This is a genomic window from Mycobacteroides chelonae, assembly GCF_016767715.1.
Classification (GTDB): domain Bacteria; phylum Actinomycetota; class Actinomycetes; order Mycobacteriales; family Mycobacteriaceae; genus Mycobacterium; species Mycobacterium gwanakae.
The window spans coordinates 3093232-3202594 of record NZ_CP050145.1 but is presented as its reverse complement, the minus strand read 5'-3'; the positions used below and the strand labels follow the sequence as shown (position 1 = coordinate 3202594).

Annotated in this window: 132 protein-coding genes and 1 pseudogene (1 of these 133 cut by a window edge); 70 read left to right on the top strand and 63 right to left on the bottom strand. The window is 64.1% G+C overall.

Annotated features, from left to right (window positions below):
* The first annotated feature begins 18 nt into the window (after positions 1-18).
* Complete coding sequence (locus tag HBA99_RS15770; protein WP_070952672.1) at positions 19-624, top strand: GNAT family N-acetyltransferase; 606 nt, start codon at positions 19-21, stop codon at positions 622-624.
* On the opposite strand, the gene HBA99_RS15765 is transcribed toward HBA99_RS15770, so the two are convergent.
* From HBA99_RS15765 to HBA99_RS15755, 3 genes are read right to left on the bottom strand one after another with little or no spacing between them, the layout of a single operon-like run.
* Positions 621-1379, bottom strand: a complete 759-nt coding sequence (locus tag HBA99_RS15765; protein WP_070952673.1) for an enoyl-CoA hydratase — start codon at positions 1377-1379, stop codon at positions 621-623. The genes HBA99_RS15770 and HBA99_RS15765 overlap by 4 nt on opposite strands.
* A complete protein-coding gene (locus tag HBA99_RS15760; protein WP_070952674.1) occupies positions 1376-2530 on the bottom strand; it encodes an acyl-CoA dehydrogenase family protein in 1155 nt (384 codons plus the stop codon). Before HBA99_RS15760 ends, HBA99_RS15765 begins: the two co-directional genes overlap by 4 nt.
* Entirely contained in the window at positions 2481-3689 is a 1209-nt protein-coding gene (locus tag HBA99_RS15755; protein ID WP_044103981.1) for an acyl-CoA dehydrogenase family protein, read from the bottom strand. The genes HBA99_RS15760 and HBA99_RS15755 overlap by 50 nt, the downstream gene beginning before the upstream one ends.
* An 81-nt stretch (positions 3690-3770) precedes the next feature.
* On the opposite strand from HBA99_RS15755, the gene HBA99_RS15750 reads away from it, so the two are divergent.
* On the top strand, positions 3771-4040 hold the full coding sequence (locus HBA99_RS15750; protein WP_057966148.1) for a DUF2277 domain-containing protein: 270 nt from the start codon (positions 3771-3773) through the stop codon (positions 4038-4040).
* An 11-nt stretch (positions 4041-4051) separates the two neighbouring features.
* On the opposite strand, the gene HBA99_RS15745 is transcribed toward HBA99_RS15750, so the two are convergent.
* Complete coding sequence (locus HBA99_RS15745) at positions 4052-4675, bottom strand: DUF3558 family protein (protein ID WP_070952675.1); 624 nt, start codon at positions 4673-4675, stop codon at positions 4052-4054.
* A 119-nt stretch (positions 4676-4794) separates the two neighbouring features.
* On the opposite strand from HBA99_RS15745, the gene HBA99_RS15740 reads away from it, so the two are divergent.
* The 4 genes from HBA99_RS15740 to truB are packed head-to-tail and all read left to right on the top strand — an operon-like array spanning position 4795 to position 7777.
* On the top strand, positions 4795-5271 hold the full coding sequence (locus tag HBA99_RS15740) for a carboxymuconolactone decarboxylase family protein (protein ID WP_070952676.1): 477 nt from the start codon (positions 4795-4797) through the stop codon (positions 5269-5271).
* A 13-nt stretch (positions 5272-5284) separates the two neighbouring features.
* On the top strand, positions 5285-6238 hold the full coding sequence (locus HBA99_RS15735) for a metallophosphoesterase family protein (protein ID WP_070952677.1): 954 nt from the start codon (positions 5285-5287) through the stop codon (positions 6236-6238).
* A gap of 4 nt (positions 6239-6242) precedes the next feature.
* The gene (pptT, locus tag HBA99_RS15730) at positions 6243-6884 is read left to right on the top strand and encodes a 4'-phosphopantetheinyl transferase PptT (RefSeq protein ID WP_176138330.1); all 642 of its coding nucleotides are present in this window, start codon (positions 6243-6245) and stop codon (positions 6882-6884) included.
* On the top strand, positions 6881-7777 hold the full coding sequence (truB, locus tag HBA99_RS15725) for a tRNA pseudouridine(55) synthase TruB (protein WP_081347767.1): 897 nt from the start codon (positions 6881-6883) through the stop codon (positions 7775-7777). Before pptT ends, truB begins: the two co-directional genes overlap by 4 nt.
* 3 nt (positions 7778-7780) lie before the next feature.
* Here the strand turns inward: truB and HBA99_RS15720 are convergent, their stop codons facing one another.
* The 6 genes from HBA99_RS15720 to mntR form a co-directional block, all read right to left on the bottom strand.
* Positions 7781-8512, bottom strand: a complete 732-nt coding sequence (locus HBA99_RS15720) for a hypothetical protein (protein ID WP_070952679.1) — start codon at positions 8510-8512, stop codon at positions 7781-7783.
* Complete coding sequence (locus HBA99_RS15715) at positions 8509-9801, bottom strand: polymorphic toxin type 37 domain-containing protein (RefSeq protein WP_070952680.1); 1293 nt, start codon at positions 9799-9801, stop codon at positions 8509-8511. The genes HBA99_RS15720 and HBA99_RS15715 overlap by 4 nt, the downstream gene beginning before the upstream one ends.
* A gap of 1 nt (position 9802) precedes the next feature.
* Positions 9803-10114, bottom strand: coding sequence for a WXG100 family type VII secretion target (locus HBA99_RS15710; protein WP_070952681.1), 312 nt, complete (start codon positions 10112-10114; stop codon positions 9803-9805).
* A 4-nt stretch (positions 10115-10118) separates the two neighbouring features.
* Positions 10119-10436 carry a WXG100 family type VII secretion target gene (locus tag HBA99_RS15705; protein WP_070952682.1) on the bottom strand — a complete coding sequence of 106 codons (318 nt, stop codon included), beginning with the start codon at positions 10434-10436 and terminating at the stop codon, positions 10119-10121.
* A gap of 104 nt (positions 10437-10540) precedes the next feature.
* The gene (locus HBA99_RS15700; RefSeq protein ID WP_070952683.1) at positions 10541-11113 is read right to left on the bottom strand and encodes a DUF4262 domain-containing protein; all 573 of its coding nucleotides are present in this window, start codon (positions 11111-11113) and stop codon (positions 10541-10543) included.
* Between the two features lies 1 nt (position 11114).
* Positions 11115-11837 carry a manganese-binding transcriptional regulator MntR gene (mntR, locus tag HBA99_RS15695; RefSeq protein ID WP_070952684.1) on the bottom strand — a complete coding sequence of 241 codons (723 nt, stop codon included), beginning with the start codon at positions 11835-11837 and terminating at the stop codon, positions 11115-11117.
* A 77-nt stretch (positions 11838-11914) separates the two neighbouring features.
* On the opposite strand from mntR, the gene HBA99_RS15690 reads away from it, so the two are divergent.
* The 3 genes from HBA99_RS15690 to lppU all read left to right on the top strand — a co-directional run bounded on the left by HBA99_RS15690 (position 11915) and on the right by lppU (position 13767).
* Positions 11915-12877 carry a bifunctional riboflavin kinase/FAD synthetase gene (locus HBA99_RS15690; protein WP_070952685.1) on the top strand — a complete coding sequence of 321 codons (963 nt, stop codon included), beginning with the start codon at positions 11915-11917 and terminating at the stop codon, positions 12875-12877.
* A 93-nt stretch (positions 12878-12970) separates the two neighbouring features.
* A complete protein-coding gene (rpsO, locus tag HBA99_RS15685) occupies positions 12971-13240 on the top strand; it encodes a 30S ribosomal protein S15 (RefSeq protein ID WP_030093922.1) in 270 nt (89 codons plus the stop codon).
* Between the two features lie 17 nt (positions 13241-13257).
* Complete coding sequence (gene lppU, locus HBA99_RS15680; protein ID WP_070952732.1) at positions 13258-13767, top strand: LppU family putative lipoprotein; 510 nt, start codon at positions 13258-13260, stop codon at positions 13765-13767.
* 48 nt (positions 13768-13815) lie between these two features.
* On the opposite strand, the gene HBA99_RS25010 is transcribed toward lppU, so the two are convergent.
* On the bottom strand, positions 13816-13995 hold the full coding sequence (locus HBA99_RS25010) for a hypothetical protein (protein ID WP_078311024.1): 180 nt from the start codon (positions 13993-13995) through the stop codon (positions 13816-13818).
* A 58-nt stretch (positions 13996-14053) separates the two neighbouring features.
* On the opposite strand from HBA99_RS25010, the gene HBA99_RS15675 reads away from it, so the two are divergent.
* The 7 genes from HBA99_RS15675 (at position 14054) to HBA99_RS15645 (ending at position 22333) form a co-directional block, all read left to right on the top strand.
* Complete coding sequence (locus HBA99_RS15675; protein WP_070952686.1) at positions 14054-16321, top strand: polyribonucleotide nucleotidyltransferase; 2268 nt, start codon at positions 14054-14056, stop codon at positions 16319-16321.
* On the top strand, positions 16305-17618 hold the full coding sequence (locus HBA99_RS15670; RefSeq protein WP_165615263.1) for a M16 family metallopeptidase: 1314 nt from the start codon (positions 16305-16307) through the stop codon (positions 17616-17618). Before HBA99_RS15675 ends, HBA99_RS15670 begins: the two co-directional genes overlap by 17 nt.
* Before the next feature lie 29 nt (positions 17619-17647).
* The gene (locus HBA99_RS15665) at positions 17648-18421 is read left to right on the top strand and encodes a copper chaperone (RefSeq protein WP_081346086.1); all 774 of its coding nucleotides are present in this window, start codon (positions 17648-17650) and stop codon (positions 18419-18421) included.
* A gap of 9 nt (positions 18422-18430) precedes the next feature.
* The gene (locus HBA99_RS15660; RefSeq protein WP_057966677.1) at positions 18431-19246 is read left to right on the top strand and encodes an SDR family oxidoreductase; all 816 of its coding nucleotides are present in this window, start codon (positions 18431-18433) and stop codon (positions 19244-19246) included.
* A gap of 132 nt (positions 19247-19378) precedes the next feature.
* Complete coding sequence (locus HBA99_RS15655; RefSeq protein ID WP_057966695.1) at positions 19379-20899, top strand: flavin-containing monooxygenase; 1521 nt, start codon at positions 19379-19381, stop codon at positions 20897-20899.
* Positions 20896-21921, top strand: coding sequence for a hypothetical protein (locus HBA99_RS15650; RefSeq protein ID WP_030093915.1), 1026 nt, complete (start codon positions 20896-20898; stop codon positions 21919-21921). Before HBA99_RS15655 ends, HBA99_RS15650 begins: the two co-directional genes overlap by 4 nt.
* 40 nt (positions 21922-21961) lie before the next feature.
* Positions 21962-22333, top strand: a complete 372-nt coding sequence (locus HBA99_RS15645) for a VOC family protein (protein ID WP_070931269.1) — start codon at positions 21962-21964, stop codon at positions 22331-22333.
* A gap of 14 nt (positions 22334-22347) precedes the next feature.
* Here HBA99_RS15645 and ald read toward each other — a convergent pair whose 3' ends face one another.
* Positions 22348-23463, bottom strand: a complete 1116-nt coding sequence (gene ald / locus HBA99_RS15640; RefSeq protein ID WP_030093913.1) for an alanine dehydrogenase — start codon at positions 23461-23463, stop codon at positions 22348-22350.
* Positions 23464-23561: 98 nt separating this feature from the next.
* Here ald and aldR point away from each other — a divergent pair, with 98 nt between their 5' ends.
* Positions 23562-24077, top strand: a complete 516-nt coding sequence (gene aldR / locus HBA99_RS15635; protein ID WP_046254118.1) for an HTH-type transcriptional regulator AldR — start codon at positions 23562-23564, stop codon at positions 24075-24077.
* Positions 24078-24087: 10 nt separating this feature from the next.
* On the opposite strand, the gene HBA99_RS15630 is transcribed toward aldR, so the two are convergent.
* Complete coding sequence (locus HBA99_RS15630; protein WP_057966680.1) at positions 24088-26337, bottom strand: SulP family inorganic anion transporter; 2250 nt, start codon at positions 26335-26337, stop codon at positions 24088-24090.
* Between the two features lie 122 nt (positions 26338-26459).
* Positions 26460-26735 (bottom strand): hypothetical protein, encoded by a 276-nt coding sequence (locus HBA99_RS15625; protein ID WP_057966696.1) that lies wholly within the window; start codon positions 26733-26735, stop codon positions 26460-26462.
* A 476-nt stretch (positions 26736-27211) separates the two neighbouring features.
* On the opposite strand from HBA99_RS15625, the gene dapB reads away from it, so the two are divergent.
* The 9 genes from dapB (at position 27212) to HBA99_RS15580 (ending at position 34040) form a co-directional block, all read left to right on the top strand.
* The gene (gene dapB / locus HBA99_RS15620; RefSeq protein ID WP_165614011.1) at positions 27212-27940 is read left to right on the top strand and encodes a 4-hydroxy-tetrahydrodipicolinate reductase; all 729 of its coding nucleotides are present in this window, start codon (positions 27212-27214) and stop codon (positions 27938-27940) included.
* On the top strand, positions 27940-28401 hold the full coding sequence (locus tag HBA99_RS15615; RefSeq protein ID WP_070923671.1) for a hypothetical protein: 462 nt from the start codon (positions 27940-27942) through the stop codon (positions 28399-28401). The genes dapB and HBA99_RS15615 overlap by 1 nt, the downstream gene beginning before the upstream one ends.
* Positions 28398-28850 carry a flavodoxin family protein gene (locus HBA99_RS15610; RefSeq protein ID WP_070931267.1) on the top strand — a complete coding sequence of 151 codons (453 nt, stop codon included), beginning with the start codon at positions 28398-28400 and terminating at the stop codon, positions 28848-28850. The genes HBA99_RS15615 and HBA99_RS15610 overlap by 4 nt, the downstream gene beginning before the upstream one ends.
* Before the next feature lie 10 nt (positions 28851-28860).
* Positions 28861-29331 carry a hypothetical protein gene (locus HBA99_RS15605; RefSeq protein ID WP_070923673.1) on the top strand — a complete coding sequence of 157 codons (471 nt, stop codon included), beginning with the start codon at positions 28861-28863 and terminating at the stop codon, positions 29329-29331.
* A gap of 177 nt (positions 29332-29508) precedes the next feature.
* Entirely contained in the window at positions 29509-30783 is a 1275-nt protein-coding gene (locus HBA99_RS15600; protein ID WP_070923735.1) for a phthiocerol/phthiodiolone dimycocerosyl transferase family protein, read from the top strand.
* Positions 30784-30857: 74 nt separating this feature from the next.
* Positions 30858-31658, top strand: coding sequence for a thymidylate synthase (locus HBA99_RS15595; protein ID WP_070931266.1), 801 nt, complete (start codon positions 30858-30860; stop codon positions 31656-31658).
* Complete coding sequence (locus HBA99_RS15590) at positions 31655-32146, top strand: dihydrofolate reductase (RefSeq protein ID WP_070923674.1); 492 nt, start codon at positions 31655-31657, stop codon at positions 32144-32146. The genes HBA99_RS15595 and HBA99_RS15590 overlap by 4 nt, the downstream gene beginning before the upstream one ends.
* A gap of 29 nt (positions 32147-32175) precedes the next feature.
* Positions 32176-32820: a DsbA family protein gene (locus tag HBA99_RS15585; protein ID WP_070923738.1), complete on the top strand. Its 645-nt coding sequence runs from the start codon at positions 32176-32178 to the stop codon at positions 32818-32820.
* Between the two features lie 11 nt (positions 32821-32831).
* A complete protein-coding gene (locus HBA99_RS15580; RefSeq protein ID WP_070931417.1) occupies positions 32832-34040 on the top strand; it encodes a winged helix-turn-helix domain-containing protein in 1209 nt (402 codons plus the stop codon).
* Here the strand turns inward: HBA99_RS15580 and HBA99_RS15575 are convergent.
* Positions 34003-34545, bottom strand: a complete 543-nt coding sequence (locus HBA99_RS15575) for a YceI family protein (protein ID WP_070923736.1) — start codon at positions 34543-34545, stop codon at positions 34003-34005. The genes HBA99_RS15580 and HBA99_RS15575 overlap by 38 nt on opposite strands.
* Positions 34546-34568: 23 nt before the next feature.
* Positions 34569-35261 (bottom strand): DUF6891 domain-containing protein, encoded by a 693-nt coding sequence (locus HBA99_RS15570; protein WP_057966687.1) that lies wholly within the window; start codon positions 35259-35261, stop codon positions 34569-34571.
* A 99-nt stretch (positions 35262-35360) separates the two neighbouring features.
* Between HBA99_RS15570 and thyX the strand changes: the two genes are divergently transcribed.
* The 3 genes from thyX to HBA99_RS15555 all read left to right on the top strand — a co-directional run bounded on the left by thyX (position 35361) and on the right by HBA99_RS15555 (position 38763).
* The gene (thyX, locus tag HBA99_RS15565) at positions 35361-36113 is read left to right on the top strand and encodes an FAD-dependent thymidylate synthase (protein WP_030093879.1); all 753 of its coding nucleotides are present in this window, start codon (positions 35361-35363) and stop codon (positions 36111-36113) included.
* Between the two features lie 82 nt (positions 36114-36195).
* Positions 36196-37071, top strand: a complete 876-nt coding sequence (gene dapA / locus HBA99_RS15560; RefSeq protein ID WP_075874262.1) for a 4-hydroxy-tetrahydrodipicolinate synthase — start codon at positions 36196-36198, stop codon at positions 37069-37071.
* The gene (locus tag HBA99_RS15555) at positions 37072-38763 is read left to right on the top strand and encodes a ribonuclease J (RefSeq protein WP_057966688.1); all 1692 of its coding nucleotides are present in this window, start codon (positions 37072-37074) and stop codon (positions 38761-38763) included.
* Here the strand turns inward: HBA99_RS15555 and HBA99_RS15550 are convergent.
* The 3 genes from HBA99_RS15550 to HBA99_RS15540 are packed head-to-tail and all read right to left on the bottom strand — an operon-like array spanning position 38760 to position 40769.
* Entirely contained in the window at positions 38760-39635 is an 876-nt protein-coding gene (locus HBA99_RS15550) for an SAM-dependent methyltransferase (protein WP_057966689.1), read from the bottom strand. The two genes, HBA99_RS15555 and HBA99_RS15550, sit on opposite strands and share 4 nt — an antisense overlap.
* A 2-nt stretch (positions 39636-39637) precedes the next feature.
* Positions 39638-40456: a mycofactocin-coupled SDR family oxidoreductase gene (locus HBA99_RS15545; RefSeq protein ID WP_030093875.1), complete on the bottom strand. Its 819-nt coding sequence runs from the start codon at positions 40454-40456 to the stop codon at positions 39638-39640.
* Between the two features lies 1 nt (position 40457).
* A complete protein-coding gene (locus HBA99_RS15540; protein ID WP_030093874.1) occupies positions 40458-40769 on the bottom strand; it encodes a putative quinol monooxygenase in 312 nt (103 codons plus the stop codon).
* A 101-nt stretch (positions 40770-40870) separates the two neighbouring features.
* On the opposite strand from HBA99_RS15540, the gene HBA99_RS15535 reads away from it, so the two are divergent.
* Positions 40871-41437, top strand: a complete 567-nt coding sequence (locus HBA99_RS15535; RefSeq protein WP_070952687.1) for a hypothetical protein — start codon at positions 40871-40873, stop codon at positions 41435-41437.
* Here the strand turns inward: HBA99_RS15535 and HBA99_RS15530 are convergent.
* Complete coding sequence (locus tag HBA99_RS15530) at positions 41412-41978, bottom strand: TetR/AcrR family transcriptional regulator (RefSeq protein WP_057966691.1); 567 nt, start codon at positions 41976-41978, stop codon at positions 41412-41414. The genes HBA99_RS15535 and HBA99_RS15530 overlap by 26 nt on opposite strands.
* 165 nt (positions 41979-42143) lie before the next feature.
* Here HBA99_RS15530 and HBA99_RS15525 point away from each other — a divergent pair, with 165 nt between their 5' ends.
* Positions 42144-42653 carry a hypothetical protein gene (locus tag HBA99_RS15525; RefSeq protein WP_057969609.1) on the top strand — a complete coding sequence of 170 codons (510 nt, stop codon included), beginning with the start codon at positions 42144-42146 and terminating at the stop codon, positions 42651-42653.
* Positions 42654-42656: 3 nt separating this feature from the next.
* Here HBA99_RS15525 and HBA99_RS15520 read toward each other — a convergent pair whose 3' ends face one another.
* Entirely contained in the window at positions 42657-44015 is a 1359-nt protein-coding gene (locus tag HBA99_RS15520) for an oxygenase MpaB family protein (protein ID WP_070952688.1), read from the bottom strand.
* Between the two features lie 147 nt (positions 44016-44162).
* Here HBA99_RS15520 and HBA99_RS15515 point away from each other — a divergent pair, with 147 nt between their 5' ends.
* Entirely contained in the window at positions 44163-44705 is a 543-nt protein-coding gene (locus HBA99_RS15515; RefSeq protein WP_070952689.1) for a hypothetical protein, read from the top strand.
* A 127-nt stretch (positions 44706-44832) separates the two neighbouring features.
* Positions 44833-47322: an FtsK/SpoIIIE family DNA translocase gene (locus tag HBA99_RS15510; protein ID WP_057969315.1), complete on the top strand. Its 2490-nt coding sequence runs from the start codon at positions 44833-44835 to the stop codon at positions 47320-47322.
* Here HBA99_RS15510 and HBA99_RS15505 read toward each other — a convergent pair.
* Together HBA99_RS15505 and HBA99_RS15500 are read right to left on the bottom strand one after the other, a co-directional pair.
* Positions 47319-47975, bottom strand: coding sequence for a carboxymuconolactone decarboxylase family protein (locus HBA99_RS15505; RefSeq protein WP_070923678.1), 657 nt, complete (start codon positions 47973-47975; stop codon positions 47319-47321). The genes HBA99_RS15510 and HBA99_RS15505 overlap by 4 nt on opposite strands.
* Positions 47976-48024: 49 nt before the next feature.
* Positions 48025-48561 carry an amino-acid N-acetyltransferase gene (locus HBA99_RS15500; RefSeq protein ID WP_070923679.1) on the bottom strand — a complete coding sequence of 179 codons (537 nt, stop codon included), beginning with the start codon at positions 48559-48561 and terminating at the stop codon, positions 48025-48027.
* 42 nt (positions 48562-48603) lie between these two features.
* On the opposite strand from HBA99_RS15500, the gene pgsA reads away from it, so the two are divergent.
* The 5 genes from pgsA (at position 48604) to HBA99_RS15475 (ending at position 51892) form a co-directional block, all read left to right on the top strand.
* Positions 48604-49203, top strand: coding sequence for a CDP-diacylglycerol--glycerol-3-phosphate 3-phosphatidyltransferase (gene pgsA / locus HBA99_RS15495; RefSeq protein WP_070923680.1), 600 nt, complete (start codon positions 48604-48606; stop codon positions 49201-49203).
* Positions 49204-49387: 184 nt separating this feature from the next.
* Positions 49388-49738 (top strand): transcriptional regulator ClgR, encoded by a 351-nt coding sequence (gene clgR / locus HBA99_RS15490; RefSeq protein WP_057968249.1) that lies wholly within the window; start codon positions 49388-49390, stop codon positions 49736-49738.
* A gap of 131 nt (positions 49739-49869) precedes the next feature.
* Complete coding sequence (gene pspA, locus HBA99_RS15485; protein WP_057968250.1) at positions 49870-50679, top strand: phage shock protein PspA; 810 nt, start codon at positions 49870-49872, stop codon at positions 50677-50679.
* 119 nt (positions 50680-50798) lie between these two features.
* On the top strand, positions 50799-51626 hold the full coding sequence (gene pspM / locus HBA99_RS15480; RefSeq protein WP_057968251.1) for a phage shock envelope stress response protein PspM: 828 nt from the start codon (positions 50799-50801) through the stop codon (positions 51624-51626).
* Positions 51627-51724: 98 nt separating this feature from the next.
* Positions 51725-51892 carry a hypothetical protein gene (locus tag HBA99_RS15475; protein WP_165589972.1) on the top strand — a complete coding sequence of 56 codons (168 nt, stop codon included), beginning with the start codon at positions 51725-51727 and terminating at the stop codon, positions 51890-51892.
* Here the strand turns inward: HBA99_RS15475 and HBA99_RS15470 are convergent.
* The 4 genes from HBA99_RS15470 to HBA99_RS15455 form a co-directional block, all read right to left on the bottom strand.
* Positions 51889-52323 (bottom strand): limonene-1,2-epoxide hydrolase family protein, encoded by a 435-nt coding sequence (locus HBA99_RS15470; RefSeq protein WP_070952690.1) that lies wholly within the window; start codon positions 52321-52323, stop codon positions 51889-51891. The genes HBA99_RS15475 and HBA99_RS15470 overlap by 4 nt on opposite strands.
* A 97-nt stretch (positions 52324-52420) precedes the next feature.
* Complete coding sequence (locus HBA99_RS15465) at positions 52421-52861, bottom strand: limonene-1,2-epoxide hydrolase family protein (protein WP_070952691.1); 441 nt, start codon at positions 52859-52861, stop codon at positions 52421-52423.
* Positions 52862-52885: 24 nt separating this feature from the next.
* Positions 52886-53326: a limonene-1,2-epoxide hydrolase family protein gene (locus tag HBA99_RS15460; protein WP_046254092.1), complete on the bottom strand. Its 441-nt coding sequence runs from the start codon at positions 53324-53326 to the stop codon at positions 52886-52888.
* Positions 53327-53378: 52 nt separating this feature from the next.
* A complete protein-coding gene (locus HBA99_RS15455; protein WP_070952692.1) occupies positions 53379-53822 on the bottom strand; it encodes a limonene-1,2-epoxide hydrolase family protein in 444 nt (147 codons plus the stop codon).
* 41 nt (positions 53823-53863) lie between these two features.
* Between HBA99_RS15455 and HBA99_RS15450 the strand changes: the two genes are divergently transcribed.
* The 4 genes from HBA99_RS15450 to recX all read left to right on the top strand — a co-directional run bounded on the left by HBA99_RS15450 (position 53864) and on the right by recX (position 57018).
* Complete coding sequence (locus HBA99_RS15450; protein ID WP_070923682.1) at positions 53864-55021, top strand: glycosyltransferase; 1158 nt, start codon at positions 53864-53866, stop codon at positions 55019-55021.
* 4 nt (positions 55022-55025) lie between these two features.
* Positions 55026-55220, top strand: a complete 195-nt coding sequence (locus HBA99_RS15445) for a DUF3046 domain-containing protein (protein WP_030093842.1) — start codon at positions 55026-55028, stop codon at positions 55218-55220.
* Positions 55221-55409: 189 nt separating this feature from the next.
* Complete coding sequence (recA, locus tag HBA99_RS15440) at positions 55410-56450, top strand: recombinase RecA (protein ID WP_046255862.1); 1041 nt, start codon at positions 55410-55412, stop codon at positions 56448-56450.
* Entirely contained in the window at positions 56416-57018 is a 603-nt protein-coding gene (gene recX / locus HBA99_RS15435; protein WP_078322150.1) for a recombination regulator RecX, read from the top strand. Before recA ends, recX begins: the two co-directional genes overlap by 35 nt.
* Before the next feature lie 17 nt (positions 57019-57035).
* Here the strand turns inward: recX and HBA99_RS15430 are convergent, their stop codons facing one another.
* Positions 57036-57419: a hypothetical protein gene (locus tag HBA99_RS15430; protein ID WP_046254088.1), complete on the bottom strand. Its 384-nt coding sequence runs from the start codon at positions 57417-57419 to the stop codon at positions 57036-57038.
* Between the two features lie 94 nt (positions 57420-57513).
* The gene (locus tag HBA99_RS15425; RefSeq protein ID WP_070923683.1) at positions 57514-58032 is read right to left on the bottom strand and encodes a CGNR zinc finger domain-containing protein; all 519 of its coding nucleotides are present in this window, start codon (positions 58030-58032) and stop codon (positions 57514-57516) included.
* Positions 58033-58176: 144 nt separating this feature from the next.
* Here HBA99_RS15425 and HBA99_RS15420 point away from each other — a divergent pair, with 144 nt between their 5' ends.
* The 3 genes from HBA99_RS15420 to HBA99_RS15410 are packed head-to-tail and all read left to right on the top strand — an operon-like array spanning position 58177 to position 59993.
* Positions 58177-58638, top strand: coding sequence for a VOC family protein (locus HBA99_RS15420; protein ID WP_070923684.1), 462 nt, complete (start codon positions 58177-58179; stop codon positions 58636-58638).
* Position 58639: 1 nt separating this feature from the next.
* Positions 58640-59527: a pyridoxamine 5'-phosphate oxidase family protein gene (locus tag HBA99_RS15415; protein ID WP_070923685.1), complete on the top strand. Its 888-nt coding sequence runs from the start codon at positions 58640-58642 to the stop codon at positions 59525-59527.
* A 13-nt stretch (positions 59528-59540) separates the two neighbouring features.
* Complete coding sequence (locus HBA99_RS15410; protein ID WP_070952693.1) at positions 59541-59993, top strand: nuclear transport factor 2 family protein; 453 nt, start codon at positions 59541-59543, stop codon at positions 59991-59993.
* On the opposite strand, the gene HBA99_RS15405 is transcribed toward HBA99_RS15410, so the two are convergent.
* The 4 genes from HBA99_RS15405 to gluA are packed head-to-tail and all read right to left on the bottom strand — an operon-like array spanning position 59994 to position 63359.
* Complete coding sequence (locus HBA99_RS15405; protein ID WP_078313547.1) at positions 59994-60935, bottom strand: amino acid ABC transporter permease; 942 nt, start codon at positions 60933-60935, stop codon at positions 59994-59996.
* Positions 60932-61615, bottom strand: a complete 684-nt coding sequence (locus HBA99_RS15400; RefSeq protein WP_030093830.1) for an amino acid ABC transporter permease — start codon at positions 61613-61615, stop codon at positions 60932-60934. Before HBA99_RS15400 ends, HBA99_RS15405 begins: the two co-directional genes overlap by 4 nt.
* Positions 61612-62631, bottom strand: a complete 1020-nt coding sequence (locus HBA99_RS15395) for a glutamate ABC transporter substrate-binding protein (RefSeq protein WP_078322211.1) — start codon at positions 62629-62631, stop codon at positions 61612-61614. The genes HBA99_RS15400 and HBA99_RS15395 overlap by 4 nt, the downstream gene beginning before the upstream one ends.
* Positions 62631-63359, bottom strand: coding sequence for a glutamate ABC transporter ATP-binding protein GluA (gluA, locus tag HBA99_RS15390; protein ID WP_030093828.1), 729 nt, complete (start codon positions 63357-63359; stop codon positions 62631-62633). The genes HBA99_RS15395 and gluA overlap by 1 nt, the downstream gene beginning before the upstream one ends.
* A 182-nt stretch (positions 63360-63541) precedes the next feature.
* On the opposite strand from gluA, the gene HBA99_RS15385 reads away from it, so the two are divergent.
* The 3 genes from HBA99_RS15385 to HBA99_RS15375 all read left to right on the top strand — a co-directional run bounded on the left by HBA99_RS15385 (position 63542) and on the right by HBA99_RS15375 (position 66196).
* Positions 63542-64012 carry a hypothetical protein gene (locus HBA99_RS15385; RefSeq protein WP_057968347.1) on the top strand — a complete coding sequence of 157 codons (471 nt, stop codon included), beginning with the start codon at positions 63542-63544 and terminating at the stop codon, positions 64010-64012.
* A gap of 70 nt (positions 64013-64082) precedes the next feature.
* Positions 64083-65609 carry a tRNA (N6-isopentenyl adenosine(37)-C2)-methylthiotransferase MiaB gene (miaB, locus tag HBA99_RS15380; RefSeq protein WP_070923740.1) on the top strand — a complete coding sequence of 509 codons (1527 nt, stop codon included), beginning with the start codon at positions 64083-64085 and terminating at the stop codon, positions 65607-65609.
* The gene (locus HBA99_RS15375) at positions 65606-66196 is read left to right on the top strand and encodes an Rv2732c family membrane protein (RefSeq protein WP_057968346.1); all 591 of its coding nucleotides are present in this window, start codon (positions 65606-65608) and stop codon (positions 66194-66196) included. Before miaB ends, HBA99_RS15375 begins: the two co-directional genes overlap by 4 nt.
* Here HBA99_RS15375 and HBA99_RS15370 read toward each other — a convergent pair whose 3' ends face one another.
* The gene (locus HBA99_RS15370; protein WP_078322147.1) at positions 66197-67543 is read right to left on the bottom strand and encodes a DUF349 domain-containing protein; all 1347 of its coding nucleotides are present in this window, start codon (positions 67541-67543) and stop codon (positions 66197-66199) included.
* 124 nt (positions 67544-67667) lie between these two features.
* Between HBA99_RS15370 and HBA99_RS15365 the strand changes: the two genes are divergently transcribed.
* From HBA99_RS15365 to hflX, 5 genes are all read left to right on the top strand, one after another.
* Positions 67668-68576 (top strand): DMT family transporter, encoded by a 909-nt coding sequence (locus HBA99_RS15365; protein ID WP_057968344.1) that lies wholly within the window; start codon positions 67668-67670, stop codon positions 68574-68576.
* A gap of 4 nt (positions 68577-68580) precedes the next feature.
* Entirely contained in the window at positions 68581-69246 is a 666-nt protein-coding gene (locus HBA99_RS15360) for a class III extradiol ring-cleavage dioxygenase family protein (protein ID WP_057968343.1), read from the top strand.
* Positions 69246-70175, top strand: coding sequence for a tRNA (adenosine(37)-N6)-dimethylallyltransferase MiaA (gene miaA / locus HBA99_RS15355; protein WP_070923687.1), 930 nt, complete (start codon positions 69246-69248; stop codon positions 70173-70175). The genes HBA99_RS15360 and miaA overlap by 1 nt, the downstream gene beginning before the upstream one ends.
* Entirely contained in the window at positions 70172-71068 is an 897-nt protein-coding gene (gene dapF, locus HBA99_RS15350) for a diaminopimelate epimerase (protein ID WP_070923688.1), read from the top strand. Before miaA ends, dapF begins: the two co-directional genes overlap by 4 nt.
* 79 nt (positions 71069-71147) lie before the next feature.
* Complete coding sequence (hflX, locus tag HBA99_RS15345; RefSeq protein WP_057968340.1) at positions 71148-72548, top strand: GTPase HflX; 1401 nt, start codon at positions 71148-71150, stop codon at positions 72546-72548.
* 5 nt (positions 72549-72553) lie between these two features.
* Here the strand turns inward: hflX and HBA99_RS15340 are convergent, their stop codons facing one another.
* A complete protein-coding gene (locus tag HBA99_RS15340; RefSeq protein WP_070952694.1) occupies positions 72554-74845 on the bottom strand; it encodes a molybdopterin-dependent oxidoreductase in 2292 nt (763 codons plus the stop codon).
* A gap of 110 nt (positions 74846-74955) precedes the next feature.
* On the opposite strand from HBA99_RS15340, the gene HBA99_RS15335 reads away from it, so the two are divergent.
* Positions 74956-76110 (top strand): acyl-CoA dehydrogenase family protein, encoded by a 1155-nt coding sequence (locus HBA99_RS15335; protein ID WP_030093818.1) that lies wholly within the window; start codon positions 74956-74958, stop codon positions 76108-76110.
* Between the two features lie 6 nt (positions 76111-76116).
* Entirely contained in the window at positions 76117-76650 is a 534-nt protein-coding gene (locus tag HBA99_RS15330; RefSeq protein WP_057968338.1) for a GNAT family N-acetyltransferase, read from the top strand.
* On the opposite strand, the gene lexA is transcribed toward HBA99_RS15330, so the two are convergent.
* The gene (lexA, locus tag HBA99_RS15325; RefSeq protein ID WP_057968337.1) at positions 76647-77321 is read right to left on the bottom strand and encodes a transcriptional repressor LexA; all 675 of its coding nucleotides are present in this window, start codon (positions 77319-77321) and stop codon (positions 76647-76649) included. The two genes, HBA99_RS15330 and lexA, sit on opposite strands and share 4 nt — an antisense overlap.
* Positions 77322-77550: 229 nt before the next feature.
* Between lexA and HBA99_RS15320 the strand changes: the two genes are divergently transcribed.
* Complete coding sequence (locus tag HBA99_RS15320) at positions 77551-78060, top strand: LysM peptidoglycan-binding domain-containing protein (RefSeq protein ID WP_046254071.1); 510 nt, start codon at positions 77551-77553, stop codon at positions 78058-78060.
* A 130-nt stretch (positions 78061-78190) separates the two neighbouring features.
* Positions 78191-78655, top strand: coding sequence for a transcriptional regulator NrdR (gene nrdR / locus HBA99_RS15315; RefSeq protein WP_030093814.1), 465 nt, complete (start codon positions 78191-78193; stop codon positions 78653-78655).
* 25 nt (positions 78656-78680) lie between these two features.
* On the opposite strand, the gene HBA99_RS15310 is transcribed toward nrdR, so the two are convergent.
* The 4 genes from HBA99_RS15310 to sthA form a co-directional block, all read right to left on the bottom strand.
* On the bottom strand, positions 78681-79364 hold the full coding sequence (locus HBA99_RS15310; protein ID WP_057968336.1) for a PhzF family phenazine biosynthesis protein: 684 nt from the start codon (positions 79362-79364) through the stop codon (positions 78681-78683).
* An 85-nt stretch (positions 79365-79449) separates the two neighbouring features.
* Complete coding sequence (locus tag HBA99_RS15305; protein WP_078285429.1) at positions 79450-80532, bottom strand: alpha/beta fold hydrolase; 1083 nt, start codon at positions 80530-80532, stop codon at positions 79450-79452.
* Positions 80533-80586: 54 nt separating this feature from the next.
* A complete protein-coding gene (locus HBA99_RS15300; RefSeq protein ID WP_070952695.1) occupies positions 80587-81570 on the bottom strand; it encodes a proteasome assembly chaperone family protein in 984 nt (327 codons plus the stop codon).
* A 136-nt stretch (positions 81571-81706) separates the two neighbouring features.
* Positions 81707-83158: a Si-specific NAD(P)(+) transhydrogenase gene (sthA, locus tag HBA99_RS15295; protein ID WP_046254068.1), complete on the bottom strand. Its 1452-nt coding sequence runs from the start codon at positions 83156-83158 to the stop codon at positions 81707-81709.
* A 124-nt stretch (positions 83159-83282) separates the two neighbouring features.
* On the opposite strand from sthA, the gene HBA99_RS15290 reads away from it, so the two are divergent.
* Positions 83283-84017 (top strand): hypothetical protein, encoded by a 735-nt coding sequence (locus tag HBA99_RS15290; protein ID WP_057968335.1) that lies wholly within the window; start codon positions 83283-83285, stop codon positions 84015-84017.
* Positions 84018-84024: 7 nt separating this feature from the next.
* Here the strand turns inward: HBA99_RS15290 and HBA99_RS15285 are convergent, their stop codons facing one another.
* Positions 84025-85122, bottom strand: a complete 1098-nt coding sequence (locus tag HBA99_RS15285) for an alanine/ornithine racemase family PLP-dependent enzyme (RefSeq protein ID WP_070952696.1) — start codon at positions 85120-85122, stop codon at positions 84025-84027.
* A complete protein-coding gene (locus tag HBA99_RS15280) occupies positions 85119-86294 on the bottom strand; it encodes an N-acetyltransferase DgcN family protein (protein ID WP_199252973.1) in 1176 nt (391 codons plus the stop codon). Before HBA99_RS15280 ends, HBA99_RS15285 begins: the two co-directional genes overlap by 4 nt.
* 262 nt (positions 86295-86556) lie before the next feature.
* Here HBA99_RS15280 and HBA99_RS15275 point away from each other — a divergent pair, with 262 nt between their 5' ends.
* Positions 86557-87606, top strand: coding sequence for a DUF4192 domain-containing protein (locus tag HBA99_RS15275; RefSeq protein WP_070923694.1), 1050 nt, complete (start codon positions 86557-86559; stop codon positions 87604-87606).
* Here the strand turns inward: HBA99_RS15275 and HBA99_RS15270 are convergent.
* The 3 genes from HBA99_RS15270 to HBA99_RS15260 form a co-directional block, all read right to left on the bottom strand.
* A complete protein-coding gene (locus HBA99_RS15270; protein WP_199252972.1) occupies positions 87603-88289 on the bottom strand; it encodes an iron-dependent transcriptional repressor DtxR in 687 nt (228 codons plus the stop codon). The genes HBA99_RS15275 and HBA99_RS15270 overlap by 4 nt on opposite strands.
* Positions 88290-88390: 101 nt before the next feature.
* Positions 88391-89362 carry a sigma-70 family RNA polymerase sigma factor gene (locus tag HBA99_RS15265; RefSeq protein WP_046254064.1) on the bottom strand — a complete coding sequence of 324 codons (972 nt, stop codon included), beginning with the start codon at positions 89360-89362 and terminating at the stop codon, positions 88391-88393.
* 147 nt (positions 89363-89509) lie between these two features.
* A complete protein-coding gene (locus HBA99_RS15260) occupies positions 89510-89902 on the bottom strand; it encodes a DUF3099 domain-containing protein (protein ID WP_070923695.1) in 393 nt (130 codons plus the stop codon).
* A gap of 25 nt (positions 89903-89927) precedes the next feature.
* Between HBA99_RS15260 and HBA99_RS15255 the strand changes: the two genes are divergently transcribed.
* Positions 89928-90161: a DUF3039 domain-containing protein gene (locus HBA99_RS15255; RefSeq protein ID WP_030093802.1), complete on the top strand. Its 234-nt coding sequence runs from the start codon at positions 89928-89930 to the stop codon at positions 90159-90161.
* Here the strand turns inward: HBA99_RS15255 and HBA99_RS15250 are convergent.
* Together HBA99_RS15250 and HBA99_RS15245 are read right to left on the bottom strand one after the other, a co-directional pair.
* Positions 90158-91132 carry a YihY/virulence factor BrkB family protein gene (locus HBA99_RS15250; protein WP_070923696.1) on the bottom strand — a complete coding sequence of 325 codons (975 nt, stop codon included), beginning with the start codon at positions 91130-91132 and terminating at the stop codon, positions 90158-90160. The two genes, HBA99_RS15255 and HBA99_RS15250, sit on opposite strands and share 4 nt — an antisense overlap.
* Before the next feature lie 62 nt (positions 91133-91194).
* On the bottom strand, positions 91195-91389 hold the full coding sequence (locus HBA99_RS15245) for a DUF7455 domain-containing protein (RefSeq protein WP_030093800.1): 195 nt from the start codon (positions 91387-91389) through the stop codon (positions 91195-91197).
* A 161-nt stretch (positions 91390-91550) separates the two neighbouring features.
* On the opposite strand from HBA99_RS15245, the gene HBA99_RS15240 reads away from it, so the two are divergent.
* The 4 genes from HBA99_RS15240 to HBA99_RS15225 are packed head-to-tail and all read left to right on the top strand — an operon-like array spanning position 91551 to position 93476.
* Positions 91551-91949, top strand: coding sequence for a DUF952 domain-containing protein (locus HBA99_RS15240; protein ID WP_070918628.1), 399 nt, complete (start codon positions 91551-91553; stop codon positions 91947-91949).
* 42 nt (positions 91950-91991) lie between these two features.
* The gene (locus tag HBA99_RS15235; protein ID WP_070952697.1) at positions 91992-92888 is read left to right on the top strand and encodes a multinuclear nonheme iron-dependent oxidase; all 897 of its coding nucleotides are present in this window, start codon (positions 91992-91994) and stop codon (positions 92886-92888) included.
* A complete protein-coding gene (locus tag HBA99_RS15230) occupies positions 92881-93309 on the top strand; it encodes an SCO6045 C-terminal-like domain-containing protein (RefSeq protein WP_030093797.1) in 429 nt (142 codons plus the stop codon). Before HBA99_RS15235 ends, HBA99_RS15230 begins: the two co-directional genes overlap by 8 nt.
* Complete coding sequence (locus HBA99_RS15225; protein ID WP_157896160.1) at positions 93306-93476, top strand: hypothetical protein; 171 nt, start codon at positions 93306-93308, stop codon at positions 93474-93476. The genes HBA99_RS15230 and HBA99_RS15225 overlap by 4 nt, the downstream gene beginning before the upstream one ends.
* On the opposite strand, the gene HBA99_RS15220 is transcribed toward HBA99_RS15225, so the two are convergent.
* The 3 genes from HBA99_RS15220 to HBA99_RS15210 are packed head-to-tail and all read right to left on the bottom strand — an operon-like array spanning position 93473 to position 95307.
* Positions 93473-94135: a sterol desaturase family protein gene (locus HBA99_RS15220; RefSeq protein WP_070952698.1), complete on the bottom strand. Its 663-nt coding sequence runs from the start codon at positions 94133-94135 to the stop codon at positions 93473-93475. The two genes, HBA99_RS15225 and HBA99_RS15220, sit on opposite strands and share 4 nt — an antisense overlap.
* Entirely contained in the window at positions 94132-94872 is a 741-nt protein-coding gene (locus tag HBA99_RS15215) for a FadR/GntR family transcriptional regulator (protein WP_070921576.1), read from the bottom strand. The genes HBA99_RS15220 and HBA99_RS15215 overlap by 4 nt, the downstream gene beginning before the upstream one ends.
* 33 nt (positions 94873-94905) lie before the next feature.
* Positions 94906-95307, bottom strand: a complete 402-nt coding sequence (locus tag HBA99_RS15210) for a RidA family protein (protein ID WP_070952699.1) — start codon at positions 95305-95307, stop codon at positions 94906-94908.
* A 56-nt stretch (positions 95308-95363) separates the two neighbouring features.
* On the opposite strand from HBA99_RS15210, the gene HBA99_RS15205 reads away from it, so the two are divergent.
* On the top strand, positions 95364-96191 hold the full coding sequence (locus tag HBA99_RS15205) for an LLM class F420-dependent oxidoreductase (protein WP_070952700.1): 828 nt from the start codon (positions 95364-95366) through the stop codon (positions 96189-96191).
* Here HBA99_RS15205 and HBA99_RS15200 read toward each other — a convergent pair.
* The 9 genes and pseudogenes from HBA99_RS15200 to ppgK all read right to left on the bottom strand — a co-directional run bounded on the left by HBA99_RS15200 (position 96180) and on the right by ppgK (position 103792).
* A complete protein-coding gene (locus HBA99_RS15200) occupies positions 96180-96851 on the bottom strand; it encodes a VOC family protein (RefSeq protein WP_070923700.1) in 672 nt (223 codons plus the stop codon). The two genes, HBA99_RS15205 and HBA99_RS15200, sit on opposite strands and share 12 nt — an antisense overlap.
* Before the next feature lie 33 nt (positions 96852-96884).
* Positions 96885-98261 (bottom strand): FAD-containing oxidoreductase, encoded by a 1377-nt coding sequence (locus HBA99_RS15195; RefSeq protein ID WP_070952701.1) that lies wholly within the window; start codon positions 98259-98261, stop codon positions 96885-96887.
* The gene (locus HBA99_RS15190; RefSeq protein ID WP_057966090.1) at positions 98258-98740 is read right to left on the bottom strand and encodes a hypothetical protein; all 483 of its coding nucleotides are present in this window, start codon (positions 98738-98740) and stop codon (positions 98258-98260) included. The genes HBA99_RS15195 and HBA99_RS15190 overlap by 4 nt, the downstream gene beginning before the upstream one ends.
* A 67-nt stretch (positions 98741-98807) precedes the next feature.
* On the bottom strand, positions 98808-99365 hold the full coding sequence (locus HBA99_RS15185; RefSeq protein ID WP_070923702.1) for a methylated-DNA--[protein]-cysteine S-methyltransferase: 558 nt from the start codon (positions 99363-99365) through the stop codon (positions 98808-98810).
* Positions 99366-99414: 49 nt separating this feature from the next.
* The gene (locus HBA99_RS15180) at positions 99415-99624 is read right to left on the bottom strand and encodes a hypothetical protein (protein WP_030093788.1); all 210 of its coding nucleotides are present in this window, start codon (positions 99622-99624) and stop codon (positions 99415-99417) included.
* Positions 99625-99644: 20 nt separating this feature from the next.
* Positions 99645-100583 carry a hypothetical protein gene (locus tag HBA99_RS15175; RefSeq protein ID WP_070952702.1) on the bottom strand — a complete coding sequence of 313 codons (939 nt, stop codon included), beginning with the start codon at positions 100581-100583 and terminating at the stop codon, positions 99645-99647.
* Between the two features lie 134 nt (positions 100584-100717).
* Positions 100718-101346, bottom strand: a pseudogene (locus HBA99_RS15170) (TSUP family transporter); the annotation flags it as partial.
* Between the two features lie 108 nt (positions 101347-101454).
* Positions 101455-102897: an RNA polymerase sigma factor gene (locus HBA99_RS15165; protein WP_418039948.1), complete on the bottom strand. Its 1443-nt coding sequence runs from the start codon at positions 102895-102897 to the stop codon at positions 101455-101457.
* Positions 102898-102988: 91 nt separating this feature from the next.
* Positions 102989-103792: a polyphosphate--glucose phosphotransferase gene (ppgK, locus tag HBA99_RS15160; RefSeq protein ID WP_046254048.1), complete on the bottom strand. Its 804-nt coding sequence runs from the start codon at positions 103790-103792 to the stop codon at positions 102989-102991.
* Between the two features lie 158 nt (positions 103793-103950).
* On the opposite strand from ppgK, the gene HBA99_RS15155 reads away from it, so the two are divergent.
* Complete coding sequence (locus tag HBA99_RS15155) at positions 103951-104781, top strand: inositol monophosphatase family protein (RefSeq protein ID WP_070952735.1); 831 nt, start codon at positions 103951-103953, stop codon at positions 104779-104781.
* On the opposite strand, the gene cei is transcribed toward HBA99_RS15155, so the two are convergent.
* Positions 104778-105425: an envelope integrity protein Cei gene (gene cei / locus HBA99_RS15150; RefSeq protein ID WP_030093782.1), complete on the bottom strand. Its 648-nt coding sequence runs from the start codon at positions 105423-105425 to the stop codon at positions 104778-104780. The genes HBA99_RS15155 and cei overlap by 4 nt on opposite strands.
* A gap of 201 nt (positions 105426-105626) precedes the next feature.
* Here cei and HBA99_RS15145 point away from each other — a divergent pair, with 201 nt between their 5' ends.
* Entirely contained in the window at positions 105627-105929 is a 303-nt protein-coding gene (locus tag HBA99_RS15145; RefSeq protein WP_005057245.1) for a DUF4193 domain-containing protein, read from the top strand.
* 31 nt (positions 105930-105960) lie between these two features.
* On the opposite strand, the gene HBA99_RS15140 is transcribed toward HBA99_RS15145, so the two are convergent.
* The gene (locus HBA99_RS15140) at positions 105961-106473 is read right to left on the bottom strand and encodes a DUF3093 domain-containing protein (protein WP_030093781.1); all 513 of its coding nucleotides are present in this window, start codon (positions 106471-106473) and stop codon (positions 105961-105963) included.
* Here HBA99_RS15140 and dut point away from each other — a divergent pair.
* Positions 106466-106936: a dUTP diphosphatase gene (dut, locus tag HBA99_RS15135; protein ID WP_164514086.1), complete on the top strand. Its 471-nt coding sequence runs from the start codon at positions 106466-106468 to the stop codon at positions 106934-106936. The two genes, HBA99_RS15140 and dut, sit on opposite strands and share 8 nt — an antisense overlap.
* Positions 106936-107682: a DUF3710 domain-containing protein gene (locus tag HBA99_RS15130; protein ID WP_030093779.1), complete on the top strand. Its 747-nt coding sequence runs from the start codon at positions 106936-106938 to the stop codon at positions 107680-107682. Before dut ends, HBA99_RS15130 begins: the two co-directional genes overlap by 1 nt.
* Here HBA99_RS15130 and HBA99_RS15125 read toward each other — a convergent pair.
* Positions 107679-108083, bottom strand: coding sequence for a PNPOx family protein (locus tag HBA99_RS15125; RefSeq protein ID WP_081342904.1), 405 nt, complete (start codon positions 108081-108083; stop codon positions 107679-107681). The genes HBA99_RS15130 and HBA99_RS15125 overlap by 4 nt on opposite strands.
* A 38-nt stretch (positions 108084-108121) precedes the next feature.
* On the bottom strand, positions 108122-108982 hold the full coding sequence (locus HBA99_RS15120; protein WP_057966729.1) for an NAD(P)H-binding protein: 861 nt from the start codon (positions 108980-108982) through the stop codon (positions 108122-108124).
* Between the two features lie 139 nt (positions 108983-109121).
* Here HBA99_RS15120 and sigI point away from each other — a divergent pair, with 139 nt between their 5' ends.
* Positions 109122-109363, top strand: the start of a protein-coding gene (sigI, locus tag HBA99_RS15115; protein WP_070952704.1) for an RNA polymerase sigma factor SigI. The gene runs 637 nt beyond the window's last position; 242 of the gene's 879 nt are visible here — the first part of the coding sequence; its start codon is at positions 109122-109124; its stop codon lies beyond the right edge, outside the window.

Genomic DNA, 109363 nt, shown 5'->3' with positions numbered 1-109363 from the left:
ACGGAGCCACTCGGGCCGATGAACAGTCCCACCGGTTATCGAATCGGGCGAGAGATCACCGATGTGGCTGCTGAGGTCGTCGATGCGGGCCCTCCGCCGTTGCCCTCGTTTGAGGGCACCCGTTACGGGTTGCGCCCCGTTGACCCGGAAGGCACGGATCCGGACATGCTCAGCGAGTGGTTTGCTCGACCTCACCTGGTCGAAACCTGGGAACAATCCTGGTCGGCTGAGCAATGGCGGGAGGATGCCTCATACCGGCTGGCTGGACACTACTCCCTGCCCTGCATCTTGTCGGTGGACGGAATCGAGATCGGGTACGTCGAGCTGTACCGCGCTGCTCGCGATGAGATCGCGCGGATCTACGGCGCGCACGCGCATGATGTCGGCCTCCACGTAGCGACCGCAGACACCCGGTATCTGGGTCGAGGTGTTGTGTCGGAGTGGATGCGGCTGCTGCCCTCGGCGGTGCACCACGCTGATGTCGACTGCCGCCGGATGATGATCGAGCCGTCGGTGTCGAATGTGCCGATGCGGAAGGCGCTGTACAGACTCGGTTGGACGCTCCTGGGTGAGTTCGATATTCGGCCGGACCGTCGGATTGCCCTGTACCGCTTGGACCGCTAGGAGTTCTGGCTACGCCCGCGCGCCATGATCGCGGCGCGACGTTCCTCGACACCCTCGGCGATGGAATTCTGCTCGATCCACCGATGCGCGTCGTCCAGGGCCACCTGCAGGCCGTTGCCGACAAGCTCGGACTCGATGCGCCGGTAGGAGGCCAGGAGCTCACGTACCGCGGGCTGGTTGTTCCCGGAGATGGTCGCCGCGAGCCGCTTGGCCGCCGGCAGCAGGTCCTCGTGGGCAACCACCTCGGTGACCAGGCCGGCTCGTAACGCGTCCTCGGCCGAGAGGTAGTCGCCGGTGAGGCTCATGCGCCGCGCCAGGCCACGTCCGACCGACAGCGGCAGCAGCGTGGTCAGCCCCCAGGTGGGCAGGATGCCAACGCGCGCATGGGTATCGGCGAAACGAGCCTTTTCGGAGGCGATCAGGATGTCGCAGGCCAACGCCAGCTCCAGGCCGCCGGTGACGGCGGCGCCGTTGATGGCACCGATGACCGGCTTGGACAGCTCCGGCCACCACGGGTCCAGGGTGTCGGCCCGATCGCCGCTGCCCAACTCCTTGAGGTCGACACCTGCGCAGAACACCGGGTCGGCGGCGGTCAGGATCATCACGTCGACGTTGTCGTCGGCGTCGGCAGCGGTGACGGCCTTGACGATCTCGTCGCCGAGCGCCTTGCTCAGCGCATTGCGGGCCTGCGGACGGTTGAGCGTGATGGTGCAGATCCGGTCTTCGGTCTGCGTCAAGAGAATTTGTTCGGTCATGCGTCGATAACCTCCTTGGCGATACGTTCGGCGTGGACGGCGCGGCCTCCGAAGAGTGCCGAATTGCTGACGGCCCGTTTGTAATACAGGTGGGCCGGGTGTTCCCAGGTAAATCCGATGCCGCCATGGCTCTGAATGGCCTTGGCGGTTACCTCTACCGCTCCCGCGGACGCTACCTGCTGGGCGATGCTCGTGGCCAGCGCAGGGTCGTCAAGGCTTGGGTCGTCATGTGACCATGCCGCATGATAGGCGGCGCCACGCACATTCCCGGCGGCCGCGGCCATGTCGGCAAGGCGGTGCTTGACGGCCTGGAACGACCCGATGATCCGTCCGAACTGAATTCGGGACTTGGCGTATTCGGTTGTCACGTCCAGCATGTGGGCGGCGATACCGGCCTGTTCGGCCGCCAGCGCGGTGGCGGCAACGTCCAGCGCGTGCGATACGGCCGAGGCGCCGTTCCCGGCTTCGCCGATCACCCGTGCGGGAGTCGAGTCGAAGTGGATGTTGGCCTGGCGCCGGGTCAGATCCAGGGTGGCCAGGGCATGCCGATCAACGCTCGGCGCGTTCCCGTCGACCGCGAAAAGGGTTGGGCCCGAGTCGGTATCGGCCAGCACCAGAATCACGTCCGCGGTGGCGCCGTCTGGAACGTGCTCGGCGTCACCGGTGAGCTTCCATCCGTCGTCGTCGGATTCAGCGGACACTGTGATGGCGTCGGCGAGCCGGGTTCGCCCTCCGGCCAGCGTGATCGTCTTGGCGCCGGAGGCCAATGCGGGTACCCATTCGGTAAGGGCGTCGCCGTCGCCGCTGGCCACCAGCGCGGCGGCGCCGAGTGCTGCGCTCGATATCCACGGTAGACACGCCAGCGCTCGTCCCAATTCCTCTGCGACGATGGCTAATTCGATTACGCCCAGGCCTCCGCCGCCATATTCTTCGGGCAGGCTCAGTCCCACGACACCCAGCTCGGACCCGAGGGCGTGCCAGGCCTCCAGGTCGGTGGTTCCGGCATCGGCGATCTGGCGTACATGCTCGGGTGTCCAGACCCGTTCGCACCAACTACGCACCAGCGAACGCAGGTCGCCGTGCTCTTCGGTGAACTCGAATTCAGCCACGGGGCACCTCTTTCCATGCTTTGTCGGTGTCGACCCGGATATCGCCCGGTAACCCGAGAACGCGCTCCCCGATGATGTTGCGCATCACGTCGGAGGTGCCGCCCTCGATGGTGTTGGCTTTGGACCGCAGGAAGGCCCACATGGTGTCGGCGCGGCGGTCATCCTCGACGACGCGCCGCATGTCGTAAGAGGCGTACAGAGTCGCCTCGATGCCTAGCAGTTCGACACAGAAGTCGTAGATCTGCTGGTTGAGCTCCGCGCCCATCAGCTTGCCGATCGACCCCTCCGGACCCATGGGCGCATCGCCCTGGGCGGCGATCCTCATCTGGGTGCCATAGCGGTTTCCCTCTGAGCGCACGAACAGGTTGGTCAGCTTGGCCCGCAGCTCGGGGGTGTGTAGGTCGGGGCGTTGCTTCCACAGATTCAGTGCGTTGCCGATGGATCCGCCGGCGCGACCGTGGTCGAACGCCCCGCCCAGCGCGCTGCGCTCGTTCATCAGCGTTGTCATCGAGACTCGCCAGCCGTCGCCCTCGTTGCCCAGCCGATGTGCATCCGGGATGCGAACATCGGTGAGGTACACCTCGTTGAACTCGGCATCTCCGGTCATTTGGCGCAGCGGACGGACCTCGACGCCCGGATCGGTCATATCGACTACGAAATAGGTCAGGCCGCGGTGCTTGGGCACGTCGGGATTGCTGCGAGCCACCAACAGTGCCCAGCGTGCCTGATGGGCGCCAGAGGTCCACACCTTCTGGCCGTTGATGACCCATTCGTCGCCGTCTCGTATCGCGCGGGTGGCCAGGCCCGCGAGGTCGGAACCGGCCCCGGGCTCACTGAACAGCTGACACCAGAGCTCCTCACCGGTGAACAGCGGGCGCAGAATCCGCTGGGTCAGCTCGGGTTGCCCGTGCGCGAGCACCGTGGGTGCCGCCATGCCGTAGCCGATCACGTTGATAAACAACGGGTCTGGCATGCCCGCCGCGCGCAGGATGGTGTCGGAAACGGACTGGAGCGCAGGAGGCGCGTCGAGGCCGCCGAGGCCGACCGGGAACTGAACCCAGGCCAGGCCCGCGTCATAGACGGCGCCCAGCAGCTCGGTAACAGGGGTGGAAGCGGGGGGATGGCTGGCGAGAACCTCGTGCGCGGCGGCCGCGATGCGTTCGCGTAGCGCGCTAGACGGCTCCGATGACGTCACTGGCATGACTTACGTATACACGCGCATGTGAACTAACCGGTGGGTGGGGCATGGCGTCATCGGAATTGTCTTTCTACTGTCGTAGGTATGTGCAGGAACATCACCGAACTACGCGGGTTGGAACCTGCTGCGACCGACCAGGAGATCGAGGCGGCGGCGCGGCAGTACATCCGCAAGATCAGCGGGATTCAGAAGACCTCCGATGCCAACCGGGAAGCGTTCGAGCATGCGGTGGCGGAGGTGACGGCCACGACGATGCGGCTGCTCGCCGTGCTGCCTGCGCGGCGTCAGCCACCCAAGACGGTGCCCCCGTTGCGGCGACCCGAGGTACAGGCACGCATCGCGGCGCGCGGCTGACCGATCTGATCTCAGAACTTGTAGGCGGGCGCGAGAATGTTTGCGACCCGGCGATTTTCCACGAGGCAACCGGGGCCGTCGGGGGAGTACTTCTGCGATGCGTAGTACAGCGACTGCTGGACCACGCCATAGCTGGTCTTGAAGGTGATCATGCAGGACACCCACCACTGGTTGTTCCAGTCTGTGGGTTTCATGATGTTGTACTCGGCGGCGCGGTGACCCTGAATGGTTGTCTCCACGCCGTCGGCCGGCAGTGAGTCCTCATACGTGCGCCACACGACCGCCTCGACGGCCAATTGATAGTTGTTGCGCGAGTCGTACCGGCAGCGCAGCCCCTCTTCGGGCGCGGGTGGCGTCTGGTCAAGGCCCGCGGCAGCGATGACCGAGCTGGGGATCTCGTAACAGGGATCAAAGGGGCGCGGATCGGTGACCGGGACAACCGGCCATTTGATCGTGGTGGTAGCGGCCCCCGTGCTCGCGGGTCCGGTCATCGGTGCCGTAGAGAACCGCAGCTGGAAGGGTGCGCTGGTGGTGTGCTCTGACGGTGCGGTACGCCAGACCACGAAGCCGCCCAGCGTCAGCGCCATCAGGGCAACGCAGAATCCAGCTCGGACTACGCCTGCCCTTCGGGCCATGCGAATCCACCTCAATCTGATCAGCCGCGGTGCGCCGAAGTCTAGCCGCGTGCCTCGCTGTCTCATACGGAACACCGAAAACACTAGAACACGTTCTAGTCCCGGAGTATCGTGACGCCATGGCACGAATTGGGAACTACGCGGACGACGATGTGGCCGGCTGGCTGATGGGTGCACCCGAGATGGCGCCCGGGTTTGCCGGATTTTCGGACGCGGTATACAACCGCAGCAGGCTTCCGATCGGGGTGCGCGAGCTCGCACGTATGACCGTGGCCTTCGCGAATGAATGCTCCGTCTGTCAGAACACCCGCTTCGTTCAGAGCGGGGAGCTGGACGGCGACTTCTATGCGGACGCCGAGCAGTGGCGTACCTCGCCGCGGTACAGCGAGGCCGAACGGACCGCCGCCGAGTTCGCGCACCGTTTCGCGACGGATCACGTCGGGCTGCGTGAGGACGACGAATTCTGGGAGCGGGCGCGCCAGCATTTCGACGATGGGCTGTTGACCGACCTGGCACTGTCCTGCGCGTTCTGGGTGGGAAGCGGGCGTGCGCTCCGGGTTCTCGACGTGGGACAGAGTTGCAAGATAAACCTGTAGGTACATTGGCCGGATGACGCAGGAACGGGAGCCCAGGCTCTGGGCGATCAGCGACCTGCATGTTGGGCAGTCGGCCAACAAGTCCGTTCTCGAAGAACTTCATCCGGCCTCGCCCGAGGATTGGTTGATCGTCGCCGGTGACATCGCCGAGCGCACTGATGACATCCGGGCGGCGCTGGATCTGTTGCGGCGCAGGTTCGCCAAGGTGATCTGGGTGCCGGGGAATCATGAGTTATGGACGACGGCGCGCGATCCCATGCAGATTTTCGGGCAGTCCCGCTACGACTATCTGGTCAACATGTGCGACGAGATGGGCATCGTCACGCCCGAGCATCCGTATCCGGTGTGGATAGAACAAGGTGGTCCCGCGACCATCGTGCCGATATTCGTGTTGTACGACTACACATTTCTGCCGGAGGGGGCAAACACCAAGGCGGAGGGTCTGAAGATCGCCCGCGACCGCAACGTCGTGGCAACCGATGAGTTCCTGCTTTCCAGTGAACCTTTCGCGACACGTGATGCCTGGTGCCGGGATCGGTTGCGGTATACGAAGAAGCGGCTGGACGATCTGGACTGGATGACGCCGACGGTCCTGGTGAACCATTTCCCGCTGGTGCGGGAACCTTGCGATGCGTTGTTCTATCCCGAATTCTCGCTCTGGTGTGGGACCACCGAAACCGCGGACTGGCACACCCGCTACAACGCGGTGTGCTCGGTGTATGGCCATCTGCACATTCCGCGGACCACCTGGTATGACGAGGTGCGCTTCGAGGAGGTGTCGGTTGGCTATCCGCGGGAATGGGCGCAGCGCAAACCGTATTCATGGCTTCGGCAGATCCTTCCCGTCCCGCACTATCCGGCCGGCTATCTCAACGAGTTCGGAGGTCATTTCGAGATCACCGAGCAGATGAGGGTGGCGGCCAAGCGATTCCGTGAACGGCTTGCCAAGGAGCGTGCCAGTGAGTGACCAGTTGATCGCCTCGGTGGTTCCCGATGTGCTGTCCTCGGCCGAACTGTATGAGGATCCGCCCGGGTTGGCGCCGCTGCCCGAAGAGGAACCGCTGATCGCCAAATCGGTGGCCAAACGGCGCAATGAGTTCATCACCGTCCGGCACTGCGCGCGGCAGGCCCTGTCTGTGCTCGGCGTTCCCGAAGTCCCGATCCTCAAGGGGGACAAGGGGCAGCCGTTGTGGCCCAACGGGGTGGTGGGCAGCATGACGCACACGGAGGGATTCCGTGGCGCGGTGGTGGGACGTGCTGGGGAGGTGCGTTCGGTCGGGATCGACGCCGAACCGCACGACGTGCTGCCCAACGGTGTGCTCAAGTCGATTACTCTGCCGGTCGAGCGCGATGAGCTGGCGGCGTTGCCCGGTGGTACGCACTGGGACCGATTGCTGTTCTGCGCAAAGGAAACGACGTACAAGGCGTGGTTCCCGCTGACAACTCGCTGGCTTGGCTTTGAGGACGCTCACATCACCCTCGACCCCGATGGGACGTTCACCTCGCGAATCTTGATAGATGGCAAGGCCAATGACGGCAGTGTGTTGTCGGTGTTCGACGGGCGCTGGATCATTGACAAGGGTCTGATCTTGACCGCGATCGTGGTGCCGTGACCGATCCCTTGGGTCGCGCGGGCCTCGTGATTGTGGACAAGCCCGCCGGGATGACGAGCCATGACGTGGTATCTCGGTGCCGTAGGCTGTTTTCCACCCGCAAGGTGGGGCATGCGGGGACTCTCGATCCGATGGCCACGGGGGTGCTGGTGATCGGTATCGAACGTGCCACCAAGATCATGGGACTGCTGACGCTGACGACCAAGTCGTATGCGGCCACTATCCGTCTTGGGCAGAGCACCAGCACCGATGACGCCGAAGGCGAGGTGTTACACACGGTTTCGGCGTCCCGGGTGACCGATGAAGATATTGAGGCGGCTGTGGCCCCGCTGCGTGGGGATATCGAACAGGTGCCGTCCTCGGTGAGCGCGATCAAGGTCGACGGACAGCGTGCTTACAAGCTGGCGCGGGAGGGGCAGTCGGTTGAGCTGGCAGCCCGGCCGGTGACCATCTCGAGGTTCGACGTGCTGGCGGTGCGCCGGCCGGCGGATGGGTATGTCGATGTGGACGTGGAAGTTGATTGCTCCTCGGGCACGTACATCCGGGCGCTGGCCCGCGATGCGGGTGCCTCGCTGGGCGTGGGTGGCCATCTGACGGCATTGCGCCGCACCAGGGTTGGCGATTTCACATTGGAACGTGCGCGCACGCTCGAGGAGCTGGCCGAGGACGCGACGTTGACCCTGGATCTGGACACCGCGTGCCGGGAGGGGTTCCCCCGGCGTGATCTGGATGCGGCGGAGGTCGACTCGGTGCGCAATGGGCGCCCGTTGTCGGCTGCCGGTATCGAGGGCACCTACGCCGCGGTGGATTCCGGCAATCGGGTCATTGCGTTATTGGCAGACAAAGGCTCTCGGACCACGTCGGTCGTGGTCCTGCGCCCGGCGAATCTGTAGCGGTCAGTCGAAAACAGCCTTGTGCCACCACCATTTGGGGTCGCTGAACCATGGGCCGAACGCTCCTGCATTGAGCACTCGTAGTTCAGTCATGTCGATGTTGTATCGCTCGTAGAGCGCAGCGAGTTCAGACAACTCTGATTCGTCGCCGATGTTCACGTTCACGCTGATGTAGAGGGTGTCGCCGCGGCCCCGGTAGGAATCGACTTGGGGGTTCTTATCCAGCCATTCAAAGAAGGCAGCTTCATCGAGTTCGGAGTAGTAACGGACACCCGTAGCTTTGAGGACAGCATTGCCCTCTTTCATAAACTCGGTTACTTCGACTGGTGGCCACATGTTTGTATGAGTACCCGCGTTTCCTACCGCCCACTCGTGGCCGGCGTTGTCCGAAAACTCGTGCTTCTCACCTAGATGCGGACCTTCCTTCGCGGTTGAGTCGGTGCCGAACACTTCGTTGTGCCACCAACGGTCAGGGCTGCTGAACCAATAACTAAGCTGCCCTGTGTTTAGAACGCGCAGCTCTCTCGGGTCGATGCGATACCGCCGGTATAGCGCTGCAAGCTCATGTAGTGCGTCCTCGTCCAAGGTGTGGACGATTACCTTGATGTACAACGTGAATCGCTGCCCTTGGTACGAATCGACACTGGGGATCTTGTTAAGCCATTCGAAGAACGCGGCCTCGTCGAAGGACATCTGATACTGAACGCCCGTGGCTTCGAGCACAACATCATTCATCGTGTATGTCCTCCCGGGTAGGCATCCTTGACCTTCTTGCCGTTCTTGTCGATCACGTCCCAGTGCGGACCGCCGTGTGCGTCTCCAGGGCGAGCTGGCGAGCCCGGTCCAGTCGGTACCCAAACGTTCCCATCGGCATCCTCCCATCCGAAGCGGTTCTTGCCCCTCGCGCTGGGGTTTGGCACCCACCTGTCACCGGTTTTGGGGGGCACGAAGCCTTCTGCTGCGCCCGGCTGACCCGGCGCCTTCGCCCCAGTCTTGTCGAACGCATCACCCGGCGGCTTGTAGTTCGAGTAGACCGTTGTTTCGCCCGTAATCGTTGCAATCGACAACCCGATGATTGCCCCGAGCCCAGCCGCGGTGATTGACCCCGCGCTAAAGGTAATGCCGCCCAACGTCGTAAGGAACGGCCGGATGCATGCCGCGAGCGCTGATGCGCAGGCGTCTACCGCTGTGGCGGCGATCTCTGCGCCTCCTGCGGTCGCACGCCCGCGAGTGATGACGGCGATTGCGGCGATGGCGGCTATTCCAACACCGAGAGTGCTGGCGATCGCAAACTGCATATCTGAGCGCAGCTGATTGAGCGCCGCGTGGTGGGCGGTTGTCGAGGTCGCGAGATCGCTTGCGGCCAGCTTGATCCTGCCCGCACTTGTTGAGAGCGTCGTGAGGTGCTCGCTGAGGTTCGGGATATCCGGAGCATGAAAATTGCTCAATGCGCTAGCCGCGAGCCTCAGATCGGATTCGCCTCTGGAGATCGCGTCGTTATCGGCAAACGTCTTCCACGCCTTGGCCGCACGATCGAGCTTGTCTGTATCACCGTCCGGGATCTCGCCGCCCGCTACCTGGGCAACAACCTTCTTATACAGATCGGGCACATCCGACTCAAGACCCGGTCCGTTGTGTTTTGACGATGCCACACCGACGACAACATCTGCCCCATAAGGCAATTCGGACGGGATTGTCCGAGGGCAGGCCGGGCCCGTTCCCTTGTTGGGATCGCGATTCGCTCGCCAGTCGGCTATTGCCCAGTTATAGCCGGCCGCGATAAGAATGTCCCCCAAGCGTTGTAGCGCCCGGGAGTAATCAGTGGCCACCATCACGAGAGCGCCCGCACGTTCGTCATAACCGCTCGACCAAGCCTTGACGGCCTGATAGCCGCCGGCCATACCGCTGGTTTCCAGGGTCAGGACACGTGAAAGAGGTTTGAACGCGACTTGGACGTCGGTCGAGAGTTTGTAGCAGGTGTTGGCGGCCGCGTAGTACGCCGCTGATTCGACGACAACGGGCACATCAACCCCGCGTCATTCGAACATTGGCTTCTTGTGCCTCCGAGTAGGCGCCGTGCGCGGTTCGCGCGGCCTCTTCCATCTGGTTCAACCCTTCGACAAGCTCACGTGCCGCATCCATCCACTCCTTGTGGGCTTCGGCGTACGCGGCGGCAGCGGCACCGGTCCACTGCCCGCTTTGCACAAGTTTCTGTGCGCGGGACTCCAGCTGGTCGAGGTTCTCGGTGACAAACTCCTTGAAACCCCGAGCGCGCGACGTCACCTGCTCGATGTGGTCGAGATCGAAGGAGAACTCCGATTCCATGTGGGCGGCCATTCTGTCAGCCCGCCTGTGTCGAAGTGATGGATGACGCGGTCGAGGTCTCCTGCGCATGGAATGCCCCAGCATTTGAGTCCAGTGTAGAGGCGATATCAGTGAGTGCGTCCCACACTTTCGTTGCGCCGTCCTGCATTTCGTCCCATCCGGACCGGTAGGAGTCGGCGGCGGTGCCCTTCCAGACACCGAACAACGACTGGACCTCGTGATCCAGTGAACTCGACCCCGCTCTCATTTGGTCCGCAAGGCTCGCGGCGAACTTACTGAGCGCACTGACCTCGTCGATTACCACCTGCAACGGCGCATTGCCGGCTGACGTCATTACCTCGCCCTCCCTGGGTTCGATGCGGTTCTTTATGGGTCTGACGAGGCTGGTCGCGATTCGGTTCCATCCTTTTCGCGGATGTTCATGCTCACAAAAACAGATCAGTCGATCGGACGGATCCACCGGCTCGGCGGGTGCAACTCCCTGGGCATCCACATCAGCGGCTGCCGATCGGCGAAATGCGGATCGAACTCGGGATTCCCCGGGAATCGGCCCTCGCCATCGGGCCAGAGGACCTGCAGGTACCGCACGTGGTTGGTCCGGTTGAACCACAGTCCGAACCCGAATTCGTTGTGATACCAACTCGGATCGATGGGGGAGAGCTTCACCTGGTAGTCATCCACCTCGGGTAGGGCGAGGACATCCTCGAATGTCTCTCCGACTTGCAGAACTCGCCCTTCCTGAGCCTGTTTGGCAACCGCGTTGAGAGCGCGCTGCATCATCGTGATGTCGTTGACTCCGTAGATCGCCAGCTCGGGTAGCCGCATGGTGTGCCACAGCCCGACGGTGTAGGCGAACGGCGGGCTTTCCTCCGACGATGTGGGGCCGATTCCCAGTGCACTCCAACCGTATTCGGTGACACTGCCGATGATGTCACGATCGCTGTCGTTGTAGTCATGGCGATCGCCGTAGTCGACGCACAGTAGGCACTCACACGCCGCGTGGTCGGTCATTTCAGTCGAGTACGACCCAAATTGATTGCGCTGCGGGATTTCCCAGCTCTAGCTTCTTCTCGCCGCCGTCTGATCTGTCGCTATCAATCGACACCGAAATGGTTCCGGCGAAGTCCCGCCGCTCGTCGACCGTCACGCGGGCATCCAGTGCCACGCCGACGGTGTCGAAGTAGCGCAGCATCTCCGGATCTGAGTCGGAGATCCGGGCCACCACGCCGGTATCGCCGTTGGCGCAGTCCGACAGCTGGCGGGCCGGGGGAGTGGGCACCTGCCCGTCAGGGCCGGGAATCGGATCGCCATGGGGATCGCGCGTGGGGTGACCGAGCTTGGCGTCGATCTTGGCCAGCAGCAGATCGGAGACCGCGTGCTCGAGTACCTCGGCCTCGTCGTGCACCTCGTCCCAGCCGTAGCCGAGCTCGTTGACCAGATATGTCTCCAGCAGCCGGTGCCTGCGCACCATGAGTACGGCAGCTTTGCGGCCCTGGCTCGTCAGGGTCACGGCGCCGTACTTCTCGTGATCCACCAGACCTTGGTCGGCCAGCTTGCGGATCGATTCGGATGCGGTGCTCGCCGACACGCCCATGCGTTCGGCGAGCATCTTGGTGCTCACCTTCTCGCGGGACCACTCCTGGGCGGTCCAGATCACCTTGAGGTAGTCCTGGGCCACCGTCGTCAGGTCGATATCGGTGGATCCGGCGGGCCGGTCGGATCGAGTGGGGCTCACGGTGCTCAGCCTAACCAGGCAGCGACGGCGGAAAGCCAAGTCGGCCTTCCCGCATCTTCCGAAGTAGGCTTTAGGCCGTGCAACGCTGGCGCGGGCAAGACGAAATTCCGTCCGACTGGGGTCGGTGCGTCCTGACCATCGGCGTGTTCGACGGTGTACACCGCGGCCACGCGGAACTCATCGGGCGCGCGGTGAAGGCCGCACGCGAACTCAACCTCAAGAGCGTCCTGATGACGTTCGATCCGCACCCGATGGAAGTCGTGTTTCCCGGGACTCATCCGGCCCAGCTCACGACTCTGACCCGGCGTGCTGAGCTGGCAGAGGAACTGGGTGTCGACGTTTTCCTGGTGGTGCCCTTTACCCCCGAATTCATGAAGCTCTCGCCCGAGCGATACGTGCATGAGCTGCTGGTCGAGCGTCTGCACGTGGCCGAGGTGGTGGTCGGCGAGAACTTCACCTTCGGGAAGAAGGCCACCGGTAACGTCCACATGCTCAAGAAGGCGGGCGAGCGATTCGGTTTCAAGGTCGACGCCGTGTCGCTCGTGACCGAACACGCGGTCACGTTCTCCTCGACCTACATCCGGTCCTGTGTCGACGCCGGCGACATGGTGGCGGCCACCGAAGCCCTCGGCCGCCCCCACCGAGTGGAAGGCGTCGTGGTCCGTGGCGACGGGCGGGGCCGGGAACTGGGGTTCCCTACCGCCAACGTGGCGCCGCCGATGTTCGCCGCCATTCCCGCCGACGGCGTGTACGCGGCGTGGTTCACGTTGTTGGGGCATGGTCCCACCATGGGCACTGTGGTCCCCGGTGAGCGGTACCAGGCGGCGGTCTCGGTGGGCAGCAACCCAACGTTCTCCGGCAAGGCCCGCACCGTCGAGGCGTTCATCATGGACACTGCGGCAGACCTGTACGGCCAGCATGTGGCCGTCGATTTCGTGGCACGGGTGCGCAGCATGGAGAAGTTCGCTTCGGTGGATGAGCTCGTGGACGAAATGGGTCGCGATGCCCAGAAGGCCCGCACGATTTTGGCGCGAGGCTAACCCGCCGGTACACTTCAACACCGGTGTGAGCTGCAGTTCGCGGTGGCCCACCAGAAACATTCGACGCGAACCCCAGTGATGGAGAAGCTTGCCGTGGCATTGACTACCGAGCAGAAGAAAGAAATCCTCACCCAGTACGGGCTGCACGAGACCGACACCGGTTCTCCCGAGGCCCAGGTCGCGATGCTGACCAAGCGCATCGTCGATCTGACCGAGCACCTCAAGACTCACAAGCACGACCACCACAGCCGTCGTGGTCTGCTGCTGCTGGTCGGCCGTCGCCGCCGCCTGCTCAAGTACATCGCAAAGGTCGACGTCGCGCGCTACCGCTCGCTGATCGAGCGCCTGGGCCTGCGCCGCTGACTTTGGCTTCTCCTCGACTGGGTCGCTCTGGAACCTCAGGTGCGATATCCATCGCCCTTGTTGCTGTCGGTGCGGCCTTGCTGTCGGCGTGTTCGTCGATATCGGCCGCTACCGATGGCCTGGCCGTCGGCGACTGCGTCAACCTCAGCGGTTCCGATCAGCACGCCAAGATGGTCAGGGAGCCGTGTGGCAGTCCCAAGTCCAATTTCAAGGTCTTCGCCAAGACCGAGACGGATGCGGACTGTCCGCGTGATGCGGACTCGTCGTACTACGCCAAGCGCGGTTTCGGCCGCAAAAGCCAGGCCCTGTGTCTGGACATCGACTGGGTTGTCGGCAGCTGCATGAGCGTCCCCGACAAGTGGGACGGCGACCCCGTGCGTGTTGACTGCAATGACGGCAACGCTCAGAACAAGAAACGCGTCACCCAAGTTCTTCGGGATGTCTCGACGGCCGATGAGTGCATCACCGGACTTGGCTACCCCTATGTCGATCGCAACTTCACCGTGTGTGTGGAGGAACTGCCCTGATCAGGGTGCGTGGCCGCAAACGCCGCAGGTGATAGGGTGTGTGCGTTGTCATGCTGGTCCCGCCGGGTAACGGGCGGTCTTCGGTAGTGGCTGCCGGGTTCGGAGCTTGTGCTCTTCGCACAAGCGGATCATCGATCCCCGGCCGCTTCGATCGAACGGCCGTGGCCGATCACCTTCCGGGTCCACTTCGCGCTGGTACGTCCGCGCGCTGACCGCGTGATGGCACATATGCCCAATACAGCCACGTGCTGCCAACTGAGAACGTATGAGAGGTATTCCAGAACCCATGTCTGCTACAGAAATTGAAGAAGGCGTCTTCGAGTCCACCGCGACCATCGACAACGGCACCTTCGGCACCCGCACCATTCGCTTCGAGACCGGGCGGCTGGCCCAGCAGGCCGCCGGCTCCGTCGTCGCGTACCTGGATGACGAGACCATGCTGCTGTCGGCCACGACCGCCAGCAAGAGCCCCAAGGACCATTTCGACTTCTTCCCGCTGACCATTGACGTCGAGGAGCGGATGTACGCCGCGGGTCGCATCCCCGGCTCGTTCTTCCGCCGCGAGGGACGTCCGTCCACCGACGCCATCCTGACCTGTCGTCTCATCGACCGGCCGCTGCGCCCGACCTTCGTCAGCGGGCTGCGCAACGAAATTCAGGTCGTGGTGACGGTGCTGAGCCTGAACCCCGCCGACCTGTACGACGTACTGGCGATCAACGCCGCATCCGCGTCCACCCAGATCGCCGGACTGCCGTTCACCGGCCCCGTCGGCGGTGTCCGCGTGGCCCTGATCGAGGGCCAGTGGGTCGCGTTCCCGACTGTCGAGCAGCTGGAGACCGCCGTTTTCGACATGGTGGTCGCCGGTCGCAAGACGGCCGACGATGTCGCCATCATGATGGTCGAGGCCGAGGCCACCGATAACGTCATCGCGCTCATCGACGGTGGCGCCGGCGCGCCCACCGAGAGCGTGGTCGCCGAGGGCCTTGAGGCCGCCAAGCCGTTCATCGCCGCGCTGTGCACCGCGCAGCAGGAGCTGGCCGAGAAGGCCGCCAAGCCCGTCGGTGAGTACCCCTTGTTCCCCGACTACCAGGACGACGCTTTCGCCGCCGTCGCGGCGGTGGCCACCGAGCCGCTGTCGCAGGCCCTGTCCATCGCGGGCAAGGCCGAGCGCGACGAGAAGACCGACGAGGTCAAGGTCGAGGTTCTCGGCCGTCTGCAGGAGGGCTTCGACGGCCGCGAGAAGGAGATCGGCGCGGCATTCCGCTCGCTCACCAAGAAGCTCGTACGCCAGCGCATCTTGAAGGACCAGTTCCGCATCGACGGCCGCGGTGTCACCGATATTCGCGCCTTGTCGGCCGAGGTCGCCGTGATCCCGCGGGCGCACGGCAGCGCGCTGTTCGAGCGTGGCGAGACCCAGATCATGGGCGTCACCACCCTGGACATGGTCAAGATGGCTCAGCAGATCGACTCGCTGGGGCCGGAAACCTCGAAGCGCTACATGCATCACTACAACTTCCCGCCGTTCTCCACCGGTGAGACCGGACGTGTCGGCTCGCCGAAGCGTCGCGAGATCGGGCACGGCGCGCTCGCTGAGCGTGCGCTCATGCCGGTGCTGCCGAGCGTCGAGGAGTTCCCGTACGCCATCCGCCAGGTCTCGGAGGCGCTGAGCTCCAACGGATCCACCTCGATGGGTTCGGTCTGCGCCTCGACCCTGTCGCTGCTGAATGCCGGTGTGCCGCTGAAGGCCCCCGTTGCCGGTATCGCCATGGGCCTGGTGTCCGATGACATCGAGCTCGCCGATGGCACCACCGAGCGCCGTTTCGTCGCGCTCACCGACATCCTGGGTGCCGAAGATGCCTTCGGCGACATGGACTTCAAGGTCGCCGGCACCAAGGACTTCGTCACGGCTCTGCAGCTGGACACCAAGCTCGACGGCATCCCGTCGCAGGTGCTGGCCGCCGCGCTGTCGCAGGCTAAGGATGCCCGCGCCACCATTCTCGAGGTGATGGCCGAGGCCATCGACGCCCCCGACGAGATGAGCCCCTTCGCGCCGCGCATCACGACGATCAAGGTGCCGGTCGACAAGATCGGTGAGGTGATCGGGCCCAAGGGCAAGATGATCAACTCGATCACCGAGCAGACTGGTGCGAGCATCTCCATTGAGGATGATGGCACCGTGTTCGTGGGCGCCTCCAACGGCGAGGCGGCGCAGGCCGCGATCGACATGATCAACGCGATCGCCAACCCGCAGCTGCCCAAGATTGGTGAGCGTTTCCTCGGAACCGTGGTCAAGACAACCGATTTCGGTGCCTTCGTATCGCTGCTTCCGGGCCGCGACGGACTGGTGCACATCAGCAAGCTCGGTAAGGGCAAGCGGATCGCCAAGGTTGAGGACGTGGTCAAGGTCGGCGACAAGATTCAGGTCGAGATCGCCGATATCGACAACCGCGGCAAGATCTCGCTGGTTCCGGTCGGTGACGATGACGCCGCTGACGCTTCTGCCAGCAGTAACGGTGCGGCCGAGGCCAAGCCGGCAGATGCCGTCGCGGAGTAGCGTTCCCAACGCGGTACGCCGCACGGTCCTTCCTGGTGGTCTCCGAGTGGTCACCGAGGCGATGCCCTCGGTGCGCTCGGCGTCCGTCGGGGTGTGGGTCGACGTCGGGTCCCGCGATGAGGGGCGCAGCGTCGCCGGTGCGGCGCACTTCCTCGAACACCTGCTGTTCAAGTCCACGCCCACACGGTCGGCGGCCGATATCGCACAGTCGATTGACGCCGTCGGCGGTGAGCTGAACGCCTTCACCGCACGCGAACAGACGTGTTACTACGCGCATGTGCTGGACTCCGATCTGGAGCTGGCGATCGATCTGGTCGCCGACGTGGTGTTGCGCGGGCGATGCGCCAGTGAGGACGTCGAGGTCGAGCGCGACGTCGTCCTCGAAGAAATCGCGATGCGCGACGACGACCCTGAGGACCTGCTGGGGGAAGCCTTCCTGGGGGCCCTGTTCGGTGACCATCCGATAGGTCGCAGCGTGCTCGGCAGCTCGGAGTCGATATCGACGATGACGCGGGCACAGTTACATTCGTTTCACGTACGGAGGTATCGGCCCGAACGCATGGTGCTGGCAGTGGCCGGGAACGTCGAGCACGATCGCGTAGTGCGGTTGGCGCGCAAGTACTTCAAGTCGCATCTGGACTCATCGGTCACCACGGTGGCGCCGCGCAAGGGGACCGGCCGAGTTACGGCCACGCCGGGACTGGAATTGGTGTCGCGCGACGGTGAACAGGTGCATCTCTCGCTGGGTGTGCGCACCCCGGGCCGCGGCTGGCAATATCGCTGGGCGCTGTCGGTGCTCAACACCGCATTGGGTGGCGGGCTCAGTTCCCGCCTGTTCCAAGAGATTCGCGAGCAGCGTGGACTGGTGTACGCGGTCTATTCGACGGTGGACACCTTCTCCGATACCGGAGCGTTGTCGGTGTACGCGGGCTGCTCACCGGAGCGCTTCGACGAGGTGGCCAAGGTGACCTCGCAAGTACTGGGTTCGGTCGTCGAGGGCGGATTCACCGCGGCGGAGATCGAACGGGCCAAGGGTGCGCTTTCTGGCGGACTTGTTCTAGGGCTTGAGGATTCGGCGTCTCGTATGAACAGAATGGGCCGCAGCGAACTGAACAACGGTAAGCACCGCACGATTTCGGCGACCCTGGACAAGATCGAAGCGGTGACGGTCGACGAAGTCAATGGCATCGCCCGGCAGTTGCTCAGCGGCCGAGCCGGTGCGGCCGTAGTCGGTCCGTACCGATCCAAGCGGACGCTGCCGCGCGCACTGCGAACGATGATCGAATCCGCGAGCTAGGTGCGCGTCGGCAAGATATTCTCTTACTGATGGCCGCCAACGCGATCCAGCGCGTCAGAGAACTGGCGGCTGGCAGATACACCGGGATCGCGACCGCGATAATTCTGTTGTCGTGGTTGGGTTTCGCGTTCCTCCCGCAGCACGCCACCGCCCACAAGCAAGCGCCCATGGCCGAGCATATGCACGGCATGGATCACGCGAACATGGCGCCGATGGCCACGCCGGTGGTGCATCAGCCCGCGTTGTGGATTGCCATCGTCTCCTGGATTGTCATGACCATCGCGATGATGGGACCGGCCACACTTCCCGCGGTCCGGTACGTCGAGCAGAACGTGCCACGGGGCCGTTGGCGTGCGCTGATTCTCTATGCGGCGGTCTGGCTCGCAATGTGGACGGTGGTCGGGCTGATCATCACCCTGGCGCTCCTTGCCGCCGGCAACGTCAACCGGTGGTGGTTGCTCGCGGGGGTGCTCCTGCTGACGGCGATGTGGCAGCTCACTCCGATGAAGTGTCGGGCGCTCGGCGAATGCCACCGCTCGCTACCACTGCCCCCGGACGGCTGGCCGGCGGCCAAGGGCCTCATGCGATTCGGAGCAATCAGCGGGTGGGCGTGCATCCGTTCCTGCTGGGCGATGATGCTGACGATGGCCGTCGCGCCCTCGGCGCACCTGGCGTGGATGGTGGGATTGACCGCCGCGGTCACCTGGGAGCGATTCACCCGGTATCCGCGCCGAACGGCATGGCTTCTCGCGGGCCTGTTCGTCGTCGCGGCTGCTGCGGTCGGGGTTTTCGCCATCCAATAGGGTTCGGGCATGGACATCAACGGCAGCGTCGCCATCGTCACCGGAGCCGGTTCGGGAATTGGACAGGCCCTCGCCTGGGGTCTGGCGGATGACGGAGCCAGGGTCGTGGCGGCGGACATCGATGCCGATGCTGTGGCGGCCACTGCCGCAGCGCGGGCGGGCCGCATCATCGGACAGCGTGCAGATGCCAGCTCGAGCACCGATATCGAGGCCCTTATCGCCTTGGCGGAGAAGGAATTTGGCCCCGTCGATCTCTACGCGGCCAACGCAGGCATTGGCTGTGGGCTGGGACTGGATATCGGCGAGGCCGCTTGGGACCTCGCCTTCGATGTGAATCTGCGCGCACATATCCGGGCGGCAACCTTGCTGACGCCGAAATGGGTGGAGCGCGGGCGCGGCTATTTTGTGTCGGTCGCTTCTGCTGCCGGGCTGCTCACCCAGCTCGGTTCGCCGGCCTATTCGGTGACCAAGCACGCGGCCGTCGGTTTTGCTGAATGGCTGTCGATCACATATGGCGACAAGGGGATCGGGGTGAGCTGTCTATGCCCGATGGGGGTGAAGACCCCTTTGCTTGACGGTCTCACGCAATCCGATGATCCCGCGACCAAGGTGGCCGGTAGCTCGATCACGGCCGCCGGGGAGGTACTGCAACCCGAGGCCGTCGCGAGGATCACGCTGGATGCGGTACGTGCCGAGACCTTCCTGGTGCTACCGCACCCGCAGGTGCTCGACATGTACCGGCAGAAGGGCGCCGATTACGACCGGTGGATTGCCGGCATGCGTCGCTACCAGGGCGTACTCGAAGAGCAGGTCAAGTCCTCGTAGTCGGAGCACTCACATAAATGTGTGATGCAAATCACACGTTCATGATTTGTGTGACTAACTCAGCTCTTGTCGTATCGCACCCCCGACCTGCTAGCGTTGACGTAAGTTAGCAATTCGTCAACGAAGATGAGGGTGGTAACCGCGCACATGGCAGTCGATAACCCTGTTGACGTAGTGGTCATCGGAGCCGGCATGGCCGGACTGGGGATGGCCGCTCGATTGCGCCAGGCCCGGGTGGAAAGTCTGCTGGTTCTCGAGCAAGCGCCCGAGGTCGGCGGCTACTGGCGGCGCAACACGTTCGCTTCCGTCGCCGGTGATGAGTTGGCGGTGCAGCAGTCGTATGCGTTTTCGCCCAACACATCCGCCCGTTCGGTGTGGGCCACGCGTGACAATGTCCTGTCCTATCACCGTGACCTCATCGCGCGGCATAACCTCGAGCCGGTACTGCGACTGCGGCATCGGGTGACGGCGCTTGCGTACGAACCCGCGAAGGCCACCTGGCGGATCACGGTGGCGGGTAAGAAATCGATCTTCGCGCGACGCGTCATCGTGGCGGTTGGCGCTGGAACATCGCCGGTACCACCGCAACTCGACGGTATCGAGCAGTTCGACGGCCCCGTGCTCAGCACGGCGGACTGGGACCCGGACTTCGATTTCACCGGCCGTAATGTGGCGGTGATCGCGGCGGGCGCCAGCACCGTGCATGTGGTGCCCGAACTGGTCAAGAAGGCGGCACGGGTGCGGGTGTTTCAGCGCACTCCGGACTGGGTGCTGCCACGCTGGGGCGGAGAATCGTCGAGCACGGCCGGGCGGCTGCTTTCGCGTGCATCGGGATCCATTGCGGGACGGGTGGCCGGCCGTTCGCATGAGGCGCTGCGCCGGGGTTTGGTGTGGCGGGGAGTTGGCACCCGGTTCGTCGAGGCGGTGGCCGAGAATCACCTCAACCGCAATGTGAAGGATCCTTGGTTACGTCGCAACCTGCTTCCGGCCTATCGTGCGGGCAGCCGCCGGATTCTGTTCTCCGATGAGTTCTATTCGGCTCTGCAGCAAGACAATTGCAAGCTGGTTCCGTGGCCCGTCACCGGAGTGAGCGCCATTGGAGTGCGATCGGCCGATGCCATGACTCACAAGGCCGACTGTCTGGTCTTCGCGCTCGATACCCCCGAGGTGCTGATCGAAGCGCCGTTCTCCATCAAGGGGGTGGACGGCTCCACGCTGGACGAGCAATGGGGTTCCCAGCCGAAGGCCTTCCGCGGCGTGAACGTGCCCGGGTTCCCCAATCTGTTTCTGCTCACCGGTCCGGGTTCCGGTTCCAACGCGTTGGCGGGCCTGTCGCATATCGAGGCGCAAATCGATTATGTGACAGCGTCACTGGCTCTGGTTGATTCGTTGGCTTTCGTCTCCATCGAGGTGCGCCGAGAGCCCCTGGAGCGTGAGCAGGCGCGCGCGATACGGCGATTCGATCGAACCACCTGGCGCGATGGTGCGTTCCGCTGGTACAAGCCCACTGAAACTGTCGGTAGTGAGCTTTTCCCTGGTACGACAAGCGAATTCCGGCGTGCGCTGGCCGATCTGGATGCCGCCGACTACAAGATTCTTACCCAGCAGGAACTCATTTCCGCCCATTCGACGAAGTTAGGGGTAGCCCAATGACCGCAGTGCTCCCGGACGAGCTGACCAGAGAGAACACCAAGGACATCTCGAAGAACGACGAGTTCTTTGAGAATGTCCTGGTCAAGATCAAGGCCAGGCAGTGGACCCTGGCGGATTTCGACTGGGACAAGCCTGGGGCCGAGACCATCAACCCGGAGCAGTTCGACGACCTCAAGCAGTTCATGTCGGATCTGGTGTGGATCGAGCACATCGGTGGCCGGATGATGGGCACGCTGGGTATTACCGCGCCCAGCGACACGTTGCGGGAGATCTACAGCTACTTTCATGCCGAGGAGCAGCGGCACGCCAATGCCGAGATCGCGCTGATGCGCCGGTGGGGCATGCTCGAGGAGGGCGAAGTTCCGCCGCAGTCCGGCGATATCAAGGCCCTGTTGCAGGCGCTGCGCGGGTTCGACAACCTCGGTGACCGCCGACTGCCATTCGTCTACATGGCCACTGTCATCCCGTTCTTCGAGGTCGGGCTCGACGGCGCCGTCCTGAAATTCTTGTCCGGCGAGGTCGAGGATCCGCTGTTCCATGAGGTGTTCGCCAAGATCAACTCCGACGAATCACGGCATTTGGCAATTGGTTTCGCGGTGATGGACATGCTGGGCACCCGCAAGTTCTCCCGGATGCTGGTGGAGGATGTGGCGCCGCTGCTCAAGCCGGTGACGATCGTGCGCGCAGTTGGCTTGGCCAATCCTCACGTCATCCGCTTCGCGGGCTTTCTGACCCGTGTGGGTGACGCGATGCGAAACATGGGTATCGACACGATTCTGATTCAGCGTGCGTTCGATCGCTATGCCGAATCAGGCGGTCGTAAGAGCAGCAATGCCAGCCGGTTGCCTGTCTTCCGGGTGCTGCGTTACCCCATCGTCAACAGCACCTACTTCACCGACTTCGATCATCCTCTGCATAAGGTGGGTCGTGCGGTGAACAAGTTCAACGACAAAGTGCCGTACCGCAAGAAGATCAAGACACCGACGTGGACCAACGACCTCACCGCGGAGACCGCGGTGTAGGACGGACCCGACCGGCAGAGGAGGGGCTCTGAAGGACCAGATGAATCTGAAGTCCTTTGTTCCGGTCTTGTTCGTCCGCGACGTCTCTGCGAGTGCGGAGTACTTCGGAACGGCACTCGGATTCGCCGTCGACTTCCTGCACGGGACGCCGCCGTTCTATGGCGGTGTGTCGCGAGACCAGGTGTGCCTGCACCTACGTTTTGTTCGCCGACCGAACTTCGCCGAGCTTGCGGCCTCGGAACACTCCTTGATCCTGGGTGGGATCGAAGTGCCAGACGTCTGGCCACTCTTCGACGAATTCAGCAGCCGTGGTGCGCTGGTCGTCCAGGCCCCGGCCAAACAACCCTGGGGTGGAACGGATTTTCATGTCCGTGACCTGGACGGCGACGTTATCTCGTTTGTCAGCTACTAACAGGGCGAGCTGCGCTAGGCGAGGACCTCTGCGGGATCGGTGAAGGGCAGCTCGAGATCCTCGGCGACGTGGGCGTTGAGCAGGGCACCCTCGTGTGTCGAGAGCCCCTTGGCCAGTGCGGCATCCTGTCGGCAGGCCTGCTGCCAGCCCTTGTCCGCCAACGCCAAGACGTACGGCATGGTGGCGTTGGTCAAGGCGAAGGTGGATGTGCGGGGTACGGCGCCGGGCATGTTCGCCACGCAGTAGAACACGCTGTCATGCACGGAGTAGGTCGGCTCGTCGTGGGTGGTGGGCCGCGAGTCGGCGAAGCAACCGCCCTGGTCGATGGCGATGTCGACGAGTACCGAGCCGGGCTTCATCTGGGCTACAAGTGAATTCGACACGAGCTTGGGCGCCTTGGCGCCGGGGATGAGCACCGCGCCGATCACGAGGTCGGCCCGCTTGACGGCCCCCTCGAGGTCCATGGTGGACGAGTAGCGGGTCCGGATCGTGCCACCGAATTCGGCATCCAGCTCGCGCAGCTTGTTGAGGTTGACATCGAAAACCGTGACATGTGCGCCCATTCCGGCGGCAATCCGCGCGGCGTTGTACCCAGCGACACCTCCACCGATGACGACCACATCGGCGGGGCCGACGCCCGGAACGCCTCCCATCACCACGCCGCGGCCGCCTACCGGGGTCATCAGATGGTAGGCCCCGACCTGTGCGGAGAGCCGCCCCGCCACCTCACTCATCGGGGCCAACAGGGGGAGTGCGCCGTCGGCGGTCTGCACGGTCTCGTAGGCGATCGACGTGGTTTCGGACTTCAGCAGCGCCTCCGTGCAGGGCAGGGATGCGGCCAGGTGCAGGTAGGTGAAGAGAGTCTGGCCGCGACGCATCAGGGCGTACTCGGGCTCGATCGGTTCCTTGACCTTGAGGAGCAGATCGGCTTCGGCCCAGACCTGTTCGGCACCGTTGATAACCTGCGCGCCCGCGGCTTTGAAGTCCACATCGGATATCGAAGAGCCCTCACCCGCGCCGGCCTGGATGATCACCTCGTGGCCACGGCGGGTCAGCTCGGCCACACCGGCAGGGGTGGTGGCTACGCGGTACTCGTTGTTCTTGATCTCGGTAGGGATACCTACACGCATGATGCTTCTCCTGTTTCGGAACTAAGTCTCGTGTTCAAGTGTGAAGAAGCGTCGGGAAAGGCGCAATAATTATGTGGAAGATTCGGTATATTCCATCAATGACCGCGAAATCACCGGAATCTCGGTACGACATGCCAACCGCGCCGAATGATGTTCGGCGGGTGGATCTTGATGACGTCGACCGCCGCATTCTGAGGGAACTGCATGACGATGCACGTATACCCAACAGTGCGCTTGCCGAGGCCGTGGGGATCGCGGCGTCGACGTGTCACGGGCGGGTCCGGCGCCTGCAGGAAACCGGGGTGATCCGTGGATTCTTCACCGATGTCGACCCGGCCGCCGTCGGACGGCCTCTGCAGGCGATGATTTCGGTCAGTCTGCAGGCCAACGCGCGCGGAAAGATCCGTACCTTCATCCGGGACATACGTCAGCTGCCACAGGTCATCGACGTGTATTTCCTGGCGGGCGCCGACGACTACATCCTGCACGTGGCGGCCCGCGACACCGAGGACCTCAGGTCCTTCGTGGTTGAGAAACTCAACGCACAGCCCGATGTCGCGGGCACGCAGACGTCATTGATCTTCGAGCACCTACGTGGGGGAGCCCCTTTGTAGGCGTCGCCGCTCAGCTGGTTGCCGGCGCCGGGTCCTCCACGATGTCGCTCGTGTTGCCGTCCTGGCCCACGATCCCGTTCTCGTCCACCTCGTAGACGTGCGCTTCGGCGATGTTGAAGAACGTGCCGACCACGCGAACCCGCCCGGACACCACAGCCCCGGCCAGGATCGGGTGGTGGATGAGGCGTTCGACCTGGATCGCCACATTCACGACACCGAGCTGGTCGACTTCGTTGAACCCGTGTGCCTCCGCGCTGGCGCGTGCGGGGTGGTGTTCCTGGAAGGCGATGAGGCTGTCGCGGGCATAGTCGAGCCAGCGTCCCACTGGAGTGGTCGGGGTATCGGTCGACTCTGACAGCAGTGCCTTCATCGCGCCACATGAGGAATGTCCGCACACCACAACCGAACTCACATTGAGTTGGTTGATAGCGAAGTCCAGCGATGCGTCTACCGAGCCATCGGCGGGATCGGTGGGCACCACATTTCCGACATTGCGGATCGTGAACAGGTCACCGGGTCCACTAGCCGTGATCACATTGGGCAGGATGCGCGAATCACCGCAGGTCAGGAAGAGTGCATCGGGATCCTGGTAGTCGGCCAGTTCCGATACGTGCGGTCGCAGCGCACCCGAGCCGCGGCTGTTGTACTCGTTGATGCCATCGATGATCGATGCGCCCACACCGTCGTTGTCGCTGCGTCGCCACGACCGCCACGGCACCAGACCGACAGCGCGGGAAACGAAATGCCGCTGCGGTCGGGTGGTGTGGGCGTGGTGCAACTTGGCGTGCGAAGACTCCACGATCATGACGGTGCCGCCGGCAGCCTCATGGGCACGCTTCCAGTCCGAGATGGCCTCGGAGATGGCGTGATCGACGTAGTCGGCGTTGATCGCGAGCGTGACATGCGCGCCGGGGGGAACCGTGCTGAGCGTCTTGGTCAGTCGGGGCAGCGACAGGAAGCTCAGGGTGCCGTCGAGCTCGACATGCCACTGCCGCGACCCTTCGGTGCCGAACGGGCGGGCGTCCATGTGTGCCCGCATGACCCGGCCCACCAAGATGCCGATGGCCACGACCAGTCCGATGCCCACGCCTTCGAGCAGGTTGAGGAAGACGACCGAGACGATGGTCACCGCGTAGACGGCCAGATCGCCTGTGCGCCAAGCCAGTTTCATGTGGGCCAACTTGACCAACTGGACACCGATGATGATCAGCAGACCGGCCAGGGCGGCCTTGGGAATGAGCTGCACCACACTGCTGAACAGCGAGGCGAATAGCAACACCCACACCCCGTGCAGGATCGATGAGGCACGAGTCTTGGCGCCCGCGGCCACGTTGGTCGAGCTGCGCACGATCACGCCGGTGATAGGCAAACCGCCCAGAAAACCCGAGGCCACGTTGGCGCTGCCCTGACCGATCATTTCGCGATCGAAGTTGGTGCGCGGACCGGTGTGCAGTTTGTCGACGGCGACCGCGGACAACAGCGACTCGACACTGGCAATCAAGGCGATGGTCAGCACGCCTAAAAGCACTCCGGCCCAGTCTCCGTCGGCCGGACCGATCAGCGTCGGGAAGCTGATCGCGTCAAAGAAGTCGCCCGACAAGGAGATCCGCTCGGCCGGGGAGTTAGTCAGGACCGCGAAGGCGGTCGCGGCCACGATGGCCACCAGGGCGCCGGGGATCATCCGAATCTTGGGCGGCAGCTTGGGCCACAGCAGCAGGATCGCAATGACCATGACGCCGATGATCACATCGGGCAGATGGTGATTCAGGACCCCCTGGGGCAGCGCCTTGAGGTTCTGCCAGGCAGAGCTCTGCGAAGTGCCGCCCATGAGGACATGGACCTGTTGCAAAGCGATGGTTACACCGATACCGGCGAGCATGGCGTGCACCACCACCGGCGCGATGGCCAGCGCGGCACGAGCGATCCGGCTCAGGCCGAACAGGATCTGCAGCAAGCCCGCACCAATGGTGATCAGGCAGGTCATCTGCCAGCCGAACTTGTTGATGATCTCGGCCACCACCACGGTCAGGCCGGCCGCCGGGCCGCTGACCTGCAATGGTGATCCGCCGATGGCACCGGCGACAATGCCACCGACCACCGCAGCGATCAGACCCGCCATCAGCGGGGCACCAGAAGCGATCGCGATGCCCAAAGAAAGCGGCAGCGCGACGAGAAAAACGACGAGGGAGGCAGGGAGGTCGTGCCGCAGATTCTGCAGTAACGACGGCTTCGAAGCCTGCTCGGTGACGGAAGTCGTCATGACAGTAAGCCCTATCGGGAAGAGGGGTCGCTGCAGCTGCGACTAGATACGCGTGCGCGACAGAGTGGATAGATGGGTGGGTGAGACGCGTATGGCGGCTTTTTTGCCGTCACGGCGACTGCTCAGCGTCGATCTATTCCCATGGTGATAAGGCGTTGTCGTCCCAAATTATCGGGCGCTCGTGAGAACACGAAGCCGCGTGACACCAAGAGCGCCAAGAGGGTGGCGCCCAACAGTGCTGTCATCACGAAAGCAGCCGGAACGGGTATCGAGCCGGGTTGCTGGCGGATCCGTGTAGCGGTCGCGCTGATAGGGCTCTTGACGTGCTCGTGGACTTCCTCGGGCAGCAGGTTCGATGCTGGCGAAGTTCCGATGATGGCTGCGCGCCACCCGAACATCTGCCCGTGTGTGCCAGGGCCAAGGAAGCACAGGGCCGCAAGGAGGGCGATCGCGACGCCCCCTGCGCGCATGTATCGCTTGCGGCCCGACATGGGCTTAAGAGTACCAGTGCGGGCGTCAAACTGGAGGGATCGCAGCTAGGGATATGTTTCTGAGAGGAACCTGAGAGCGTCGCGTGACCCCGGCAAATGGTTGCCAGAGTCGTGACTACCGTCACAGTTGGTTGCTCGACCGGGCAAAATTACACCCGGCCGCCCCGTCAAAAAAAGGCTCAACCAGGAGTTGACATCATCGCCTGGCAAATCGATCGACCGATAGACATAGCGTAGCTCGGGTAGACGCCCGGTGTCGCCCCGGTGAACTTTCCTTGGTGCGGCAACATCGCCATTGCCCGGACGGGTGACTGTGCCGCTCGTAGTCGGGCGTCATCTGTGCCCTCTCGGCACCGGGGATTAGGGTGACCGGCGTGACTAATATCGCGACCGGAGTGCTCGGAGCGCAGGGCAAGGTTGGCCAGGCCATGTGTCAGGCCGTTGAGGCCGCCGGGGATCTTGACCTGGTGGCCGCCGTCGACAAAGACGACCCGCTGGAGGCGCTTACCGCGGCCCGCGTGGTCATCGACTTCACCCATCCCGATGTCGTCATGGACAATCTGAAGTTCTTGATAAGCAACGGTATTCATGCCGTTGTCGGTACCACGGGTTTCACCGACGAACGCCTGGATCAGGTGCGGGCCTGGCTGGCCGATAGCCCGGGCGCGGCGGTGCTGATCGCTCCGAACTTCGCGATCGGCGCCGTTCTGTCGATGAAGTTCGCTCAGCAGGCCGCCCGATTCTTCGAGTCGGTCGAGGTCATCGAGCTGCACCACCCCAACAAGGCAGACGCCCCCTCCGGGACAGCGATGCGAACGGCACGTTTGATTGCCGAGGCCCGCAAGGGATTGCCGCCGAGCCCCGATGCCACCAGCACGGGGATCGAGGGGGCGCGTGGCGCCGATGTCGACGGGGTGCGGGTGCATGCGGTGCGTGTCGCCGGACTCGTCGCCCATCAGGAAGTGTTGTTCGGAACCACCGGCGAGACATTGACCATCCGCCACGACAGCATCGACCGGTCGTCGTTCGCGCCGGGTGTGCTGCTGGCCGTGCGCAATGTCGCCGCCCGGCCTGGCCTCACGATCGGCATCGAGCCCCTGCTGGAGCTGTAGTGTCCGCCGCAGGCCGGGTCAAGATCCTCATCGCGTTCATGTGCGCGGCGATGGTCGGGTACTTCCTGATCCTGGGCCGGATGGGCGTCACATTGATCGGCACCGGGAAACCGGCGGCGATCGGCCTGGGTCTTGCCGTGCTCATCCTTCCGTTCATCGGCCTATGGGCGATGGTCGCCACCCTTCGCGCGGGCTTCGCGCATCAACGGCTCGCAGGTCTGGCCTCGGAGTTGGGGCGCGATCTCGACGTGAGTGCACTGCGTAGGACTCCGTCAGGGCGCGTCAATCGCGAGGACGCTGACGCCCTCTTCGCGACGGTCAAAGCAGAGGTTGAGGCCGAACCCGACGACTGGGTGGGGTGGTATCGGCTGGCGCGCGCATATGACTATGCGGGGGATCGGGGCCGCGCCCGCGAGACGATGCGTACCGCCGTGCAGATGCAGCAGGACGCGGCCGGATGAGTCGTCTGCTGCTCGTTCATCACACGCCGTCGCCGGCCACGCGAGAACTGCTGGAAGCGGTGTTGGCGGGCGTGAAGGACCCTGACATCTCTGGAGTTGAGGTCGTGATCAGGCCCGCTCTTGCCGCCACGATTACCGACATGCTGGATGCTGACGGCTACCTGTTTGGCACCACCGCGAATTTCGGATACATGTCCGGCGCCCTCAAACATTTCTTCGACACCGTCTACTACCCGAGCCTGGATCATGTCGCCACACGTCCCTACGGACTATGGGTGCACGGCAACAACGACACCGTCGGTGCGGTGTCGGCGGTGGACAAGATCGCGACCGGGCTCGCACTGGAGAAAGCGGCCGATGCGCTTGAGGTGGTCGGGCCGATCGACGCATCCGTGCGCGAGCAGGCCTATAACCTTGGCGGCACGCTCGCCGCGATCTTGATGCATTGAGGAGACTGGCATGCCCGGACTTGCCGAACTTGCCCTGGGAGCCGCGCCTATCGCCGGGGGTGCCCTGCTGGGTGCCGTCGCAGGCAATCTGAAGCCGCCGGATTTCCGGTCGTTGATCGCTAAAGACTTGGATCTGCTCGACCGCATCCCGCAAGAGCAGACGGAGCGTCGCGCCGCGTTCCAACGCACGATCGATCAGCGGATCGACGATCTGATCGCCAGTACCGATCGCGGCCGGTCGCTGCGCGAGGCCGCGCTCTCTTACGGCGGTGGTTGGCGCGACGTTTTGGTGTTTGTCGGTGCTGTTCTGTTCACGGTGATCTGGTGGAACGTCGAGCACACCCGGAGCAACTGGCTGGTCATGTTCCTGGTCATGCTGGCGCTGACGCTGGTGGCCGGTTTCTACGCGCTGCGCTCGCTATTGCGTTCGCTGCACGGACTGAGCGGCAGGTTGAGGCACCGGTCCCGGGGTTCGTCATAACGAGCTCTGGCAATTCCGTGGCAAATTCGAATCTGTCATATTCGAGATAGTCTGTTATATCGGATTTTAGAGATTACGCGATGTTAATCGAATGGAATCTCTGGTAGCGCCGGGCATCTACGCAATGGACATAGATTGTGGCTTATCTATTCAGCCCACATGAAATCGGAAACAGCCTTGAACGCCACGCTACGCGCGACCGACACTGTCGATATTCACCGGATGCTCTCGGTGGCAGAATCGGAATTGAACCATCTGCGCAAGTACACAACCATTTGGTATGTGGCCTGGTTGCGGGGCGATCTGGATAGATCCGCACTGCGTGCAGCGGCGACGGCTTTGCAGCACAAGCATCCGTTTCTCGCGGCCCGAGTCGACCCGGTCGGCCGCCGTTTTCGGGTAACCACCGAGCCCGTGAAGGACGTGGTGGCCCTGCGGACTGAGCCGCTGGATGATGTCGCGACACTTCCGGTGTTGTCGCTCGACGACGGAACCTTCGCGATCCTGGTGCATCCCAGAGAAGCGGGTCACGCCGTCGCGGTAGGAGTCGATCATTCGATCGCCGATGCGCGCCTGAGCTATGTCTACTTCTACGAACTGTGGGAGCTCTATACCCAGATCGTCACGACAGGTGAGATTCCACATCCACCGCGCCAACCGATTCCGGTGGCGCCGGAGTCCGCGATGGAGAGCCGGGGGCTCATGCGCACCGCTCTCCCGGACAAACATTGGTTCGGTGCTACGTCCTGGGGTGGCCGACAGCAAGTATCTTCCGCCGCCTCAGCCCCCGTGCTGGGATGGAAGCAGCGCTTCGGTCCGGAGACCTCCGCCGCATTGCGGACCGCGGCGCGGCAACGTCAGACAACCGTGAACACACTGATTACCGGTGTGATCGCGCTCGCGGAGCGCGCGTTGATCTTCGTGGACACCGACGAGCCGGTGAACCTGGGCTTCGAATCGCTCGTCGACTATCGCCGCCATCTGACGCCGCCCGCCGAGCTCGGTGAGATCGCCAACGGAATCATGATCGCGCGAAGCCAAGTCTTGGTTCGCGGGAATGACGATCCCGTGCAGATCGGCGCTGAGGTGGCGCGTCAAATTCATGAGGACATTGACACGGGTTTTCTTGTGCAAAGCGTGCACCACATCGCTGACGGCGTTTTGACGGGCGGTTTTGGACCGTTCATCCGGATTACCAACCCCGGTGTGCTGCCCATCCCGCCCTTGCCGCAGGACGTGATCCTGGAAGACTTCGACGCCCAGCTGACCACGCCACCGGCCACCATCGCGGGCGGAGTGCTCGCGCCGCAGGCGTCCCGTTATGAGGTCTACTCGATCGGCGATGAGTTCACCATCGTGTGCAAATTTCCCGAGGCGTCGCTCACCGACGACCAGGCGGCCGCGCTGCGCACAGATATCGTCGCGCGGGTCAACGGGCTCGCGAACCGGTAAAGGGCGCTGCGCAGGCGGCGCTCTCCGTGCGTCGGAGGCCGGGGATCGTCATGGCCGCACCGTAAGCTAGCTGCGTGCCCGTTCCCACTCCTTACGAGGATCTGTTGCGTCTCGTGCTCGACCACGGCACGCCGAAGTCGGATCGCACCGGCACCGGCACCCGCAGCGTCTTCGGCCACCAGCTGCGCTACCGCCTGGACGAGGGCTTCCCCTTGATCACCACCAAGCGAGTCCATCTGAAGTCGGTGATCTACGAGCTGCTGTGGTTCCTGCGCGGCGAATCCAACGTCCGCTGGCTCCAAGAGCGCGGGGTCACCATCTGGGATGAGTGGGCATCGGGGACGGGGGAGCTGGGCCCGGTGTACGGGGTGCAGTGGCGATCGTGGCCCACCCCCTCGGGTGAGCACATCGACCAGATCAGTGCCGCGCTCGACCTGCTGCGCACCGACCCCGATTCGCGCCGCAACATCGTCTCGGCCTGGAACGTGGGCGAGATCCCGCAGATGGCGTTGCCGCCGTGTCACGCGTTCTTTCAGTTCTATGTTGCCGACGGCAAGCTGAGCTGTCAGCTGTATCAGCGCAGCGCCGACCTGTTTCTCGGCGTTCCGTTCAACATCGCCAGCTATGCACTGCTCACCCATATGATGGCGGCGCAAGCAGGGCTGGGCGTGGGCGATTTCGTGTGGACCGGTGGCGACTGCCATATCTACGACAATCACATCGAGCAGGTCACCGAGCAGCTCAGTCGCGATCCGTATCCGTATCCCCGGCTTGTTCTGGCGCAGCGTGATTCGATATTCGACTACGAATACGAAGATGTCACGGTCGAGAACTATCAGCACCATCCGGCCATCAAGGCGCCTGTCGCGGTATGACGGGGACCATTGGGCTGATCTGGGCACAATCCCGCGACGGCGTCATCGGTGCGGATGGCGCCATCCCGTGGCGGCTGCCGGAGGATCAAGCACGCTTCAAGCGAATCACTATGGGGCACACGGTGATCATGGGCCGCAAGACCTGGGAGTCGCTGCCCTCCAGTGTCCGGCCGTTGCCGGGGCGGCCCAACATCGTGTTGACCCGGGATGCGTTGTTCGAACCGGACGGAGCGTTGGCCGTCGGGTGTGCCGACGCCGCGCTGGCCGCCTCCGATGAGGCGCCGTGGGTCATCGGCGGCGGCGAGATCTACCGGCTGTTCCTGCCCTTGGCGCAGCGATGCGAGGTTACGGTGGTGGACGCCGATGTGCCGGGTGATGCCCTTGCTCCGGAGCTCGATGAGAGCTGGTTGGCAGAGGGAAATGATTGGCAGACAAGTGAATCCGGGTTGCGATACCATTTCCTGAGTTACCGGAAGGTCGACGTGTGAGGCCTGCGCTCCTCCGAGTGGTCATCGTGATGGCCGCCGCGGTGCTGGCACTTACCGGCTGTACCCGCGTCGTTGACGGAACCGCGTCGGCCCCCGCTGCCGCCGCAGGCTGGGGCAGTAGCCAAGGTGCCGGTGTGACGGTGGGCGGCGCGGGCGACGTCGCAGCCGGGATCACGGTGTTCGTCGACTTCCAATGCCCGTTCTGTCAGCGATTCGAAGCCGAGTACGGCGAGGAGATCACGAAGTACGTCACCGAGGGGCGCTTGCAGGTGACCTATAGGCCGGTGAGCTTTCTGGACCCGATCTCGCTCAGCGGTGACTACTCATCGCGGGCGTCGGCCGCGCTGTTCCTGATCGACAAGGCGGGTGCGGCCGATGCCGTGATCCTGGGCTTCATCGGGGAGATGTTCCGGAGGCAACCGGTCGAAGGCGTGGGGAACCTCACCAATCTGCAAATCAGCGAGATTGCCGCCGGTGCCGGAGTGACGGGCGATGTCTTGCACGAGATTTCGTCTCTTCAGGTCACCGATGCCGATCGGCAGCGGACGGCGGGCAATGAGCAGCAACTGACGGACCACGGCCTGGGCGGCGTCCCCGGCGTCATTGACAGTTCGGGGGAGATGGTCGACCCGTCCGACGCCGATTGGTTGGCCCGCCTCGTGGGAGCACGGTGAGCCGGGCGGGGTTGAGCATCGTGCAGGCGCGTCGCATCGCGATTGCGGCGCAGGGCTTCACCGACCTGCCCGCGACTGCGGTCACCCGTGCTCACTTGCGTAAACTCATCTCCAGAATTCAGGTACTACAACTGGATTCGGTATCCGTGGCGGTGCGTGCCCACTATGCCCCGGTGTTCAGCAGGCTCGGGCCCTACGACCGCTCACTTCTTGATGACGCCGCCTGGAGTCACAGCACGCGTACACCTCGGCTGCTCATTGAGTATTGGGCGCACGAGGCGGCGCTGATGTCCATCCAGGACTGGCCGCTGATGCGCTGGCGCATGCGCGAGTACCGGCACGGGCGATGGGCGCGAAAGTTCGTCGAGGAGAACCCGGGCCTTGTTGATGAGGTGCTGGCTGCCGTCGCCGAACTCGGGCCGTGCACCGCCGGGCAGATCGAGGCATACCTGGAAAAGGAAGCGCCGGGTCGCAAGGGCCCATGGTGGGATCGCAGTGAGACCAAGTGGATCGCGGAAGCCCTCTTCTCTTCGGGCGAGCTGACCACCGACAAGCGCGTCGGGTTCTCGCGGCATTATCAGCTGGCGCACAAGGTGATTCCTGCCGACATCTACCAACGCGAAATCTCCGATGAGGAGGCCGTACTGGAACTGGCACGCCGCGCGGTGCGTGCGCTGGGCATGGGGACCGAGGCCGATATCCGTGACTACTTCCGGCTCTCGGCGGGGCAGATGAAACCGGCACTGGCCGCGCTCGCGGATGCGGGGGAAGTCGAGAGGGTAACCGTCGAGGGCTGGAGCGCACCAGCGTATCTGGCTGCCGGGCAGACGATTCCACGTGCCGACCGGGGGACGGCGTTGTTGTGCCCGTTCGATCCGCTGATCTTCTTCCGTCCCAGGGTCGAGCGGCTCTTCGACTTTCACTATCGCATCGAGATCTACACGCCGGCACCCAAGCGGCAGTACGGCTACTACGTCTGGCCGTTTCTGCTCGACGGGCGTCTGGTCGGCAGGGTCGATCTGAAGGCCGACCGTGCGGCCGGGACACTCAATGTCATCGGTGCGTTCGCCGAGCAGGGACAGGACCCGGCGCGCATCGCGGGGCCGCTTGCCGAACAGCTGACCGGCATGGCGTCGTGGCTGGGTCTGGATTCGGTCGCTGTCGGCAGGCGCGGCGACTTGGTCAGAGCGCTGGGCGGCGCGCTTCGAACGACACGGTGACGAGGTCGGCGACCTTCAGAGATCCCATCGCCATCGAGAACGGCTTCACCTGGTACGCCCGCTGCGATATCTCCGTGGTGAGGTGCAGCAGCTGGTCGTCGCCGTCCTCGGTCACCGCGAGGTCCAGCTCGACACTCTGCGTCACGCCATGGATCGTCAGCGGACCATGCATGCGGTAGTTCGCGGTCTTTTTGGTGATCGTCTCCGCGTGGAACTCGATGAGGGGAAAACGTTTGGCGTTCAGAGTCTTCAGCGCATTGGATCGCACGATGATCTTCTCCGGTGCCGAAAGTGGTGTGAGTCCACCTTCGCCACTTTCGACCTGCAGTGAGTCCACCTCGACGACGACACTGGCCGACGACGGCTGGTCATCGGGTCCGTCGACCGTGACGGTCCACGTCCTCATGGTGAGCGTCAATCGATGTCCCATCCGTGCGGCGGGTCCGGCTACGCCGGTGCGCAGGATCAGGGTGCCGTTCTCGGGTCCAAGCGTCCAGGAGCTCACGGGGCCGATCGTAAGGGTGTCATCTATCGCGCTGGCTGGGAACCGGTCGGCAACGGTTTGCGCCACTGATCGGCGTGCACCTCGATCCTGGTCTTTCCCGAGCCCGACCACGATGTGTTCAGGCCGAAATGCTGCGCCAACTGCACAATTCGCCGGCCGACGAACGTATCGGTGCGTGCGTGTACCTCGGCCTGCGCGTCCGGGTCGTTCCGGTGGTACGCCTCCAGTAGCGCTGCCGGTAACTCGGGGTGAGCACGAAACGCGCTGAACCCCAAGTAAAGAGTCGGATTATCCGAGGCAAGGCGCAGCGCATCTTGTTCGTGGAAGTAGGTGTACGCCCACTGGTCGTAGCGGTACCAGTCGGGTGGGTCGGGATTGACGGTGCGCTCGAAGTCGATCTCGGAGGTGGCGCAGGTTGTGCAGCAGGCGAAGCACATGCGCGCGAGGATGCCCTCGGATTCCAGCTGAGTGAAGGTGTAGTGAAGTCGGCCATAGTCGCCGGTGTCGGCCCATGTCGTCTGCTCGGCCAGCCGTTCGGTCCACATCTCGTGGACCAGTGCGGCGGCCTCCTCGGGATCGATCTGGCCGGAATCGTCTACCCATTCGGCGACGGATTCTTCGACCTCGTCCCGCGACCAGAACCCGGCTACGAGGTATGGGCGGATGAACGCCCGCAGCTCAGCCCGATCTCCGGTTTGCCATTCAAGGATGCGCACATGTCAAAGGTAGCGGTGGGAGTTGCGGAATGCATGCCGAGATGATGGCGGGAGTGCTCTGGTGACTGACCGGCCGCGACCGCCGATAGGGTGTTGCGCGTGGCTGAGATCGTGCCGCTGCGCGTGCAGCTGATAGCTAAGACCGACTTCATCGCGCCGGAAGACATCGACTGGAGCACCGATGCCGATGGTGGCCCGGCACTCGTCGAATTCGCCGGCCGGGCCTGCTACCAGAGCTGGTCCAAGCCCAATCCACGCACAGCCACCAATGAGAGCTACCTGCGTCACGTCATCGAGGTGGGGCATCTGTCGCTGCTGGAGCACGCGACGGTCACCTTCTACATCACCGGTATCTCCCGGTCCTGCACGCACGAGCTGATCCGGCACCGGCACTTCTCGTACTCGCAGCTTTCCCAGCGGTTCGTGCCCGAAGCGGACTCCAATGTGGTGCTGCCGCCCGCCGTCGCGGACGACCCGGAGCTGGTCGAGCTGGTTCGCAAGGCCACCGACGCGAGCCGTGCTGCCTACGTCGAACTGCTGGACAAGCTGGAATCCAAGCTCGCCGACGTTCCCAATGCCGTGTTGCGGCGTAAGCAGGCGCGACAGGCTGCCCGGTCTGTGCTGCCCAACGCCACCGAGACCCGCATTGTCGTCACCGGCAACTACCGGGCGTGGCGCCACTTCATCGCGATGCGCGCCAGCGAGCATGCCGACGTGGAGATTCGCCGGCTCGCGATTGCTTGTCTGCGCCAGCTCACCGACCTGGCGCCGTCGATCTTTGGTGACTTCGACATCGCGACCCTGGCCGACGGCACGGAGGTCGCGATCTCTCCGCTGGTCTACGAGGGATAGAACCGAGGGATACAACACAGCCGCCGGGGGATAACCGCTTGGTCGCGGCGGGTATTCTCGTGCCGTGACAGCAGGTGAAACAGTGGCGCGGCTCGGCACCGTGCTCACCGCGATGGTGACTCCTTTCGATGCCGATGGCGCCCTTGATGTCGACACCGCGGTCCGGTTGGCCGCGCACCTGGTCGACGCCGGGTGCGATGGCCTCGTGCTCTCCGGTACCACCGGAGAGTCTCCCGTGACGTCCGACGCCGAAAAGCTGACCCTGCTGCGTGAGGTGGTGGCCGCGGTGGGCGACCGCGCGCGCATCATCGCCGGGTCCGGCACCTACGACACCGCGCACAGCATCAAGCTCTCCCGTGAGTGCGAGGCTGCCGGAGCCGATGGCCTGCTCGTCGTCACCCCGTACTACTCGCGGCCCTCGCAGGCAGGGCTGCTTGCCCACTTCACCGCGGTCGCGGATGCGGTGAACGTCCCCGTCATCTTGTACGACATTCCGCCGCGCTCGGTCATCCCCATCGACTTTCACGTCATCCGCGAGCTGGCGGCACACCCGAACATCGTGGCTGTCAAGGATGCCAAGGGGGACCTGCATGGCGGTGCCCAGATCATCGCGGGCACCGATCTCGTCTACTACTCGGGCGACGACCCGCTGAACCTGCCCTGGTTGTCGGTGGGAGCGGTCGGATTCGTCAGCGTCATATCGCATTTCGTCGCCGGACCGTTGCGTGAGCTGCTGGTTGCCTACAACGCCGGCGACGTGGAAACGGCCCGCAAGCTCAATGCGCAGATCGCGCCCGTGACAGAGGCGTGCCGGCGGCTGGGAGCGGTGGGAGCAGTGAAGGCCGGGCTTCGGTTGCAGGGCATCGATGTTGGCGACCCCCGCCTGCCCAACGTTCCGCCGAGCCCGGAGCAGATCGAGGGATTGGCCGCGGATATGCGCGCCGCCGGGGTGCTGTAGGTGCCGATAACGCCACCCGAAGATCTGCGTGCGCCCGGTCCGCTCGCCGATGGCGCGTTGCGCGTCACCGCACTCGGCGGTATCAGCGAGATCGGCCGCAACATGACGGTTTTCGAACTGCGTGGGCGCCTCCTGATCATCGACTGCGGAGTGCTTTTCCCCGGTCATGACGAGCCCGGCGTGGACCTGATCCTTCCGGACATCCGCCACATCGAGGATCGTCTCGACGATGTCGAGGCGCTGGTCTTGACGCATGCGCACGAGGATCACATCGGAGCCATCCCCTTCCTGCTCAAGATGCGCCCCGATATCCCAGTGGTGGGTTCGGCTTTCACCCTCGCGTTGGTCGAGGCCAAGTGCCGCGAGCACCGCATCACCCCCCGGTTCATCAAGGTGAAGGAGGGCGAGCGGTCCACTCACGGCGCCTTTGAATGCGAGTACTTCGCGGTCAACCACTCCATTCCCGATGCACTTGCCATCGCCGTACACACCGAGGCCGGGACCATCCTGCATACCGGCGATATCAAGCTTGATCCGCTGCCTCCGGACCGGCGTCCCACCGACTTGCCCGGGCTGTCCGGACTGGGTGATCGGGGTGTCGATCTGTTCCTCGTCGACTCCACGAACTCCGAGGTGCCGGGAGTAGGTCCATCGGAGAGTGAGATCGCTCCCACCCTGAACCGGCTCATCGAGACCGCGCGCGGCCGGGTGATCATTGCGTGTTTCGCCAGCAATGTGGCACGGGTGCAACAGATCATCGATGCCTCGGTCGCGCACGGACGCCGTGTCGCGCTCGTGGGCCGATCGATGGTGCGCAACATGGGTATCGCACGCGATCTGGGCTTTCTCGACGTCGAGGACCGCGACCTGATCAACGTGGAGGCCGCGAACGAGCTGGCACCGCAACGCGTTGTGATGGTTACCACCGGCACACAGGGCGAGCCAATGGCTGCGCTATCACGCATGGCCCGTGGCGATCATCGCCAAATCACCCTGACTCCTGACGATTTGGTCATCTTGTCGTCATCACTGGTGCCGGGCAATGAGGAAGCCGTCTACGGCATTATCGACTCGCTTGCGAAGGTGGGCACCCGGGTTGTGACAAACACCCATGCGCGGGTCCATGTTTCAGGACATGCCTATGCCGGGGAGCTGCTTTACCTCTACAACGCGGTACGCCCGCGCAATGTCATGCCGGTGCACGGCACCTGGCGGCATCTGCGTGCCAACGCCGACCTTGCGGTCAAGACCGGCGTCGACGAAGACCGGATCGTGTTGGCGGAGAACGGCGTGAGCGTCGACCTGCACAACGAGCGGGCGCGCATTGCGGGACGGGTGCCGGTGGGCAAGATGTTTGTCCACGGCCTGGTCGATGGCGACGTATCCGATGCCACCGTCGGCGAGCGTCTGGTTTTGAGCAATGGCGGATTCATCGCGGTCACCGTCGTGGTGCGTAGCAACGGACGCCCGGTCGGCAGGCCGGAGCTGTTCTCGCGCGGATTCTCCGATGACGCCAAGGCCCTGGACCCGGTGACCGAAATGGTGATCACCGAGTTGAATTCACTTGCCGAACAGTCGGTCACCGATACCGGCCGCATCGCGCAGTCGGTGCGGCGCGTGGTGGGCAAGTGGGTTGGCGAGACCTATCGCCGCCAGCCCATGATCGTGCCGACCGTGCTGACGGTCGACTAAGACTTTTCCGCGAGCACGGTCCGTTCGAGCTCGGTGGTCGAGAGCCTGCGTCCAGCGGGCGCCAGATAACGCGTCTGGAATTCGGGCCCGCTGACATCCTCGAGCACCCGCCAGCCGTACTCGGCGAGCAGTGGCGCCACCGCGGCAGGGGAGAGACCGAACATCCATACCTGGCTGCGCATCCGAAAACGTTTGTACAGCATGGTGTTCCCGTACAGGTTCGAACCGTCTATGAAATCGCGTTGCACGTAGGTGAAGGCGAGGCGACTGCCTGGTGCAGCGGTGCTCAGATAGTCCAGCGTCGCCCGAACCGCGGGCTCGGAGAGGTACTGCGTGACGCCCTCCCAGATGAAGAAGGTGCGTGAGGTGCGATCGTGCCCGGCCCGCAGCAGTGCGTCGGACAGATTGTCATGCTGGAAGTGGACGGCCACCAGGTGCACCGACGGCGGTAGAACGCCCACCGCCTGCTGGATCGCACGTCGTTTGGCCGCGATGTTCACCGGCTGATCGACTTCGAAGACCGGTATCGACGAGGTTCGGGACAGTCGGCATCCCCGGCTGTCCATTCCCGCACCCAAATTGACGACCGCTTCCGCAATGTCTGCCCACGAGGCCAACTGATCATCGATGTAACGCTTACGGCACACAAAGATGGACCAGGCGCCTTGGCCGCTTCTCTCCGCCAGCGTGATCAACAGGTTCCGCAGCGTCGTCCACGCGGTGAGGCGGACAAACCACCGTGACGCGGTGGGCAGGATCCGGGCCGCCAGGTCGTCGTCGACGATCCGGGACCCGGGCGGCTCATGCTGCTCGATGGCTGCGATGGCCATGGGGCCGTACGCAGTCTGCGCGGCGGGATTTTTCCGTGACATGTCTAGCGCCTGTTGGTGAACCCGGCATCGACGGGGAGTGCGACGCCGGTGACGTACCGCGCATCCTCGGACACCAGCCAGGCCACGGCGTTGGCCATGTCCTCGGCGGGCATGAGAACCACCGGCAAGGCATGGCCGGTATCGGACATGCCTTCGGGCGCGCCGTTGGCGAACAGCTCTTCTGTCACCGGGTTCACCAGCATGGGGGTCGCGACACCGCCCGGGTGAATCGTGTTCACCCGGATACTGTGTGGCGCAAGCATGTTGGCATAGGACCGCATGAGCCCGACCAGCCCGTGTTTAGCGGCGGTATAGGCCAGTCCACCGGGAGTATTCATCACCATGCCGGTCAGGCCGGCCACCGAGCTGGTCAGCACGATCGATCCGCCCGCGCCGCGCTCGACCATCGACGGCCGGGCCACCTCGATCGTGTGATACACCCCGGTGAGATTGACATCGAGCACATCGGTCCAGCCATCCTCGCCGCTTTCTGGAGTGAGGGTGGCGATACCGGCGTTCGCAATCACGATGTCGACCGGCCCAAGGGCCTGGACACCGGCGTCGAAGGCGCTTTGCAATGCCTGCCGATCGCGCACATCGGCCTCGTGTGCCGAGATGGCACGCCCCAGGGCATCGACTTCCTTGACCGTGAGATCGAGATCCTCCGCGGTGGCCATCGGGTACTCCACGGAGGGTATCTGTGCGCAGATGTCCACCGCGATGACGTTGGCTCCCTCGGACGCCAGCTTGATGGCGTGGGCGCGGCCCTGGCCGCGGGCCGCCCCGGTGATGAACGCGACCTTGCCATCCAGCTTGCCCATGTCAGTGGGTCAGATCGCCCTTGGCCGGATCGCCTGCGGGAAGCGCTTCGGCGACAACGATTTCCGGCGCCTGACTGAGTAGCGGTCCTACCTTGCCGAACATCGCGGTGACGGCCGGCGCTTTCCCATGCTCCGCGAGTGCTTCGTTACTCGCCCACGACTCGACGAAGACGAAGCGATCGTGTGCCTCGTGCAGGGAGTAGAGATTGCAGCCCGCCTCGTCGTGGACCTGGGGAATGGTCTCCAGGAGTGCGGCACGAACCTCGTCGCGCTTGTCGGGCTGGGGATACAGGAACGCCACCACAGTGGGCATGGAACACCTCTCGTCGTTGGGAGTGGATCGAATTCCACCGTACCGAAGCCAGCTGGGGCGCCCTGCGGTCGATACGCTGTGGGGGATATCGAGGGAGGGATATGACCGATCACGACCTGGCGAGCGGGTCGCCCATCCGAACCGAGGTTGTCCTCACCGAAGAGGGGCGAGGCAAACTTGCAAAGGGCGCGCTTCAGACGGTTGCACGTTCCCGGGGCGTCTGGATTCTGCTCGTCGGGGCCGTGTTGTACGTCGCGTTCTTCTTTGTGTTTGTGGCGGCTGCCGCCGGTGTGGTGATCCTGATCGTTGTGATTGCGGCGGCGGCGCTGATCGCGTCGAGAATCCGTTCTCGTACCCAGCTGTCCATGCAGGCGATACCTGTCGGGACGGTGCAGCGTGCCGAGTTCGGGGCGTCAGAGTTCACGTTCTGGGTACTGCGCCCAACGACGAATGCCTTACTCGGGCAATCATTTCTGACCACTCGGCTGATGGTTTTGCGGGACTACGCCGAGATCAAGAACGTTGTGGTGAACGACAACGCCGTGGGGATCTTGTTTTCCGCGCGGCCGGGAATGCGTGAAGCCTTCCCCCGTGAACTCTTTCCTGACCAGGCCCTGGCGCTGATGTCTCGCTACACCAAGGTCAGCGGGACGTGGTCGCCTCCGTAGGCACCAGCGAGTTGATCCAGACGGAGTATTCATCGAGTGCGGCATTGAGACGCTTGCGGTCTACCTGGGTGCCGAACTGCTGAGCGCCAATCAAGATGCTGAAACCAATGCGTGCCATCGTGTCCGCCCGATCCGGAGCGAAGCCGGCTTCGATGTAGTGCTTGGTGAGATGTTGATGTCGTACCTGGTCCACGCGGTGCTGCGCCGCCGTCACGTAGCGGTCCGCCATCGCCCAGGCGCGAATGGCCTTCTCCACCTCATGGTCGGCCTCACGCGCTGCTTGCTCCAGCACGACCAGCCGTTCCTGCGGATCGGATACTTCGTCCACGCGGCGGCGCTGCGCGGTAGTGATGTCGTTCTCCCAGTAATCGATGACTGCTCGGTAGAAGCCCGCCCCACTGCCGAAGTGGTGGTACAGCGAGCCCGTGGTCACGCCGATTCGGCGGCATACCGCCGTCGTGGTGAGTGCGGGCTTGCCGCCAGCCGCCAGTAGTTCGAACGCGGCAGTGAAGTAGTCGTGGCGAGAGACCTTCTCGGTCATGCTCTCACCATAGATGAATCTACGTGCGAGGGAAGTCGAATCTGAAAGGTAGCTGTGTCTATTTGGGTGGATGTTTCAGTTAACAATTTGTGTATGATTTATCACGTGGTACTGCACGCGAAATGCGTAGTGCAGTGATACTGGGAAACAGGGGAGGTACTAGCGATGTCGCAAAATTGGTTTGCGATGGTGGGCGCGGTAGCAGGTTTGGCGATGTCGGTGGGAACGGCGCTGCCCGCTGCGGCAGACCCACCGAAGGACCCGTACCCGGATACCAGCAAGTACGCGAAGTTCGACTTCGAGGGGTTCCGGATCGCCGACAAGCCTGGCGTGTGGTTTTCATCCACGTCCGGACTGAGTTGCGGCATTTGGGACGACGGCAGCTTCGGCTGCAATGGCGTTATCCCAGGAGCTCCAGCTGGCACCAATCAGGTGGGCTGGTTCTCCGGTGAAGGGTCCGCGCATTTCGATAACACCGAGCAGATTCGATTCACGTCCGGAGAAGCGCAGAGGGTACTGCCGGCCAATAACTACATCGAGTATCGCAATGTTCGTTGCGCGACAACGCCCGAGAATCATCTGTACTGCGGCGGAGCGGGTTCCGGTAAGGGCGGCTATTCGGGTGCCCGGTTCCTCGTTACGCCGGGCAAGACCTGGTTGGGCAACGAGCAGTAGCCGCTAATTGCGTGGGGCGTGCGGCACCGGGCACCCTGCCGGTGTCGCCGCCGTCGCGTCATGGTGGGTGTATGAGGTGTCGTGCATGTCGCCGAGCCTGGCCAGTGCCTGGTTGATCATCGTCGCGGACCACCACAGCAGTTCGCCATTGCGTTGTTGTGCACGGCGTTTGGCGCCCGGCAGCCTGTCCGTGAGTCGCCGCATCTGGACATTGGCGTGCACCGCGATGCCGGTTAGCGTGGTCCACGGTTGAAGACGCGCGTCGCGTAGGGGAGTTGCGCGCACAAGTGCGCGGACAAGGTCCTCGCCGCCGTAGTAGGCGGCGACACCCAGAACCGGGGTGAATACCAGTCGGCCGATCCTCCCGGCAATTCCCTTGTCCACGAAGCCGAATGCCGCGGTCATCATGATGTCAGTCCATTCCGAGGGGCCGCCGGCGTAGGCGACCATATAGTCCATCGTCTCCATGCCCTCGGCCACGGATTTCGGGATCAGCTCCTCGGCGACACCGAATACGTAGGCGATGTATGCCCAATACATCACTGCTGCTTCAAGATCGGCCATGCGGCGGGTGCGCCCGTGCTGATGGTCGATCAGTGGCGGGATGAGCCCGAAGGTCATCGCGGCACCCATCATCATCGAATTGGAGATCGGGTTGCCGTGGTGAGCGAACTGTTCGTCGCCCCAGGAGCGCCGGAGCCCGGCGCGCACTTGTGCGTGCATCAGCCGAACCAGGACGGTGTCCTTGAAAGGTTGTGAAAAGCGTTCCAGGGCTCCGCGATAGGTCATCTTGCGGAACCACGCGGTGGTCTCCAGATTTCTCCGCAGGGTGTCGTTGACGAATCTGCCGGTAGCCCCGGTTGCATAGGCGACTTCATCGCCCACAAAGGTGCCGAAGGTGTCGCCGAACCCCATGCCGAACTTCGCCGCCAACGACGAGTTGTTCCATAGCTGGCGGCCCCGCTCCCAGAGCGCGGGGTCGTACCACGGGGGCGGATTATCGAGCTGCGCGAACAGCGCGACAAACTCTGCCGGCGGGTTTTCTATCGATTCGATGCCGTGGTCAAGGGCCCGGGTGAGCATCGCCCGTCCCTGGCGCGCGGGCATCTTCCGGATGCGGTCCACGACCGCATCCATCAGCTCGTCGCCCTGCCAGAGGTGATCGGCGAGCAGCCGGGTACGCGCCGTTTCCCTGGGGATCTCCTGGAAGTCCATCCACGGCGCCAGGATGTCCCTGCGGGATTGGGTCCACATGGCATCGAAGCGCAGCCGGGCAGGTGCGGGGCGCAGGTTCATACCTGCCCGCCAGTAGTAGTCGTTGGGATGTGTGCTGACCGTCGATAGGGCGCCGTTGCCACTCATGGGGAAAGGCTAGCGAGCACACAGGCATGTTGGCAACACTCATTGTCAAGTGTCTGGCCGGTTTTCCCGCGCCGGATCGACGGCGTCAATACAATCGGCCTCGCTATTTTGCTGACTCAGTAACCACGAATATCGGGAGGGCTTGGAATGCGGCTGCTGGCTCGGATAGTGGCACCTATCGCGCTGATGCTGGGACTAAGTGCCGGATCGCTGGCCTTCGCGATGGCGGACCCAGACATCCCCGGGGACCCAAATCCCTATCCCGACGTCAATAACGCCACCAAGTTCAAGCAGGCCGACTTCGAGCAGTTCTTGCGTGACGACACCGATGGGGCATGGTTTTCGACGCCGCGCGGGTTGACTTGTGCGATCTGGATCGACGGAAGCTTCGGCTGTAACGGCTCGTTCCCGGGGACGCCTGCCGGTACGAACCAAGTCGCCTGGTTCCCGGGTGATTGGCGTGCTCATTTCGACACCACCAATGACGCGCTGTTCACGCCGGCGACGCGTCCGCCGGTGCTCACGCCCGGTAACTACTTCAACTACCGCGCCGTCAAATGCGCAGTCACCAAGGATCAGGGCGTCTACTGCTTCCGGGGTCATTCCGCGAGCAGCTTCAACGGCGATCAGTTCTATATCGCGGCGAATCAGTCCTGGCTGGGTGAGACGAAGCCCCGCCCCGAACGCTGAGCCGGGTTTCGCAGGTCACGAGACTGTCTCGGGGTGGCCTCGCGTAGGTGACAAAACATTTGCTTACTAGCGGTTTTAGCCGTGTTGCAGATGGTGCAGATGTGACTGTTGCGACTAGGCTGTCGCCATGGCGAGTAAGACTGTCAGCCGTTCGCGTGGCCGGAACACCAAATCGGGACCCCGGTCGCGCAATACCGCGCCGACCCGTCGTCCGGCACCGCGCCGGCGTAATCAGCGTCGTAACCAGCATTGGACGACGCCGCTGGTGGCATTGGGCCGAGGGGCGCGTAGCGGGTGGCACGCCTGCGCCCACGGCGTGGGGTCGTTGTTCCGGTCGGTGGGCAGGGCTCACGACATCGAGCACGGTCACCGGCGCGACGGTGTAGCGCTGGCGTTGCTGGGCCTGGCCTTCGTGGTGGGCGCGAGCTCATGGTTCCACGCCGCCAAACCGGTAGGCGGCTGGATCGACGATGTCTTCCGCGCGGTCGTGGGATCCGGTGTCGCACTGGTGCCGATCATCGCCGTCGTCATCGCGGTGTTCTTGATGCGCACCGAGCCGAACCCGGAGGAGCGTCCGCGCCTACTGCTCGGCTTCGCCATGGTCGCGCTGCCGATCCTGGGGCTGTGGCATCTGTTCGCGGGTTCCCCCGATTCCCCCGAGGGGCGAGCGGACGCGGGAGGATTTGTCGGCTTCGTGATCGGCGGGCCGCTCGCACAAGGCCTCACCGCGTGGATCGCCGCGCCGCTACTCGTGATGGCGATCGTCTTCGGGGTGCTGCTACTGACCGGCACCACGATCCGCGACATCCCGGACACCCTTCGGAACATGTTCTCGCCCAGGGACTACGACGAATGGGATGAGGAGTGGGACGACGAGGACTACGTAGAGGACTACGAGCCCGAAGACGACTACGAGGCGACGCGTGAATTCACGCGCGGCGCCACCCCGATGGACAACTACCCGCTTGAGGAAGAGGCGGCGGCGCCAGAGCCGCCCGCTGCACCGGCTCCCAAGCCGGCGCCCGTGGTCAAGTCGACCAAGAAGTCCAAGCCGAAACCGCAGATGCCCGTTGTCGATCGGGTGGTCGAGGGCCCCTACGTGCTGCCCTCGCTGGATCTGCTCATCGCGGGAGATCCCCCGAAGGAAAGCAGCGCGGCGAACGACGACATGATCGCCGCGATCACCGGAGTGCTCGAACAGTTCAAGGTCGATGCGGCGGTCACCGGCTTCAACCGTGGTCCCACCGTCACCCGCTACGAGGTTGAGCTCGGCCCCGGCGTCAAGGTGGAGAAAATCACCGCCCTGCAACGCAATATCGCGTACGCGGTGGCTACCGACAGCGTGCGTCTGCTCGCGCCGATCCCCGGCAAGTCAGCGGTCGGCATTGAGGTGCCAAACACCGACCGAGAGATGGTGCGGCTGGCCGACGTGCTGACCGCACCCGAAACCCGCACCGATCACCATCCGCTGTTGATCGGCCTGGGCAAGGACATCGAGGGCGACTTCATCTCCGCCAACCTGGCCAAGATGCCGCACTTGCTGGTTGCCGGTTCCACCGGTTCGGGCAAGTCGAGCTTCGTCAACTCGATGCTCGTTTCGCTGCTGGCCCGCGCCACCCCGGAGGAGGTCAGGATGATCCTGATCGACCCCAAGATGGTGGAACTGACACCCTACGAAGGCATTCCGCACCTGATCACCCCGATCATCACCTCGCCGAAGAAGGCTGCGGCCGCCCTGGCCTGGCTGGTGGAAGAGATGGAGCAGCGATACCAGGACATGCAGGCCAGCCGGGTCCGGCACATCAACGACTTCAACGCGAAGGTGCGCTCCGGCGAGATCACCACACCGCTGGGCAGCCAGCGTGAATACCGTCCGTACCCCTTCATTCTCGCCGTCGTCGACGAGTTGGCTGACCTCATGATGACCGCGCCTCGTGACGTCGAGGACGCCATCGTGCGTATCACCCAGAAGGCGCGAGCGGCCGGTATCCACCTGGTGCTCGCCACCCAGCGTCCGTCGGTGGACGTGGTCACCGGCCTCATCAAGACGAATGTGCCTTCGCGCCTTGCCTTTGCGACGTCATCGCTGACCGACAGCCGCGTCATCCTGGACCAACCCGGCGCCGAGAAGCTCATCGGCATGGGCGACGGACTGTTCCTGCCGATGGGCGCCGGGCGACCGATTCGCATGCAGGGCGCCTTCATCACCGACGAGGAGATCAGCGCCGTGGTGGCGGCGGCCAAGGAACAGGCCGAGCCCGACTACACCGAGGGTGTCACCGCGACCAAGGTCGGCGGCGGTCCCGGTAAAGAAGACGTCGATCCCGACATCGGTGACGACATGGACGCCTTCTTGCAGGCCGTCGAGCTCGTGGTGTCGAGTCAATTCGGCTCGACCTCAATGCTGCAGCGCAAGCTGCGGGTCGGTTTCGCCAAGGCGGGTCGCCTCATGGACCTGATGGAGACGCGCGGAATCGTCGGCCCCAGTGAGGGATCCAAGGCGCGCGAGGTCATGGTGAAGCCCGAGGACCTCGGCAGTGTGATGGCATCGATCCGCGGCGGAGGGGGAGCCGACGAGGAAGACGAAGACGACGGCGCGGTGCCCGAAGACTTCTAAGCGTTCTCGTCGCGCCGCAGTGCGATGGCGTCGCCCACATCGAAGGATGTGAATCCCTCGGGGGCGGCGATCTCCACGATCGGCTCGTCGCGGTTGTCCCACTCCAGACGTAAGGCCGTGCTCATCACGGCATGCATTTCATACATCGCGGTGATGTAGGTGAGTTCCAGGATCTCTTCGTCGGAGAGGTGGGCTTTCAACGAGGCGAAGATCCCGTCGGGCACCCGGCCCCCGTCGAGAACCAAGCAGTCCGTGTAGGCGAGTACGGCTCGCTGCGCCGCGGTGAAGCAATCAGCGGTACTCCATGACGGGATCGCGGCGATCATTTCCTCGGACATACCCACCATGCGGCACGACTTGCAATGCTGGGAGAACACGAACTGGCTGCGACGAGCCCAACCGGCGCGTGTTTGGCCAAGCTCCCGCAGGACCGGGTCCAGCTTGCGATCGGGACTGCGGTAGAACGCGAAACCCTGAACCGAATGCTTCAGCGCCTCGGGTACGAGCGCGAAGACCGTCCACCAGTCACCGGGTGTGCCCGTGGTGGTCCCGGGATCGGAGACCGGATCGCGATCACCGAAGATCTGGTCGTACATGCGATGGACAAGGAGGTCGTCGGTTTCGGCGCGGGAGACCTGGCGCAGTCTTGGCATGCCTCGATCATGGCCGACGATCGCGCCCAGAATGCCCGATGCGCAGAAATCAGAGGTGGGCGAGCATGCGGGTGTTGCCCAGGGTGTTCGGCTTCACGTAGCTCAAGTCGAGGAACTCGGCCACGCCGGTGTCGTAGGACCGGCACATCTCCTCGTAGACCTCGGCCGTCACCGGGGTGCCATCGATCTCGCGGAATCCGTGTTTGGTGAAGAAGTCGACCTCGAAGGTCAGTACGAAGACTCTTTTGAGTTCAAGTTCCCTGGCGACATCGAGCAGGCGGCCGACGATCGCGTGCCCAACCCCCGAGCCCTTGAGCCGGGGGTGCACCGCGATGGTGCGTACCTCGCCGAGATCGGACCACAGCACATGCAGGGCGCCGCAGCCCACGACGTCCCCGTCGAGCTCGGCCACCCAGAACTCCTGAACCGCCTCGTACAGCGTCACAAGGTTCTTTTCCAGCAGGATGCGCCCGGCATAGACGTCCACGAGCGCCTTGATAGCGGGCACATCGGAGGTACGGGCACGACGAACGGTCACCGCGGGAGCCGTGTTAGTCGAGATGCCGGATGTACCTTCAGCGCTCATGCGTGAACAGTAGCTAGCCCTAGAACAGATAGGGTGTTTGACGTGCCGATGCCACCGGAAACCCAGCCTGATTCCGAGGCTTCGGCTGCGCCGGTGCCGGTGGTGAACATTGCCAACATCCTGACAGTGCTGCGCATTGTGCTCGTACCGGTGTTCATCGTTGTCCTGTTCACCGCGGGTGGGCACGAATCCTCCTGGCGCATCGCCGCTTTCGGGGTGTTCGCGCTAGCCATCGCCACCGACCGCTACGACGGCGTGCTGGCCCGCCGGTATGGCTTGGTCACGCCGTTCGGCCAGCTTGCCGACCCGATTGCCGACAAGGCGCTTGTCGGTGCGGCACTGGTGGGGCTCAGCGTGCTCGGAGATCTCGCGTGGTGGGTTACCGCGGTCATCCTGGTGCGCGAGATCGGGATCACGGTGCTGCGTTTCTCGGTGCTCCGCCATGGGGTGATCCCCGCCAACCGGGGCGGCAAGCTCAAGACCATGGTGCAGTCACTGGCGATCGCCGGGTATCTGCTGCCATTGACGGGGCATTGGCACACCGCCGCTGCGGTCCTGATGGGGCTGGCGGTGGCACTCACCGTCATCACCGGTGTCGACTACCTGGTGCAGGCGCTGCGGCCCCGGCCGAAGGCCGAATAAGCCGGGCGTCGGCGAACCCCTTGCTGACCGTGATCACCGACTTTCTATGACGCCGAATGTGGCGCACGAGTCAAAATCCACATGAACACGTCGGGAACCTCGCGCTGCGTGGCAACGTTGAGCAAGGCAGACTCAACTAACACGCGGTACGGACACCGACGTTCAGGACGCAAAGGAGAAAGACATGGCGCTGTTGCTTAGAGAGGCCATCGGCGACACCCTGCGGAACGCCCGATCCGGGCAGGGCAGGACATTGCGCGAGGTATCGGACTCGGCACGCGTCAGCCTGGGATATCTGTCCGAGGTGGAACGTGGCCGCAAGGAAGCCTCCAGCGAGCTGCTGGCCGCGATCTGCGGTGCGCTCGATGTCCCGCTGTCGGAGGTGTTATCCGAGGTCAGCGCGAGGCTGGCGCATCGCGAGGCTGCCGTCGCGGCTCCGCAGCCCGCAGTGACGACAGCGGCCGGCTCGCTCAGCGGGATCGATGTCGCGACCAAGGTGGTCATTCCGCAGGTTCGCGCAATGGCGGCCGCCTAACTACTGTGGCGGTCGCATTGTTTTGCGCCCCGTAGGGGGTGTGGGGATCGGCATGCAACAGATAAGTTGGGACCCACGCAGTCGTAGGTAGCGACGACTACCGGCATCCAAGCAGAAGGCGGATCGATCTCATGGCTAACCCGTTCGTCAAGGCGTGGAAGTACTTGATGGCACTGTTCAACGCGAAGATTGACGAGAACGCAGACCCCAAGGTGCAGATTCAGCAGGCCATCGAGGAGGCCCAGCGGAACCACCAGGCGCTTTCGCAGCAGGCCGCCTCGGTAATCGGGAATCAGCGCCAGCTGGAGATGCGCCTCAACCGTCAGCTCGCCGACGTCGAGAAACTTCAGGTCAACGTTCGTCAGGCGCTGACCTTGGCCGATCAGGCCACCGGCTCGGGAGATGCATCCAAGGCGACCGAGTACAACAACGCCGCCGAGGCGTTCGCCGCCCAACTGGTTACCGCCGAGCAGAGCGTCGAGGACCTCAAGGCGCTGCACGACCAGGCGCTTGCCGCGGCCGCCCAGGCCAAGAAGGCCGTCGAGCAGAACGCGATGATGCTGCAGCAGCGGATCGCCGAGCGGACCAAGCTGCTGAGCCAGCTGGAGCAGGCCAAGATGCAGGAGCAGGTGTCCGCCTCGCTTCGGTCGATGAGCGAGCTTGCCGCCCCAGGCAACACCCCGAGTCTGGACGAGGTGCGCGACAAGATCGAGCGCCGTTACGCCAACGCCCTTGGTCAGGCCGAGCTGGCGCAGAACTCTGTGCAGGGCCGCATGATTGAGGTACAGCAGGCCAGTGTGCAGATGGCCGGACATTCGCGTCTGGAGCAGATCCGCGCCTCCATGAAGGGTGAGGCCCTGCCCAGCGGTGGCACGGCGACCCCGGCACCGGCGACGGCACCAGAGCAGGCTAATCCCGCTAACCCGCTGGGCCAGCAGTAGTTTTCTCTCTTCTTTCGCTTCAATCCGCCGAGTGGGGACGCAGCCGCGCCCACTCGGCGGATTTGTCGCATGGACAATTCGTCCTCGGCGACCGCCGAATTTTCGGGCACAATGTGAACATGACCCCCCAGCCGCCCCGTCGCACCGCGGTGCAAGGAGGCTGGGAGCAGCTGCTGCGCCGTGTGGTCAACAACGTCAACGATCTGGGCGAGGAACTCGCCGCACGCATGCGGGTGATGTCTGACAAACGCGAGAAACTGCTGCGGAGGCGTCTACGAGCCAAGCGGTGGAGTATCCGCTGGGCGCTGGCCTGCGCGGCCGGGCTGCTTGTCACGACGGTGCTTGCGACTACCGGCGCACCCCCCTGGCTGCTGATCATCCCGGCGCTGCTCACCGCCGGTTGTGCGATTCCGGCCACGTATCTGTTTGTGCGGTATCGGTACCTCAAGGCTGAGCCGTTGCCGCCGCCGCGGCCCGGAGTGGAACGACGGCTGCCGCCAATAGGTTCGATGGCGCGTCCGCCCATGGCGGCGCTGGATGCCGCCGAGCGCTCGCTGTTCTCTCTTCTCGGAGTGGTGGAGCGCGGCAACATGATTCCCGACAGCGAGGGGCGGCAGATTCTTACTGCGGCCAATCAGGCTGCGTATGTGATGGCCGCGACCGCCAAGGAAGTGGTGTCCATGGAGCGCGCCGCTGTCGCGGCGCCACACACCCGTGAGTATCTGCAACCGACCATTAGTGCGTTCACTGCGCAACTCGACACTGGTGTGCGTCAATACAACGAGTTGGTCACCGCGGCAGCGCAGTTGGTGTCGGCCGGAAATGGCGGGGCGGTCCTCGCCTCGCCGATGTCACGCGGTCCGCTACTCGATGACCTGGTGTCGGCAACCGACCGGCTCACCGGGTGGGCGGGTGCCCTCGACGAACTCGGCCAGCTGTCAGGGTAATCCCCGATCTTTCCCTGATCTTCGCGATCCGGGGTTCCTCAGGTGCCGATCCGACTGCCAGGCTTGCTCTATCGCAGTCGAGAGAACGGTGGGTACCGGTGTTGTGGAAGATCATTGGCGTGCTGCTGAGCGTGTGGCTGGCGTTTCTGGTCGTGGGCGCCATCTTCAAGCTCGTGGTACCGATGCTGGTGGCCGGTGTGGTGATTCTCGGGGGTGTCATGCTGTACCGCGCGGTCACCGACGCGGACAAATCCCGGCTGCCCTAGAGCCGCGGACGTACAGACGGGAAAACTATCCCCAGCAGGCCCCTCAGGAAACCGAGAGTGACGTTGAGAACGTCGCCGTAGTCACGCCAGAGCGTGATCTTTCCATCATCCGAGTGCTCGGTGACTCCGACGACCCAGAAGCCGATGTGTAGCGGGCCCACGATGATCACGTCGGTGCGCTCGGTCATCACGGTGTTTCCGGTGGCGGTGATTCGGTGAATCTTGACGCCAAATCCTGCCCCGGGCCAGTTCACGGCGGATAACACGCGCAACACAGCCTTGCGCCCACGCACCGCGGGCAGGCCCACATTCTCCCATCGGACATCGTCGGCGAGGACGGACTCGAGCACTGCCAAATCGCCTAGACCGGCAGCGCTCCAAAGGGTTTCGACGGCAGCAGTGGGGTCGGTTCTTGCCAGAATGTCGGTCATCAGCCAACGCTAGCGAGCACCGTCGCGGGGGAGAAGGGGCGCGATCAGATATCGGGGTGTGGCCCCAGGTCCGGCCAGCGGATTCGTACGACGGTTTTCAGAACCGCGCCCGCAGCGACGGCACCACGATGCCGATGAGGCCCCGCAGGAAAGCGCGAGACACCGCCGCGAAGTCGAAGTAATCGCGCCACAGGGTGATGGTGCCGCGCTCGCTCACCTCGAAGACACCGCACACCCAGAACTGTGTGCGTAAGGGGCCGAAGCCGAGGGCGTCGTAGCGCTCGTTCATCACGGTGTATCCGTTGGTGGTGGTGCGCTGAACATCGACCTCGAAACCGAACGACGTGTTCTCCAGCGCCCCGAACAATCGAAGTACAGCCTGTTTGCCGTGGATGGTGGGGAGCCCGACATTCTGATAGACGATGTTCTCGTCCAGTACGTCTCGTGCGAAGTCGATGTCGTCGTTCTGTACGGCCTCGAGAAATCGGGTGACAATCGCTCCGGGGTCCAGTCTGGTGGGCGATCCCGCGGTAACCATGAGACTAATTTATGTTAGATAATCTCAGTGCGCCAGAGTCGGTCGCAGTGCGGGAATGGCGATGCCGAGCAGGCCGCGCGCGAAGCCGACCGTGATGTTTAGGACATCCGCGTAGTCGCGCCACAGAGCTATGGTGCCGCGCGGCGTCACTTCGAACACTCCGCAGACCCAGAATCCGACGTGCAGGCGACCGACGATGAGGACGTCGGTGCGCTCGGTCATCACCGTATTGCCGGTGGCGGTGATCCGGTGAATCTTCACATCGAAACCAACGCCGGGGAGGTTGAGCCCGGATAAAGCACGCATCACCGAAGACCGCCCGCGAATCGCAGGCAAGCCGACGTTTTCCCAGCTGACGTTCTCATCCAGGACGGTGTCGATGGACGCCAGATCGCCGAGCCGCATGGCGTCCCAGAGACCCTCGACGATCTCCGTTGGGTTGATGGTGGTGAGAGTGTCCGTCATGCGCCCGACGCTAGCGGCTGTCGAAGGCTTTGGATAGGGGGCTGAACCAGACTTAGAAGCGCGGCCGCAGGGCGGGGATGGCGATGCCGACAAGGCCGCGCACCGTGGCCTTGAACATGTCGAACATGTCGAAGTAGTCGCGCCACAGGGTGATCTTTCCGTCGTCCGACACCTCGAAGACTCCGCATACCCAGAACTGCAGACGAAGTGGTCCGATGACGATGGCGTCGTGGCGCTCGTTCATCACACTGTTCACGTTGGTGGTGGTGCGGTGGATTTGTACTTCGAATCCGAACTGCGGCTTGGTGAGTGGTTCGAAGACCTTAAGAGTCGCGCGCCGGCCATAGATGGTGGGCAGACCTACGTTCTGATAGACGAGGTCCTCGGCCAGCACCGATCCCGCGAAGTCGATGTCCTCGGTTTGCAGGGATTCCAGGAATCGGGTGACGGTCTCGGCTGGAGTCAACGTGGAAGGAGCCAGCGTGGCGTCAGTCATGCGTTTCAACCTAGCCCGAATCGCTGTGGCAGGGTAGGGCGGTGCGTGTTGCCGTGGTCGCCGGTCCGGATCCCGGGCATGCCTTTCCCGCCATCGCGTTGTGCCTGAAATTCGCGGCGGCCGGGCACGACCCCGTGTTGTTGACGGGAACGCGCTGGCTCGATCAGGCCCGTGCCGCCGGACTCGAGTCGGTAGAGCTTCTGGGACTGCAGCCCCGGGTTGCCGATGACGACGCAGACGCGGGCGCCAAGATCCATCAGCGGGCGGCCCATATGGCGTTGGCCAATCTCGATCAGTTGGGGCAACTGGCGCCGGATCTCATCGTCTCCGATGTGATCACCGCCTGCGGAGGCATGGCCGGTGAGTTGCTCGGTGTGCCGTGGGTGGAACTCAACCCGCATCCGCTGTACCTGCCGTCAAAAGGATTGCCGCCATTGGGAAGTGGACTGGCTCCTGGTGAGGGCTTGCGTGGCAGGCTGCGTGACGGGTTGATGCGTCGGTTGACGCAAAGGTCGATCGATGAAGGCTTGCGGCAGCGCTCGCAGGCGCGGGTAGAGATCGGATTGCCCGCCCGCGACCCCGGACCCGTCCGACGGCTGATCGCGACATTGCCCGCGCTGGAAGTGCCGCGTCCCGATTGGCCGGATGAGGCGGTCCTGGTGGGCCCCCTGCATTGGGAGCCCACCGACGCTGCGCTGCAGCCGCCGTTGGGTACGGGACCGGTGGTGGTGATCGCACCGTCGACGGCCTTCACCGGAGCTGAAGGGATGTCCGAACTGGCGATACGGGCTTTGGATTCAGTGGGTGCGCGCGTGGTTGTGTCCGCGCTGGATCCGCCCGCGTCGGGCCTGCCTTCGTGGGCGATTGCCGGGCTGGCGCGTCAGGATCTTTTGCTCGCCGGTGCCGATTTGGCCATTTGCGGTGGGGGACACGGCTTTCTGAGCAAGGCATTGCTGGCCGGGGTGCCTGCGGTGGTTGTTCCTGGCGGCGGCGACCAGTGGGAGTTGGCGAATCGTGTTGTGCGGCAAGGTAGTGCTGAGCTGGTGCGACCGCTGACCTGCGAGGCTATGGCGGCGGCGATCGGCAAGGTGCTGGGTGAGCAGCGCTACACCGAGGCAGCACGCCGGGCTGCTGCCGGTGCCGCGGACGTCACAGATCCGGTACGGGTGTGCCAGGACGTGGTGGCGGCCCTAAGGTGACCGTGTGCGTCTGACGGAGTTTCATGAGCTTGTCACCGGTCGATTCGGTCGGGTCTACGGCTCGTCGGTACTGGTCGACCATGTGTTGACCGCCCTCGGTGGACGGACGGCGTCGCAGGCAGTCGAAGACGGGGTGGAGCCGCGGGATGTGTGGCGGGCGCTATGTGCCGATTTCGATGTCCCACGCGATCAGTGGTGATGACTCGATGACACGCCGCATCGGCGCGCCTGCTTGATTCGAACAGATGTTCGCCTTACTCTGATTGCAGTCGAAGAGACGATCCGTGCAGGTAGATCGCTTGTCGGTGGGGTCGGTTAGCGTCCACCTCAACCGATCGGCAACCGAATCGGACCGATCTTCGAACACCGAGACGAAATGGAGAACACCATGGCGCAGGCACCGGATCGCGAGAAGGCGCTTGAACTCGCGCTCGCACAAATCGACAAGAGCTTCGGTAAGGGCTCGGTCATGCGGCTGGGTGACGAGGTGCGTCAGCCCATCTCCGTGATCCCGACCGGATCCATCGCGCTGGATGTGGCGCTTGGTATCGGTGGCCTGCCTCGTGGCCGCGTGGTCGAGATCTATGGACCGGAATCCTCGGGTAAGACCACCGTCGCGCTGCACGCGGTCGCCAACGCGCAAGCCGCCGGCGGTATCGCTGCGTTCATCGACGCCGAGCATGCGCTCGACCCCGAATACGCCAAGAAGCTCGGTGTCGATACCGACTCGCTGCTCGTCTCTCAGCCGGATACCGGTGAGCAGGCTCTGGAAATCGCCGACATGCTGGTGCGTTCCGGCGCCATCTCTCTTATCGTGATCGACTCGGTGGCGGCCTTGGTGCCTCGTGCCGAAATCGAGGGTGAGATGGGTGACAGCCATGTCGGTCTGCAGGCTCGTCTGATGAGCCAGGCCCTGCGCAAGATGACCGGTGCACTCAACAACTCGGGTACCACCGCGATCTTCATCAACCAGCTCCGCGAGAAGATCGGTGTGATGTTTGGTTCGCCCGAAACCACCACCGGTGGTAAGGCTTTGAAGTTCTACTCGTCGGTGCGTCTTGATGTGCGCCGTATCGAGACCCTCAAGGACGGCACCGATGCGGTGGGTAACCGCACTCGCGTCAAGGTGGTCAAGAACAAGGTGTCGCCGCCGTTCAAGCAGGCCGAGTTCGACATCCTCTACGGCAAGGGCATCTCCAAGGAGGGGTCGCTCATCGACATGGGCGTGGAGCAGGGCTTCATCCGCAAGTCCGGTTCCTGGTTCACCTACGAGGGTGAGCAATTGGGTCAGGGCAAGGAAAATGCCCGCAACTTCCTGTTGGAGAACGTCGATGTCGCCAACGAGATCGAGAAGAAGATCAAGGAAAAGCTTGGTATCGGAGCGGTGCTGACCGATGACGAAGTCGTCCCGGCCCCAGTCGATTTCTGATTCTCCTTCCAGGGAATCCCTAGACGAACTGCGAGCCCGGGTCGCGTCGGTACCCGAAGCCCCGACGCGTGAACCGGTTGACTCGCGGGACGAGCAGGCGTGGTCATACTGCCTTCGCCTGTTGACAAGTCGCGCGCGTACCCGCGCCGAGTTGACCGAAAGGCTCACTCGGCGCGGGTACCCCGATGAGGTTTCCACGCGAATCATGCAACGGTTGGCGACCGCCGGCCTGATCAATGACGCCGACTTTGCCACTCAATGGGTGCAGTCCCGGCATACCTACGCAGGAAAAGGCAAGCGCGCCTTGGCCGCGGAGCTTCGGACCAAGGGAGTGTCGGCCGAGAATGCGGCCGCGGCCCTTGCGCAGATCGACGGGGACGCCGAGCGGTCACGTGCGGCACAGCTTGTCGCCAAAAAACTCCGGTCAGAAAATCTCGACGACGGGGGTATCAAAGCCGCGCGGCGATTGGTCGCCATGCTCGCGCGCCGCGGATACGGCCAATCCATGGCCTATGACGTGGTGAAGAACGCCCTTGCTTCCGAACAAGACCGACGCGACGTCGGGTAGTGGCGCGCGCAGACTGCTTATAGACCGAATGGACGTGCCGGGGCCTCGGGCGGTGGGTTGCCTTCGTCCGGCGCGTTGGATCTCATGCTCATCGACGCTTCGGCCGACGGTGACTGCACGCCCGGCAGGCACGGGACCTGGCGGGAGATCGTCTTGAATGGCCCGATCTCGGTGTCTTCATTGAGCATGGGGAGCGGACCACAATTCCCCTTGAAGTGCGCGTCCATGGTGAACGGAGTCGGGTTCACGCAGGTGAGATTCATTCCAACCGGTGTCGCGACCTGCAGGCAATCGAAGTTCAACGGAGCTCCGTAGGCCACCGGCGCACCCGTGAGTGCAGCCCCTGCGCACGCCGCTCCGAAAACGGCGGACACGCCAACGGCCAATACGATGTTTCGCATGAGGGTTATGGTAACGAAGTGATACCTGTTACGTAATACTCCGATTGTGATAGTTGAGTAAGAATCGGTCCTGTGATGCAGCTGTGAAGGCTATTTAGGTGTTCTTGGCGTAATGCCGTGCGGCCTTCGCCCTGTTTCCGCAGGTCGCCATGGAATGCCATCGGCGCGCGCCGTTCTTGGATGTGTCATAGAAGAACAGAACGCAGTGTGGGTGAGCGCATTGCTTGATCCGATCGGAGGAGTCGGATAGCAGGGTCAATAGGTTGTCGGCCGCCAGCCAACCCGGAAGCCAATGCGATTCGGGCACCTCGGCGGTGTTTACCGGCCCGTCGGGGGTCAGTGAGCGGCGGATCGCGCCGTGGGAGAGCACCGCGTTGATCTCGTTGCCCTGATCATCCTTCACCGCGCGATAAATGGCGTCGCGCGCAAAGAGCAACGCCTCCTGGGTCTTCTCGTTGGCGGTGCATCGATCATGAAGATTGTTGGTACACAGCCAGATTCGTACGCCATCAAGCGTGCTGAGCAGATCCTGCAGTCCGTCGCCGCTCATCCACCGGGTGTTCAACAGGTCCAGTGCGAGCGGTTCGCCGAGATGGGGACGTGGATCGGACATGGCCTGAGGCTAGCCGCCTCCTCTCTGGGGGAGTGTGTTGCATGAATTCTAACCGATGAAATTGGATAGATGGTTGACAGTGGGGGCTCTTCGCGCTTACGGTCTAACCGGTAACGCAATTTTATTGGTTAGAGAGGATCTCTTATGGGCACTGTCATCGCGCCTCGTGTGGCCACCGGTCATATCGGATTGAACGTCAGTGATCTGGAGCGGTCGGTCTCGTTCTATCGACAGGCGTTCGGATTCGAGCAACTTGCGGCCAACGAGGACGGCGCACAGCGGTTCGCCTTCCTCGGATTCGGCGACGGTCCCGTGCTCACCCTCTGGGAGCAAAGCAACGGGGAATTCTCGGCGGTGACACCGGGCTTGCACCATTTGTCGTTCCAAGTGGATTCGGTGCAGCAGGTGCGTGAGGTGGAGGCGGTCTTGAAGGAACTGTCGACGATTTTCGTGCATGAGGGCGTGGTGGCGCACCAGGAGGGCGCATCCTCGGGTGGAATTTTCTTCACCGACCCCGATGGGATTCGTCTCGAGGTATTCGCGGCGACGGGCGTCGAGCAGCATGGGGCGCCAGCTGGCGACGCGCCGACATGCGGATTCTTCTGAGATGACGTACCACTCCGGCGAGCTTGCCGTACAGCGCCGAATGGGGCAGTCCGACAGCGCTATTCGAGTCGGGCGGATCATTTCGGCGCAGATACCGGGGGTTGCGGCGGCCTTTCTGGCCGCCCAGCCCCTGGTGTTCGTGTCGGCACGTGATGACGCTGGCCGGATGTGGGCGAGCCAGATCGTCGGGCCACCGGGTTTCGCGCATGCCACCGATGCCCAGACCATCGCGATTGACGGTGTGCCGGACCCCGGCGACCCGCTGGCCGAGCCACTGCAATCGGAGCGCAAGATTGGCATGATCGCGTTGCAGCCGCAGCGCCGGCGCCGCATGCGTGTCAACGGCACCGCCGTGCCGTCGAGGCGGGGTCTTATCGTCACCACCGATCAGGTGTATTCGAACTGCCCCAAGTACATCGCGCGACGCGATGTACTTGGGATCGGTCCGGGGCTGCCCGGAGAGCCGCGCCACGCGACTGCTCTGAACGACGAACAGCAGCAATTGATCTCTGCAACGGATACCTTCATCATCGGCACCGCCGATGGAGAAGGCAATGCAGACGCGTCGCACCGTGGCGGCAATTCAGGGTTCCTGCGGGTGCTCTCACCACGCGAGCTGCGGTGGCCCGATTACCTAGGCAACTCCATGTTCATGACGCTGGGGAACCTGCACGTCGATCCCCGGTGTGGTCTGCTGATTCCGAACTGGCGCAACGGATCAACTCTGCAGCTCACAGGGACCGCGCGTCTCAACTGGGATGAGGGTACCTTCGCCCCCGGTGCGCAATGCTCTGTCGATTTCACCATCGACGAGGTCGTCGAGACCGTCAACGCCAGCCCCCTACGGTGGGGTGAAGCAGATCCCTCGCCCGCCAACCCACCTCTCTGACAAAGAAAGACACATGATGCGTCCACCGCTGCCACCGTTCGACATTGAATCCGCCCACCTGAAGGTCCGGGCCGCCGAGAATGCCTGGAACACACGTGATCCCGAGATCGTAGCCACCGCGTACACCGAGGATTCGGTATGGAGAAACCGCGACGAGTTCATTACCGGACACGCTGAGATCGTCGCCTTCCTGACCCGCAAGTGGGCCAGGGAGAACGGATACGCGCTGCGCAAGGAGCTGTGGGGATTCCGGGAGAACCGGATGGCGGTGCGCTTCCAATACGAATGGCACGACGAGGCCGGGCAGTGGTGGCGCAGCTACGGCAACGAGTTGTGGGAGTTCACCGCCGAAGGGCTGATGTCACGGCGAGAGGCCAGCATCAACGACACCCCGATCGCCGAGAGGGAACGCCGCATCTTCGGTCCGCGCCCGGCCGGTGACGAGTCGCCACTGCCGATCCGGTAGTTACTCCCCGTAATCCCGGCGTAGATCCTGATGAGCGGGATCCACGCCGCGGGTCTCCAACAGGTCCTTGGTGACCAATCCCGGTTCGGGCTGTGCGTGCGGAACCTCTAAGAGACTCTTCTTCTTTCGGCCTTCACGCAGCTGCCGCTCGATGTTGGTGGCCAGCGACGAGAGTGCGAAGTTGATGATGATCATGATGATCGCCACCACGACGAGCGCCGGCAGATAGTTTCCGTAGTACGACGCCGACCGGATGCCCGACCGCACCACCTCGATGTAACCGAAGGCATAGCCCAGCGCGGAGTCTTTCAGCGCGATGACCATCTGAGAGATCAATGCGGGCAGCATTGCGGCGATCGATTGGGGGAGCAGGATCAGTCGCATCATCTGCGACTTGCGCATGCCCAGCGCCACCGCGGCCTCGGACTGCCCCTTGGGAAGCGATTGAATGCCCGAGCGCAGGATCTCGGCGATGACCGAGCCGTTGTAGAGGGACAGTCCCGTCACCACGGCAGCGAACGCCAGGTATTCGGACGGGAACACTGCCTGCTGCCCGTACAGATAGTACGAGAACACCATCAGAATGAGCACGGGGATCGCCCGGAAGAACTCGACGAGGGCGCTGGAAATCCAGCGCACCGTCCGGTGCTCGGAGAGCCGGCCGATGCCGAGCACCGCGCCGAGGACCAGCGCGAAGATGATCGACAGCGCCGCCGCGCTGATGGTGCCCACCAGGCCGGGCAGGATGTAGGTCGTCCACGTGTCGGGCTGCAGGAAGGGCGACCACTTTTCGGCGGTCAGCTGCTCATTGGCGATAAGTGTCCAGATCACCCACGCGCCGACGGCGACCACCAGCGCGGTGAACACGACGGCGATGATCCGATTGACCGCCCTGGCCTTTGGGCCGGGCGCGTCGTACATGACGGTGGCGCTGCCGGTCATCGCTTCACCGCCAATCGCTTCGCGAAGTATCCGAAGGTCAGTCCGATCGTCAACGTGATCACCATGTATCCCGCCGCGATGATGAGGAAGATCCAGACGATCTGATCGGCGAACAGCTCGATCTCCGACCGCATCAGCAGGGCCGCCTCGGCCACCCCGATCGCCGAGGCGATCGAGGTGTTCTTCACCAGCGCGATCAGCACGCTGCCCATGGGGGCCAGGACCGACCGCATGGCCTGCGGTAACACGATGAGCGTCAAGACCTTCCAGAACGGCAATCCGAGGGACCGGGCTGCCTCGGCCTGGCCCAACGGAACGGTGTTGAAGCCGGAGCGCAGCGTCTCGCATACGAAAGTTGCCGTGTACAAAGAGAAGCCGAGAACAGACAGCCAGAAGTTGTTGTTCCTGATGAAGTTGGAGTTCTCGGGCGCCAGCGCGATGCCGAGGTTCTGGTATAGCCCCACCGAACAGAACAAGATGATCAGGGTCAGCGGGGTATTGCGGACCAGGTTGACGTACCAGGTGCCGAAGATTCGCATGATCGGCACCGGTGAGACCCGGCATTCGGCCAGCAGTGTGCCCCACACCAGGGCGCCTATCGCAGAAAAGAATGTCAGCTTGAGCGTCGTCCAGAACGCCGGCCATAGCTGCGGCCCCATGTTCGCCCACAGCGCGTTCATGCGGCCTCACACGCCTTGTCGGCGACGGGCTTCACACCGGTGATCTTCTCGACCGCAGCCGGTGAGGGATCGGGCCGCAGCGCGTAGGTGCCGCCGGTGGCGCGCTTCTCCCAATCATCGATAGTGCTGTCGCCGAGAGCTTCCCGCAGATCGGCATCCCAGGTTCCGCTGGCGATCATCTTGTCGAGTGCGCGGTCGATGGCCTCGATGGCTGCGGTATCGCCCTTGGCCAGACCGATCCCGTACACCTCCCTGGAGAACGGGTCACCGTTTTTCTTCTGTTTCTTGGGTTTCCCGATGCACAACGGCTTGCTCAGCTCGTAGTTCATCTGAATCAGCTTGAACTCACCCTCGTACCGCTTGGCGTACCCGGCCAGGATGGTCTCGTCGGTGGTGAGTGCATCGACCTTGCCCCGCCGCAGTGCTTCTACGCACGAGGAGTACGAATCGAACTCCTGCAGCTGTGTGCCGGTCAGCAGATTCTTGACGTTCTGTGCGGGCGTCGATCCGGACACCGAACACAGCTTCTTGCCCCGGTTGAGGTCATCCAATGTGGTCAGCGAGTCATCGGCCTTGCGTACCAGGAGCCCTTGGTAGGTAATGAGATAGGGGCCCGCGAACGACACCTTCTGCGCGCGGCTGTAGTTGATCGAGTAACTCCCTGCGATCATGTCCACCGTGCCGTTGTCGATGAGCTGCTCGCGCTGCGCCGACGGCGTCTCATACCAGCGGATGGCCGGGTGCTTGACACCGAGTTCGTCGGCGATGGCGTTGACGACGTACTCGGAGATCTTGACGTCGAATCCGCTCATCTTTTTGTCGGGGTGCTGCAAGCCCACCCCGGGCTGATCGAATTTCGTACCGAGGACGACGGTTCCGCCCCGGATCGATCCAAGCAGCTGACGTGGCTCGGTACTGCCGCAGGAACTGACGAGGGCGGTCACCAAGGCAACTGCCGCCACCAGCGCGATGTGCCGTCGCATCAGTGCTTGAGCTTCTTCGCGTAAGCGGCCGATCAATGGCCGAGGATCTTTCCGAGGAAGTCCTTGGCGCGTTCGGACTTGGGATTGGTGAAGAAGCTTTCCGGGTCCGTGTCTTCGACGATGGCACCGTCGGCCATGAAGATGATGCGGTCTGCGGCCTTACGGGCGAATCCCATCTCATGGGTCACCACCAGCATGGTCATGCCCTCTTTGGCCAGCGACACCATGACATCGAGAACCTCGTTGACCATCTCGGGGTCCAGCGCGGAGGTGGGCTCATCGAACAGCATGACCTTGGGGCCCATGGCCAGCGATCTGGCGATCGCGACGCGTTGCTGCTGCCCGCCGGACAGCTGGGCGGGGTACTTGTCCTTCTGACTGGCGATGCCCACGCGTTCCAGCAGCTCGATGGCGTGCTTGCGCGCGGATTCCTTGTCCTTCTTGCGCACCTTCATGGGCGCGAGCGTCACGTTGTCGAGAATTGTCTTGTGTGAGAAGAGGTTGAAGGACTGGAAGACCATCCCTACCTCCGCGCGCAGGTTGGCCAGCGCGCGTCCCTCTTCGGGAAGGGCCTTGCCGTCGATTCGGATGGTGCCGGTGTCGATGGGTTCGAGGCGATTGATGGTGCGACACAAGGTCGACTTGCCCGAGCCGGAAGGCCCGAGGATGACAACGACCTGACCGCGTGGGATTTCCAGGGTGATGTCCTTGAGGACGTGCAAGTCGCCGAAGTGCTTGTCGACATGCTCAAGGGAGATCATCGGGATGCTTGTTGCGGGGGCGTTTTCCCCGCTCGTTGAGGTGTCGGTGCTCACCGGCATGGTCAGACAATACGGGTTCCCCACACTTTTGCAGCGTGGAACGCCGGGGTCCGCGAATAGGACGGTCCGCGATCCGGCACCTCGCCTGACCGACGTCAGCAAACATCTGCAATACTGGGGCCATGTGGACGCGACGGCGGTCTTCCGTCGAAGGCCCGCGAATCAAGGCGTCCGCAAGAGTCCTCGCATCTGTTCTGTTCATAGCGTCTTTTCCGGTCGCGGTGATCAACGGGGCAACGACCTGGGGCTGGATCGCGGCGAGTTTCGGGCTGGTCTGCGGATTATTTCTGCTGCCCAGCTCGCTAATGCGTTTGGTCACGCCATCGAGGCAGGTGACCGTCGATGCGGGGCGGCATCTGCGCGACAGCGAGATTCTCGAGCGGCCCCGGCCGCGGCGAGATATCTCCTTCGCGGTCGTCGCCGCGCTGATCGTGATGGTCGTCGTGCTCGGTGTTCTCGAAGCATTCGCCGCGCCCGGGCACCCGGAGTCGTGGATATGGGCCGGCTGGTGGATGTGGATAGGTGTGAACGCCGTCTGCAGCATCGACGATTGGTGGCAGGGCTGGCATGTTCCGGAGCGCGGGGTGCGATGACGCCGCGGTGGCGGAACCGCCGCCCATCGGCGCGAGAAACGGCCTGAACGCGGGCACGTACCATAAGTCCGTGACCAGTACCGTGACTTCCGATCAATCGGCGGTCCGGACGTACCAGGTCCGCACCTACGGCTGCCAGATGAATGTGCACGACTCCGAGCGGGTGTCGGGCCTCCTGGATGCGGCCGGATACGTCAAGGCCCCCGACGGCACCGACGCCGACATCATCATCTTCAACACCTGCGCGGTACGCGAGAACGCCGACAACAAGCTGTACGGAAACATCAGCCACCTGGCGCCCCGTAAGGCCGCCAACCCGAACATGCAGATCGCTGTCGGCGGCTGCCTCGCGCAGAAGGATCGCGAGGGCATGCTCAAGAAGGCGCCATGGGTCGACGTCGTCTTCGGCACCCACAACATCGGTTCGTTGCCCACGCTGCTGGAACGCGCGCGCCACAACAACGAGGCCCAGGTTGAGATTGTCGAGGCCCTTGAGCACTTTCCGTCCGCGCTGCCCGCGACGCGCGAATCGGCCTATGCGGCCTGGGTGTCGATCTCGGTGGGCTGCAACAACACCTGCACCTTCTGCATCGTGCCCTCGTTGCGCGGCAAGGAGATCGATCGTCGTCCCGGTGACATCCTCGCCGAGGTGCAGGCTCTGGTGGACCAGGGTGTGCTGGAGGTGACGCTGCTCGGGCAGAACGTCAACGCCTACGGCATCAACTTCGCCGATCCCGACATCGCCCGTGATCGTGGCGCTTTCGCCGACCTGCTGCGTGCCTGTGGCCGCATCGAGGGGCTGGAACGGGTGCGTTTCACCTCACCACATCCCGCCGAATTCACCGACGACGTCATCGAAGCCATGGCGCAGACACCCAATGTGTGTCCGCAGCTGCATATGCCGCTGCAGTCCGGTTCAGACCGCGTCCTGAAGGCGATGCGCCGTTCTTACCGCTCCGAGCGCTTCCTGTCGATCATCGACAAGGTGCGTGCGGTCATGCCGGACGCCGCGATCACCACCGACATCATCGTCGGCTTCCCCGGGGAGACCGAAGAAGACTTCGAGCAGACACTCGAGGTCGTGCGGCGGGCACGTTTTTCTAGCGCGTTCACGTTCCAGTACTCGATCAGGCCCGGTACCCCTGCTGCCGATCTTCCCGACCAGCTGCCGAAAGCCGTTGTGCAGGAACGCTATGACCGGCTCATCCTGTTACAGGAGTCCATCACGCTGGAAGAGAATCAAAAGCAGATCGGTCGACAGATCGAGGTGCTGATCGCCACCGGGGAAGGGCGCAAGGACGGTGAGACCGCGCGGATGAGCGGGCGCGCCCGCGACGGCCGGCTGGTGCACTTCCGGCCGCAGGGGCACATCGATGGGGAACTGCGGCCCGGAGACGTCATAACCGCCGACGTGACCGGCGCGGCACCGCATCACCTGATCGCCGACGGGGGAGTGCTCAGTCATCGGCGCACCCAGGCGGGTAATGCACACGAAACCGGCAAGAAGCCGTCCACATCGGGAATTGGCTTGGGCATGCCGGCCATCGGAGTCCCGAAGGCGGCAGAGCAGATTGAGGTTGCAGGGTGCGGGCTATGAGTGACGCGGAATCCGGAAAAGACGCCGAATTCGAGGAGTTCCGCAGGGACATCGATGCGGCCGAGAAAAAAGTCGCCGGTGAGATCGATCCGGGCGCCCGCGCCATGGTGGTGGCTGTCCTGGTCTTCGCCTTGCTGCTGACCTTCGTACTGCCGCATACCGGACACGCCAGAGGGTTCGACGTTCTGGTCAACGGCGCGATCGCAGACCAGGAATCGGTGCGGGTGCCGTCCAGGATCTTCGTCTGGCTTGCCATGGTCTTCGGTGTCGGGTTTTCCATGCTGGCATTACTGACACGCCGCTGGGTGCTGTCCTGGATCGCACTGGCAGGCTCGTTTGTCGCCAGTGTGATTGGCATGCTTGCGATTTGGACCCGTCAGACCGCCGGAGCCGGACATCCCGGGCCGGGCATCGGTTTGGTGGTCGCCTGGATCGCCGTCATCCTGTTGACCTTCCACTGGGCGCGTGTGGTGTGGTCGCGTACCGCCGTGCAGCTGGCGGCCGAGCAGCAGCGCCGCGAGGCCGCTAAACGCGATCAGCGCACGTTCCTCGATGACGCTTTCGAGGACGACGAGGGCGCGCAGTAACTAGCGCGAGCGGCTCTTGACCGCGGCCACCGCCGCATCGGCCCATTCCTGCCACTGTTTGGCGCTGGCACGGGCCTTCTCGGCATCCTTGGCTTTGCCCGCAGCCTCCGCCTTGGCGGCCTGCTCCTCGAACTGGCGTGCGCGATCACGGAACTGCTCGGCACGGGCTTCTGCCTCCGGGTCGCCCCAGCCGGACTCGCCGGCTTCGCGCACCTTCTTCTCCACCGCGCGCAGCCGCCGTTCCAGATCGGTCTGCTGCTCGCGCGGCACTTTTCCGATGGCATCCCATTTGTCGCCGATGGCCCGCAGCGCCGCCCGAGCAGCATCCACATCGGTCTCCGGATCGATCTTCTCGGCCTCGACCAGCAACGCGCGCTTGGCGTCGGCATTGGCCACGAATTCGGCATCGCGGGAGGCGGACTCGGCATTGCGCGCCGAGAAGAACTTGTCCTGAGCAGCCTTGAAACGGTGCCACAGGTTGTCGTCGGTCTCCCGGGGAGCCCGCCCGGCGGCCTTCCAGTCATTCAGCAGGTTCCGGAACGCGGCCGCGGTGGCACCCCAGTCGGTGGAATCCGAGAGTGCCTCGGCCTGCTTGCACAGGTCTTCCTTCTTCTCCCGTGCCCCGGCGCGTTCGCGATCGAGCTCGGCGAAGTGTGCGCCGCGCCTGCGGTTGAACGTCTCGCGTGCCGTCGAGTACCGCTTCCACAGGGCGTCGTCGGTCTTGCGGTCGACGCCGTGGATGGATTTCCACTCGTCGAGAATGGCGCGGATCCGGTCGCCGGCAGCCTTCCACTGGGTGGAGTTGGTCGCCAGTTCCTCGGCTTCGGCGGCAAGCTCCTCCTTGCGGGAGATGCTCGCTGAACGCGCCTCATCGCGCTGCGCGCGTGCTGCTGCCGCCTGGGTATCTGCGGACTCCACGAGCGCCGACAGCCGTGCCGAGAGCGAGTCCACATCGCCGAGGACAGCGGCGGTGGGCAGGGTCTGCGCCAAGTGCTCGGCAGCGGTCTTGATCTTGCGTGCATCGCCGGAACCCGAGCCGAGCCGCAGTTCCAGCAGCTGGATCTCCGTCTCCAGGTCTTCGAATCGGCGGCCGAAATGCGAGTACGCCGCGTCGGCATCCCCGGCCTGCCACGACCCGATCTGACGCTCGCCGGCGGAGGTGATCAGCCAGACGGTGCCGTCGTCATCTACGCGGCCGAACTTGTGCGGGTCACCGTGGTGAGCAGCAGGGGTGGGCGCCGATGCCGCGGGACGCCGCGGCATCGGATGAGGTTTCGGCCCCGGCCGGGGGACGGGGGCAACGCTCTCTTGCTGTGTTGAGAGTTCCGGCTGGGTCTGATCGGACATGAAACCTCTTCCTACAATTGTTGCCGCGCAACACGGCGCCCTAAGCTCACTACACCGTTCATTCAAACAGGTGTCATCGCCGCACGGGCGAACATATGCCAGATGATTCCGCAAGGAGGCCGCGATGTCCCAGGCGGATATCGCGTCGGCACTCGCCGTCGGAGCCGCCGCGGCTGTCGCGTTCGGCGATGTCATCCACCAGCGCACTGCCCACGCCGTGCCCGCCGATGATATCGGCGCATTGGGTCCCATCACCACGTTATTGCGGCATTGGCCCTGGTGGCTGGGCACGCTGATCAGCCTGGTGGGCTTCGGGCTGCAGGCTGCCGCGCTAGGTGTGGGCTCGGTTGTGCTGGTGCAGACGATCATGGTTTCCTCGTTGCTGTTCGCGCTGGTCATCGAGTCGCGGTGGGCCAAACGCAGGGTCACCGGATACCAGTGGGGAGCCGCGATTCTGCTTGCCGGCGCCATCTCCGTGGTGGTGTCGGTGGGCAACCCGGTGGCCGGCATGCCACATGCCACACCGCAGTTGTGGATGCAGGTTGCCGCCGTCATCGGACCCGTCACGCTGCTGTGTCTGGAGGGCGCCCGGCGGTGGCCCGGGCCGCGCCGGGCGGTGCTGCTGGCGGTGGCGTCGGGGATCATGTGGGGACTGATGGCCGTTCTCACCAAAGGTGTTGTCGATTCGCTTGGCCACGGCATTGTCCGCCTGTTGATCAACCCGGAAAGCTACGCGCTGGCGGCGGTCGGCATTACCGGGGTGGCGCTCCAGCAGTCCGCCTTCCACGCTGGGACTTTGGTGGCCTCGCTACCCACGATGACGGTGACCGAGCCCGTGGTCGCCTCGTTGCTGGGCATCTTGGTACTAGGTGAATCGTTTCGCACCAATACCTTTGGCGCCATGATGCTCGTGTTCGCAGTGGTGATCATGGTTGCTGCGACGGCGGCACTGGCGCGCAGCGAGGCGGTCCTGCAGGCGCGGGTCAGTGAAACGACCGGAAATACGCCACCGACGACCCCGAAGGTTTCCTAACGCCGTGGCTCTTTCGATAGCGATCTGCCCGTCGACCCCGCTGCTGGTGCCCGAGCTGGGCGGAGAGGCTGCCCAGGAAACCGCCGAGCTGCGCGAGGCCGCCATCATTGCGGTGCGAAGTCTGCCCACACAGTGGATAGCCATTGGGGCGGGGGACGGACGGTATGGCAGCGAAGTATCGGGCACATTCGCCGGATACGGGGTTGACGTGCGTGTTTCGCTGTCTTCGACGATATCCGGACCCACCCAACTCCCACTGCCTGTGCTCATCGCCGGATGGCTGCGGGCGCAGGTGCCAGCCGCTGCGGTGGAGGCGCGACTGGTCTCGGGCACGGATGGCGCCGCCATCGGGCGGGCATTGCGCGACGAGATCCACGCGATGCCGACGCCTCCGGGTGTGCTCGTCATCGCCGACGGCGCCAACACCCTCACCGACAAGGCGCCCGGGGGATACCGGCCCGAGTCCGGTGCCGCGCAGCAGGACCTTGTCGATGCGCTCACCCAGGGGGACGCGGCCGCGTTGCACCGCGTATCGGATGTCATCACCGGGGGCTCCGTCTACCAGGTGCTCGGCGGATTGGTGGGGTCCGATCAGGTCCAAGCTCAGTGTCTCTACCAGGGCTCCCCGTACGGGGTCGGGTACTTCGCGGGCACCTGGCAGGTGTCGTGATGCGGCCCATCGCGGTCATCGGCCCCACGGCTACAGGCAAATCGGCACTCGCATTGGATATCGCCGAGCGACTGGGTGGCGAGATCGTCAACGCCGACGCGATGCAGCTGTACCGCGGCATGGATATCGGTACGGCCAAGGTGCCTACGGCCGACCGCCGGGGCATTCCCCATCACATGCTCGATGTGCTCGAGGTGACCGAGACCGCCACCGTCGCGACCTATCAGCAGAAGGCCGTCGCGGCCATCGACACTTTGTTGGCGAGCGGGCATGTGCCCGTGATCGTCGGCGGATCGATGATGTACATCCAAGCGTTGCTTGATGATTGGGCGTTTCCGGCCACCGATGCGCATGTGCGGGCCCGCTGGGAGCAGCGGCTGGCGGAGATCGGAGTCGCCGCGCTGCACGCCGAACTTGCGGTGCGCGACCCGGCGGCGGCAGCCATCATCTTGCCCACCGACGGACGCCGCACGGTGCGGGCACTGGAGGTGATCGAGCTCACCGGGCAGCCGTTCGCGGCGTCGGCACCCACCATCGGGGCCCCGCGCTGGGACACCCTGATCGTCGGATTAGATTGGGAGACATCGAAACTCGATGATCGGATCGCGCGGCGCACCGACCTGATGTTCGAGCAGGGGTTTGTCGCGGAGGTCGAGCAGCTGCTGGACGCCGGATTGCGCGAGGGCGTGACCGCGTCACGGGCCATCGGATATGCCCAGGTGATCGCGGCTTTGGACGCCGGGGGAGGCTCCGATGATCTGTCGCAGGCGCGGGAACTGACATTCATCGGCACCCGGCGCTACGTGCGTCGTCAGCGATCGTGGTTCGGCCGCGATCACCGCATCATGTGGCTCGCGGGCGACGGCGGCGATGCAGGAGCACTCTGCGGCGAAATTGAGTCGCGGTGGCGCCTATCCTCGAATACGTGAAGTTCACCAAGGGCCACGGCACCCAGAACGACTTCGTGGTGTTGCCCGACATCCACACCAAGCGGGATCTGACGGTGCCCGCCGTTCAGGCGTTATGCGATCGGCAACGCGGCCTTGGGGCCGATGGCGTGCTGCGCGTGACCACCGTGGGCGCTGCCCTCGAGGGTGGGGTGCTGGACGAGAAGCCTGCCGGAGTGAGCAGCGAAGACTGGTTCATGGACTACCGCAATGCGGACGGTTCCATCGCGGAGATGTGCGGTAACGGCGTGCGGGTGTTCGCGCACTACCTGCGTTCGGTGGGGCTGGAACACCGGGACGAGTTCGTGGTCGCATCCCTGGCCGGGCCCCGGCCGGTACGTATCAACTCGTGGAGCCAGCTCACGGCCGATGTGACCGTCGACATGGGGCCGGTGAAGGAATTCGGCGCCGGCGAGGCAAGTGTTGGCGGTCGGCGGTTCTCCGGCCTCGCCATCGACGTCGGCAATCCGCATCTGGCGTGTGTGGACCCGGATCTGACCGTTGAGGATCTCCGCATACTCGACGTGGGTGCCCAGGTCAGCTTTGACGAGGTCCTGTTTCCCGACGGGGTGAACATCGAGGTGCTCACGGCCCCCGTGAACGGCACGGACGCTGCCGTCGGTGCGGTACACATGCGGGTCCACGAGCGCGGTGTCGGTGAGACACGTTCCTGCGGAACGGGAACCGTGGCGGCCGCCTATGCGGCGCTGCGCCACCTGGGGCAGTCGACCGGCGAGATCGTCGTCAACATCCCGGGCGGACAGGTCCGGGTGACGGTCACCGCAGAGTCCAGCTTCCTGCGCGGGCCTTCGATGCTGTTGGCCGACGGTGAGATTTCCGACGAATGGTGGGGCGGCATTGGCTCCTGCGGATAATTCGGATGCGATCGATGAGCCACCGGTGGGAGCATCGGTGCGCGACGAGCGACTCGCGCGAAGAGCAGACAGCAGAGACATGAATTCGACGACCTATCAGACACCCACCGATGGCGAACTCGCCCTCGAAGACCGCGCGGCACTCAAACGTGTGGCGGGGCTCTCCACCGAACTTGCCGACGTCACCGAGGTCGAGTACCGGCAGCTGCGCCTGGAACGGGTTGTGCTGGTGGGTGTCTGGACCGACGGGACGTCCCAGGAGGCCGACGCCAGCATGGCCGAACTCGCCGCGCTGGCCGAAACCGCAGGATCCGAGGTGCTCGAAGGTTTGATTCAACGTCGCCAAAAGCCCGATCCGGCAACATATATCGGCTCTGGCAAGGCGATAGAGCTACGGGAGATCGTGCTGGCCACCGGTGCCGACACCGTGATCTGCGACGGCGAGCTCAGCCCGGCGCAGCTGGTGGCCTTGGAGAAAGCGGTGAAGGTCAAGGTCATCGATCGCACCGCGCTGATTCTGGATATCTTCGCCCAACACGCCACCAGCCGCGAAGGCAAGGCCCAGGTGTCTTTGGCGCAGATGGAATACATGCTGCCGCGACTGCGCGGCTGGGGTGAATCCATGTCTCGTCAGGCCGGTGGTCGTGCCGGAGGCGCCGGTGGCGGCGTGGGTACCCGCGGCCCCGGTGAGACGAAGATCGAGACCGATCGGCGCCGAATCCGTGAGCGCATGTCCAAGCTGCGTCGCGAGATCCGCGACATGAAGAAGGTGCGTGACACCAAGCGCAGCCGTCGGCTCGAAAGCGATGTGCCCTCGATCGCCATCGTCGGTTACACCAATGCCGGTAAGTCGAGCCTGCTGAACGCGATCACCGGAGCCGGGGTGCTGGTCCAGGACGCACTGTTCGCAACACTCGAACCGACAACCCGCCGCGGAACGTTTGACGACGGACGCGAATTCGTCATCACGGACACCGTCGGTTTCGTACGGCACCTGCCCACCCAGTTGGTCGAGGCCTTCCGGTCCACTCTGGAGGAGGTGGCCGACGCCGACCTGCTGGTCCATGTGGTGGACGGCTCGGACGTGGCGCCGCTGGCCCAGATCGAAGCGGTGCGTGCGGTCATCAGCGACGTCGTCGCGGATCACGATTCGTCGGCGGCACCGGAGCTGTTGGTGATCAACAAGATCGACGCGGCCAGTGATCTTGCCCTGGCGCAGTTGCGTCGTGCGCTGCCCAAAGCGCTGTTCGTGTCGGCGCACACCGGCGACGGCATTGCCAAGCTGCGCGACGCGCTCGCCGAGACGGTGCCCCGTGGCGATGTGCCCGTCGACGTGGTCGTCCCTTATGAGCGTGGTGACTTGGTGGCCCGGATCCATACCGACGGGCATGTGCAATCCACCGAGCACCTCGCGGCCGGCACGCGGGTGATCGCCAGAGTGCCGCAGGCGCTGGCCGCCAGCCTGCTGGAACTGAAGTAGCGGCTCTAGTCGCGCTCGACAAGACGTGGCGGGATGTACGCGCGCACGGGCGGCGGTGTGCCCTCGAACCGTTCGATCTGCACGAGTACGTGCTGACCGGTGCAGCCCTGAGCCAACGACGAGGTGCCTGCGTCGTCGGTGAGTACGTTCGGGTTCCCGTGTGCGCAGGGCGAATCAGGGTCGGCCGGATCGATCGGATCGAACCATGCCCCGGTGGACAGCTGCACCACGTGGCGCCGCAGGCCCTCGTCGAGAACAGCGCCCGCCAGGCAGGTGCCCCGGTCGTTGAACACCCGCACCACGTCACCATCGGCGATACCGCGTTCGGTGGCGTCGGTCGGGTGCATGCGGATGGGTTCGCGTCTCTGAACCTTCGAGCGTTGGCTGGTGCCGCCGAAATCGAGCTGGCTGTGCAGCCGGGTACGGGGCTGGTTCGCGATCAGATGTAACGGGAAGCTTTGGGCACGTTCGCCGTTCAGCCATTCGGTGGGTTCGTACCACTGTGGATGTCCGCCGCAGTCGGCATACCCGAAGCCATCGATGGTTTCCGAGAAGATCTCGATGCGTCCGCTCGGGGTGTGCAGCGGGTGTGCGTCGGGGTTCTCGCGGAAATCCGATAGCAGCGTCAGACCCGGGTCGGTGGGCAGCCGCAGGTACCCCTGTTCCCAGAACTCCTCGAACGTCGGCACCGGGAAGTCCAGAGCGCCCGCCCATTCGGTGTAGATGTGGCGCAGCCATTGCGCGGCGGTGCGCCCTTCGGCGAATTGCTCGCCGAATCCGAGCCGATCGGACAGGGCTGAGAACGTGGTGAAATCGTCGCGAGAGTTGGCATACGGCGGTGCGACGGCCTTCATCGCCACTAAAAGCGGGTCATTGCGGCTTCCGGAGAAATCGTCGCGTTCGAGGCTGGTGGTGGACGGCACCACGATGTCGGCGTGCTTGGCCATCGCCGTCCATACCGGATCATGTACGACGACCGTGTCGACGCGGGCCAGGCCCCGGCGCAACCGCGGCAGATTCTGGTGGTGGTGGAACGGGTTGCCACCCGCCCAGTAAACGCATTTGATGTCGGGCAGGGTGAGCGTCTGGCCGTTGTAGGCGAGTGTTTCGCCGGGGCGCAGCAGCAGCTCACTGATGGCCGCCACTGGAATGAAGCTCTCGACGGGGTTGGGTCCCTGCGGGAAGGTAGGCAGGCGGCAGCTGACCGGCGCGAGTCCCGCCTCGTTCATCGAGCCATAGCCGTGGCCGAAGCCACCTCCGGGAATGCCGATCTGACCCAGCATTGCCGCCAGGGTCAGTCCCATCCATGGGGCCTGCTCGCCGTACCGCACTCGCTGCAGCGACCAGCTGACCGTCACCAGGGTCCGACCGGCCGCCATGCGCCGGGCCAGGATGCGCAATTGGTCAGGATTCAGGCCGCTGATGCTTGCCGCCCATTCGGGGCTCTTGGGCACGCCGTCCTCCGCGCCCAGCAGATACCGTTCGAATCGTTCATAACCGGTGCAATAGGCGTTCAGGAACGTGAGATCTGCAAGACCCTCGGTGGCCAACACATGGGCCAGTGCGAGCATGACCGCGACGTCTGTCCCGGGAACGGGTGCATGCCATTCGCACTCGCCGTCGATGTCATCGCGCAGCGGACTGAACGAGACGATGCGCCCTCCACGGGCACGGAACCTGTCGAGGGCATCGCGGGCCGGATGCGCGGTGGTGCCGCCGTGGTTCACCCCCGTGTTCTTGAGAGCGATGCCGCCGAATGCCACCAGCAGATCGGTGTTCTCGACGATGACATCCCATGACGTCGACCTCTTGAAGAGCCCATCGTGGGTGCCGACGACGTGCGGCATGATGACGCCGGTGGCGCCCAGGCTGTAGGAATGGCGCGAAAAGGTATACCCGCCGAGCAGTTTCAGGAACCGGTGCACCTGACTCTGAGCGTGATGGAATCGTCCCGCGCTGGCCCAGCCGTACGAGCCGCCGTAGATGGCTTGGTTGCCGTGGGTGTCGACGATGCGTCGCAGTTCATCGGCCAGTAGTTCGGTGAGCTCATCCCAGGACACCTCCACGTACTCGTCCGAGCCGCGGGCAGTACTGGGGCCGGGCCCGTCCCGCAGCCAGCCGCGCCGCACAGACGGTGCGGTAACCCGGGCCTGGTGGCGGATCGAACCAGGAATGTTCTGCAGCAGCGGGGAGGGGTCCAGATCCGTCGGGATGGGCGTGACACCGATCACTTCGCCGTCGCGGACCTCGGGCGTGAATGCACCCCAGTGGGTATGTGAAAGCGCCAGCCTGGTCACCTCAATCAGCCTAGGCTTTCTGTCCGTCGAAACCGGGTAGGCGAGTACCAACCGACCAGTGGGTTGGTATACATTCTGCCAAGTACGTAAATCCAAACCGGAAGGTGATCATGGCCGGCGCCGTTAAGTTCAAACGCACCATCTTCGAACCCGAGCACGAACTGTTCCGCGAGTCGTTCAAGACCTTCCTGGAACGGCATGCAGAGCCTTACCGCGAGGAGTGGGACGAGAACAAGATCGTCGACCGCTCGCTGTGGGTCGAGGCCGGCAAGCAGGGCTTTTTGGGCACCGATATGCCCGAGGAGTTCGGTGGCGGCGGGCTCGTGGATTTCCGCTACAACGCGATCATCGGTGAAGAGATCACCAAGGCCCGTCAGTCGGGTATCGGTTTCACCCTGCACAACGATGTCGCGGGCCCGTACTTCCGGGATCTGGCCAACGACGAGCAGAAGGCACGCTGGTTCCCGGGATTCTGTTCCGGCGAGCTGATCAGCGCCATCGCCATGACCGAGCCGGGGACCGGCAGCGACTTGCAGGGCATCAAGACCCGCGCGGTCAAGGACGGCGATCATTACATTCTCAATGGCGCGAAGACCTTCATCACCAACGGCATCAACGCCGACCTGGTGATCGTGGTCGCACAGACCGACCCCGAAAAGGGTGCGCTGGGCTTCAGCCTGATCGTCGTCGAGCGCGGCATGGAGGGCTTTGAGCGCGGCCGCAAGCTCGACAAGATGGGTCTGGACGCCCAGGACACCGCCGAGCTGTCCTTCACCGACGTTCGCGTGCCCGCCGCCAACCTGCTGGGCGAAGAGGGCCAGGGCTTCATCTACCTCATGCAGAACCTGCCGCAGGAACGCATGTCGATTGCGGTCGTCGCGGCTGCGGCGATGGAAACCATGCTCGAGGCGACCATCGAGTACACATCCGAGCGCAAGGCGTTCGGCAAGCCGATCAAGAGCTTCCAGAACAGCCGCTTTGTGCTGGCCGAGCTCGCCACCGACGCGACCATGATCCGAATCATGGTCGACGAATTCATCACGCTGCTCAACAAGAAAGAACTGAGCGTCGAGCAGGCCGCGATGGCCAAGTGGTACAGCACCGAGAAGCAGGTTCACCTGATCGACCGCTGCCTGCAGCTGCACGGCGGTTACGGCTTCATGCGTGAATACCCGGTGGCGCGTGCCTACATGGACTCTCGTATCCAGACGATCTACGGCGGAACCACCGAGATCATGAAGGAGATCATCGGGCGTTCGCTCTAGTCGCGGATGCGTATTCGTGACGCCACGGCCGCCGACGCGGCCGCGTGCGCAGCGATCTATGCGCCGTATGTCACCGAGACGGCTATTTCGTTCGAGGAGGTGCCGCCGTCGGATGTCGTTCTTGCCGAACGCATCCAGACGGCGGCCCACCGCCATGCCTGGCTAGTCGCCGAGGACGCCGGAGAGATTCTCGGGTACGCCTATGCGGTGCCATGGAAGTCTCGCACGGCCTATCAGTGGGCTTGCGAGGTGAGTGTGTATGTAGACGGTGCGCGCCGGCAGCGCGGAGCGGGTCGTCAGTTGTACGCGGCGCTGTTGGAGCGTTTGCGCTCTCTCGGCTATCGCACCGTGCTGGCCGTTGTCGTAGTGCCTAATCTGGCGAGCGAAAAACTACACCTGGCAATGGGATTCGAACAGGTGGCGCTGTATCGACGCATCGGTTACAAGCTGGGTAGCTGGCACGACGTGGCGCACTTCCAGCTCTTCTTAACGTCCGTCGAGGATGCTTCTGCGCCCGGGCCGCCGCCCGGGTCGGCCTAGACCTTGCGGATAACGGTGACGACCTTGCCGAGGATGGCGGCGTCGTTACCGGGGATGGGCTCGAAGAGCGGGTTGTGCGGCATCAGCCACACCTGACCCGTCGTCCGCTTGAATGTTTTGACGGTCGCCTCACCATCGATCATCGCCGCCACGATGTCGCCGTTGTCGGCGACGTTCTGCTGGCGGACCACCACCCAGTCGCCATCGCAGATCGCGGCGTCGATCATCGATTCGCCGACGACCTTGAGCAGGAACAGCGATCCCTCGCCGACAAGTTCGCGGGGGAGCGGGAACACATCCTCAACGGCCTCCTCGGCCAGGATCGGACCACCGGCGGCGATCCGTCCCAGCACGGGCACGAACGTGGGCTCCGGCAGATCGCCCGAACCCACCACATCGGTGGTGGCAGACGGGGTGTGGGTGTCATCGATACCCCGAACATCAACGGCGCGTGGACGGTTCGGATCACGCCGCAGGAAGCCCTTCTGTTCGAGGGTGCGTAGTTGATGGGCGACCGACGACGTCGAGGTAAGCCCGACGGCGTCTCCGATTTCGCGGATGCTCGGGGGGTAGCCCCGTTCATTCACCGATGCGCGGATGACCTCCAGGATGGTCCGCTGGCGCTCGGTCAGTGAACCGGTGGCGGGTCCCTTGCTGGGTGTATCGCTCATGGGCCCGAATCTAGACCTGTCGACGACATTTATCAAACATGTGTTCGATGCGTGTCGTCAATGACGGTCGCTGGCCCGGCCATCTGGAGTGTCGATGCTGGTCAGGACCACTTGTCGGTGGCGGATGCTACAAATCGATCACATGTTCGGACATCGAACACATGATCGAGTACATTCGAACATAAGAGCGAACGGGCTTACCGATCGACAGGACAGGAAGGGCATACCGATGAGCACAAACGTTCTCACCACGCCGCGTCTTCGCACCGCCGAGCACGCATCACGCGAGTGCGCCCCGCAGGCGCGTGCGTACAGCGCCCAGTACCCGCTGACCCAGCGCCGGGCACTGCCGGTGCGCACCGTCGCCTACCGGAGGCCTTCCGGACGGCCGGTTGCGTACCGGGGTAACGGCATCCGAGTCTCGTCGGTGCCACATCGGGTGCACCGTCGTAGCCCGGTGAGCCTTAAGGCCACCATCGTTGTCTCGGTGGGTGCTGCCGTGGCGACCATGTGGCTGTTGATGCTCGGCCAGGTCAGCGCTGCCGGAATCGGGGGAGTTGACGTGCCGGACCGTGTGGCGGTTGTCCAGGTCGCTCCGGGAGAGACCCTGGCCGATGTGGCCTCGCGTGTCGCACCGGGTGCGCCGCGCTCGGCTGTGGTGTCCAAGATCCGTGAACTCAATGAACTCGACTCGGCGACAGTGCAAGCCGGTCAGACGCTGGTTTCTCCGGTCGGCTGATCGGCGAACGGGCGTGACCTTCGAACGTGCGGGAGCACGGGTATCCTCGACACCGGTCTGGGCGCGTTGTGCTGTGCGTCAGCTCACCCAGCCCAACGACTTGGAGTCCAGAACCGGCGAAGGAGCAGTAATGCACTGTCCGTTCTGCCGGCATCCAGACTCGCGCGTAGTCGATTCCCGTGAGGCGGATGAGGGTCAGGCGATACGGCGACGTCGATCGTGCCCGGAATGTGGCCGTCGTTTCACCACTGTCGAGACCGCTGTGCTCGCCGTTGTGAAGCGCAGCGGTGTCACCGAGCCGTTCAGCCGCGACAAGGTCATCAAGGGCGTACGCCGTGCCTGCCAGGGCCGCGATGTCGATGACGACGCGCTGAATCTGCTTGCTCAGCAAGTCGAGGACGCCGTCAGGGCGGCCGGATCCCCGGAAATTCCCAGCAATGAGGTGGGCCTGGCCATCCTTGGCCCACTCCGCGACCTGGACGAGGTCGCGTACCTGCGTTTCGCCTCGGTGTACCGCGGATTCAGCTCCGCCGAGGACTTCGAACGCGAGATCGCCGCGTTGCGCGCGCATCGGGACGCACCGACCGGGTCCTAGACCCAGGTGGCGGTGTCGCGTGTCACTAGTCCAGCGTCAATGATTGATCGGCGACGACATGGCCACCGATCGTCACCCAGCCCTCCGGGCTCCATTGCGTGAGAATTTGTGAACCCTTGCCCTGATTGACGATCAGATCACGGCTCAACAGATCGGTCATCCGCGCCGCCACGGACCCGGTTGCTTCGTCCTCGTTGACACCCAGGTCGAACGCGAATACCCGCGATCGAACCAGACTCGTATTGCGGTCCTGCCACGCCCAGACGCAATGCAGTAGTTCGTCGGCGTAGTCGGAAGGATCGGCAGCATCCACATCGCTGGGGGAGTCCAGCTCGTGGAAATCGGTCTCGGGTGACCACTCGGACCGAGCGCGTATCCACGTGCGGTCGTCATAGCTCACCTGGAGCACGCCCGCGGGAACCTGCAGGGTGTTGACCGGTGTCCCGCGTTCACGCAGCCACCACGCCAATCCGACGGTCGGATGTCCGGCGAAGGGCAGCTCGGCGGCCGGGGTGAAGATCCGCAGATGTGCGGTGTTGGATCCTTCGGCGGGAAGATCGACGAAAACTGTTTCGCTGAAACCCAGCCGGGTAGCGACCTCCTGGCGTGCCGACGCTGGAACGTCGGCGCCATTAACGATCCCTAGGGGATTGCCGAAGTTGCCTGTCTCATCGGTGAATACGCGGACAACCGCGACATCAACACTCATGCGTCGACTCTACGTCTCGCGCACGCCGCGCACCGGGATACCCCGTGAACTGCGCAATCCTTCGGTACCGCTTGAGCTCTCGTGGCTAGGTGGCGCTGCGCTCGTCGGTGCCCATGGCATCGAGCACCGCCATCCGGGTCCGTGCGGCCCCACTGATCGTGTGCTCGGTGATGCCGGTGCGCAACAGTCGGCGCAACTCATTCTCGTCGTATTCGGCGGGCTCGGTGGAGTCGATGAATTGGCGCACGATGCTGATGAATCGATCGGGGTCGTCGTGGAAGGGGAAATGCCCGGAGTGCTCGAAGATCTCTAGTGTCGAGCCGGGCATCGCCGCATGGGCGAAATGGCCGTGGCTAACCGGGATCACCAGGTCGTCGCTACCCCAAATCAGCTGCACGGGAACGGACTCGGTCAAATAACATCGGTCGAGCATGGTGACCACCTGGCCGCGCCAATCAACCACGGCACGCAGCGTCCGGGTGAACGCGGCCGAGGCCCGGGGCTCGGGCAGGTCGGCGAGAACCCGCAGGACGTCGGGGATGTCGCGGCCCATTCCGGCCCGTCCCAACGTCGCGCCGGCTATTGCGCCGGTCAGCCGGATCATCGGCATCGCCAGCGGTAGTCTGAGCAGGCCGATCGCATCTCCGATGACGGGCATTGACGCACAACGCAATACGATGTTGACGTCTTTGGTCACCCCGCCTGGCGCAACCAGGATCAGGCGCTCCACCAGGTGGGGGAACTGGTAGGTGAACTGCATCGCAACGCCGCCGCCTAGCGAATGCCCGACGACGGTGACCTTCTCGATGTCCAGCACGGCCAGCAAGTCCCGCATGCCATTGGCGTAGGCCGCCACCGAGTAGTCGGCGCGTGGTTTATCCGACTGGCCGTGCCCCAGCAGATCCGGGGCGATCACAGTGAAATGCTCGGCGAGCTGCGCGTGCACGCTGTCCCATGTCGCGGAGTTGTCGCCGATACCGTGGATGAGCAGAAGTGCGGGTCCCGATCCCGCGATTCGAAAGGCGCGCCGGTACCCGTGGATGGTGCGGAACGCCATCCGCGGACGCGTCGATGCGTCGGTGGCCGATTCAGCATTGTCGCCGACATCGGCACCCTCGGTGTGCTCGGTATCCGGCACCGGATGCAGGAGCCGCGGCGGAGGATTCATGTCAAGTATTTTGACCCTTCGCCGCAAATTTGGCGCGGCGAGCGGACAACAGGCTTAGAGAACAGGCCCATCGCCGGACGGATCCTCGCCGAACTTGGCCTGTTCAGCGAGGAAACGCTCGAATTCTCCGGCCAGTTCGTCACCGCTGGGAAGCTCCTCGTCCCGTGCCAGCAACGAGCGATTCTCCTGCGCCGCGACGAAGGCGTCGTACTGGCGTTCCAGCGCTTGGACCACCTGAGCGACTTCTTCGCTGCCTTCCACCTGCTCGTTGATCTGGTTGCGCACCTTGCCGGCTGCCTCGGTAAGCGCCTGCAGATCCAGATCCAGATCGCCGGTCCTGGCGACTTCCTCCAGCAGGCGTTGCGAGGCCTCCGGGTAGTCGGTCTGTGCCAGGTAATGGGGAACGTGGACGGCGAAGCCGACCACATCGTGGCCGTGCTGGGCCAGACGGAACTCCAGCAGGTTGGAGGCGCTGCCCGGGACCTGGACCTCATCGATCCAGCCCGGGTGCTCGTCGAGGGTCTTGCGGTCGTTTCCGTGTGCGGTCAGGGTGATCGGGCGGGTATGCGGTACCGCCATCGGAATCGCGCCCAGTCCAATGGTCTTGCGTACACCGAGTTGATCGGCCAGCAGCCGGATCGCGGTGACGAAACGCTCCCACTTCAGATCTGGCTCAAGCCCGGCCAGCAGCAGGAACGGTGTGCCCTTGGTGTCTTTGAGCGCATACAGGTTGAGTTCGGGCGTGGCGTACTCGGTGAAGTGATCGCTCTTGAACGTCATCACCGGACGGCGAGACCGGTAGTCGAGCAGATCGTCGATGGCGAATGACGCGACCAATTCGCTTTCGAGCGTGTCACGCAGGTGCGCGGCCGCCAGCTTCACGGCGTGACCGGAGTCGGAGAAGCCCTGCAACGCATGCACCAGAACCGGACCGCGCCCATCGGCGGATGCCAGCTGTGGACCCGGGAATTCCAGCTCGTACATGCCACTCTGATCGGGTCTGTACGGCTGCTGCTCCCCGTCGTTACTGCTTTTCATGATTCGCCTCCCTTCGCGTCCTCGTCCCACCAGTGTCCCTTACTGGCAGGCAAACGGCGAATGTACCTATGGCCTCAACGGCCCAGGCGGGATGCAAATTCCGGATGTGGGCGGCATTCGCCCAGCGCGAAATCCTTCAGGCCTTGAACTGATTGAGCGCGCGGATCTTGTTCATCACGTCGAGTGCGGCGACCTTGTAGGCCTCGGAGAACGTCGGGTAGTTGAAAACTGCGTCGACCAGGTATTCGACGGTGCCGCCGCAGCCCATCACCGCCTGTCCGATGTGGACCAGGTCGGTGGCATCGGAGCCGAAGATGTGCACTCCGAGCAGCCTGAGGTCCTCGGTGGACACCAGCAGCTTGAGCATTCCGTAGGAATCTCCGGCGATCTGTCCGCGCGCCAGCTCGCGATAACGCGAGACACCCACCTCGTAGGGAATCGCGTTCTTGGTGAGTTCAACCTCGGTGGCGCCCACATAGGACACTTCGGGGATGGAGTAGATGCCGATCGGTTGCAGATCGGTCATGCCTTTGGAGGGCTCGCCAAACGCGTGGTAGGCCGCGAGGCGGCCCTGATCCATCGAGGTGGCCGCCAGCGCGGGGAAGCCGATCACGTCACCCACCGCGTAGATGTGGTCGACCTTGGTCTGAAAGTTCGCGTCAACCCAGATCCGGCCTCGGTTGTCGGCCTCCAGCCCGGCCCGGGCGAGGTCGAGCTGATCTGTCTGCCCCTGTCGTCCCGCGGAGTACATCACGGTGTCGGCGGGGATCTGTTTGCCGCTGGCCAATGTGGTCATGGTGCCCGAATCATTGACGTCGACGGCGGTGACCTCCTCGCCGAAACGGAAGGTCACGGCCAAGTCGCGCAGGTGAAAGCGAAGGGCCTCAACGACTTCGGGATCGCAGAAGTCCAGCATCGAGTCGCGTTTCTCCACCACGGTCACCTTGGTGCCCAGGGCGGCGAACATGGAGGCGTACTCGATTCCGATGACGCCCGCACCGACCACCACCATGGATCCGGGGATGAAGCGCAGATCCAGGATGCCGTCCGAATCTAGGACGCGGCGTTCGTCGAACGCCACACCGGCGGGCCGGGCGGGCTTGGTGCCGGTGGCCAGCACGACGTACTCGGCATGCAGTGTGGTGCGCTCGCCCCGGGAGGGCTCTTCCACTACGACGGTGTGCTCATCGGCGAACCGTCCGATGCCGCTGATCAGGTCGATCCGATTGCGCAGGAGCTGGGAACGCACCACCTCGATTTCCTTACGGATGACGTGTTCGGTGCGGGCCAGCAGATCCTCGGGAGTGATGTTCGCCTTCACCCGGTAGCTCGCGCCGTAGAGCTCGCGCTGGTTCATGCCGGTCAGGTAGAGGACGGCCTCGCGCAGCGTCTTGGACGGAATGGTTCCGGTGTTGGTGCAGACACCGCCGAGCATGTTGTCGCGTTCGACCACGGCCACCGACTTGCCCAGCTTGGCCGCGGCGATGGCGGCTTTCTGGCCGCCAGGGCCCGATCCGATGACGACGAGGTCGTAGGTGGGGGTTTCTGCTGCCGTGGATGAGCCGCTTGCGCGAAGGCCGTTGGTCATGGGTGTACTCAATACGCCGATTCGTCTAACCGTGCATGCCGTCCGTGTCACGGTGACATGAACAGTTGTCCCTCCCGAATCTCGCGCGCGCCTCCGGGGACCCGGGCCGTGCCGATGGCAGCATGTGACCGTGACGGCATCGCGGCTGGTAGCGACGATGGTTGTGGCTGGATGCTGCGCCGCGACATCGCCCGCATGCACGCGGGCAATCGACGGAACGCCCATGGAGTCATCCGGTGGCGCATCGTCCCCGTTGACCACCACCACCGCGCCGCTGCGGGCACCGGCGGGCCCGGTGGGGGCGCTCCTGCTGGCGCCGACGGACTTCCCGCATCAATATCCGGCCACCACGCTGGATCCTGGTGCCGCCGGTCTGGCGCTCCGCGACATCCGGGGCGTGCCCGATGCGGCTACCGTCGCCCCCACCACATGCACACCGGAACCCGTTCCGGCAGTGCCGCAGGACGCAGCGGTGGCGGTGGGCACCAACGAGTCCGACAATTCGACCATCACGGTGGCGGTACTTCGCGTGCCGCAACCGCTTGCCACCTACAAGACGCAACTGGAGCGCTGTACTTCGTATACCTTCACCGACCCGGACCAGGTCACGAGCACGGTGACGGCCTCTCAGGCCGTGGCTCCGCCCATCAACGCCGATGATTCGGTGGCGGTCAATCAAACGGTGTCGCCGTCCGGGGCGGGCAACGGCACACAAACCACTCTGTCACTTATCGCGCAGATCGCCGATATTCGAATCCAGGCCACTTACATGACTTTTCAGGGCACCGAGCCCGATGCGGTGCTCCTGGATCAGGCCTTCACCGCAGCTGTACTCAAGGTGCACGACAGCTTCCACTGATCGCGGGCTACCGGAGTGACCGTATCCCGTGGGGTGCGATGGAACGGCCCAGGTGCTCGATCTTGGCGACGAAGGGCGATGTCATCGCCCGCATGAGCGTGCCGTAGCCAATACCGAAGGCGATCTCGTCTCCGACAACCAGCTGGTGATCACCGACGTCGACCACCAGATGGTCGCTGCTCATCCCGAGGACCGTGATGCCCTCGGGTGGCTGCAGACCATCCGGGTCCACGTCCTGGCGGCCGAGGGCCAGGATTGCCTGGCGCACAGTCGCACTGCCGGTGCGGGCCGGTGCTTCGCCGAATGCCGCCTGAGCACGATGCCCCCAGGGTTGAGCGGGTTTCATCGCGACCTCGATGACTTCTGCACTCAAGGTGAAGGCATTCGTGTGCAGGCCGGGGATCGGCGTTCGGTACAGCGGGTCGACGCCGAGAAGAATGGCTTCACCGAGCCGGAGTTCGTCGATCCGGCCGACGTCGTGTGTGTGTAGCGCCCAGTTCAGGTTCGCAGAGTTGCCGCCTGAGACAACCTCGAGCGAGATCCCGTGCAGTGATTCGATGTCGTTCGCGAGCCCCGTAAGGATGCCCATGTTCCGGTCGTCGGGCACGACGCCGCTCTGACAAGCGAGGTTGGCACCGAGCCCGGCGAGCCGCAACGAGGAGTGACCAAGAACGGCCCGCGCAGCGTCGGGGGCGTCGTCCAGCGCGATGCCCTCACGCAGGTCGCCCAGTTCAACCATGAGCACGACGGCATGTACCCGGTTCTGTTGGGACGCGGCCTTATCAAGCGCAGCCAGGACGACGGCCTCGGTGTTCAGACTGACATCGGCGACGTCAACGATCTGTGCCACTTGGCTGAGCATGGGTGAGCGGATTAACGTGCGCAGCGGTAGGCAGTCGAGGCTGGCCAGCCGAGCGAGGTTCGGTATCCGTGAGTCACCGAGTCCGCGGGCGCCGCCGCGCAGCATTGCCGCACCGACACCCGGCGAGCCCAACACTGCCTTAGTGATGCCGGTGACCCGGATGCCTACCCCGGTAAGCCGGTCAACCAGGATCCGCGTGTTCTGCTCGACCTTGTCGAGATCGGTCTCGAGCCGAAGTGTCACACAGGGGTGGTCGTGTCGGCTTTCCCAGCGAGGACAGGGAAAGCCGACAGCACCATCTCGACCAGTTCCGAAGCTGGGCGTGTCAGCGGGTCGGTGACCGGGAGGCCGAGCTCCGAATGATGCTCGGAGATCGCATCGTTCAGCTCGTCACCGGTCATTTCCTCGTGGTTGATCGTGACCCCGATGACGCGAGTATCGGCGAACGCCTCGATCAGTGCGATCTCGCTGGCTACGGTCGGCATCGGCACCATGGGGAAGTCGCCGAGCACCTTACGTTTTGGTGCGTGCTGCACGATCACGCCGGCCGGGCGGCTGCCCCGCAGGATGTGGGCCGACGTGATGTACGCGGGGTGGCTCAGCGCGCCCTGGCCCTCGACCACGATCACATCAGGGGCTTCACCCTCGAACGCGGCGACGACCTGGTGCTCGACTTCACCCGAGCAGAACTGGGGGATCAGCGCGTCCAGCGCGACGCCGTACTTTCCGCCCTGGATCAGGGTGGTCTGACCGGTGCCGACCATGACCGCCCTGATGCCGCGTGCATTCAATGCCTGGACCAGCAAGGTGGCGGTGGTGCGTTTCCCGATCGCCCCGTCCGTACCCAGGATCGCGATTCTTGGGCAGGTGACGTCGAAGATCCGGCCGGAGAACAGGTGCAGGTCGCGCTTGGACTTCGGTTGGCGTACATCGGTGATGGTGACTTCGGCGATCACAGCTGCTGCTACGAATTCGGCATCGTCGTTGAGGAACTCGTGCAGGCCGTTGACAATGTGCATCCCGCGGGCGATACCGTCTAGCAGTACGAGCCGCTGCTCGTTCGACAGTAGGCCGTCGGCAGGCGCCAGCCCGCAGATCAGGTAGTCAGGTACGTGGCCGGCGTGAGCGACGGACTCGGCCAGCGATTCCAGCACCGGGATGCCGTTCGCCGTGCCGTCGAGGAGTCTCCCGGCATCTACTCCGGCCCGGAGGCTATCGATGACACTGAGGATCTCGTACTTCTCAGAATGCCGGACCAGCCCGTTTGCGGTCTTGCCGTCCTGCTCGCCGAACTGTCCCTCGCAGTAGACGATCGCGGTGGAACCAATAGGCATCGGTAAGGGAACGGCCGCAAGGACCTCCTCGCTCCGTTCGGACGCATCGAGAAAAGGGGTACCGCTCGTGAGTGACGACATGGAATCCTCTGAGAAGTCTCAGAGGAGGCGACGGGATCGAGGTGGGGCGGTAAGCCCAACATCCAGCGAGTGGTCTGCCCTGAGGGTCGGCAAGATTACCGACGCCTTGATGCTACCCGATCGGCAATGGCGGCCCTGTTTTCGGCGGTGACCGTGGGTACATTGTCCACAATTGTGACGGCATCCACAGGTTCCCGGAGGCGCCGGCACAACGCGAGGTCGCTGTCGCGGGGTTGACGGTCCTGGCTGTCACGGTGCGGACATGACATCACTGATTCCCGGACCGCTCGGTCGTCCCGATTTTCGATTGAATCGGCCCTCTGCCCTGATCGCCGCGCTACCGGCGATGTTGGGGTTCATCCCGGAAGATTCCCTTGTCGTGGTCACACTCGCCGGTGGGCTCATCGAAGCGATACTGCGCAGGGACCTTCATGACCTGGACGGCACCGACTACGCGGCATTCGAGGTGCTGGCCGAGGTGTTGAGCCCGGGGCCGGCCGATGCGGTGATCGCAGTGGTCATCAGTGCGGACATGGACGAGCAGGAGGCCGGTGACATCATCCGGCGGCTAGCCAAACATGTAGAACGTCAGGGCATTTCGTTAATTGCCGGCCACACGGTAGACCGTGTCGGGCCCCAGGGCTGGTGGCGGTGTTATGACGGATGCGGCGCGGGCGGGCCCGTCGACGATCCCGAGTGCTCTCCGCTGACCGCGGCGGCGGTTTTGGCAGGCAGGACGGTGCATCGCCGTAGGGAGGATCTCGTGGCGCTGATCGCGCCCTCCGACACCGCGCGCACCTGCGCGCTGGCCGTCTCCTTGCGGCGGCCGTCTCAGGGACAAGGCGAGGCCAGCGTGGCAGACCGGCGTGCCGTGAATCGAGTGATGCGGGCGGCGTGCCGAACAGCGGAATTCCGTTCACTGTCCAACCGCGAGCTGCTGGCGATGGCTCGCTCCCTGACGGTCGTGCGGGTTCGAGACACGTTGTGTGCGTTGGCTGTCGGTGTGCTGTCCGACGATGTGGAACGGCTGTGGCTGGCGCTGAGCCGATTGCTCCCTGACCCCTGGCGTGCGGAAGCGTTGGTGTTATTGGGATTTAGTGCCTATGTGCGCGGCGATGGTCCACTGGCTGGTGTCGCGTTGGATGCCGCGCTCACGGCCCGGCCGGACCATCGTCTGGGGCAGCTCTTGATGTCAGCGCTGCACTCCGGTATGCGCCCCGATGAGATTCGTGCGCTGGCCGATACCGGCTTCCGGCTGGCTCACGAGCTGGGAATAAGCCTGCCGCCCAGGCAAGCCCGAGGTGTGGGCTAGACCTTCTCCACCATGACGGCGTGCGCCATCTCGTGCGGTAACTCGACACTTTCATGGCCGGGAATGACGATGATGACGCCCTCGGGGGAGGACTCCACGGTGACGCGCGCATTCGGCACGATGCCGGCGTCCTTAAGGCGCGTCAGCAGATCGGTATCGGCCTGCACGTGTTCGGCCAGGCGGCGCACCACCACGGCAACCTGTGAGCCCCCGGCAATCTCGGTGAGCCGCACCGCGCTCGCATTCTCGGACCGGTCAGGGGCGACACCCAGCTCGGAGAGACCGGGAATGGGGTTACCGAACGGGGAAGTGGTCGGGTTGTTGAGCACTGTGAGCAGTCGGCGCTCGACATCCTCGCTCATCACATGTTCCCAACGGCAAGCCTCGGCGTGCACGTCTTCCCACGGCAGCCCGATGATGTCGACCAGCAGGCACTCGGCCAGCCGGTGCTTGCGCATCACCGAGACCGCCAGTGCGCGGCCCTTGTCGGTGAGTTCGAGGTGGCGGTCGCCGGCGACGTTCAGCAGGCCGTCGCGCTCCATCCGCGCCACCGCCTGGCTCACGGTCGGGCCGCTCTGCTCGAGCCTTTCGGCAATGCGGGCACGCAGCGGCACCACGCCCTCTTCTTCGAGGTCGTAGATCGTTCGCAGATACATTTCTGTCGTATCGACAAGATCGTTCACCACTCGCCCCTTACGGTCGTGCTTAGTCTACCGACCTACAACGCAAATCGGGGCGCTGCGCTTCCAGAACGCAGCGCCCCGAGGGCAGGGTAGTAGGTCAACTAGCTCGCGTACGAACGCAGGCGTTCTGCGCGGTCGCCGTGGCGCAGCTTCGTCATGACTTCACGCTCGATCTGACGCACCCGCTCGCGAGACAGTCCGAACAGCTTGCCGATCTGGTCGAGTGTGCGGGCCTGTCCGTCATCGAGTCCGTACCGAAGCCGGATGACCTGCTGCTCACGCTCGTCGAGAGTGGCCAGCACGCTGCGCACGTCCGAGTGCAGTAGCTCTGCGATGACGGCGTTCTCCGCCGACATGGCCTCGGTGTCCTCGATGAAGTCGCCAAGCGGCGCTTCTTCGTCGGTACCAACCGGCATGTCCAGGCTCACCGGATCCCGGCTGTGGTCCAGCAGATCCCCGATCTTCTCCACGGGAATGCCGGACTCCTCGGCCAGTTCCTCGTCGCTGGCCTCGCGGCCGAGCCGCTGGTGCAGCTCACGCTTGATGCGAGCCAGCTTGTTCACCTGCTCCACCAGGTGCACTGGCAGGCGGATGGTGCGGCTCTGATCGGCCATGCCGCGGGTGATGGCCTGACGGATCCACCAGGTGGCGTAGGTCGAGAACTTGAACCCCTTGGCGTAGTCGAACTTCTCCATGGCGCGGATCAAGCCCAGGTTGCCCTCCTGGATGAGGTCCAGCAGCGGCATTCCGCGTCCGGTGTAGCGCTTGGCCAGCGACACCACCAGCCGCAGGTTGGCCTCCAGCAGGTGGCTGCGCGCGGCGCTACCTTCCCGCACGATGGCTGCCAGATCCTTCTTGCGGGCCTCGCCGAGGCGTTTCTTGGTGTCCAGAAGGTGCTGTGCGTACAGCCCCGCCTCGATCCGTTTGGCCAGCTCGACTTCGTCCTCTGCCGTGAGCAGAGCGGTCTTGCCGATGCCGTTCAAATACACCCGCACGAGGTCGGCGGCTGGACTTTGGGTGTCCAGATCGTCGGACTCAGTAGTACGGGCCGGACGGGTCGTGGCGTTTGCCATCGCTGCCTCCTAGTTGATCCGTAGGTCTCATGAGTTGCAACGCCCGGGTGGCCCAGAAAGTTCCTGAGGTTCCCAAATGGCGCCGTCATTGACCTGCGGATTTCGAGTTAGCAGCTGAGAATGTCCTGAGAATTGACATAGCTGTCCCTAAGACGGGCCAGCGGAGCCTTCCGGCGGGGTGTGCGGTTGCGGCGGAGGCGCGGGATCAATCGCTCGGCGTTCCGCCGTGGGAAACAGCGAGTGCCGATGTTCCTGGGGCCCGTATCGCCGCGGTTCCTCGGCCTTGCGGGCAGGACGGTCGTTGGCGATGAGCACCGCCATCCAGGGCAGTGGGATCGATGCCGCCAAGATCGCCAGCGAGATCCATCCGTTGTGCCACACGCTGTAGGCCCAGGCGGCGCCCAGTAGTGCCGGGATCCGGAACGCCATCAGCGTCAAATAGCGGCGTACCCGGGCGCGGTGTTGTTCTTCGACCGAGACCGCGGCCGCTGTGATGAGTACAGGGTGGCCGTCGTCATCGAACGACAGCTCTTTTCTCATATCTCCAGGATGTCACAATGTAGGGATGGACACGCAGACGCTCGAGCGTCCGGACACCACCGTCGACGAGAGCACCGACAGTGACAGGCCGAAGGTCTTTCACTACGTCAAGAAGGACAAGATCGTGGAGAGCGCGGTCATGGGAAACCATGTGGTCGCCCTGTGTGGTGAGGTTTTTCCGGTCACCAAGTCGGCCAAGCCCGGCTCACCGGTGTGCCCCGACTGCAAGCGCATCTACGAAATGATGAAGAAGGACTAGCAGCCTTCGGGGGCCTTCTCCGGAGCCGCCTCGTCGGGGCTGTTCGGGGCGGTATTCTCGCCGTTTTGGGGGCTCAGCCATTCCCGCAGCTGCCGGGCGTGGGTGGCCCCGGCCGGCCAGTTCTCCTCGATCGCGGCATTCAGCTCGGCGCCCAGCACGATCGCGAATCCGAGCATGAACGCGAATAGCAAGAAGGCGATGGGGGTCGCGAGGGCGCCGTAGGTGTATCCGGTGCGGGTGATCCAGTTCAGGTAGAACCGCAGCCCCAGGCTGGCGATCACGAAGAACGTCACCGCCAACAGCGCACCGATCCATAGTCGGTGCGAAGGAAGCGGCCGCGGTAGGGATACCCGGTACAGCAGCGTCACCAGGGCCACCAGTGCAATGCCGAAGAGCGGGAAGTAGCCGTAACGCAGCACCGCATTCCAGGAGTCGGGTACCACCTCGGCGATCCGCTTGGGTCCGAGGGCGATCACCGGCAAGGTCACCACCGCCATCGCCAGCGCGGCGACGTACAGGCCCAGCGCAAAGAACCGCTGGCGCACGGGATGGCGCAGGGGTGTCTGGTCGTGCGCCTCCACCACGGAGTCCACAAAGCTAGATATCGCCGAGGACCCTGCCCACAGTGAGATGACGAATCCGATGGACACCACCTCACCGCGCCCATCGCGCATGATGTCGACGATGGTGGGCTCGATGATCTCGGTGACCACGCTCTTGCTGAAAACACTGTTGGCCACCCGCAGGATTCGCTCCTGGATCTCGGGCAGCGTGTCCGGCCCGAACAGCGGCCCGACGAACGTCAGGCTCCCCAGGATCCCCAAAAGAAGCGGCGGTAGTGATAACACCTGCCAGAAGGCGGCCTGCGCCGACTGCGCGAAAATCGAGTCGTCCCAACTCTTTACGGCCGTGCGGCGCATTACGTGCAAGACGTCTCGACCGAACGAGAAATGGCGTGGCTTATCACTCATGGCCACACCAGCATTCCTGATGGGATGGTCAGCAGTACTTACCGGGGGTGAAACCGCGGTGACTAATCCTCGTCCGGACCGCTGATGTATAGCACCGCCGACATCGCGCTCAGCTTCTCGGAGTGCTCGTTGGCGTGGTGCTGGCAAAAGAGCAGCTGCGCTCCCGACGGGAGTGTGGCGCGGACTCGAGCAGCCGCACCGCAACGATCGCAGCGGTCAGCCTTCGTCAGCTCTGGACTGGTCAGAGTTGCGTTCATGGCTCCTCCGTATCTCTCCTGAGCTTTGCGGTCCGGTGAACCGCTCGGCGCCTATGTATGTACTTTGTCAGACGTTTGGGGGGTTTCGGTTGTTCCCCGCGTGTGTCCGGTGTGTCGCGGCTCACGTCGAGGGCGTTACAGGGTTGAGGCAGGCTGGTGTGATGCAGTCGATGCCGCCGGGTGAACCCGAACTCGTTCACATCTGTTCCGACGAAGAGTGGGCGTTGGCGGGTGAACAGGGGGAGCATCGGCCCACGTCACTGGACGAAACGGGATTTATTCACCTCTCCGAGCCGTACCAGGTTCACCTTCCGGCCAACCGCTTGTATCGCGGAAGGTGTGATCTGGTCGTATTGTCTGTTGCCCTGAATCTGCTGGACTCTCCGGTACGTTGGGAACCGGGAGTGCCTAGCGACCCCGAATCGATGCTGTTCCCTCATCTGTACGGACCGCTGCCGATCGCCGCAGTTACGTCCGTGGCGAACTTCCGGCCGGGATCGGATGGCTTTTTTGAGCCGCTGGCACCTAAGCACTTCCTAAGCTATCAACGTGGTAGCTAGACTGGCGTAGTTCGCCGGTCTTGAGATAAGGGGGTAACCGCGGTGGCCTCTTCAAATCACCCGCTTAAGACCGTGCTGGCCGATGAGCCCGCGGTTGGCGCCTCGTGGCGTCCAGAGCTTGCTGCGATGTTCAATCAGGGTGCCGTCACGGACGATGCTCTGAGCCTCGCCTTCACCGAGATCGTCGCCGAGAACTTTCGTCCGGGAGCGCTGCCGGTCGAGCTGATGCGCCTTCGTGAGGCGGGCACCGTCGTCGTGCCGCACGGTGTGTCATTGGGTCTTGCCGGAGCCGATCTGCCCGACGCCAAGCGCGTCAAGCACCTGGCCGCCCTGGCCGCGGAACTGAATGCTCCGATGGTCAGCGAGCATGTGGCGTTCGTGCGGGCAGGCTTCGAAAGTGGGGGCCAGCACGGCGTGCTCGAGGCGGGGCACCTGGTGGCTCCGCCGCGCACCACATTGGCTTTGGATGTATTGGTGGACAACGTTTCCCGAGTGCAAGACGACCTCGGTGTGCCGTTGGCGCTGGAGAATGTGGCCACCACCTTGCAGTGGCCCGAGAACGAGCTGAGCGAGCCCGACTACCTGCGGGAACTGTCCCGGCGCACCGGCTGTTGGCTGGTGCTCGACGTGCCCAACCTGTATGCGACAGCGGTGGCCTCGGGTACCGACCCTGTGGCGATGCTGCGCCGTTTCCCGATCGAGCGTGTCACGTATGTGCACATCGCCGGTGGCCGGTTCGAGGGCGACCTGTACTGGGACACCCACTCCGACACCATCATCGATCCGGTTGCGGATCTGCTCACCGAGCTCGTGGTGCTCACCTCGGGCCGCGGCCTGGGCGTGCTGATCGAGCGTGATGGGTCCATCGACGAAGCCAGCGTAAGCACTGACCTTTCGGTGGTCCGCCAGGCGATCAAGGCCGGTGTTGTTCATGCTTGACAACCGCGAGGTCTTGCGGCGTCGGCAACTGTCGGTGCTGTCGGACCTGCTTGCCGGCAATGCCCCGTCGGGTTTCGACGAGTACACGGCGCTGACCGCCGGTGTGCAGCTGCGCAGCAAGCGGCGTTTCGATGTCGCCAATGCGGTGCCGTGGCTCGCTGAACTGCCCAACTGGGAGTACGAATTCGAGCAGTACGCGCGCCTGCACTCCATGCGGTGCTGCGTGCTGTGTGACGCCAAAGAGTTCCGCACATACAGTTACGAGCTGCCGCGTCTGCGCGACTGGATGATGGATCGCGAGGTTGCCGAGGGTCTTCGCCGGATCGCGCTCGTGCGTCGCGGCGGGCGGCGGGAACTTCAGATCGCATTTGGAAAGAAGCTGCGTTACTTCGCATTACGGCCGGAGCGGGCCGAGGCATGATGACCGCTGTCATCGTCATAGCGACGGTGGCAGTGCTGCTGGTCGTTGGGCTGGGATTCCTGGTGGTGACCAATTCGGGTAGTCGGCCGCGAAACCACCCTGATGCCCCGGATCATCAACAGACCGGCTACTCGGGTGCCAGCTACGGGCCGGACGCCGGGGGCTAGCCAGTAATGCTGGACGCGTGCAGATTTCGTACCGTCGGTGAAGACTGCACCTGTTGTGGATCAGGATAGGTTCCGAGCAGTCGGTCGGCGGTTCCCGAGCTGGTGACGGTAAACCAGTAGTTCTCATTCTTGAAGTGGTGGTACCGGTGGTTTCGCCAGACCGCCCGATAGATCGCGTGACGCGGTTTGTAGTCGGTATGGACGAGGTAGTGCGTCCACTCGTAGAACACCAGGAACAACGCCACCGTGAGTGCGAAGGTGAGCCCAAGTCCCGTGCGCGGGAACGCAAAAAGCGCGGCCAGGGTCAATCCGATGATCACCACGACCAGGCTCGGCCAGGGAATGAACACCAGCGGGATGTCCCGCGGATCCTGATGATGCAGGCGGTGATCACGGGCGAGCCGCGAGTCGATTTTCACCGGACCCACCGAGCGTGGGCGCCAATGCAGGATCCCGACGTGGATCAGCCACTCGGCGATGGGCGAGATCGCTACCAGCGCAACGGGTGTAATGGCATCGGCAATTGTCCAGCCACCGACGGAGAGTCTGGCGCCCAGTAGAGCGGCGGACCATACGACAAGCATCCATGGGGTGGGGTGCTTGACGAATTCGACAAGGGCATCGCGCAGAGTCATCGACTTACGTGCGGCACGGGTCATTTCTGGTTCTCCGATTCGTCCATGAGTTGCTCCAGGAGTTCATCAAATGCCTTGGTGCCCAATGCAAGCATGGCAACGGCGGCCTCTTGCGCGGCGTCTGCATCTTGCGTGGCGATGGCATCGGCGAGCGCGCGGTAGTGGCCGATGTCGCCGACTTCGGCGGCCATCACGTTGACGAGCACGTCCAGCGCCCGCACATACGAGTCGCGCATGGTGTTGAACACCAGCCGGAAGGCAATCGAGTCGGCGGTGTCGATGACTAGCTCCCAGAACCCGAGCGCTTGCCACATGCGTTGTAGCGGATCGTTTTCCGCTTCCAGGTCGGCGGTCATTGCGCGCAGCCGATCTGCGACACCGGGATCCTGGTGAGATCGTTGAGCGGCCAGGCGCGCCACCTGGGGGCCGATGATGGCCCGGGCCTCGATGACGCTTGCCAGTGTGCGGCGATCCACATCGCCGCCGTAGGCGAGCAGTAGTGGCAGCACGTCGAATCCGGCGTCGCTGCGGTAATCCCGGATCACCGTGGACCCGCCCTGGCGGATGTGGATCAGGCCCGAGCGCTCCAACCGGCCCAGCGCTTCGCGGACCGCGGTGCGAGACACCCCGAGGGCTTCGGCTAGGGCGCGCTCGCTGGGCAGCGTGTCACCCGGGGTGCGGTCACCGGTGAGGACCTGCGCCGCGAGCTGGCTGAATATCTCATCGGGTATCGACTGCCGGGCGATCGGCTGCAGTGCCATGCTGTCACGGTAGCACCGCGATTGGTAAGAGGTCTAGTGGTCTGACCAATTTAATGTGATGGCATCGGCCTCGATCTCGACCAGCAGCGCCGGATCGATGAGCGCCGACACCTCGACCATGGTGGCTGCCGGGCGGATATCCCCGAAAAACTCGCCGTGGGCCAAACCGACCTCACGCCACCGCCCGATATCGGTGACGAAGATGCGGGTGCGTATGACATCGCCCAGGGTGGCGCCCGCTTGGCTAAGTGCCGACTCGATTCGGCGCAGCGCCTCGCGGGTCTGTTCGGCGATGTCGTCACCGCCGACAGGCGTTTGGCCCTCACGCGCCGTCGTGGTGCCGGAGACGGCGACGTGCGGGCCAACCCGCACCACGCGCGAGTAGCCGACCGCTGCTTCCCATTCGCCGCCCGACGAAATGTTCACGCGTTCCATGGCGGCAGCGTAAGCGGCGGGGAATACCGGCGGCGATCGATTAATTGCACTGCGATGTGACCGGACGCATACGCATCGGAATTCAGCTGCGGCCCGCAAAGGCGCAGAACTACAAGCAGTGGCGCGACGCCGTGCTCCGCGCGGAGGACAAGGGAGTCGACGTCATCTTCGGCTACGACCACTTCCATTGGCCAGCCGGAACCATCGGCTCCGATGGGGTGGTGCTCGATGAGATACAGCCCGACGTTAACAACTTCGAGGGCTGGACGGCCCTCGGATCATGGGCCGAGATCACCTCCCGGGTTGAGATCGGGCTCCTGGTGACCGGTGTGGGTTATCGCAATCCCGATTTGCTGGCCGATATGGCACGGACCGTCGATCACATCAGCGACGGCCGGGTGATTCTTGGCGTCGGTGCCGGTTGGTACGAAAAGGACTACACCACCTATGGATACGAGTTCGGCACGACAGGTTCACGCTTCGATCTGTTCGAGGAAAGCCTAGTTCGGATCGAAAACCGGTTGGGCCAGCTGTTGCCGCCACCGGTGCGGCCCATCCCCATCCTGATCGGCGGCGGGGGAGAGAAGCGCACCATTCCGTTGGTGGCGCGCCACGCGCACATTTGGCATGCGTTCGCCGATATTGACACCTATCGGCGTAAGAACGACATCTTGATCGCCGAAGCGGAACGAATCGGCAGGGACCACAACGAGATCGAACGTTCCACCAGTTGGGGACTCGGTCCGGAGGGCCTGACCACTGCGGAAGCGGATGCGTATGCCGACGCGGGGGCCACGTTGTTCACTCTCGGGATCAACCCGGACCCCGACTATGACCTCTCGGTGCTCGATGCACCGCTGGCCTGGCGGGACTCACGCTCCTAGCGGCTGAATCGCGTAGTGCTCGCCGATGTCCAGCGCGGTGGGGACATCGGCGGTGACGATGGTTGGCGCGGCGGCTGGAGGCATCCGGTATTCGGGGCGCCAGGTGATATCCGAGGGAACCAGGATGAACAGGCCGTCGTGATCGCCGACCGGACCAAAACCGGGGGTTGGTTCTCCGAAGGGCAGCAGACCCAGCTTGTCACGGATGAGCCGCTGGGTCTCCAGCACATCGGATACGCCGAAGCCGACCTCGCTGAGATGACGAATGTCGTTGACGTCGAAGGGATGGTCGATGCGGTTATCCAGAATGTTGCGCTCGATGAGCTCGAGTACCGCGTCATCGGGTCCGGTGAAGTAGATGCTGCGGGCCTGCCAGTTGGGTGCGCAGTCGAATTCGTCGTGCCATTGACCGTCGGTCTGCAGGGTTACCCGGACTGAAAGCCATTCCTTGGCGGCTGCGAGGCTCCCGGCGGGAATCGTGAACGCGATGTGATGCGCGCCGTGATACGCGGGACCGGGAACCATCGTCAGCGTGCTGTCCCCGATGTGGACCGTGGCCCGATCGTCATCCACTTGTACCGGCAATCCCAGGGTTTCGGAGTAGAAACGGGCGGCGGCGGACACGTCGGTGGCGGTGATCTGCACATCGTGGATCTTCATGACACGAGGCTAGGGTCTCAAGCGCCCTTGAGATCAAGCGAGCGGTTGCAGATCACCCAGGATCGTGGGCAGAAACTCCGCGACGGTGGGATGGATGTGCACGGTGCGCTGAAGTGCTCGCGCGGGAACGCCGTACTGCATGGTGTCGAGCAGACAGTGCACCACCTCGTCGCCGCCCACGCCCAAGATGGTCGCACCGAGGATGAGGTCGGTATCGGCGTCCACCAAAACCTGCATATAGCCGTCGATTTCGCCCTTCTCGATGGCGCGACCCACTTGACTCATCGGCTTGCGGCCCTCAAGCACGGTGCGTCCGGAGGCGCGCGCCTGCGTTTCGGTCATACCGACTCGGCCCAGCGGCGGATCGGTGTACAGGGCATAGCAGGGCAGCCGATCGGTGACTCGGCGTGGATCATCGTCGAGCAGGTTCGCGGCGACGATCTCGAAGTCGTTGTAGGAGGTGTGTGTGAACGCCCCGCGGCCGTTGCAGTCGCCCAACGCCCAGATACCCGGCACATTGGTGCGCAGCTGGTCATCGACCGTGATGTACCCGCGGTCGTCCGTGGCGACCCCGGCGTTCTCCAGGCCGAGGTCATCGGTGTTGGGCCGACGCCCCACGGCGACCAGCACATGGGACCCGATCACTTCGGGCGCACCCTGGGTGCAGTCGACGCCGACGCCGACCCCGTCGTCTTGATGGGAAAGGCTGATACAAGAGGCGTTGAGGCGGAAGGAGATTCCCTCACGTTCCAGGACTTCCTGGATGATCGCGGAGGCGTCGGGGTCCTCGCGTTCCACGAGGCGCGGGCCCCGGTGTACGACGGTGACCTGACTGCCGAACCTGCGGTAGATCTGCGCGAACTCCAGTCCGACGTAGCTGCCCCCGATGACGACGAGATGTTCTGGTATACCGTCGTATTCGATGAGCGAGCTGTTGGTGAACAGCGGAACATCGTCGACACCCGGCCAGTCCGGAACCACCGCACGGCCCCCGACGTTCAGGAAGACTTTGTCGGCGGTGATGATCTCGTCCCCGACGGCGAGTTCGGTGGGGGAGATGAAGTGCGCGTGCTCGTGATAGATGACGCAGCCAAGGTCCTTGAGCCACTTCTCGCCGCCGTTGCGCGAGGGCAAGATCACCGAATCCTTGCGTTCCCGCACCCGGGCCATGTCCATGCTCACCGAGCCGTCCAGGATCACTCCCCAGCGCGCCGCGTCTCGCGCCATGTGGGCGGCATGCGCGCTGGCGACCAGCGCCTTGGTGGGGCGACAGCCGGTGTTCACACAGGTGCCACCGAAGAGATGTCGTTCCACGATCGCCACCGTCATCCCCGCGTTGCGTAGGCGCGCGGCCAGAGAGGGGCCAGCTTGACCGGCGCCGACGACGACGGCGTCAAAATGTGCGCTCATCCGGCGAGCGCGACGGTGATGGCTACTGCCGCGACAACGGTGACCGCGTCCTCGGTCAGCGCGGCCGGTAGATCCTTACCGAAGACCGCGGCCAGCTGACCGCGTGCCCACGCCCCGCCTAGCGTGCCGATCACCGCGCCGAGCGCTCCGAGTAGAAGTCCGATGATGAGCCCGGGGGAGGTTCCGCCCGCCAGCGTGCCGAACACCGCCCCGTAAAAGGCGCCGAGCACCACTCTGGCCGCGAACGCGGGCGGCGCCTTGCGGCTTGGGGTCTTGGGCAGCTTGTCGTTGACGATCTCACCGACGGCCAAGACAGTGGCGACGATGGCGACGATCAGGCTTGCCAGAAAAGAAGCCCAGGTGCCCTCTAGTAGAAGGCATTTGGCAAAGGCGGCCCAGCTCAGCACGGCGAGAGGAGTCATCGCGCGCAGGCCCGCAACGATTCCGATGAGAAGGGCAGCGATATACAAACTGGTCATGGGTTCTCCCGATGCGTCAGCTGGAGCTTGATGCGCTAGAGCGTAGACCCGTGGCGCTGCGCGCGCGTCAGAACAGTGTGGGGTCGTCGAACCCTGGGGTGTGTTCGAGCTTGAGTAGTTCCCGTTTGGTCACCACGCCGCCGTACGCGGAGAAGCCATGCAGGCTGTGATCGGCGGCCAGCACGCGATGGCAGGGGACAAGTAGCGGAATCGGATTGCGGCCCAATGACTGTCCGACGGCTTGCGCTGCGCCCGGTGCACCGACGGCTGCTGCCACCTCACCGTAGCTGCGGGTCGAGCCGGGGCCGATGGCCCTTGTCACCGCGTAGACCTCGCGATCGAAATCGGTGATGCCGTCAAGGTCCAGTTGAACCCATTGCAGATCGTCGTCCTCACCGGCAAGGACACGCTTCAGGCCGTCGATCGCTTCGGCCACGAAGGGCGGCGGCGCCAGTTCACTTCCCGGTGGACGCCGGATCCTGGCCAGGGTGGCCGCATCGTCGTGCTCGGGCAGCTGTAACGCGACGATGCCGTTGTCGCTCCACGCGATGGCGCAGGCGCCAATGGCGGTGTCGAAGAAGCAATGGCCGACAGTGCTCACGCTGCCCAGTATGGCCGGACCCACCGACAGGTTGTCGCCGCCGGTGGGTCCGCGCCGTGGGGTGTCGCGACCGTCATTCCAGCGCGCGCCGCAGCTCCGCGATCGCGGCAGCCTTTTCCTCGGCGCTGAGATCGGGATCGCTCGTGACGATCTCGATCTTGTGCTCGATGAACGCGCGCTCATCCGCCCTCTCCCGGTGCCGGCGACTGAGTTCTTCGAACTCCTGCCGACGGTCGGCGATGGGGCCGGTACCGGGAGGGGGAGGCGATCCGTTATCACTCATGATCGGCTGCTCCTGCTCGATCAACTCTTGACCACGAAAGAGTAATTCGGGTCCAGGAATAGTGGCGAGAATCCATGTCCGTCATTGCGAATCGTCGAGTCGGCCGCGCGCAGCAGCGCCCATTGGCCCCAGGTTCCGGCCGCATCGCGGCCCACCAGCATCGTGTTGAGGAATCCGAGCCAGCGGGTGTTGGTGTAGCTGTTCTGGAACGTCTCGACGATCGGTCCCCAGCTGCCCACCCATCCGGAGGTCTGTTCGGCGGTCGTGGATTGATAATCGAAGCGGTACACCAGATCCCAGCGGTTTGCCGCACGGTTGTGCAGCAGCACCTCGTTGCGCCACCGGTTCGGTGCGATTTCGAACGATTGATTCCAGACGAGCAGGGTCTGTAGACCCCAGCCGTGCGAGGAGGTGCTGCGCAGGTATGCCGTCAGGTTCGCGAACGGAATGTCGGTCTGCCAGTGATCCGAGCGTGCCCAGTCGAACACCTTGAAGCGGGCGATGTCCTGCGCGTGATAGGAGACGAACGCCTCGACACCCTTTTGTGCCCGGTTGGTGGCGGTCAGATACAGGTAGTCGGCCACGTTTCCGCCGGGCTGGTGTGGGCAGACGATCTCGTAGTAGAACGAGGTACCGCGGGCGAAGCGGGTGCGAAAGCTGTTCGTGTAGAACATGCCGTAGCCGACACCGCCCGGGGGCGGGGTTATCCCCGCGGCCAGTTCGGCGATGTCCGCCACCCCGGCAGCCTCGGCCAGTGTTTCCTCGGCCTCGCGGCGGGTGGCCGCCGAAAGCTCCGGATGTGATTGCAGCACAGCCAGCTTCGATGCTAGGAACGCCCGTTCTGCATAGGGGTCCTTGGCTGTCTCGGCGGTCAGCTTGCGAAATTTGCTGCGCCGGTCGGCGACCTCGCCGTCCAGGGGGGCCGGCGCGGTCACTTCCTTCTCGAGTGTTGCGGTCATGGTGTGTCCTTCGATTCCAGCCCGATGACTATCACCGGGGTGGCACCATGCTGTGGCTGAGCGGGGCCGCTCGACATGCGTAGCGGGCTACTCCATTCGCGCTTCGATCTGTGCAGGCCTGGTTGTCGGCTGTGCTACTTGGGTGCGGGAGCGATGTCCTCGCCGGGCGTGTCTGCCAGCGCCCCTTGGGGTTCGGCGCTCGCTGCGATCTCGCTGAGATCTCCCGAGGCTTCGGCGGGGGTCAGTGTGGCCTTGCGTCATGTGTACGCGACCAGTGCCACCCAGGCGATGACGATCGCCAGGTAGATGGGCGTACGTACCGAGTCGGGAGTATCGAAGTACCGCAGTAGGGTGCGGGCGTTGGTGAGCACCAGGATGCCGCCGACCGCGGTGCCGAGCACCACCGAGTTGACGCGCGAGACGAGCCAGGCCGCGATGGGCGCGGCGATCACACCGCCCAGGGCCAGCCCGGCGATCACGATCAGGTTGTTGAAGAATTCAGAGCCGAGGCCGAACAGGAAGCCGATGCTCGCCGAGACGGCAACGATGAATTCCGATGCGCTGACCGAGCCGATCACCGTGCGAGGTGCGGCCTTTCCGCTAGTGAGCAAGGTGCTTGTGGTGATGGGCCCCAGCCGCCGCCACCGGAGGCGTCGATAAATCCGCCGAACAGGCCCAGCGGGGCCAGGAACCTCGCCGAGAACGGCGTTGTCGGCGCGTAGTTGCCACGCGGCGGGTTGGTGCTGAATCGGTAGATGAGGTGGCAGGTTCCGAATTCGCCGGTTGTTCTTACCGTGATCGAAACCTGTGACTGTCCTGCCAGCCCACTGTGAGACCCGCAGATCCCGTCCCCGTGCGGAGCGGAAAAGGCTTAGTCCAGGTAGTCGCGCAGCACCTGTGAACGGCTCGGGTGGCGCAGCTTCGACATGGTCTTGGACTCGATCTGCCGGATGCGCTCACGGGTCACCCCGTACACCTGGCCGATCTCGTCGAGCGTGCGCGGCTGGCCGTCGGTCAGACCGAACCGCAGACGCACCACGCCGGCCTCACGTTCGGAAAGCGTCTCCAGCACCGACTGCAGCTGATCCTGCAGCAGGGTGAAGGACACCGCGTCCACCGCGACCACGGCTTCGGAATCCTCGATGAAGTCGCCGAGCTGCGAGTCGCCCTCGTCGCCGATGGTCTGGTCCAGCGAGATGGGCTCACGCGCGTACTGCTGGATCTCCAGCACCTTCTCGGGCGTGATGTCCATTTCCTTGGCCAGCTCTTCGGGTGTGGGCTCGCGGCCCAGGTCCTGGAGCAGCTCACGCTGAATGCGGCCGAGCTTGTTGATGACCTCGACCATGTGCACCGGGATACGGATGGTGCGGGCCTGGTCGGCCATCGCGCGGGTGATGGCCTGACGGATCCACCAGGTCGCGTACGTCGAGAACTTGTAACCCTTTGTGTAGTCGAACTTCTCGACCGCGCGGATCAGACCCAGGTTGCCTTCCTGGATGAGGTCCAGGAACGCCATGCCGCGACCGGTGTAGCGCTTGGCCAGCGAAACCACCAGGCGCAGGTTGGCCTCCAGCAGATGGTTCTTGGCGCGATCGCCGTCACGGCAGATCCAGGACATGTCACGGCGCTGTGCGGCCGGAAGCTTCTCGCCCTTTTCGGTCAGCTCGGTGACGATCTGGGTGGCGTAAAGGCCTGCCTCGATCCGCTTGGCCAGCTCAACTTCCTCTTCGGCGTTGAGCAGGGCCACCTTGCCGATCTGCTTGAGGTAGGCGCGCACCGAGTCCGCAGAAGCGGTGAGCTCGGCGTCCTTACGGGCCTGGCGCAGCGCCTCGGATTCTTCCTCGTCCCAGACGAAATCGCCTGAGGCCTTGTCCTTCTCGGAGGGCTCGTCACCTTCGGCCTCAGCCTCAGCCTCGGGCTCGGGATCGGCGGCAACCTCGGCGAGGTCCGCCTCGATGTCCACGTCGTCGGCGAGGTCGGGGTCCAGATCCTCGCCGGGCTCGATGTCGGCGTCCTCGGGGCTGCCCTGCGGCTCGAGGGAGGGATCGACTGCCTTGGCCGCGGCCTTCTTGGCGGGTGCTGCCTTCTTCGCGGGCGCGGCCTTCTTGGCGGGGGCCTTGGTCGCAGCCTTCGCGGGCGCCTTCTTGGCCGGTGCCTTCTTGGCCGGTGCCTTGACGGCAGCCTTCACCGGTGCCTTCTTGGCCGCTTCGGTTTCCGGAGCTGCTGCTTTCGTGGCTGCCACTGACGCCCTTTCCTGGCTGCTTCGTCGACGAGCATGGGCATGCAAAATCGAGAATTCGGCTGTCTGCTTGATGTTCGCCGCGAACGTGGGGGACCCGCGTGCGGCTAGGTGTTACATCGCTGTCTGCCATTGTAACGACAACACCGCAGAACCTGTGAAAAAGCTAAGGTGAAACGCCAGCGTGTGCCGCCATCGCCGCGCCGACGATTCCCGCCGTGTTCTGCAGAGCGGCGGCCACCACCGGGGTGCGATTGGTCAGCAGCGGCACCCATTTGTCGGCCTTACGGCTAATGCCCCCACCCACGATGAACAGGTCGGGCCACAGTGCGTTCTCCACCGCCTCCAAGACCTTGGTGACCTCGGGCGCCCACTGCTTGTAGCTCCAGTCGTTCTTTTCCTTGACCGACGACGCGGCACGATGCTCGGCCTCCATGCCGCCGACCTCGATGTGTCCGAACTCGGTGTTGGGCAACAGGATTCCATTGTGCAAGACCGCGGATCCGATCCCGGTTCCGAACGTCAAGAGCACGACGACGCCCGACTGATCCTTGCCCGCGCCGTACCGATCCTCGGCGAGCCCGGCGGCATCGGCGTCATTGAGCACGGCAACGGTTTGGCCACCCAATTCGGCGCTGATGATGTCGTGGACGTTGACGCCCAGCCATGATTTGTCGACGTTCGCGGCGGTGCGTGCCTCGCCATGCACGATCACACCCGGGTAGGTCACACCGACGGGTCCGGTCCACGAGAAATCACGCACGACTGTGGCGATGGTCTCTGCGACGGCCTTCGGCGTGGCGGGCTGGGGAGTCGGGTACTTCACCCGCTCGCCGATCATCTCGCCGGTTGTCAGGTCCACGATCGCGCCCTTGATGCCGCTGCCGCCGACGTCGATTCCGAAACCGCGCTGCTCGGACGTGCCGGCTCCCGTCGCGGGTGCGGCCAGTCCGGATTCGGTGGCGGTCATCGGCGCTCCTTGGTTCTGGGTCTATCTGGTTCGCGGATCGGGCCGCGAACACAGCCGGAATGCACGGAATGCGAGTGACACCCTAATGCCCCGGGGGACGCCGCGCGTGTTGCTCGCGCCTGTGCTGCGATAGACGCGTGGGAATCGAAGCGGGAGCGCTGCGTTCGGTGGCGGTACGGCTGGCCTCGGAGGCCGCCGAATTCGTGCGGCATCGTCGGGGAAGCGCCGATTGGGCGTCCTCCGTACGGACCAAGACCTCCGATACCGATCCGGTGACCCTGGTGGACACAGACTGTGAACGGCTGCTGCGCCGCCGGCTATCGGCGTTGCGCCCCGATGACTCCATCCTGGGCGAGGAGGACGGCGAGACAGGCGGTTCGTCGCTGGAGGCCGGCGCGGGGCACGTGCGCTGGGTGATCGACCCGATCGACGGGACGGTGAACTTCGTTTACGGCATTCCTGCCTACGCCGTGTCGGTGGCCGCACAGGTCGACGGAGTGACGGTGGCGGCTGCGGTGGCCGATATCGCGGCCGATCGCGTCTTCTCGGCGGCGTCAGGCCACGGTGCCACGGTGCGTGAGGCCAATGGCCTGCAGTGGCCGTTGGAGTGCAATCCGATCCGGGAGACGCGGCTTGCCCTGGTGGCCACGGGCTTCGCGTATTCGGCGGTGCGGCGAGAACGTCAGGCACAGCTGGTCGCCCAGGTGTTGCCCAAAGTGCGTGACGTGCGGCGGATCGGGTCTGCAGCGCTGGATCTGTGTGCGGTGGCCGAGGGCCGTGTCGATGCCCAGTACGAACATGGGCTGGGACCGTGGGACTGGGCGGGAGGCGCCCTCATCGCACGTGAGGCCGGTGCCGTACTGGTGTTGCCGGGCAAGGATGCGGTGAGCGCCGACGGCGCGCTCATCTCGGCCGCGGCGCCCGGAATCGCCGAGGAGTTCGGTCATCTCCTCACCGATATCGGCGCGATGACGCCGATTCCCGGCTAACAGGTGCTCTGCCGGGCCTTGAGGATGAAATCAGAGTTGGCCTGGTTACCGGATTTGAGGCTGTTGAGCGCCGAGGTGACCGCATTGCCTGAGGCAAGTTCGGTGAACTCACTGCCAAGGGCGAGATCCACCGAATTGTCGGATCGGTTGTCTTCGATGAACTCCACACAGGGCGCGACCAGCGAGAGCGTCAGCGCGTTGGCGTACCCGGACTCCCCGAAGCGGATCTGCCCGACGCAGTTCAGGCGGGATCCGCTGGGGTAGAACGGGTCGTTATCGGCGGTCGGTGAGGGGAATCCCAGGTCACGCAGCGTGGCGGATACGTCCCCGGCCTGACCGGCCTGGCCGTTGGCGTTCAGGACACGTGCCTTGACGTCGTTGAGCATGGCGGGGCTGGTTCCTGACAGCGAGGACCGCGACACCGGCTTACCGATGGTTCCGGAGCCGGGTTCGGTCTGCTGAGCGGGCGGGTTACATGCCGTCGCCTCTTTGACCGGCGCCTCCCGGGTGAGCGCCGAGGCCCAGACGAACACGGTGACGACCAGGAGCGCTATCCCCACACATAAGGCTGGCAAATAGTTCCGGCGACGGAACGGGCGCCCGTACTTGTCTACCGAGGTGCCCTCGGTGATGTCTGCGACCACGGATGGCACTCTAGGCCAGCGGACTTCCCGGCGACAGACGACGAAATAGACTGGGCGTCCACTGCCGTGTGATGCAAATCACACAAGGAACCGGCGAGATCCGGGCACTAATAGTTTGTGATGTCCGTTTCAGCCTGGTACAAAGCCTTGCTGCGCCTATGCAGAAGCTTGATGACGAGATGTTGATAAGGGGATGGACGCATGGCTACCGACTACGACGCTCCGAGGCGATCCGACGCCGACGATGTGTCAGAGGACTCGTTAGAGGAGCTCAAGGCTCGTCGTAACGAAGCACAGTCGGCGGTGGTCGATGTCGATGAGGCGGAAACCGCCGAATCGTTCGAGCTACCAGGTGCCGACCTGTCCGGCGAGGAACTTTCGGTTCGGGTCATCCCGAAGCAGGCCGACGAGTTCACGTGTTCGAGCTGCTTCCTGGTGCACCATCGCAGCCGGCTGGCCAGTGAGAAGAACGGCCAGCTGATCTGCACCGACTGCGCGGCCTGAGGTTCGGCGCTAGTCGCGGCCCAGCCGCGTACTAGCTCCGCAGGGCCGCCAGTACCCGATCGGGGTGGCGGCTGCTCACCAGCCAGTAGGGGGTGGGATCGTCGGCATCGTCGAGCACCACCAAAACCAGCGGGCCGATCCATGCCCGGTGCACGACGAAGGCCGCGGGATCGAGTTGGCGGCCGAGCGCCGCACTTTTCGCGCTAGCCGGGATAGCCGCTGACTTGGCGATGACGCTGACCGGTAAGTGGGCCGAGCCCGCGCGCAACTCTGGTGCGCCGTCCGGGCCGGTCGTCACCTCTACGCGGATCCTGCTGAACCACAACAGGACTCCCGCGACAATTGCGAACAGGATTGGGTACGGCACCCAGTTGGGCAGCTGCCGCATGCTCTGGTTGATCTCCAGCGCGAGCAGCGTTGCCGCGCCGAAGCCGGGCAGCGCCCACCACCATGGAACCCAGAGCCGCTCGGAGTAGCGGATGGGTGGCGCGTCGCTGGGGGAGTCCGTCACGCGGCCAAGGGTAGTCTGGGCGATCGTGCCCACACCTACGAGATTGGCCATCGTTCGCCTGGACCGCGAACTGCCTCTGCCCTCCCGCGCGCATGCCGATGATGCGGGAGTAGATCTCTATAGCGCCGAAGACCTGGTGATCGAACCCGGCCGCCGGGCGCTGGTGGGTACCGGTATCGCCGTGGCTATCCCATCGGGGATGGTCGGGTTGGTGCACCCCCGCTCGGGTCTGGCTGCGCGCGTGGGTCTTTCGATCGTTAACAGTCCCGGCACCATCGACGCCGGGTACCGTGGCGAGGTGAAGCTCAGCCTGATCAACCTGGACCCCGAGGCCCCGATCGTCATTGCCCGTGGCGACCGGATCGCCCAGTTGCTGGTTCAGCAGGTCGAGTTACCGGAGCTTGTTGAAGTGGATTCTTTTGACGAGGCCGGTCTGGCGGTGACCACCCGCGGCACGGGTGGGCACGGGTCCAGCGGCGGACATGCGAGTTTGTGATGGCTTTACACCGCAGTGGTGGTCTCAACGACCTGGACGATTCGGCCGACGCCTCTTCGGGGTCGGACGAATCGTTGGACGGCCCATACGAGATCGAGGATTTCGACAGCCCTGAGGACGCCGGAGTCGGACGCCTGGACCTGGGTTCGGTACTCATCCCGGTGCCCGAGGCCGGCCAGATTCAGGTCGAACTGACCGCCGCGGGCACTCCCGGCGCGGTTTTCGTGCTCACGCCCAACGGGCGCTATTCGGTGGCCGCGTACGCCGCACCGAAATCCGCTGGCCTGTGGCGCGAGATCGCGGGCGAGTTGGCTGAATCGCTCCGCAAGGAGGCCGCCGAGGTCTCCATCGCGGACGGTCCGTGGGGCCGTGAGGTCGTCGGAGTCGCCGAGGGAGGCTCCGTGCGCTTCATCGGCGTCGACGGATACCGGTGGATGATCCGCTGCGTGCTGCAGGGTCCCGCCGAGACCTTCGACGCACTGGCGCAGGAGGCCCGCGACGCGGTCGCCGATACCGTCGTCCGTCGCGATGACAGCCCGTACCCCGTGCGGACCCCGCTGCCGGTCGCGCTGCCCGAACCGATGCTGGAGCAGCTGCAGGCGGCGCAGGCACAGGCGATGGCCCAGGCCGAAGCCGAGTCCGGCGCTCAGGAGCCCGCACCGCAGGACGATCCAACGCCGGCGGCCCGCCGCAGCGTCTCGGGATCGGCCATGCAGCAGCTGCGGTCCACGATCACCGGCGGCTAGTCGGGATCGAACCGGAACACCGACAGCGTTCCGGCCAGCGCCTCGAACTCATCCGGAGTTCCGTGGCGCACCAGTCCGGCGTTTCTCGCGAACCGCACGCCCACGGGAACCTTCACGGCGAATACCCGCAGCGCCCGCCGCGCTATCTCGGGCGGCACGCTGATGATCCTGACGTGCTGGACACGGTGTCGCCGGGTGAGGGTTCCTGAGCCGGCCGCGGCGGCATTACGCGGCCAATCCGAGCCCGGATAGCCCCCGACCGCGTAGAGGTGACCGTCCATCTCGAACGGTGTGATGGGTGTGGGACGGGGACGGCCCGTCGTGCGGCCGGGCACCGTCAGTACCATCGCCGGGCCGGTCGGGATGCCGATGCGGTGAAATGCCCGCACCACCTTGTTCATCGGTTTGAGCCACCGCGGCGGGATGCTGGTCATGGTTGTCACCGGTTCCGCGGTGCGGACTCGGTGTGCGTGAACTCGGCCCGGAATCTGTCGGCCCAGGCGGCGAAGGTCTCCGCGGGACGCCCGAGTATCCGGTTCACCTCCTGCGTGACCACCGCCGGCACCCTGACCGTGGCGGCCTGCATCGCCAAATACGCGTCGGCGAACTCGGTCGCAAACCCCAGACCCGTGAAGTGCTGACGCACGAGATCGTCGGAAACCTGTAGGTACTCCAACGGCCGATGCAGAACATCCCCGAGTACCGCGACGAGGTCGGTGTTGGTGAATGCCTGCGGACCGGTCAGCGAAATGCGCTGCCCGACGAGATCGTCCGTGAGCAGCGCGTGGGCCGCGATCTCGGAGATGTCGCGGTCCGCGATCGGGGCACTTGAGGCGGACGCATGCGGTCCTCGGACCACGTTGCCCGCTGCGAGCTGGCCCGCCCACATCCCAAGAAAATTCGATGCAAAGATGGTTGGGCGCAAGCTCACCCACTCCACTCCGGAATCGATGGCGTACTGCTCCACCTCCTTGTTTCGGTCGCCACGGAACCGTGACGGTTGCCGGGAGAAGTCGTCGTCGCAGTTGATCGCCGAGAGGGCAACCAGGCGGGTAACTCCCTCGCGTACAGCCTGATCCACAAAATCGGCGAGATCTTCCCCAAGTGCCCGGGAATTCAGGAAGACGGCGGTGGCGCCGCTGATACCGGCGCGCGCCGACTCGATGGATTTCACCTGCGGCGAGAAATCCGCGTGCTCGGGGTGGCGGGTGACCGCGCGCACCTCGGCGCCAGCCCTTGCCAGTAGATCCACCAGGGGGCGCCCCACATTGCCTGTTGCGCCGGTGACGAGAATTGTCATGTCGGATACTCCAATTCGGGAGGTTCGGATGGCTCTGCATGTTTCGGCCAAAGCGGCCACATGAGTACGACGGGACGCGAGCGCGGAAAGTTACTGGCGGGATCGGTAACGTTCCGGGCCGTGGAATCGTCGTAGTGACATGAGTTCCTCGTCCACGCACGACGCGCTGGTGGCCGCGGCCTGGCGTGAGCATTACCCCTACCTGGTGAATCTCGCCTATCAGATGCTCGGAGACATCGGCGATGCCGAGGACTGCGTCCAAGAGGCGTTCGTACGGCTGGCCCGCGCGGATGAGACGCAGATCGACGAGCCGCGCGCGTGGTTATCGGTGGTGACCGGTCGGTTGTGCCTGGGCCAGCTGCGTTCGGCACGTATGCGCCG

Excerpts from the sequence above, each read along its gene's own strand:
- miaA (WP_070923687.1), top strand. The coding sequence starts at position 69,246 with ATGCGGCCCATCGCGGTCATCGGCCCCACGGCTACAGGCAAATCGGCA.
- HBA99_RS15645 (WP_070931269.1), top strand. The coding sequence starts at position 21,962 with ATGAATCTGAAGTCCTTTGTTCCGGTCTTGTTCGTCCGCGACGTCTCT.
- HBA99_RS15180 (WP_030093788.1), bottom strand. The coding sequence starts at position 99,624 with ATGAGTGATAACGGATCGCCTCCCCCTCCCGGTACCGGCCCCATCGCC.
- HBA99_RS15335 (WP_030093818.1), top strand. The coding sequence starts at position 74,956 with ATGGCCGGCGCCGTTAAGTTCAAACGCACCATCTTCGAACCCGAGCAC.
- HBA99_RS15265 (WP_046254064.1), bottom strand. The coding sequence starts at position 89,362 with ATGGCAAACGCCACGACCCGTCCGGCCCGTACTACTGAGTCCGACGAT.
- HBA99_RS15700 (WP_070952683.1), bottom strand. The coding sequence starts at position 11,113 with ATGACCGACCACGCGGCGTGTGAGTGCCTACTGTGCGTCGACTACGGC.
- HBA99_RS15310 (WP_057968336.1), bottom strand. The coding sequence starts at position 79,364 with ATGAGTGTTGATGTCGCGGTTGTCCGCGTATTCACCGATGAGACAGGC.
- hflX (WP_057968340.1), top strand. The coding sequence starts at position 71,148 with ATGAATTCGACGACCTATCAGACACCCACCGATGGCGAACTCGCCCTC.
- ppgK (WP_046254048.1), bottom strand. The coding sequence starts at position 103,792 with ATGACCGCCACCGAATCCGGACTGGCCGCACCCGCGACGGGAGCCGGC.
- HBA99_RS15460 (WP_046254092.1), bottom strand. The coding sequence starts at position 53,326 with ATGACGGACACTCTCACCACCATCAACCCAACGGAGATCGTCGAGGGT.
- HBA99_RS15400 (WP_030093830.1), bottom strand. The coding sequence starts at position 61,615 with ATGAACGCGCTGTGGGCGAACATGGGGCCGCAGCTATGGCCGGCGTTC.
- ald (WP_030093913.1), bottom strand. The coding sequence starts at position 23,463 with ATGCGTGTAGGTATCCCTACCGAGATCAAGAACAACGAGTACCGCGTA.
- HBA99_RS15120 (WP_057966729.1), bottom strand. The coding sequence starts at position 108,982 with ATGACAATTCTCGTCACCGGCGCAACAGGCAATGTGGGGCGCCCCCTG.
- HBA99_RS15605 (WP_070923673.1), top strand. The coding sequence starts at position 28,861 with ATGCCCGGACTTGCCGAACTTGCCCTGGGAGCCGCGCCTATCGCCGGG.
- HBA99_RS15470 (WP_070952690.1), bottom strand. The coding sequence starts at position 52,323 with ATGACCGACATTCTGGCAAGAACCGACCCCACTGCTGCCGTCGAAACC.
- HBA99_RS15425 (WP_070923683.1), bottom strand. The coding sequence starts at position 58,032 with ATGTCCGATCCACGTCCCCATCTCGGCGAACCGCTCGCACTGGACCTG.
- pspA (WP_057968250.1), top strand. The coding sequence starts at position 49,870 with ATGGCTAACCCGTTCGTCAAGGCGTGGAAGTACTTGATGGCACTGTTC.
- HBA99_RS15740 (WP_070952676.1), top strand. The coding sequence starts at position 4,795 with ATGGCACGAATTGGGAACTACGCGGACGACGATGTGGCCGGCTGGCTG.
- HBA99_RS15530 (WP_057966691.1), bottom strand. The coding sequence starts at position 41,978 with ATGACCGAGAAGGTCTCTCGCCACGACTACTTCACTGCCGCGTTCGAA.
- gluA (WP_030093828.1), bottom strand. The coding sequence starts at position 63,359 with ATGATCTCCCTTGAGCATGTCGACAAGCACTTCGGCGACTTGCACGTC.
- HBA99_RS15545 (WP_030093875.1), bottom strand. The coding sequence starts at position 40,456 with ATGGGCAAGCTGGATGGCAAGGTCGCGTTCATCACCGGGGCGGCCCGC.
- HBA99_RS15320 (WP_046254071.1), top strand. The coding sequence starts at position 77,551 with ATGAGCACAAACGTTCTCACCACGCCGCGTCTTCGCACCGCCGAGCAC.
- HBA99_RS15770 (WP_070952672.1), top strand. The coding sequence starts at position 19 with ATGAACAGTCCCACCGGTTATCGAATCGGGCGAGAGATCACCGATGTG.
- HBA99_RS15215 (WP_070921576.1), bottom strand. The coding sequence starts at position 94,872 with ATGGCACTGCAGCCGATCGCCCGGCAGTCGATACCCGATGAGATATTC.
- HBA99_RS15525 (WP_057969609.1), top strand. The coding sequence starts at position 42,144 with ATGTCGCAAAATTGGTTTGCGATGGTGGGCGCGGTAGCAGGTTTGGCG.
- HBA99_RS25010 (WP_078311024.1), bottom strand. The coding sequence starts at position 13,995 with ATGTGCCATCACGCGGTCAGCGCGCGGACGTACCAGCGCGAAGTGGAC.
- recX (WP_078322150.1), top strand. The coding sequence starts at position 56,416 with ATGACGAAGTCGTCCCGGCCCCAGTCGATTTCTGATTCTCCTTCCAGG.
- HBA99_RS15370 (WP_078322147.1), bottom strand. The coding sequence starts at position 67,543 with ATGTCCGATCAGACCCAGCCGGAACTCTCAACACAGCAAGAGAGCGTT.
- HBA99_RS15625 (WP_057966696.1), bottom strand. The coding sequence starts at position 26,735 with ATGTTCGGGTGGCGCGCAGCCATCATCGGAACTTCGCCAGCATCGAAC.
- HBA99_RS15750 (WP_057966148.1), top strand. The coding sequence starts at position 3,771 with ATGTGCAGGAACATCACCGAACTACGCGGGTTGGAACCTGCTGCGACC.
- HBA99_RS15195 (WP_070952701.1), bottom strand. The coding sequence starts at position 98,261 with ATGAGCGCACATTTTGACGCCGTCGTCGTCGGCGCCGGTCAAGCTGGC.
- HBA99_RS15735 (WP_070952677.1), top strand. The coding sequence starts at position 5,285 with ATGACGCAGGAACGGGAGCCCAGGCTCTGGGCGATCAGCGACCTGCAT.
- HBA99_RS15250 (WP_070923696.1), bottom strand. The coding sequence starts at position 91,132 with ATGAGTGATAAGCCACGCCATTTCTCGTTCGGTCGAGACGTCTTGCAC.
- HBA99_RS15705 (WP_070952682.1), bottom strand. The coding sequence starts at position 10,436 with ATGACGTCAGCCGGCAATGCGCCGTTGCAGGTGGTAATCGACGAGGTC.
- aldR (WP_046254118.1), top strand. The coding sequence starts at position 23,562 with ATGACCGCGAAATCACCGGAATCTCGGTACGACATGCCAACCGCGCCG.
- HBA99_RS15515 (WP_070952689.1), top strand. The coding sequence starts at position 44,163 with ATGCGGCTGCTGGCTCGGATAGTGGCACCTATCGCGCTGATGCTGGGA.
- HBA99_RS15465 (WP_070952691.1), bottom strand. The coding sequence starts at position 52,861 with ATGGTTACCGCGGGATCGCCCACCAGACTGGACCCCGGAGCGATTGTC.
- HBA99_RS15630 (WP_057966680.1), bottom strand. The coding sequence starts at position 26,337 with ATGACGACTTCCGTCACCGAGCAGGCTTCGAAGCCGTCGTTACTGCAG.
- HBA99_RS15540 (WP_030093874.1), bottom strand. The coding sequence starts at position 40,769 with ATGCCCACTGTGGTGGCGTTCCTGTATCCCCAGCCCGACAAGCGCGAC.
- HBA99_RS15375 (WP_057968346.1), top strand. The coding sequence starts at position 65,606 with ATGAGTGACGCGGAATCCGGAAAAGACGCCGAATTCGAGGAGTTCCGC.
- HBA99_RS15175 (WP_070952702.1), bottom strand. The coding sequence starts at position 100,583 with ATGACCGCAACACTCGAGAAGGAAGTGACCGCGCCGGCCCCCCTGGAC.
- HBA99_RS15535 (WP_070952687.1), top strand. The coding sequence starts at position 40,871 with ATGACCGATCACGACCTGGCGAGCGGGTCGCCCATCCGAACCGAGGTT.
- pspM (WP_057968251.1), top strand. The coding sequence starts at position 50,799 with ATGACCCCCCAGCCGCCCCGTCGCACCGCGGTGCAAGGAGGCTGGGAG.
- HBA99_RS15225 (WP_157896160.1), top strand. The coding sequence starts at position 93,306 with ATGATGACCGCTGTCATCGTCATAGCGACGGTGGCAGTGCTGCTGGTC.
- HBA99_RS15385 (WP_057968347.1), top strand. The coding sequence starts at position 63,542 with ATGTGGACGCGACGGCGGTCTTCCGTCGAAGGCCCGCGAATCAAGGCG.
- HBA99_RS15365 (WP_057968344.1), top strand. The coding sequence starts at position 67,668 with ATGTCCCAGGCGGATATCGCGTCGGCACTCGCCGTCGGAGCCGCCGCG.
- HBA99_RS15305 (WP_078285429.1), bottom strand. The coding sequence starts at position 80,532 with ATGAATCCTCCGCCGCGGCTCCTGCATCCGGTGCCGGATACCGAGCAC.
- HBA99_RS15455 (WP_070952692.1), bottom strand. The coding sequence starts at position 53,822 with ATGACTGACGCCACGCTGGCTCCTTCCACGTTGACTCCAGCCGAGACC.
- HBA99_RS15710 (WP_070952681.1), bottom strand. The coding sequence starts at position 10,114 with ATGGCCGCCCACATGGAATCGGAGTTCTCCTTCGATCTCGACCACATC.
- HBA99_RS15230 (WP_030093797.1), top strand. The coding sequence starts at position 92,881 with ATGCTTGACAACCGCGAGGTCTTGCGGCGTCGGCAACTGTCGGTGCTG.
- HBA99_RS15275 (WP_070923694.1), top strand. The coding sequence starts at position 86,557 with ATGACATCACTGATTCCCGGACCGCTCGGTCGTCCCGATTTTCGATTG.
- HBA99_RS15745 (WP_070952675.1), bottom strand. The coding sequence starts at position 4,675 with ATGGCCCGAAGGGCAGGCGTAGTCCGAGCTGGATTCTGCGTTGCCCTG.
- HBA99_RS15670 (WP_165615263.1), top strand. The coding sequence starts at position 16,305 with ATGCCGTCGCGGAGTAGCGTTCCCAACGCGGTACGCCGCACGGTCCTT.
- HBA99_RS15590 (WP_070923674.1), top strand. The coding sequence starts at position 31,655 with ATGACGGGGACCATTGGGCTGATCTGGGCACAATCCCGCGACGGCGTC.
- HBA99_RS15510 (WP_057969315.1), top strand. The coding sequence starts at position 44,833 with ATGGCGAGTAAGACTGTCAGCCGTTCGCGTGGCCGGAACACCAAATCG.
- HBA99_RS15610 (WP_070931267.1), top strand. The coding sequence starts at position 28,398 with ATGAGTCGTCTGCTGCTCGTTCATCACACGCCGTCGCCGGCCACGCGA.
- nrdR (WP_030093814.1), top strand. The coding sequence starts at position 78,191 with ATGCACTGTCCGTTCTGCCGGCATCCAGACTCGCGCGTAGTCGATTCC.
- HBA99_RS15505 (WP_070923678.1), bottom strand. The coding sequence starts at position 47,975 with ATGCCAAGACTGCGCCAGGTCTCCCGCGCCGAAACCGACGACCTCCTT.
- HBA99_RS15220 (WP_070952698.1), bottom strand. The coding sequence starts at position 94,135 with ATGACCCGTGCCGCACGTAAGTCGATGACTCTGCGCGATGCCCTTGTC.
- HBA99_RS15675 (WP_070952686.1), top strand. The coding sequence starts at position 14,054 with ATGTCTGCTACAGAAATTGAAGAAGGCGTCTTCGAGTCCACCGCGACC.
- recA (WP_046255862.1), top strand. The coding sequence starts at position 55,410 with ATGGCGCAGGCACCGGATCGCGAGAAGGCGCTTGAACTCGCGCTCGCA.
- HBA99_RS15420 (WP_070923684.1), top strand. The coding sequence starts at position 58,177 with ATGGGCACTGTCATCGCGCCTCGTGTGGCCACCGGTCATATCGGATTG.
- HBA99_RS15330 (WP_057968338.1), top strand. The coding sequence starts at position 76,117 with ATGCGTATTCGTGACGCCACGGCCGCCGACGCGGCCGCGTGCGCAGCG.
- HBA99_RS15130 (WP_030093779.1), top strand. The coding sequence starts at position 106,936 with ATGGCTTTACACCGCAGTGGTGGTCTCAACGACCTGGACGATTCGGCC.
- HBA99_RS15405 (WP_078313547.1), bottom strand. The coding sequence starts at position 60,935 with ATGACCGGCAGCGCCACCGTCATGTACGACGCGCCCGGCCCAAAGGCC.
- clgR (WP_057968249.1), top strand. The coding sequence starts at position 49,388 with ATGGCGCTGTTGCTTAGAGAGGCCATCGGCGACACCCTGCGGAACGCC.
- HBA99_RS15255 (WP_030093802.1), top strand. The coding sequence starts at position 89,928 with ATGGACACGCAGACGCTCGAGCGTCCGGACACCACCGTCGACGAGAGC.
- lexA (WP_057968337.1), bottom strand. The coding sequence starts at position 77,321 with ATGAGCGATACACCCAGCAAGGGACCCGCCACCGGTTCACTGACCGAG.
- HBA99_RS15200 (WP_070923700.1), bottom strand. The coding sequence starts at position 96,851 with ATGAAGATCCACGATGTGCAGATCACCGCCACCGACGTGTCCGCCGCC.
- HBA99_RS15210 (WP_070952699.1), bottom strand. The coding sequence starts at position 95,307 with ATGGAACGCGTGAACATTTCGTCGGGCGGCGAATGGGAAGCAGCGGTC.
- HBA99_RS15280 (WP_199252973.1), bottom strand. The coding sequence starts at position 86,294 with ATGTCGTCACTCACGAGCGGTACCCCTTTTCTCGATGCGTCCGAACGG.
- HBA99_RS15720 (WP_070952679.1), bottom strand. The coding sequence starts at position 8,512 with ATGAATGATGTTGTGCTCGAAGCCACGGGCGTTCAGTATCAGATGTCC.
- HBA99_RS15500 (WP_070923679.1), bottom strand. The coding sequence starts at position 48,561 with ATGAGCGCTGAAGGTACATCCGGCATCTCGACTAACACGGCTCCCGCG.
- HBA99_RS15190 (WP_057966090.1), bottom strand. The coding sequence starts at position 98,740 with ATGACCAGTTTGTATATCGCTGCCCTTCTCATCGGAATCGTTGCGGGC.
- HBA99_RS15650 (WP_030093915.1), top strand. The coding sequence starts at position 20,896 with ATGACCGCAGTGCTCCCGGACGAGCTGACCAGAGAGAACACCAAGGAC.
- HBA99_RS15410 (WP_070952693.1), top strand. The coding sequence starts at position 59,541 with ATGATGCGTCCACCGCTGCCACCGTTCGACATTGAATCCGCCCACCTG.
- HBA99_RS15585 (WP_070923738.1), top strand. The coding sequence starts at position 32,176 with ATGGCCGCCGCGGTGCTGGCACTTACCGGCTGTACCCGCGTCGTTGAC.
- HBA99_RS15660 (WP_057966677.1), top strand. The coding sequence starts at position 18,431 with ATGGACATCAACGGCAGCGTCGCCATCGTCACCGGAGCCGGTTCGGGA.
- HBA99_RS15300 (WP_070952695.1), bottom strand. The coding sequence starts at position 81,570 with ATGAAAAGCAGTAACGACGGGGAGCAGCAGCCGTACAGACCCGATCAG.
- HBA99_RS15520 (WP_070952688.1), bottom strand. The coding sequence starts at position 44,015 with ATGAGTGGCAACGGCGCCCTATCGACGGTCAGCACACATCCCAACGAC.
- sthA (WP_046254068.1), bottom strand. The coding sequence starts at position 83,158 with ATGACCAACGGCCTTCGCGCAAGCGGCTCATCCACGGCAGCAGAAACC.
- HBA99_RS15755 (WP_044103981.1), bottom strand. The coding sequence starts at position 3,689 with ATGCCAGTGACGTCATCGGAGCCGTCTAGCGCGCTACGCGAACGCATC.
- HBA99_RS15145 (WP_005057245.1), top strand. The coding sequence starts at position 105,627 with ATGGCTACCGACTACGACGCTCCGAGGCGATCCGACGCCGACGATGTG.
- HBA99_RS15550 (WP_057966689.1), bottom strand. The coding sequence starts at position 39,635 with ATGTCACGGAAAAATCCCGCCGCGCAGACTGCGTACGGCCCCATGGCC.
- HBA99_RS15415 (WP_070923685.1), top strand. The coding sequence starts at position 58,640 with ATGACGTACCACTCCGGCGAGCTTGCCGTACAGCGCCGAATGGGGCAG.
- HBA99_RS15125 (WP_081342904.1), bottom strand. The coding sequence starts at position 108,083 with ATGAACAAGGTGGTGCGGGCATTTCACCGCATCGGCATCCCGACCGGC.
- HBA99_RS15240 (WP_070918628.1), top strand. The coding sequence starts at position 91,551 with ATGCAGTCGATGCCGCCGGGTGAACCCGAACTCGTTCACATCTGTTCC.
- HBA99_RS15665 (WP_081346086.1), top strand. The coding sequence starts at position 17,648 with ATGGCCGCCAACGCGATCCAGCGCGTCAGAGAACTGGCGGCTGGCAGA.
- HBA99_RS15430 (WP_046254088.1), bottom strand. The coding sequence starts at position 57,419 with ATGCGAAACATCGTATTGGCCGTTGGCGTGTCCGCCGTTTTCGGAGCG.
- HBA99_RS15260 (WP_070923695.1), bottom strand. The coding sequence starts at position 89,902 with ATGAGAAAAGAGCTGTCGTTCGATGACGACGGCCACCCTGTACTCATC.
- HBA99_RS15245 (WP_030093800.1), bottom strand. The coding sequence starts at position 91,389 with ATGAACGCAACTCTGACCAGTCCAGAGCTGACGAAGGCTGACCGCTGC.
- HBA99_RS15765 (WP_070952673.1), bottom strand. The coding sequence starts at position 1,379 with ATGACCGAACAAATTCTCTTGACGCAGACCGAAGACCGGATCTGCACC.